The organism is Micromonospora sp. NPDC004704 (assembly GCF_053601675.1).
In genome coordinates, this window is the sequence record NZ_JBSGCD010000008.1 from 57672 (window position 1) to 170431 (window position 112760).

At 70.9% G+C, this 112760-nt stretch carries 113 protein-coding genes and 2 tRNA genes (2 of these 115 cut by a window edge); 66 read left to right on the top strand and 49 right to left on the bottom strand.

Translation table 11 applies throughout. From position 1 onward, the window contains the following. On the bottom strand, nucleotides 1–546 hold the beginning of the coding sequence (locus ACWEFB_RS13345) for a tetratricopeptide repeat protein (RefSeq protein ID WP_452285230.1). The gene continues 846 nt to the left of window position 1, outside the view; the window shows 546 of its 1392 coding nt (coding positions 1–546); its start codon is at nucleotides 544–546; its stop codon lies beyond the left edge, outside the window. Between the two features lie 817 nt (nucleotides 547–1363). Between ACWEFB_RS13345 and ACWEFB_RS13350 the strand changes: the two genes are divergently transcribed. Next, a complete protein-coding gene (locus ACWEFB_RS13350) occupies nucleotides 1364–2014 on the top strand; it encodes a hypothetical protein (protein ID WP_452285232.1) in 651 nt (216 codons plus the stop codon). A gap of 129 nt (nucleotides 2015–2143) precedes the next feature. Here the strand turns inward: ACWEFB_RS13350 and ACWEFB_RS13355 are convergent, their stop codons facing one another. Both ACWEFB_RS13355 and ACWEFB_RS13360 read right to left on the bottom strand, forming a co-directional pair. Beyond that, a complete protein-coding gene (locus ACWEFB_RS13355; RefSeq protein ID WP_452285234.1) occupies nucleotides 2144–3061 on the bottom strand; it encodes a phosphotransferase in 918 nt (305 codons plus the stop codon). Nucleotides 3062–3172: 111 nt separating this feature from the next. Then, complete coding sequence (locus ACWEFB_RS13360; protein WP_452285236.1) at nucleotides 3173–3838, bottom strand: TetR family transcriptional regulator; 666 nt, start codon at nucleotides 3836–3838, stop codon at nucleotides 3173–3175. A 97-nt stretch (nucleotides 3839–3935) separates the two neighbouring features. Here ACWEFB_RS13360 and ACWEFB_RS13365 point away from each other — a divergent pair, with 97 nt between their 5' ends. After that, nucleotides 3936–4916, top strand: a complete 981-nt coding sequence (locus tag ACWEFB_RS13365) for a quinone oxidoreductase family protein (protein WP_452285238.1) — start codon at nucleotides 3936–3938, stop codon at nucleotides 4914–4916. Here the strand turns inward: ACWEFB_RS13365 and ACWEFB_RS13370 are convergent. Next, nucleotides 4906–5301, bottom strand: coding sequence for an SDR family NAD(P)-dependent oxidoreductase (locus ACWEFB_RS13370; RefSeq protein WP_452285240.1), 396 nt, complete (start codon nucleotides 5299–5301; stop codon nucleotides 4906–4908). The genes ACWEFB_RS13365 and ACWEFB_RS13370 overlap by 11 nt on opposite strands. Nucleotides 5302–5394: 93 nt before the next feature. Then, entirely contained in the window at nucleotides 5395–5820 is a 426-nt protein-coding gene (locus ACWEFB_RS13375; protein ID WP_452285242.1) for a hypothetical protein, read from the bottom strand. 149 nt (nucleotides 5821–5969) lie between these two features. On the opposite strand from ACWEFB_RS13375, the gene ACWEFB_RS13380 reads away from it, so the two are divergent. The 3 genes from ACWEFB_RS13380 to ACWEFB_RS13390 all read left to right on the top strand — a co-directional run bounded on the left by ACWEFB_RS13380 (nucleotide 5970) and on the right by ACWEFB_RS13390 (nucleotide 8328). Continuing rightward, complete coding sequence (locus tag ACWEFB_RS13380) at nucleotides 5970–6620, top strand: DUF998 domain-containing protein (protein ID WP_452285244.1); 651 nt, start codon at nucleotides 5970–5972, stop codon at nucleotides 6618–6620. 33 nt (nucleotides 6621–6653) lie between these two features. After that, complete coding sequence (locus tag ACWEFB_RS13385; RefSeq protein ID WP_326560532.1) at nucleotides 6654–7025, top strand: YciI family protein; 372 nt, start codon at nucleotides 6654–6656, stop codon at nucleotides 7023–7025. Nucleotides 7026–7089: 64 nt separating this feature from the next. Continuing rightward, nucleotides 7090–8328 carry an RNA polymerase sigma factor gene (locus ACWEFB_RS13390; protein WP_452285246.1) on the top strand — a complete coding sequence of 413 codons (1239 nt, stop codon included), beginning with the start codon at nucleotides 7090–7092 and terminating at the stop codon, nucleotides 8326–8328. A gap of 24 nt (nucleotides 8329–8352) precedes the next feature. Here the strand turns inward: ACWEFB_RS13390 and ACWEFB_RS13395 are convergent, their stop codons facing one another. Further along, nucleotides 8353–9345, bottom strand: a complete 993-nt coding sequence (locus ACWEFB_RS13395) for a MerR family transcriptional regulator (RefSeq protein WP_452285248.1) — start codon at nucleotides 9343–9345, stop codon at nucleotides 8353–8355. 117 nt (nucleotides 9346–9462) lie between these two features. After that, nucleotides 9463–10071: a TetR/AcrR family transcriptional regulator gene (locus ACWEFB_RS13400; RefSeq protein WP_452285250.1), complete on the bottom strand. Its 609-nt coding sequence runs from the start codon at nucleotides 10069–10071 to the stop codon at nucleotides 9463–9465. Nucleotides 10072–10180: 109 nt separating this feature from the next. Here ACWEFB_RS13400 and ACWEFB_RS13405 point away from each other — a divergent pair, with 109 nt between their 5' ends. Continuing rightward, nucleotides 10181–10930 carry an SDR family oxidoreductase gene (locus tag ACWEFB_RS13405; RefSeq protein WP_452285252.1) on the top strand — a complete coding sequence of 250 codons (750 nt, stop codon included), beginning with the start codon at nucleotides 10181–10183 and terminating at the stop codon, nucleotides 10928–10930. A gap of 15 nt (nucleotides 10931–10945) precedes the next feature. Next, nucleotides 10946–11845 carry a TIGR03620 family F420-dependent LLM class oxidoreductase gene (locus ACWEFB_RS13410; protein ID WP_452285254.1) on the top strand — a complete coding sequence of 300 codons (900 nt, stop codon included), beginning with the start codon at nucleotides 10946–10948 and terminating at the stop codon, nucleotides 11843–11845. 159 nt (nucleotides 11846–12004) lie between these two features. Here ACWEFB_RS13410 and ACWEFB_RS13415 read toward each other — a convergent pair whose 3' ends face one another. Further along, the gene (locus ACWEFB_RS13415) at nucleotides 12005–12829 is read right to left on the bottom strand and encodes a class I SAM-dependent methyltransferase (RefSeq protein WP_452285256.1); all 825 of its coding nucleotides are present in this window, start codon (nucleotides 12827–12829) and stop codon (nucleotides 12005–12007) included. A gap of 69 nt (nucleotides 12830–12898) precedes the next feature. On the opposite strand from ACWEFB_RS13415, the gene ACWEFB_RS13420 reads away from it, so the two are divergent. From ACWEFB_RS13420 to ACWEFB_RS13430, 3 genes are all read left to right on the top strand, one after another. Continuing rightward, nucleotides 12899–13486 carry a TetR/AcrR family transcriptional regulator gene (locus tag ACWEFB_RS13420; protein WP_452285258.1) on the top strand — a complete coding sequence of 196 codons (588 nt, stop codon included), beginning with the start codon at nucleotides 12899–12901 and terminating at the stop codon, nucleotides 13484–13486. A 143-nt stretch (nucleotides 13487–13629) separates the two neighbouring features. Continuing rightward, a complete protein-coding gene (locus ACWEFB_RS13425; protein WP_452285260.1) occupies nucleotides 13630–14073 on the top strand; it encodes a nuclear transport factor 2 family protein in 444 nt (147 codons plus the stop codon). A 25-nt stretch (nucleotides 14074–14098) separates the two neighbouring features. Continuing rightward, entirely contained in the window at nucleotides 14099–14707 is a 609-nt protein-coding gene (locus ACWEFB_RS13430; RefSeq protein ID WP_452285262.1) for a class I SAM-dependent DNA methyltransferase, read from the top strand. Nucleotides 14708–14713: 6 nt separating this feature from the next. Here the strand turns inward: ACWEFB_RS13430 and ACWEFB_RS13435 are convergent, their stop codons facing one another. Genes ACWEFB_RS13435 through ACWEFB_RS13445 form a run of 3 tightly spaced genes read right to left on the bottom strand, consistent with a single transcriptional unit; the run spans nucleotide 14714 to nucleotide 15875 of the window. Beyond that, the gene (locus ACWEFB_RS13435) at nucleotides 14714–15070 is read right to left on the bottom strand and encodes a nuclear transport factor 2 family protein (protein ID WP_452285264.1); all 357 of its coding nucleotides are present in this window, start codon (nucleotides 15068–15070) and stop codon (nucleotides 14714–14716) included. Continuing rightward, on the bottom strand, nucleotides 15067–15531 hold the full coding sequence (locus tag ACWEFB_RS13440; RefSeq protein ID WP_452285266.1) for an SRPBCC family protein: 465 nt from the start codon (nucleotides 15529–15531) through the stop codon (nucleotides 15067–15069). The genes ACWEFB_RS13435 and ACWEFB_RS13440 overlap by 4 nt, the downstream gene beginning before the upstream one ends. After that, complete coding sequence (locus ACWEFB_RS13445) at nucleotides 15528–15875, bottom strand: ArsR/SmtB family transcription factor (RefSeq protein WP_452285268.1); 348 nt, start codon at nucleotides 15873–15875, stop codon at nucleotides 15528–15530. Before ACWEFB_RS13445 ends, ACWEFB_RS13440 begins: the two co-directional genes overlap by 4 nt. Before the next feature lie 104 nt (nucleotides 15876–15979). Here ACWEFB_RS13445 and ACWEFB_RS13450 point away from each other — a divergent pair, with 104 nt between their 5' ends. Further along, nucleotides 15980–16618 carry a hypothetical protein gene (locus tag ACWEFB_RS13450; RefSeq protein WP_452285270.1) on the top strand — a complete coding sequence of 213 codons (639 nt, stop codon included), beginning with the start codon at nucleotides 15980–15982 and terminating at the stop codon, nucleotides 16616–16618. Between the two features lie 204 nt (nucleotides 16619–16822). Here the strand turns inward: ACWEFB_RS13450 and ACWEFB_RS13455 are convergent, their stop codons facing one another. Both ACWEFB_RS13455 and ilvD read right to left on the bottom strand, forming a co-directional pair. Then, nucleotides 16823–17254 (bottom strand): DUF5980 family protein, encoded by a 432-nt coding sequence (locus tag ACWEFB_RS13455; protein ID WP_452285272.1) that lies wholly within the window; start codon nucleotides 17252–17254, stop codon nucleotides 16823–16825. A 213-nt stretch (nucleotides 17255–17467) separates the two neighbouring features. Further along, nucleotides 17468–19315, bottom strand: coding sequence for a dihydroxy-acid dehydratase (gene ilvD, locus ACWEFB_RS13460; RefSeq protein WP_452285274.1), 1848 nt, complete (start codon nucleotides 19313–19315; stop codon nucleotides 17468–17470). Between the two features lie 201 nt (nucleotides 19316–19516). Here ilvD and ACWEFB_RS13465 point away from each other — a divergent pair, with 201 nt between their 5' ends. The 5 genes from ACWEFB_RS13465 (at nucleotide 19517) to serA (ending at nucleotide 27479) form a co-directional block, all read left to right on the top strand. Further along, a complete protein-coding gene (locus tag ACWEFB_RS13465; protein ID WP_452285276.1) occupies nucleotides 19517–21820 on the top strand; it encodes a putative bifunctional diguanylate cyclase/phosphodiesterase in 2304 nt (767 codons plus the stop codon). 260 nt (nucleotides 21821–22080) lie between these two features. Beyond that, entirely contained in the window at nucleotides 22081–24072 is a 1992-nt protein-coding gene (locus tag ACWEFB_RS13470) for an acetolactate synthase large subunit (RefSeq protein WP_452285278.1), read from the top strand. A gap of 28 nt (nucleotides 24073–24100) precedes the next feature. After that, a complete protein-coding gene (gene ilvN, locus ACWEFB_RS13475) occupies nucleotides 24101–24616 on the top strand; it encodes an acetolactate synthase small subunit (RefSeq protein WP_326560513.1) in 516 nt (171 codons plus the stop codon). A 42-nt stretch (nucleotides 24617–24658) separates the two neighbouring features. Then, on the top strand, nucleotides 24659–25672 hold the full coding sequence (gene ilvC, locus ACWEFB_RS13480; protein WP_452285280.1) for a ketol-acid reductoisomerase: 1014 nt from the start codon (nucleotides 24659–24661) through the stop codon (nucleotides 25670–25672). Nucleotides 25673–25880: 208 nt separating this feature from the next. Next, nucleotides 25881–27479, top strand: a complete 1599-nt coding sequence (gene serA / locus ACWEFB_RS13485) for a phosphoglycerate dehydrogenase (RefSeq protein WP_452285282.1) — start codon at nucleotides 25881–25883, stop codon at nucleotides 27477–27479. 46 nt (nucleotides 27480–27525) lie between these two features. Here the strand turns inward: serA and ACWEFB_RS13490 are convergent, their stop codons facing one another. Then, on the bottom strand, nucleotides 27526–27882 hold the full coding sequence (locus ACWEFB_RS13490; RefSeq protein WP_326560510.1) for a hypothetical protein: 357 nt from the start codon (nucleotides 27880–27882) through the stop codon (nucleotides 27526–27528). 292 nt (nucleotides 27883–28174) lie between these two features. Beyond that, nucleotides 28175–29113, bottom strand: coding sequence for an FAD:protein FMN transferase (locus ACWEFB_RS13495; RefSeq protein ID WP_452285284.1), 939 nt, complete (start codon nucleotides 29111–29113; stop codon nucleotides 28175–28177). A gap of 220 nt (nucleotides 29114–29333) precedes the next feature. On the opposite strand from ACWEFB_RS13495, the gene ACWEFB_RS13500 reads away from it, so the two are divergent. Both ACWEFB_RS13500 and ACWEFB_RS13505 read left to right on the top strand, forming a co-directional pair. Then, the gene (locus ACWEFB_RS13500) at nucleotides 29334–30365 is read left to right on the top strand and encodes a 3-isopropylmalate dehydrogenase (protein WP_452285648.1); all 1032 of its coding nucleotides are present in this window, start codon (nucleotides 29334–29336) and stop codon (nucleotides 30363–30365) included. A gap of 213 nt (nucleotides 30366–30578) precedes the next feature. Then, nucleotides 30579–31676 carry a branched-chain amino acid aminotransferase gene (locus ACWEFB_RS13505; protein WP_452285286.1) on the top strand — a complete coding sequence of 366 codons (1098 nt, stop codon included), beginning with the start codon at nucleotides 30579–30581 and terminating at the stop codon, nucleotides 31674–31676. 103 nt (nucleotides 31677–31779) lie between these two features. On the opposite strand, the gene ACWEFB_RS13510 is transcribed toward ACWEFB_RS13505, so the two are convergent. Beyond that, entirely contained in the window at nucleotides 31780–32523 is a 744-nt protein-coding gene (locus ACWEFB_RS13510; RefSeq protein ID WP_452285288.1) for a tyrosine-protein phosphatase, read from the bottom strand. 144 nt (nucleotides 32524–32667) lie between these two features. Here ACWEFB_RS13510 and ACWEFB_RS13515 point away from each other — a divergent pair, with 144 nt between their 5' ends. Then, nucleotides 32668–33978 (top strand): MFS transporter, encoded by a 1311-nt coding sequence (locus tag ACWEFB_RS13515; protein WP_452285290.1) that lies wholly within the window; start codon nucleotides 32668–32670, stop codon nucleotides 33976–33978. 41 nt (nucleotides 33979–34019) lie between these two features. Here the strand turns inward: ACWEFB_RS13515 and ACWEFB_RS13520 are convergent, their stop codons facing one another. After that, on the bottom strand, nucleotides 34020–34346 hold the full coding sequence (locus tag ACWEFB_RS13520) for a PRC-barrel domain containing protein (protein ID WP_326563007.1): 327 nt from the start codon (nucleotides 34344–34346) through the stop codon (nucleotides 34020–34022). Between the two features lie 409 nt (nucleotides 34347–34755). Here ACWEFB_RS13520 and ACWEFB_RS13525 point away from each other — a divergent pair, with 409 nt between their 5' ends. Together ACWEFB_RS13525 and cimA are read left to right on the top strand one after the other, a co-directional pair. Continuing rightward, nucleotides 34756–35640 carry an aminoglycoside phosphotransferase family protein gene (locus ACWEFB_RS13525; protein WP_452285650.1) on the top strand — a complete coding sequence of 295 codons (885 nt, stop codon included), beginning with the start codon at nucleotides 34756–34758 and terminating at the stop codon, nucleotides 35638–35640. A gap of 239 nt (nucleotides 35641–35879) precedes the next feature. Then, nucleotides 35880–37469, top strand: coding sequence for a citramalate synthase (cimA, locus tag ACWEFB_RS13530; protein ID WP_326560504.1), 1590 nt, complete (start codon nucleotides 35880–35882; stop codon nucleotides 37467–37469). 50 nt (nucleotides 37470–37519) lie between these two features. Here cimA and ACWEFB_RS13535 read toward each other — a convergent pair whose 3' ends face one another. Beyond that, nucleotides 37520–38440, bottom strand: coding sequence for an endonuclease/exonuclease/phosphatase family protein (locus tag ACWEFB_RS13535; protein ID WP_452285652.1), 921 nt, complete (start codon nucleotides 38438–38440; stop codon nucleotides 37520–37522). Between the two features lie 262 nt (nucleotides 38441–38702). On the opposite strand from ACWEFB_RS13535, the gene ACWEFB_RS13540 reads away from it, so the two are divergent. The 10 genes from ACWEFB_RS13540 (at nucleotide 38703) to ACWEFB_RS13585 (ending at nucleotide 48765) form a co-directional block, all read left to right on the top strand. Further along, nucleotides 38703–39758 (top strand): AAA family ATPase, encoded by a 1056-nt coding sequence (locus ACWEFB_RS13540; RefSeq protein WP_326560503.1) that lies wholly within the window; start codon nucleotides 38703–38705, stop codon nucleotides 39756–39758. Beyond that, nucleotides 39755–40774, top strand: a complete 1020-nt coding sequence (locus tag ACWEFB_RS13545) for a DUF58 domain-containing protein (protein ID WP_452285292.1) — start codon at nucleotides 39755–39757, stop codon at nucleotides 40772–40774. Before ACWEFB_RS13540 ends, ACWEFB_RS13545 begins: the two co-directional genes overlap by 4 nt. After that, a complete protein-coding gene (locus ACWEFB_RS13550) occupies nucleotides 40771–41730 on the top strand; it encodes a VWA domain-containing protein (protein ID WP_452285294.1) in 960 nt (319 codons plus the stop codon). The genes ACWEFB_RS13545 and ACWEFB_RS13550 overlap by 4 nt, the downstream gene beginning before the upstream one ends. A gap of 79 nt (nucleotides 41731–41809) precedes the next feature. Continuing rightward, nucleotides 41810–42727 (top strand): S1C family serine protease, encoded by a 918-nt coding sequence (locus ACWEFB_RS13555; protein WP_452285296.1) that lies wholly within the window; start codon nucleotides 41810–41812, stop codon nucleotides 42725–42727. An 87-nt stretch (nucleotides 42728–42814) separates the two neighbouring features. Further along, nucleotides 42815–43234, top strand: coding sequence for an alternative ribosome rescue aminoacyl-tRNA hydrolase ArfB (gene arfB / locus ACWEFB_RS13560; RefSeq protein WP_452285298.1), 420 nt, complete (start codon nucleotides 42815–42817; stop codon nucleotides 43232–43234). A 432-nt stretch (nucleotides 43235–43666) separates the two neighbouring features. After that, on the top strand, nucleotides 43667–44878 hold the full coding sequence (gene alr, locus ACWEFB_RS13565; protein ID WP_452285299.1) for an alanine racemase: 1212 nt from the start codon (nucleotides 43667–43669) through the stop codon (nucleotides 44876–44878). 1 nt (nucleotide 44879) lies between these two features. Then, the gene (locus ACWEFB_RS13570) at nucleotides 44880–45869 is read left to right on the top strand and encodes a D-alanine--D-alanine ligase family protein (protein WP_452285301.1); all 990 of its coding nucleotides are present in this window, start codon (nucleotides 44880–44882) and stop codon (nucleotides 45867–45869) included. Between the two features lie 3 nt (nucleotides 45870–45872). Beyond that, the gene (locus tag ACWEFB_RS13575) at nucleotides 45873–47048 is read left to right on the top strand and encodes a UDP-N-acetylglucosamine--N-acetylmuramyl-(pentapeptide) pyrophosphoryl-undecaprenol N-acetylglucosamine transferase (protein WP_452285303.1); all 1176 of its coding nucleotides are present in this window, start codon (nucleotides 45873–45875) and stop codon (nucleotides 47046–47048) included. After that, complete coding sequence (locus ACWEFB_RS13580) at nucleotides 47045–47689, top strand: M15 family metallopeptidase (protein ID WP_452285305.1); 645 nt, start codon at nucleotides 47045–47047, stop codon at nucleotides 47687–47689. The genes ACWEFB_RS13575 and ACWEFB_RS13580 overlap by 4 nt, the downstream gene beginning before the upstream one ends. Beyond that, a complete protein-coding gene (locus ACWEFB_RS13585; RefSeq protein WP_452285306.1) occupies nucleotides 47686–48765 on the top strand; it encodes an acyltransferase family protein in 1080 nt (359 codons plus the stop codon). The genes ACWEFB_RS13580 and ACWEFB_RS13585 overlap by 4 nt, the downstream gene beginning before the upstream one ends. A 95-nt stretch (nucleotides 48766–48860) precedes the next feature. Here ACWEFB_RS13585 and ACWEFB_RS13590 read toward each other — a convergent pair whose 3' ends face one another. From ACWEFB_RS13590 to ACWEFB_RS13610, 5 genes are all read right to left on the bottom strand, one after another. Next, nucleotides 48861–49241, bottom strand: coding sequence for a VOC family protein (locus tag ACWEFB_RS13590; RefSeq protein ID WP_452285308.1), 381 nt, complete (start codon nucleotides 49239–49241; stop codon nucleotides 48861–48863). Nucleotides 49242–49354: 113 nt separating this feature from the next. Continuing rightward, nucleotides 49355–49621, bottom strand: a complete 267-nt coding sequence (locus tag ACWEFB_RS13595) for a flavin reductase (RefSeq protein WP_452285310.1) — start codon at nucleotides 49619–49621, stop codon at nucleotides 49355–49357. A 28-nt stretch (nucleotides 49622–49649) separates the two neighbouring features. Beyond that, nucleotides 49650–49868 (bottom strand): hypothetical protein, encoded by a 219-nt coding sequence (locus ACWEFB_RS13600; RefSeq protein ID WP_326560491.1) that lies wholly within the window; start codon nucleotides 49866–49868, stop codon nucleotides 49650–49652. After that, nucleotides 49865–50131: a hypothetical protein gene (locus ACWEFB_RS13605; protein ID WP_452285312.1), complete on the bottom strand. Its 267-nt coding sequence runs from the start codon at nucleotides 50129–50131 to the stop codon at nucleotides 49865–49867. Before ACWEFB_RS13605 ends, ACWEFB_RS13600 begins: the two co-directional genes overlap by 4 nt. Next, complete coding sequence (locus ACWEFB_RS13610) at nucleotides 50128–50298, bottom strand: hypothetical protein (RefSeq protein ID WP_452285314.1); 171 nt, start codon at nucleotides 50296–50298, stop codon at nucleotides 50128–50130. The genes ACWEFB_RS13605 and ACWEFB_RS13610 overlap by 4 nt, the downstream gene beginning before the upstream one ends. Before the next feature lie 293 nt (nucleotides 50299–50591). Here ACWEFB_RS13610 and ACWEFB_RS13615 point away from each other — a divergent pair, with 293 nt between their 5' ends. From ACWEFB_RS13615 to ACWEFB_RS13625, 3 genes are all read left to right on the top strand, one after another. Further along, complete coding sequence (locus ACWEFB_RS13615; RefSeq protein ID WP_452285316.1) at nucleotides 50592–51380, top strand: helix-turn-helix domain-containing protein; 789 nt, start codon at nucleotides 50592–50594, stop codon at nucleotides 51378–51380. After that, on the top strand, nucleotides 51371–51565 hold the full coding sequence (locus ACWEFB_RS13620) for a DUF397 domain-containing protein (protein ID WP_452285318.1): 195 nt from the start codon (nucleotides 51371–51373) through the stop codon (nucleotides 51563–51565). The genes ACWEFB_RS13615 and ACWEFB_RS13620 overlap by 10 nt, the downstream gene beginning before the upstream one ends. 69 nt (nucleotides 51566–51634) lie before the next feature. Next, the gene (locus ACWEFB_RS13625) at nucleotides 51635–51829 is read left to right on the top strand and encodes a DUF397 domain-containing protein (RefSeq protein WP_452285320.1); all 195 of its coding nucleotides are present in this window, start codon (nucleotides 51635–51637) and stop codon (nucleotides 51827–51829) included. Between the two features lie 116 nt (nucleotides 51830–51945). Here the strand turns inward: ACWEFB_RS13625 and ACWEFB_RS13630 are convergent, their stop codons facing one another. Continuing rightward, complete coding sequence (locus tag ACWEFB_RS13630) at nucleotides 51946–52752, bottom strand: maleylpyruvate isomerase family mycothiol-dependent enzyme (protein WP_452285322.1); 807 nt, start codon at nucleotides 52750–52752, stop codon at nucleotides 51946–51948. 119 nt (nucleotides 52753–52871) lie between these two features. Between ACWEFB_RS13630 and ACWEFB_RS13635 the strand changes: the two genes are divergently transcribed. Further along, on the top strand, nucleotides 52872–53372 hold the full coding sequence (locus ACWEFB_RS13635; protein WP_452285324.1) for a DinB family protein: 501 nt from the start codon (nucleotides 52872–52874) through the stop codon (nucleotides 53370–53372). Between the two features lie 193 nt (nucleotides 53373–53565). Here the strand turns inward: ACWEFB_RS13635 and ACWEFB_RS13640 are convergent, their stop codons facing one another. From ACWEFB_RS13640 to ACWEFB_RS13660, 5 genes are all read right to left on the bottom strand, one after another. Continuing rightward, nucleotides 53566–54873, bottom strand: coding sequence for an outer membrane protein assembly factor BamB family protein (locus tag ACWEFB_RS13640; RefSeq protein ID WP_452285326.1), 1308 nt, complete (start codon nucleotides 54871–54873; stop codon nucleotides 53566–53568). A gap of 44 nt (nucleotides 54874–54917) precedes the next feature. Continuing rightward, a complete protein-coding gene (locus ACWEFB_RS13645) occupies nucleotides 54918–56387 on the bottom strand; it encodes an outer membrane protein assembly factor BamB family protein (RefSeq protein ID WP_452285328.1) in 1470 nt (489 codons plus the stop codon). Between the two features lie 86 nt (nucleotides 56388–56473). After that, complete coding sequence (locus ACWEFB_RS13650) at nucleotides 56474–57367, bottom strand: 3-methyladenine DNA glycosylase (RefSeq protein WP_452285654.1); 894 nt, start codon at nucleotides 57365–57367, stop codon at nucleotides 56474–56476. A gap of 71 nt (nucleotides 57368–57438) precedes the next feature. Beyond that, nucleotides 57439–57873, bottom strand: a complete 435-nt coding sequence (locus ACWEFB_RS13655; protein ID WP_452285330.1) for a protein-tyrosine phosphatase family protein — start codon at nucleotides 57871–57873, stop codon at nucleotides 57439–57441. 171 nt (nucleotides 57874–58044) lie between these two features. Then, nucleotides 58045–59799, bottom strand: a complete 1755-nt coding sequence (locus ACWEFB_RS13660; protein WP_452285332.1) for a hypothetical protein — start codon at nucleotides 59797–59799, stop codon at nucleotides 58045–58047. 165 nt (nucleotides 59800–59964) lie between these two features. On the opposite strand from ACWEFB_RS13660, the gene ACWEFB_RS13665 reads away from it, so the two are divergent. From ACWEFB_RS13665 to ACWEFB_RS13675, 3 genes are all read left to right on the top strand, one after another. Continuing rightward, nucleotides 59965–60768 carry a fumarylacetoacetate hydrolase family protein gene (locus tag ACWEFB_RS13665; RefSeq protein ID WP_326560480.1) on the top strand — a complete coding sequence of 268 codons (804 nt, stop codon included), beginning with the start codon at nucleotides 59965–59967 and terminating at the stop codon, nucleotides 60766–60768. A 131-nt stretch (nucleotides 60769–60899) separates the two neighbouring features. After that, nucleotides 60900–60974: transfer RNA gene (locus ACWEFB_RS13670), tRNA-Gln, on the top strand. A gap of 84 nt (nucleotides 60975–61058) precedes the next feature. Next, nucleotides 61059–61131: transfer RNA gene (locus ACWEFB_RS13675), tRNA-Glu, on the top strand. Between the two features lie 387 nt (nucleotides 61132–61518). On the opposite strand, the gene ACWEFB_RS13680 is transcribed toward ACWEFB_RS13675, so the two are convergent. Further along, entirely contained in the window at nucleotides 61519–62205 is a 687-nt protein-coding gene (locus ACWEFB_RS13680; RefSeq protein ID WP_326560479.1) for an IclR family transcriptional regulator, read from the bottom strand. A 49-nt stretch (nucleotides 62206–62254) separates the two neighbouring features. On the opposite strand from ACWEFB_RS13680, the gene leuC reads away from it, so the two are divergent. From leuC to ACWEFB_RS13700, 4 genes are all read left to right on the top strand, one after another. Further along, entirely contained in the window at nucleotides 62255–63709 is a 1455-nt protein-coding gene (leuC, locus tag ACWEFB_RS13685) for a 3-isopropylmalate dehydratase large subunit (RefSeq protein WP_452285334.1), read from the top strand. Between the two features lie 14 nt (nucleotides 63710–63723). Continuing rightward, nucleotides 63724–64311, top strand: coding sequence for a 3-isopropylmalate dehydratase small subunit (leuD, locus tag ACWEFB_RS13690; protein WP_326560477.1), 588 nt, complete (start codon nucleotides 63724–63726; stop codon nucleotides 64309–64311). A 218-nt stretch (nucleotides 64312–64529) separates the two neighbouring features. Further along, nucleotides 64530–65129: an HU family DNA-binding protein gene (locus ACWEFB_RS13695; RefSeq protein ID WP_452285336.1), complete on the top strand. Its 600-nt coding sequence runs from the start codon at nucleotides 64530–64532 to the stop codon at nucleotides 65127–65129. A 235-nt stretch (nucleotides 65130–65364) separates the two neighbouring features. Beyond that, entirely contained in the window at nucleotides 65365–67371 is a 2007-nt protein-coding gene (locus ACWEFB_RS13700; protein WP_452285338.1) for an endonuclease/exonuclease/phosphatase family protein, read from the top strand. Nucleotides 67372–67381: 10 nt separating this feature from the next. Here the strand turns inward: ACWEFB_RS13700 and ACWEFB_RS13705 are convergent, their stop codons facing one another. From ACWEFB_RS13705 to cofC, 5 genes are all read right to left on the bottom strand, one after another. Then, complete coding sequence (locus tag ACWEFB_RS13705) at nucleotides 67382–68251, bottom strand: NUDIX hydrolase (protein WP_452285340.1); 870 nt, start codon at nucleotides 68249–68251, stop codon at nucleotides 67382–67384. Beyond that, the gene (locus ACWEFB_RS13710) at nucleotides 68248–69777 is read right to left on the bottom strand and encodes a CYTH and CHAD domain-containing protein (RefSeq protein WP_452285342.1); all 1530 of its coding nucleotides are present in this window, start codon (nucleotides 69775–69777) and stop codon (nucleotides 68248–68250) included. The genes ACWEFB_RS13705 and ACWEFB_RS13710 overlap by 4 nt, the downstream gene beginning before the upstream one ends. Nucleotides 69778–69884: 107 nt before the next feature. Then, nucleotides 69885–72236: an RNA degradosome polyphosphate kinase gene (locus ACWEFB_RS13715; RefSeq protein WP_452285344.1), complete on the bottom strand. Its 2352-nt coding sequence runs from the start codon at nucleotides 72234–72236 to the stop codon at nucleotides 69885–69887. 163 nt (nucleotides 72237–72399) lie between these two features. Continuing rightward, the gene (locus ACWEFB_RS13720; RefSeq protein WP_452285346.1) at nucleotides 72400–72597 is read right to left on the bottom strand and encodes a cold-shock protein; all 198 of its coding nucleotides are present in this window, start codon (nucleotides 72595–72597) and stop codon (nucleotides 72400–72402) included. Nucleotides 72598–72661: 64 nt separating this feature from the next. Beyond that, nucleotides 72662–73282, bottom strand: a complete 621-nt coding sequence (gene cofC, locus ACWEFB_RS13725) for a 2-phospho-L-lactate guanylyltransferase (RefSeq protein ID WP_452285348.1) — start codon at nucleotides 73280–73282, stop codon at nucleotides 72662–72664. A 145-nt stretch (nucleotides 73283–73427) separates the two neighbouring features. On the opposite strand from cofC, the gene ACWEFB_RS13730 reads away from it, so the two are divergent. Genes ACWEFB_RS13730 through ACWEFB_RS13740 form a run of 3 tightly spaced genes read left to right on the top strand, consistent with a single transcriptional unit; the run spans nucleotide 73428 to nucleotide 76332 of the window. Next, nucleotides 73428–74174, top strand: a complete 747-nt coding sequence (locus ACWEFB_RS13730; protein WP_452285350.1) for a lysophospholipid acyltransferase family protein — start codon at nucleotides 73428–73430, stop codon at nucleotides 74172–74174. Beyond that, complete coding sequence (locus tag ACWEFB_RS13735) at nucleotides 74171–75169, top strand: NAD(P)H-dependent glycerol-3-phosphate dehydrogenase (protein ID WP_326560469.1); 999 nt, start codon at nucleotides 74171–74173, stop codon at nucleotides 75167–75169. The genes ACWEFB_RS13730 and ACWEFB_RS13735 overlap by 4 nt, the downstream gene beginning before the upstream one ends. A gap of 32 nt (nucleotides 75170–75201) precedes the next feature. Then, a complete protein-coding gene (locus ACWEFB_RS13740) occupies nucleotides 75202–76332 on the top strand; it encodes a cystathionine gamma-lyase (RefSeq protein ID WP_452285352.1) in 1131 nt (376 codons plus the stop codon). A 184-nt stretch (nucleotides 76333–76516) separates the two neighbouring features. On the opposite strand, the gene ACWEFB_RS13745 is transcribed toward ACWEFB_RS13740, so the two are convergent. Next, a complete protein-coding gene (locus tag ACWEFB_RS13745) occupies nucleotides 76517–76738 on the bottom strand; it encodes a DUF397 domain-containing protein (RefSeq protein ID WP_326560467.1) in 222 nt (73 codons plus the stop codon). A 4-nt stretch (nucleotides 76739–76742) separates the two neighbouring features. Next, entirely contained in the window at nucleotides 76743–77588 is an 846-nt protein-coding gene (locus ACWEFB_RS13750) for a helix-turn-helix domain-containing protein (RefSeq protein WP_452285354.1), read from the bottom strand. Nucleotides 77589–77870: 282 nt separating this feature from the next. Here ACWEFB_RS13750 and ACWEFB_RS13755 point away from each other — a divergent pair, with 282 nt between their 5' ends. The 3 genes from ACWEFB_RS13755 to ACWEFB_RS13765 all read left to right on the top strand — a co-directional run bounded on the left by ACWEFB_RS13755 (nucleotide 77871) and on the right by ACWEFB_RS13765 (nucleotide 79898). Then, entirely contained in the window at nucleotides 77871–77993 is a 123-nt protein-coding gene (locus ACWEFB_RS13755; protein WP_281278644.1) for a hypothetical protein, read from the top strand. Nucleotides 77994–78230: 237 nt separating this feature from the next. Next, nucleotides 78231–78452: a hypothetical protein gene (locus ACWEFB_RS13760; RefSeq protein WP_452285356.1), complete on the top strand. Its 222-nt coding sequence runs from the start codon at nucleotides 78231–78233 to the stop codon at nucleotides 78450–78452. Nucleotides 78453–78797: 345 nt separating this feature from the next. Continuing rightward, nucleotides 78798–79898 carry a D-alanine--D-alanine ligase family protein gene (locus ACWEFB_RS13765; RefSeq protein WP_326560464.1) on the top strand — a complete coding sequence of 367 codons (1101 nt, stop codon included), beginning with the start codon at nucleotides 78798–78800 and terminating at the stop codon, nucleotides 79896–79898. A gap of 77 nt (nucleotides 79899–79975) precedes the next feature. Here the strand turns inward: ACWEFB_RS13765 and ACWEFB_RS13770 are convergent, their stop codons facing one another. Together ACWEFB_RS13770 and ACWEFB_RS13775 are read right to left on the bottom strand one after the other, a co-directional pair. Further along, entirely contained in the window at nucleotides 79976–80641 is a 666-nt protein-coding gene (locus tag ACWEFB_RS13770; protein WP_452285358.1) for a DUF3515 family protein, read from the bottom strand. Beyond that, complete coding sequence (locus ACWEFB_RS13775) at nucleotides 80642–80875, bottom strand: Lrp/AsnC ligand binding domain-containing protein (protein ID WP_326560463.1); 234 nt, start codon at nucleotides 80873–80875, stop codon at nucleotides 80642–80644. It lies immediately after the preceding gene. Nucleotides 80876–81043: 168 nt separating this feature from the next. Here ACWEFB_RS13775 and ACWEFB_RS13780 point away from each other — a divergent pair, with 168 nt between their 5' ends. Both ACWEFB_RS13780 and ACWEFB_RS13785 read left to right on the top strand, forming a co-directional pair. Beyond that, a complete protein-coding gene (locus ACWEFB_RS13780; protein ID WP_452285360.1) occupies nucleotides 81044–81982 on the top strand; it encodes a thiamine-phosphate kinase in 939 nt (312 codons plus the stop codon). A 92-nt stretch (nucleotides 81983–82074) separates the two neighbouring features. Beyond that, nucleotides 82075–82542: a GNAT family N-acetyltransferase gene (locus ACWEFB_RS13785; RefSeq protein ID WP_326560461.1), complete on the top strand. Its 468-nt coding sequence runs from the start codon at nucleotides 82075–82077 to the stop codon at nucleotides 82540–82542. A 244-nt stretch (nucleotides 82543–82786) separates the two neighbouring features. Here ACWEFB_RS13785 and rpmB read toward each other — a convergent pair whose 3' ends face one another. Continuing rightward, on the bottom strand, nucleotides 82787–82978 hold the full coding sequence (gene rpmB / locus ACWEFB_RS13790; RefSeq protein ID WP_326560460.1) for a 50S ribosomal protein L28: 192 nt from the start codon (nucleotides 82976–82978) through the stop codon (nucleotides 82787–82789). Nucleotides 82979–83228: 250 nt separating this feature from the next. On the opposite strand from rpmB, the gene ACWEFB_RS13795 reads away from it, so the two are divergent. Further along, the gene (locus ACWEFB_RS13795; protein WP_452285363.1) at nucleotides 83229–85031 is read left to right on the top strand and encodes a DAK2 domain-containing protein; all 1803 of its coding nucleotides are present in this window, start codon (nucleotides 83229–83231) and stop codon (nucleotides 85029–85031) included. Between the two features lie 17 nt (nucleotides 85032–85048). Continuing rightward, on the top strand, nucleotides 85049–87271 hold the full coding sequence (gene recG / locus ACWEFB_RS13800; protein ID WP_452285365.1) for an ATP-dependent DNA helicase RecG: 2223 nt from the start codon (nucleotides 85049–85051) through the stop codon (nucleotides 87269–87271). A gap of 85 nt (nucleotides 87272–87356) precedes the next feature. Here the strand turns inward: recG and ACWEFB_RS13805 are convergent, their stop codons facing one another. The 3 genes from ACWEFB_RS13805 to ACWEFB_RS13815 form a co-directional block, all read right to left on the bottom strand. Beyond that, on the bottom strand, nucleotides 87357–88538 hold the full coding sequence (locus ACWEFB_RS13805; protein ID WP_452285366.1) for a cell wall anchor protein: 1182 nt from the start codon (nucleotides 88536–88538) through the stop codon (nucleotides 87357–87359). Nucleotides 88539–88954: 416 nt separating this feature from the next. Further along, complete coding sequence (locus tag ACWEFB_RS13810) at nucleotides 88955–89959, bottom strand: cell wall anchor protein (RefSeq protein ID WP_326560456.1); 1005 nt, start codon at nucleotides 89957–89959, stop codon at nucleotides 88955–88957. Between the two features lie 546 nt (nucleotides 89960–90505). Further along, entirely contained in the window at nucleotides 90506–91501 is a 996-nt protein-coding gene (locus tag ACWEFB_RS13815; RefSeq protein WP_452285368.1) for a hypothetical protein, read from the bottom strand. 317 nt (nucleotides 91502–91818) lie between these two features. Between ACWEFB_RS13815 and rsmD the strand changes: the two genes are divergently transcribed. The 8 genes from rsmD (at nucleotide 91819) to mutM (ending at nucleotide 97424) form a co-directional block, all read left to right on the top strand. Beyond that, entirely contained in the window at nucleotides 91819–92382 is a 564-nt protein-coding gene (gene rsmD / locus ACWEFB_RS13820; protein WP_326560454.1) for a 16S rRNA (guanine(966)-N(2))-methyltransferase RsmD, read from the top strand. Beyond that, nucleotides 92379–92867: a pantetheine-phosphate adenylyltransferase gene (coaD, locus tag ACWEFB_RS13825; RefSeq protein ID WP_452285370.1), complete on the top strand. Its 489-nt coding sequence runs from the start codon at nucleotides 92379–92381 to the stop codon at nucleotides 92865–92867. The genes rsmD and coaD overlap by 4 nt, the downstream gene beginning before the upstream one ends. Nucleotides 92868–93060: 193 nt before the next feature. Continuing rightward, nucleotides 93061–93558 carry an SPFH domain-containing protein gene (locus ACWEFB_RS13830; protein WP_326560452.1) on the top strand — a complete coding sequence of 166 codons (498 nt, stop codon included), beginning with the start codon at nucleotides 93061–93063 and terminating at the stop codon, nucleotides 93556–93558. A 155-nt stretch (nucleotides 93559–93713) separates the two neighbouring features. Further along, on the top strand, nucleotides 93714–94277 hold the full coding sequence (locus ACWEFB_RS13835; protein WP_326560451.1) for a YceD family protein: 564 nt from the start codon (nucleotides 93714–93716) through the stop codon (nucleotides 94275–94277). A 5-nt stretch (nucleotides 94278–94282) separates the two neighbouring features. After that, the gene (rpmF, locus tag ACWEFB_RS13840; RefSeq protein WP_030335284.1) at nucleotides 94283–94456 is read left to right on the top strand and encodes a 50S ribosomal protein L32; all 174 of its coding nucleotides are present in this window, start codon (nucleotides 94283–94285) and stop codon (nucleotides 94454–94456) included. A 115-nt stretch (nucleotides 94457–94571) separates the two neighbouring features. After that, entirely contained in the window at nucleotides 94572–95618 is a 1047-nt protein-coding gene (locus ACWEFB_RS13845; RefSeq protein WP_326560449.1) for a phosphate acyltransferase PlsX, read from the top strand. Continuing rightward, nucleotides 95615–96472: a ribonuclease III gene (rnc, locus tag ACWEFB_RS13850; protein WP_452285373.1), complete on the top strand. Its 858-nt coding sequence runs from the start codon at nucleotides 95615–95617 to the stop codon at nucleotides 96470–96472. The genes ACWEFB_RS13845 and rnc overlap by 4 nt, the downstream gene beginning before the upstream one ends. 106 nt (nucleotides 96473–96578) lie before the next feature. After that, nucleotides 96579–97424 carry a bifunctional DNA-formamidopyrimidine glycosylase/DNA-(apurinic or apyrimidinic site) lyase gene (mutM, locus tag ACWEFB_RS13855; protein WP_452285375.1) on the top strand — a complete coding sequence of 282 codons (846 nt, stop codon included), beginning with the start codon at nucleotides 96579–96581 and terminating at the stop codon, nucleotides 97422–97424. 31 nt (nucleotides 97425–97455) lie between these two features. On the opposite strand, the gene ACWEFB_RS13860 is transcribed toward mutM, so the two are convergent. Beyond that, complete coding sequence (locus ACWEFB_RS13860; protein ID WP_452285377.1) at nucleotides 97456–98289, bottom strand: endo alpha-1,4 polygalactosaminidase; 834 nt, start codon at nucleotides 98287–98289, stop codon at nucleotides 97456–97458. 170 nt (nucleotides 98290–98459) lie between these two features. Further along, complete coding sequence (locus ACWEFB_RS13865) at nucleotides 98460–99221, bottom strand: CAP domain-containing protein (RefSeq protein WP_452285379.1); 762 nt, start codon at nucleotides 99219–99221, stop codon at nucleotides 98460–98462. Nucleotides 99222–99591: 370 nt separating this feature from the next. Here ACWEFB_RS13865 and ACWEFB_RS13870 point away from each other — a divergent pair, with 370 nt between their 5' ends. From ACWEFB_RS13870 to ACWEFB_RS13880, 3 genes are all read left to right on the top strand, one after another. Beyond that, nucleotides 99592–99786, top strand: a complete 195-nt coding sequence (locus ACWEFB_RS13870) for a hypothetical protein (protein WP_326560444.1) — start codon at nucleotides 99592–99594, stop codon at nucleotides 99784–99786. 383 nt (nucleotides 99787–100169) lie between these two features. After that, nucleotides 100170–103748, top strand: coding sequence for a chromosome segregation protein SMC (gene smc, locus ACWEFB_RS13875; protein ID WP_452285381.1), 3579 nt, complete (start codon nucleotides 100170–100172; stop codon nucleotides 103746–103748). After that, nucleotides 103748–104368 carry an HAD family hydrolase gene (locus ACWEFB_RS13880; protein ID WP_452285383.1) on the top strand — a complete coding sequence of 207 codons (621 nt, stop codon included), beginning with the start codon at nucleotides 103748–103750 and terminating at the stop codon, nucleotides 104366–104368. Before smc ends, ACWEFB_RS13880 begins: the two co-directional genes overlap by 1 nt. A gap of 133 nt (nucleotides 104369–104501) precedes the next feature. On the opposite strand, the gene ACWEFB_RS13885 is transcribed toward ACWEFB_RS13880, so the two are convergent. The 4 genes from ACWEFB_RS13885 to ACWEFB_RS13900 form a co-directional block, all read right to left on the bottom strand. Then, nucleotides 104502–105032 (bottom strand): universal stress protein, encoded by a 531-nt coding sequence (locus ACWEFB_RS13885; RefSeq protein ID WP_452285385.1) that lies wholly within the window; start codon nucleotides 105030–105032, stop codon nucleotides 104502–104504. After that, nucleotides 105029–106699 (bottom strand): MDR family MFS transporter, encoded by a 1671-nt coding sequence (locus ACWEFB_RS13890; RefSeq protein WP_452285387.1) that lies wholly within the window; start codon nucleotides 106697–106699, stop codon nucleotides 105029–105031. Before ACWEFB_RS13890 ends, ACWEFB_RS13885 begins: the two co-directional genes overlap by 4 nt. 158 nt (nucleotides 106700–106857) lie before the next feature. Further along, a complete protein-coding gene (locus ACWEFB_RS13895) occupies nucleotides 106858–107331 on the bottom strand; it encodes a MarR family winged helix-turn-helix transcriptional regulator (RefSeq protein ID WP_452285389.1) in 474 nt (157 codons plus the stop codon). 119 nt (nucleotides 107332–107450) lie between these two features. Further along, on the bottom strand, nucleotides 107451–109241 hold the full coding sequence (locus ACWEFB_RS13900; protein WP_452285391.1) for an alkaline phosphatase D family protein: 1791 nt from the start codon (nucleotides 109239–109241) through the stop codon (nucleotides 107451–107453). Nucleotides 109242–109393: 152 nt separating this feature from the next. Here ACWEFB_RS13900 and ftsY point away from each other — a divergent pair, with 152 nt between their 5' ends. The 3 genes from ftsY to ACWEFB_RS13915 form a co-directional block, all read left to right on the top strand. Then, on the top strand, nucleotides 109394–110587 hold the full coding sequence (ftsY, locus tag ACWEFB_RS13905) for a signal recognition particle-docking protein FtsY (RefSeq protein WP_452285393.1): 1194 nt from the start codon (nucleotides 109394–109396) through the stop codon (nucleotides 110585–110587). A 5-nt stretch (nucleotides 110588–110592) separates the two neighbouring features. After that, nucleotides 110593–111423, top strand: a complete 831-nt coding sequence (locus tag ACWEFB_RS13910) for an aminoglycoside phosphotransferase family protein (RefSeq protein ID WP_326560437.1) — start codon at nucleotides 110593–110595, stop codon at nucleotides 111421–111423. A 290-nt stretch (nucleotides 111424–111713) separates the two neighbouring features. Beyond that, nucleotides 111714–112760 carry the 5' portion of an ammonium transporter gene (locus ACWEFB_RS13915; RefSeq protein WP_452285395.1) on the top strand. It continues 348 nt past the right edge of the window, so only the first 1047 of its 1395 coding nucleotides appear in the window; the start codon lies at nucleotides 111714–111716; its stop codon lies off the right edge, out of view.

Below are 112760 nucleotides of genomic sequence, written 5' to 3' on the forward strand. Positions count from 1 at the left end.
GTTGTTGTACACGAGGCCGATGTTGTTGAGGGTGGTCGCTTCGCCGGCGCGGTCGCCGACCCTCTGCATGATGGGCAGGGCCTGCTGATAGTAGGTCAAGGCCTGCTGCCGGTCCCCGAGATTGTCGTGCACGAGGCCGATGTTGGTGAGGGTGGTCGCTTCGCCGGCGCGGTCGCCGACCTCCCGCCGGATGGACAGGGCCTGTTGGTAGTAGGTCAGGGCCTGCTGCCGGTCCCCCAAGTTGTTGTACACGGCGCCGATGTTGTTGAGTGTGGCGGCGTCGTAGCCTTCCTTGCCGGCCTTGCGGTACAGGTGCAGGGCCCGCTTGTAGCTGCTCAGCGCCTGTTGGGGTTGCCCGGTGGAGGATTGGGCCCAGCCTAGGTCGTGGAAGGCATCGGCGTCCGGACCGAGAGTCAGGGTAGCCCCCGCAAGGGCGGCGACGTCCGCGAACCGAGACCCGCGAAGCCACGCCCGCGCGACCTGTCTCCCGACATCCCGGGCGATCACCGGCTCCCGACCGGCTACCGCCAGTCGATGCACCTCCACCCACTGGGAGACCGTGGCAGCCGACCTGCCGGACAGAGGCGCCGGTTCCCAAGCCCGCCCGTCGTCGGCGGCTGCGCCTAGGGCATCAGTCAACCCAACACCGTCCCCGCTCGGCTCTGCGACCTCTGACACCGCGCAATCTCCTCGACAAGGGACTCACAAGAAACCGAACCGTACACAGTTCTGGCCCAAAGAACCGGCGATTCCTCACAACCGACGCCGCTAACCGCACGACACCGGAAAAGCTACATCCAAAACCAATCTGCTGACCCTCAAGTTCCACTCCATCTCACGGTCCAGAGCGACTTAAGATGCCCATGCCGAATCACACAGCCGCCCCATGGTTCGATTCACCTGAGCTGCGACCGACCGTCGTCCTCAAGCAAAGGCCGCATCACTCCAGACGTTGGGGCGCACCGGGCCCGTTCCAGTCCACCGTCAAACGCCGGGCGCCGTCGCCCAGCAACCGGAATCCCTCCACAACGGCCAGCACGATACCGCTGACTCCGAGCTCGTAGCCTGTAACGACCATGATCTGACACTTGAGACCATGCCCTTCACGGCCAAGAATCAGTCGGCTAAACGCGCTCGGCCGCACCTTAGGGGCACCGACCGGGTCTGTCTCGTGAAGGGTGGGTCGCGTATTTGATCCGCGCGAGTTCGGTCGTCGAACCGTCCTGAGGACGAAGCGCGGTGACGGTGAAGGTGTGCCCGGCCATGCAGATGTCGCGGCACCGATTTTGATCATGGGTCTGGCTGTGGTCGAGGCCGACGGCGACCTGCTCCATGACGGGCAGGGGCGGTTGGGGATGCCACAATGCTTCGGGTTCCGACCATGGGGGGATTCATGTCCGTGGAGCTACAGGCAGCGATGCCGGTCGCCTTCCCCGTCGTCGCGCTGGTGACCACGACCCGGGAGGTACTGACCGAGTTGCTGGGCGGCTGTTCCGTACCGGCGATTGCTGTACGCACCGACCGCCGGTACGAGCAGGGTGAGTTGGTCGATCCGGGTCGGGTCCTGACCCCGGCCGAGCAGGAGACGACCATCGTCGGCGCCGATCTGGTCGGGCCTGACTACGCCCGCTCAGGCCCGTTCTACCGCCTGGTGGTAGGCGACGAGGACGACGGCGCGTCTTTCTACGTCAGCGCATACCCGGCCTATCCCGAGTTCGACGAACCAGCACGGATCATTCTGTTGTGCATCCCGGACCGAACCTGCGTGGGCGTCGCCGTCGGGGCAGCAACCACGCTGGCCGCGGCCATTCGCGGTGGCGGTCAGATCGAGGAATGCCAGCTCGACCTGTTCCCGGTCGTCGACCCACGTGCGGCGATCCAGGCGTTGCGCCTGCCCGATGCGGGAACGGGATTCGTCGACCAATGTGTACGGTTCGTGCGCGCGATCAAGCCGCTCAACGGCTGGCCGTCGACGGTCAATGCTGCCTCCTGGCCCACCTCGTGGCCTAGCTGAGGACGCCGCGTACACGTGGGTGTTGGTGCACGCGGTGGCCGCCGGCCTGATTCTGGGGCCGTCACCCGGTCTCGGCTGTTTTTGCGGGACCGGCCCATCCGGACTGACCGGGCGTCACCAACCCCAACGTCACGGTCGACCGTCGAGGAACATCCGTAGCCGGGTGAGGGTTTGCTTGTTGTCGCCGGGCACATGCCCGTTGACCGCGCGGCACACCCACCCCAGCCGCAACGCCACCCCGGCCGCGGCGACAAGGTCGCCGTCGAAACGCTCGGTGTACGGGGCCAGATAGGCATCACGGAACGGCGCGGTGTCGACGGAGTTCTCGACATCGTCCAGGCCCCACGCCAACACCCCCTCTAGGGTCACCGACAGGGTGAAGAACGGATGCGAGATGCACGCGTCGCCCCAGTCGAGCACCAGGTGGCGGCCGTCCCGGACGAAAACCTGTGCGTCGTGCAGGTCGTCGTGCTGGAGGAGTTCGGGCAGCGCGTACGCGGCAAGTTCGTCGCACAGGTCGGCCACCAACCGCGACGCGTCGCGGTACCGCCGCTCGGCGCCGATCTCGTCCAGCAGACGTTCGTACGCGCCCGGCAGCACGGCGAGCCGCATGTCCGGTACGCCCAGGGCGAGCAGGTCGTCCACGTCCCCGGCGAGGTCGAGCTGGATGCCGGCGTAGAGCGGCAGGACGTCGTACCAGCGGCCGAGGTCCCGCTCGCGTGCCGTCACCGTACGCAGACTTTCCCCGCCGTCGGTCATCAGCATCCAACCGGCGGTGGTGTCGGCGGCGAGCAGCGGTGGTGCCGCATCGGGCCGGCGAGCGGCGATACGGTCGACGACGGCGGCCTCGTGCCGTAGCGGGTCGGCATTCGCCTTGAACCAGACCGAGCCCATCTCGGTCGGGATCCGCAGCACCGTCGACCACGGGTAGACATGCGGCTGCTCAATCGCCCCGGTACGGGTTATGCCCAACTCATCGAGGCGGCCGTCGATCCAGCCGTGCACCCCGGCCAGCCAGTCGCGATCGCGCCAACGCCCGTCCTCCATGGCGGGGACCTTACTGACCCATCGAGCCTCCGCGACATCGGTTATCCCGGCCGTCAGCGGTGGTGCCGCCCGTACACCGGTTGTGATCACGCGGCGGGCGCGACCCGCCGCTCATTCCCCACGTGGTGCGACGGTCGTCTCGACAAGCCCGATGGCCGTTGCCTCAAGGAGCAGCCGGAGCCGTGGCTCGAAGTCGAGGGCGACGTGACCCCAGTGCGGTACCTGCTCGTACAGGGCGGCAAGTGTCGGCGTCGGGTGCGACACCTGCCAGAAGCTGGCGGCGAACGCAAGGGTTGCTGCCACCAGGGCCTGGATCTGCTCGACGGTCATGCCGCTTGCATGATCCAAGGCGCTCACGATCTCGTCGTGGGCGGCGAAGGAGCTGGTCTTGTACCGACGGGCTCGCTCCATGTCGACGTCGCCCTCAAGGGTCAACGTGACGTGGGTCAGGAGATCGCAGAAGACCGGCAACGACGCGATGGTGTCGGCCATGACCGACGCGACCTCCCGGGGGCCAAGGCCGTCGCCGTCACCGAGCTTGTCCCGGATCCCGTCGCGCCACTGGCGCCATCCGCGTTCGGCGAGTTCGAGGAGTAGTTCCTCCTTGCTGGCGTAGTAACGCCGCACGCCCGTCCGGTGGAGTCCCGCCCTTTCGGTGACGGGCGCCAGCGTGACGAACCGGACGCCCCCCAGCTCAAGGGCGACCGACTCGGCCGCCGCCAGGAGGGCTTCCGAGCGCTGTGCCTTGTCGTTGAGTGATCGTGCCCGCTGTCGCACTCGACAAGGTTAGCGCACGTCAGGATGCGTTACGACGTGCGCTCTGGTACGTTGGCATTAACGCATCACGGGGTGCGTTAATGCGAAGGGAAACCCCATGAAGGCTGTTCAGGCCACCCGGTTCGGAGACCCGACCGTGCTCGCCGGTGTCGACCTGCCGGATCCGACACCGGGACCGGGTCAGATCGCGATCGACGTCACGCACTCCGCGGTCGGGCTCGTCGACCTGTTCTTCCGGCAGGGCGTGTACAAGGATCGGCCCGGCATGCCGCAGCCCCCGTTTGTTCCCGGCCTTGAGGTCACCGGCACCGTGCGCGAGGTCGGCGATGGTGTGACCGGGTTCACCGTCGGCGAGAGGGTGGTCTCGATGTCCGCCAGCGGCACGGGCGGGTACGCGTCGGTCTACATCGCCCCGACGTCGCTGGTCGTGTCGACCGAGGGCTACGACATCGACCCCGCCCTTGCCGTCTCGGTCGTGCCGAACGCGGCGATGGCCCACGCCGCCCTCACCCACGTGGCTCACCTGTCCGAGGGTGAGACCGTCCTCGTACACGGCGCTCTCGGCGGCTTCGCGGCGGCCTTCCCCGGCATCGCCCGCCAACTCGGTGCCGCCCGGGTGGTGGGATCGGTTCGGGCGAGCAAGCTGAGCGCAGCGTCGACGACCAGGCTGCCCTACGACCGGATCGTCGATTCCGCCGAACTGCTCGATGCCCTCAGTGGCGAGAAGTTCGACGTCATCATCGATCCTGTCGGCGGCGACGTCCGCACCCAGAGCCTCGATCTGCTGGCGCCGGGCGGGCGCCTCCTGGCGGCCGGGAACGCCAGCGGCGACTGGAGCCACCAGATCGACAGCAACCGGCTTTGGCTGGGGGGTATCACCGTGGCCGGATTCAACGCCGGCGTCTACCTGCCGACACATCCGCAGGTGGTCCGCCCGGCCCTTGAGGCGGCGCTGAAGGCGGTCGCCGCCGGGCTGGGCGAGACCGAGGTCGACGTGCTCCCGTTCACCGAGGCCGTCACCGCACACGAGCGGATGGAGAACCGCGCTCTCAACGGTCGCATCGTCCTCACCCCGTAGCCGCCCGTACACCGGTGGCCATTTCCGCCATGTGGAGCGCCCCCTGGCTTCCGGTGGCCGGCGCTGCCTCGGCGGTGGCCCGCATTCCCGGAACCAGGTGCCGGATCAGGCGTACGGAGCTGAACACGTTGATGTTGTACATCTCGGCCCAGGCGCCTGCGTCCGTGTCCGCCCACCCGGTTGCGGGGTCGTAGAACCCGGCGTTGTTGACCAGGATGTCCACCTCCCCGGTCCGGGAGGCCACCGCTTCGGCACCGGCGTCGGTGGTGAGGTCACCGATTACGGCCTCACCACCGACCTTCCGGGCGGTCTGCTCGGTACGGGCCTGGTCCCGGCCGTGCACCACCACGCGGACCCCTTCGGCTGCCAGGACAGCGGCGATCACGGAAGGTAGGACGAATCGGCCGGAAAGCAATGACCTCCTGTTGCGCGAGGGACACTGCCTCCGGCCGTTCAGGGTCGGCGTGGCTTTCCGGTGTCAGATCCGGGTCATGTTGGAGGCGTATCCGCCTCCGCCGGGGTAGGTCCATTCGCCGGTGACGGTGGTGTCGTCGGCGCTGAACGTGCCCTCGTAGTAGGCGGGGCCGCCCTTCGCGCCGGCCCAGATGGTCAGCTTGTCGCCGACGAGTTCGTAGACGTAGTCGAAGGTGTTGCCGGCCGCGTCGTAGAACCGCGACACCACGTCCGCGCCGACCGGCTCGCCGAACGGGTGTAGGTGTCCGATGACCTCCAGGCCGGTGACCGGCTGGTCGAACTGGCTGAGTTCCACGTGCTGGAGCAGGAAGAACCGGCCGGCCATCCACTCGTACCGCACGGTTCCCTCGGCGCCGCCGGTCACCGACCAGGTGCCGACCAGGCGGTCCAGGGCGGTCAGTTCGGCGCTCGGCTGGGTGTTCTCAGACATCGTGTCCTCCTCGGTGGGTGCTTGCCGGTACCTCGGAGGCGACGTCCGGGCCTTGACATCGACAATGTGTGATCTAGCTCACGCTCTGGAACGTCAAAGTCCGCGGAGCGGCCACGAGGTAGCGGCAAGCACCCACCAAGGAGGAAGTCATGGCCACCGTCGCCGCCACCGTTCCCGCCGTCCGCCGCTCGTCCGACCGGCTGCTCCTCGCCGGTGCCCTTGCCGGGCCGGTCTTCTTCGCCTCGGCCGTGACGCAGATGCTCACGCGTGAGGGCTACGACATCACGCGGCATCCGATCAGCCAGTTGGCCACCGGAAGTCTCGGCTGGATCCAGATCACCACGTTCGTGCTCGCCGGCCTCGGCGGCCTGGCGCTCGCCGTCGGTATCCGACGCACGCTCACCGAGGGCACCGGCTCGCGGGTGCTGCCGATCTTCGTCGGGATCTTCGGTGCCGGCCTCGTCGCGGCCGGGGTGTTCACCATGGATCCGGAGTACGGCTTCCCGGTAGGGACCCCTGAGGGGCCGGTCGAGGGGATGTCCTGGCACAGCATCGCGCACTCCACGGCGGCAGCCGTCGCCTTCACCGCGCTGGCCGTCGCCGCCATCGCGCTGACCGTCCGGCACGTCCGCCGTCGGGCCGCCCTGCCGGCGGTGCTGAACGGCCTCGCCGCGCTCATCCTGCTGATGCCGATGTCGCCGAGCCACATGAGCATCCAGATCGCCCTGAACGGCCTGGTCGCCTTCACCTGGACGACGGTCGTCGCCCTCTCCCTGCGCCGTTCGAGCTGGTCGGCGTAGCGTGATCCGAGCCCCGCGAACACGAGGATAAGTGTGAAGTATCTGCTGCTCAGCTACACGCCGGCCGCCGCCTGGGACGCCGCGACCGCCGACACCCCGTCGGAGGAGGCGCTGGCCGCGTTCGCCGCGTACCAGCGGTTCGAACAGGAGCTGATCGAGACCGGCGAGTTCGTCAGCAGCGAGGGACTCGGTCACCCGGCAGTCAGCACCACGGTCCGCAGGACCCCCACCGGCGTGGTGGCGACCGACGGGCCATTCGTCGAGCTCAAGGAGGTCCTGGCCAGCTTCGCGGTGATCGACGTGGACAACCAGGAGCGCGCCGTCGAGATCGTCTCGCGGATGGTCGAGGTTCTGGGCGAGCCGATGGAGATCCGGCCGATAATGGGCGCGGACTTCGCGACATGACCCGCCGCATCCAGCGTCATCGGACGGCGGCAGACCCGGCGGGCACACGAACGGCAGCACCGGCGTGACACCGGACGTCGAGCACCTGCTGCGCACCGAGGCACCGCAGGTCCTCGGCGCGCTGGTGCGGCGCTTCGGCCACTTCGACATCGCCGAGGACGCGGTACAGGAGGCACTGCTCGTCGCGAGCCGGGCGTGGCCGACGGACGGCGTGCCGGACAACCCGCGTAGCTGGCTGATCCGGATCGGGTACCGGCGGATGGTCGACCTGCTCCGCACCGACCAGGCCCGACGCCGCCGCGAGCGGCACGCCGGCATGAGCGAGCTGGCGTTGCGGGACCCGACCCGCCAGGCAGATCCCGCGCTGGAGACCGACGACAGCCTCACCCTCCTGCTGCTGTGCTGTCACCCCACGCTGAGCCCCACCTCCCAGGTGGCGCTCACGCTCCGCGCAGTCGGAGGCCTAACCACCACGGAGATCGCACACGCCCACGGGACGACCGAGAACACCATGGGCGCCCGGATCAGCCGAGCCAAGCAGCAACTGGCCCGCGCCGGAGCCAGGTTCACCCCGCCGACCGACGCCGACCGCGACAGCCGGATGAACGCCGTCATGCAGGTGCTTTACCTGATCTTCAACGAGGGCTACACCGCCACCACCGGAGACGAACTCACCCGCGTGGACCTGACCCGCGAGGCAATCCGGCTGACCCGCATGCTCCACAACTCCCTGCCGGACGACCCAGAGGTGACCGGGTTGCTCGCCCTGATGCTGCTCACCGAGTCGCGACGCGCTGCCCGTACCGACGGCGACGAGTTGGTGCCGCTGGACGAGCAGGACCGGACACGGTGGGATCCCGAGCTGATCCGCGAGGGCGCCGACCTTATCGACAGCGTTTGGCGGCGGCGCGAGGTCGGCACGTACCAGCTACAGGCAGCAATCGCGGCGGTGCACGCCGCAGCCGCGTCGCCGGACCAGACGGACTGGCCCCAGATCGCGGCCCTGTACCTGGGACTGGAACGGCTCAGTCCAACCGCACCGGTACGCCTGAGCCGGGTGGTCGCGGTCGCGCACGCGTACGGGCCGGCCCGAGGGCTGGCCCTGCTCCACGACCTCAACCGGAGCCACCACCTGGACGAGAACCCACTGACCCGGCAACGCGAACGAGCGATCCGCGCACATCTGCTCGAAATGACCGGTGACACGGCCTGCGCGGCGGCGCGGTACCGCGAAGCAGCCGCCCTGACCCAGAACCAGGTCGAACAGCGATACCTCCAACGCCGAGCCCACCGCCTCGGCTGACCGATCGCCGGCCGGCGACCGCGATCAGGGAGTCGGTACGGCGGACGCGCGCAGGGCCGAGGCCAGCCACTCGTACGGAAATCGCTCCGGCGGCACGTTGTTCACGGCGGTGACCAGCTCCATGTACCGGTCGAACGGTCCCTCCGGGTCCGGCGGGGTACGGTCCCACTCCGCGCCCTCCAGCATGTGGTCGGCCGCCTGGATCCGGAACTCGGGCGTGTCCGGCATCCCGGGGCTGTCCGGGGTCGCGAAGATGCCGGTCAGCCACCCGATCCACTGGTCGGCGATCTCCCGCCCCCTGGGCGAGTCCGGCGGCACCTGCTCCCGTGCCGCGTCCATCACCGGTTGGGCGATCGCCGCGCCCGCTTCCAGGGTGTCCAGCATCGGCGACGAGGTCATCAGCGGCCCGGCCCCGGTGGTGCACGCCTCGTAGAGCTCACGGCGTACGGCCTGCCGGACCTCGGTGTCCCGGACCAGTTCGGCCAGCTCGATCCACGCCTCCAACTGGGCCGCGGTGGGTTGTTCGGGCAGCTCGGGGCGGGCCGCCCGCCACCACTCGACCATCCGCTCCGGCGCCTCCCAGCCGGTGGAGACCTCGGTCCAGAACTCGTCGATCAGCCGGTCGCGTTCCTCGTCCGGCATGCCGACCAGCTTGTGCATCAGCGTGACCTGCTCGGCAGTGGAGTCCTGCCGGAGGATGACCGACAGCACCGCGCGGCGGCTGCGCAGCCGTGCCTCCTGCCGTGCCAGCAGGGCCAGGTGGGTGGCGGCCAGCTCGCGCAGTGTCGCCTCGCCGGCCAGCACCCGCCGGATCTCGTCCAGGCCGGCGTCGAGTTCCCGCAGCGTCCGGACCAGTTCCAGTCGGGCGATGGCCGACACGTCGTACAGGCGGTGGCCGGCCGGGGTGCTGGCGGCCGGCGTGACGACACCGGCGTCCGCGTAGTACCGGACGGCGCTGACGCTCAGGCCCGTCCGCCGGGCGACATCCCCGATGGGGTACAGCTCGTTCATGTCCACGACGCCCACTATGGGATCTCAAGCGGCTTGAGATGCAAGCCCCGATCAGGTCGTCTGACAATCTCGGGCGACGGCCCAGGTCAGGTCGACCGGGCCATTCCGATGCCGACGGTCGTTCTACCGACCCGGCACGGCGCGCAGGGCCAGTTCGACCACGCGTTCCAGGTCCTGCTGGGTGGCGCCGGCCGAGGCGTGGACGGCCAGCCCCTCGGACACGGTCATGATGTAACGGGCGAGGTCGTCCGGGCTGTTGACGGCGGGTAGGTCGCCCTCGTCCACCGCGCGCTGGAACCGGTCACGCATCGCCAGTTCCCCCGCCTTGCGGGCGCGGGCCAGGGTCGCGGTCACGTCGGCGTTCGCCGGGCCGCAGGCCAGCCCACCCTGGATGGAGAAGCACCCGGCGGGACGTCCGGGGGTGGTCACCGCCTTGGCGTTCTCGCGGAGAAAGGTCTCGGCGACCTGCCGGGCCGTGGGTTCGGCGAGCGCGGTACGGGCGTACGCCATGTCGATCTCGGCGTACCGGGCGAGCGCCTTGTCGAACAGGTCCCGTTTGTTGCCGAATGCGGCGTACATGCTTGTTTTGTTGATCCCCATGGCCTCGGTCAGGTCGTGGAGCGAGGCGCCCTCGTAGCCCTGCCGCCAGAAGATCTCCAGGGCGCGGTCGAGTGCCCGGTCGGCGTCGAAGCCGCGGGGTCGGCCGATGGAGGTTGGCTGGGTGGTGCTCATGCAGCCATGGTAGCCCGCTCGGGACCGATCGGTACACAAGTCCGCCGGGACGTGCTACGGTCGACTTCAGTACCGATCGGTACCGAAGAAATCCCTGGAAGGAACTCCGATGGGACAACTGACTGGCAAGACGGCGGTCGTGACCGGGGCCACGAGCGGCATCGGCCTCGCCGTGGCTCGACGGTTCGCCACCGAGGGCGCACACGTCTTCGTCACCGGACGCCGCAAGGAGCAGCTCGACGCGGCCGTCGCGCAGATCGACGGCGACGTCACCGCAGTGGCCGGCGACGTGTCCGACCTCGCCGACCTCGACCGGCTGTACGAAGCGGTGGCGCAGCAGGGCCGCCGGGTGGACGTACTGTTCGCCAACGCCGGTGGGGGAGAGTTCGCCTCCCTGGAGCAGGTGACCGAGGAGCACTTCGACCAGACCTTCGACACCAACGTCAAGGGAACCGTGTTCACCGTGCAGAAGGCGTTGCCGCTGCTCAACGACGGTGCGTCGATCATCCTCAGTGGTTCCACCGCCGCCACCAGCGGCGCCGAGGCGTTCGGCGTCTACGCCGCATCCAAGGCCGCCATCCGCTCGTTCGCCCGCACCTGGGCCAACGAACTGCGCGGACGCGCGGTCCGGGTCAACACGATCATCCCCGGCCCGACCGACACCCCCGGCATCACCGGCCTGGCCCCCAACGAGGAACAGGCCGTACAGCTCAGGGGCTACCTCGCCGGGTCGGTACCGCTGGGCCGGATGGCCCAACCGGCCGAGATCGCCAACGCGGTCCTCTTCCTCGCCTCCGACCAGGCCAGCTTTGTCACCGGCGCCGAACTGTTCGCCGACGGCGGACTCAACCAGATCTGACTCGGGGAGTCGTTCATGAAGCTGGGACGAACGGGCATCTGGAGCATCGAGCTACGCCTCGGCGATCCGGGCGAGATTACCGAAGCCGCCGCCGAACTGGACGAACTCGGCTGGGGCACACTGTGGATCCCCGGCCTGGGCGGCGGGGACATCATCGGTGACATGGACCGGCTGCTGGGGGCCACCCGCCATGCCACCGTGGCGACCGGGGTCTCCAGCATCTGGCGCCACGACCCGGACGACCTGGCCGTCGGCCACGCCGACCTACGGCACAGGTACGGCAGTCGTACGCTGCTCGGCCTCGGGGTGAGCGACCCCGGTGCCGCCCAGAACGCCGGACGTCCGTTCCGTCCACTGGCCGCGATGAACGACTATCTCGACCGCCTCGATGCCGCCGGCACCCCGGTGCCGGCGGCAGAGCGGATACTGGCCGCCCTGAGCCCCGGACTGACCCGGCTCGGCGGTACGCGCAGCCTGGGTGTGCACCCGTTCATGGTCACGCCGGAGTCCACCGCGGTCTCCCGGGAACTCCTCGGCCCGGGACCGCAGCTCGCGCCGTACCAGGCGGTTGTTCTTGATCGAGACCCGGCGCGGGCACGCGGCATCGCCCGCGACTTCCTCGGCGGGTTCCTCGGGATGGGGCACTACGAGCGGAGTCTGCGGCGGCAGGGATTCACCGAGGAGGACCTGCGCGACGGCGGTAGCGACCGGCTCATCGACAGCGTGGTCGCCTGGGGAGACGTGGCGGCGATCGAGAAACGCCTGCGGGCGCACCACGACGCCGGAGCCGACCATCTCGGTCTGCACGTGATCACCGGGAGCAGTGGCCTACCCCGTCGTGAGTGGCGCGAACTGGCGCCGCTGAACGGTTCCCGGCCTTCCTCGACTGAGCCTCAGGACTCGGCGGTGGTGTAGGTCGCGATGATGACGCCGGTGGTTGTCACCTGACTCCCGGTGAGCCGCAACTGCCGGAGGGTGCCGTCCTCGGGGAAGATCCGCTTGCCCCCGCCGACCCGGTGCGGTTGCCCGGCGACCCGGCGCGGCGCTCGCCTCGGTAGCCGAGGGCTCCCTTGCTCAGGGCTGGGTGCCGGTCCGGGTCGCGGTGAGGCCCCAGGTGGCGTACGCCAGCGTCACGGTGCCGCCCAACTCGTCAACCGCCTTGCCCACGGCCGCCAGCACCTCCGCCACCGGGTCCGGCGGCAGAGTGGTGAGCCCGCCCGAGGTCGGCACCAGGTCCAGGATTTCATCGCGGGTGTACGAGCGCTCCCAGTCGTACCGCCACAGCTCGGGCTCGTCGAACCCGCCCGCCTCGCGGATTCCGTCCGCGGCCCTGGCGTACAGCGCCCGGTACGCGTCCAGGATCGAGCCCGCTGGCCGCCCGTTGAAGTTGATCGGCGAGTCGGGGGCTGCCCGCCGGTACGCCGTGGCGAGGGCGTCCGCCACGGTGGGCGGAAGCTGGTAGACGTGTCCGAAGGGTGCCAGTAGGCCACCCGGCCGCAGGATCCGGGCCGCCTTCACCGCGCCCGCGATCGGGTCGACCCAGTGCCAGGCGGTACCGGAGACGACCGCGTCGAAGGTGCGCCCAGTGGGCTCCCACGCCTCGAAGGTCGCGACCTCGACCTCGATGCCGGTCGCCCGAGCGAAGTCGGCCATCCGGGCGTCGGCCTCGACGCCGAGCACGGTGCGGCCGGTGGCCAGGAACTGGCGCGCTTCGATGCCGGTGCCGCAGCCGACATCGAGGAAGTCGGTGCCGGGGCTGGCGGCCACGATCCGCTCGATCACGGCGTCGGGGTACGGGGGCCGGTTCCGGTCGTACCGCTCGGGGTCGACCCCGAACGACTCCGCCATCCGGCGGTGCAGGTGCGGTTCCGGCCCAGGTGAGGACGGTATAGTGACCATGCGCCCACTCTAGTGGGCGCTCGCCCACTTCGGCAATCTCGCGCGCTCAACAAGGGAAAGGGGTAGCCGTTGCCCACCGGCGTAGCGCTACAGGACCCACGCCGACAACTCTTCGACGCCGCCGTGCGGGTGCTGATCCGAGACGGCGTCACCGGCCTTACCGGTCGGGCGGTCACCACGGAGGCGGGCGTCGCCAAGGGGGTGCTGCATCGACACTTCGCCGACTTCGACGTCTTCCTCGCCGAACTGGTGCTGGAACGCATCGCCCGGGTCGAGGCTCAGGCCACAGCCCTGCGGGACGCGGCCGGGACCGGCACCGTCGCCGACAACCTGACTCGTACCCTGATGGACCTCTTCGAGCCGGTCATGGTGGCGATCGTGGTCCTCGTCATCGCCCGTGACGAGCTGCGCGCGAGGCTGCGTGCCGCCGGCACCTCCCGGTTCCCCCTCGTCGGCGAGGGCACGGCCATGATCGTCGGATACCTGACGGCCGAGCGCGACCATGGCCGGATCGAGTCCGACGCCGACGTCGAGACGCTCGCGCCCACCCTGATCGGCGCCGCGCAGCTGCTGTTCACCGAGCGGAAGGACAGCCCCCCGGAGCCTGCGGCCGTCCGCAGGGTCGTGACCACCGTCCTGGCCAGCGCCCTGCGGTAACCGCGATCCCACACCTGGACTCGGCGCAGGCAGCCACGAGCGCGAGAACGGTCCATGAGCCTGTCAGACCGTGCCTGACGCGTAGATCGCGGCATGACAGGATGGCCGAACATGCTTCGTCCAGTCAGCCTGGGGGTCGGTCGATGTCTCAGATGGGCCAGCCGTCGGACGACGCCGCCGGCACCGGCGCGGGTTCCGATGAAATCGACGCGTTGCGCGCGGCCGAACGACGGCTACAGCAGGCCCAACTCGCCTCGGATGTCGCGGCGCTGGACCGGTTGATCGATGACCGGCTCGTGTTCACCGGACCGGACGGCGCCCTGTACTCCAAGCAGGACGACCTGGACGTACACCGGTCGGGTCGGCAGTCGATGACCCGGGTGGAGGAGGAGGACCTGGCGGTGCTCGTCGTCGGCGGCACCGGGGTCACCTGGTTCCTCGGCACGCTGGAGGGCACCATCGCCGGTGAACCGTTCGGCGCCCGGGTCCGCTACACGCGCACCTGGATCCTCGACGGGGACAAGGGGTGGCGCCTGATCGCGGCACACGTCAGCCCCACCGCCCCGGACATCGCCACAGCGGGGTAACCGGTTCGGGACCTATAGTCGCGCGATGACATCGGAGCAGGTACGGCAGGCGTACGCCTCGGTCGCGGACCTCTACATCGAGTTGTTCGGTACGGTCCAGCAGGCGCACCCCGACGACCTCGCCTTCATCGGGGACCATCTGTCGAGTCAGCCTGGTGTGGTGCTCGATCTGGGCTGCGGGCCCGGCCACTTCACCGGTTACCTCCGCTCGCTGGGCGTCCACGCGAGGGGGATCGACATGGTTCCCGAGTTCGTCGCCCATGCCAAGGCTGTCCACCCGGACAGCGAGTTCCAGCTCGGATCGATGGACAATCTCGACGTCGCGGACCACTCCGTCAGCGGCATCCTGGCCTGGTATTCGTTGATCCATCTGCCGCCAGGGGACCTCGACGGCGTGCTCGCCGAGTTCCGGCGAGCGATGACCCCGGCCGGTACGTTGGTGGTCGGTTTCTTCGACGGCGACGAGGTTGGCGCCTTCGACCACAAGGTGGTGACGGCCTACCGCTGGCCCGTTGACGAGTTCTCCGCGCGGCTGAGGGAAGCGGGCTTCGAGGAAGTCGGGCGGGCGCAACGGCCCGCCGATGGAACTCATCGGCCGCACGCCGCGATCGCGGCCACCGCGACGAAACGGTGAGCCGCCTCAGGGCAGCGGGACGACGTACGAGTCGACGCGGGCGATGAGCCCGTCGCGGAAGGTGAACAGGTCGTTGAAGGCGAAGCGGAACGACCCCTGCTCGACGCTGGCGCCCCGGCCCTCGCCCGTGGTGACGACGACCGGCCCGTCCTCGTAGACACGCTGGACGTCGAGTTCGGGGCTGCCGGTGAACGCCCGATTCTCGATCTCGCCGTCGAACTCCGCTCTGCCGCGGGTGGTCCGGTGGCCGTGGATGACCCACTCGACGTCGTCGGTGAGGGTCGCCAGGATGCGCGGGTGGTCACTGGTCCGGAAACCGGCGAAGTACTCCGCCACGAGGTCGCGTTGGGTCGTCCGGGTCATGGTGTTCTCCGTACCGGTGCGGTCCGGTGGTTCGACAGGTGTGTGGCGAGGGCGTCGAGGATCGAGGCGAGCCCGTCGGCTGCCTGGGCCGTCCGCAGCTCACGGGGGAGGCGACGCTGGTGGACGGTGAGGTCCGTGCCGTCGCCGGCGGGACGGACGGTGATCGTCGTACGGAGGCCGGTGACGGGTTCGTCGAACACGAGCTCGTGCGGCGCGTCGATGCTCACGTAGACGAACCGGAGCCGGCGGGTTGCGCCGTCCGGGGCGCGGGTGTCGAGCGCGAACTCTCCGCCGGGACGCAGGTCGACGGCCACGGACTCGGCGGGGACTGTGGCGTGCGAGCCGCCCCAGAACGCCGCGATGCTTGCCGGCGAGACGAAGGCGGCCCAGACACGTTCGGGTTCCGCCGGAAGGTGCCGCTCGGCGATCAGCTCGTCGCCGCGGAGTTCTGCTCTGGTCAACGGGCTGCTCCGTCGTCGGTGAGGTGCTGTTCGAGGGCGTCGAGCCGGTCGTCCCAGGCGCGGCGCTGGTCGTCGATCCACGTACGGAGCAGCGAGAGCTGGTCGATCCTCAGCCGGCAGGGGCGTCTGGTGCCCTCGCGTCGCTGCTCCACCAGGCCACACCGTCGCAGGACACCGATGTGGTGCGAGATCGCCTGCGGGGTCAGGTCGAACGGCTCGGCAAGCTCGCCCACCGTGGCGTCGCCCTGGGCGAGACGAGTCACCAGGGCGCGACGGACGGGGTCTCCGAGGGCCGCGAAGGTCGAGTCGAGGTCCGGCCCGGGGGCCACGAGCGAGGTGAGCACGGCTCCACCATAATGCAAACATCCATTTGTGCAAGCCATCGTTTGTGAAGAACGAGGTCTCGCGGGACGTCGATCGATGGCGGTGATGTGCTCTACTGCCAACCATGGGGCGGCGGGCTGGTTCGATCGTCGGAGTGGTGGTGCTGCTCGTCGCGGTCGGAGGCGTTGCCGGCTGGCGGTGGTGGCACAACCGGCCGCCGTACGGTCCGGAGGCGCTGGCCGCCACCGCGACCCTGAGCCTGGTCGACCAGGTCACCGCGGACGCCGCGATCAGCCCGGCCCAGGTGGAGCAGGCCGGTGCGGGCGACCAGATCGTCCTCGGCCGAGTTACCTGGGTACGGCCCCCCGAACCCCAGGTCGACGGCTCGTTCCGCATCGTCGTGCTGGACAAGCGCACCCGCCTGATGCCCGGCTTCATCAACGTGACATCGGCGCGGCCGGACGCTGTCGGCGCCGGCTCGGACGGATCCCTGGACCGCGCCGAGAAGCGCTATCCATGGCTCCAGGGCATCGGCAAGCGCGAGGTCAACGGGTCGTTCTGGAGCGCAGGCAGCGCCGTCACAGTGTCCTCCGTAGACGCTTCACCGGTGACACTCGTTGTCGTGCTGCATCCGGCGCGCCGGGGCACGCCACCCGAGCAGGCCGTCGCGACCGCACCCGTCGCGGTCACCGACCTCCTGGTCGCCCTGATCAACGTCGGGCCGGACGGCCAGGTCTACTGGGCCCAGCGCCTGCTGAACTGACGACCCGGGCAACGAGCCACCGAGAGCACCCGCAGCACCGGACAGACGCGTTGCTGGCGATGGATACGGGGCCGTACGGTTGGCGCTGTGGTCGGGTAGTTGCGGCTACCTGTTGGCGGACGCTGGGCCGCGATCCCACCCGGGATCGCGGCCCAGTCGATTCGTCGCCCCTCACCGGGTGCACGACGACTGTGGAGACGCCTGCTACGGGCAGCGTTCCTGCACCCGAATCGTGATCGGGACGGTCTGCGTCTCGACCGCGTCCGACGCCCACAGCACCGCGCCGTAGACCCCGATCGGGGTCGGCGGTACGACCACCGGGACCAGGGTGAGCACGTTGTGGTCGTCATTCGATCCGGGTGGAATGAACGCGTGGGGCGTGCCGGCTGTCGAACCGTCGGGCAACTCCCGCGCGGTGACCTCGATGGGTGCCGACCAGCTTCCCTGGATCACGATCAGGAAGTACGTGCTTCGGCCGTACCTGGTGTCGACACAGATCGCCTGCTGGTAGTCGAGCAGTTTCCAGGTGACCGGGGCGTCGTACGTCGCCGAGGTGGCGCCGCCCGCTGCCGCAGCCGGCGGCCCGCTGAACAGTGCCAGCGCCAGCCCGATTGTCAGGCCGAACGCCAACCTCACGCTACGGTGCGTCGATTTCACAACCAACCCCCTGGGAAGTGGGTAGCCCTACCTGGCACTGCAACAAATTAGGCGACGAATCTCAGTCGAATTTCAGAGACATCGGTAGGTCCTCGCGGGCAGCATTTCCTTGGCCGTACCGATGACTGGGACAGAGACCGGCCCGGACCATCGCGGTCCGGGCCGCTTCTTCGTCCTACTGCCACGTCCGGGCTACTCCGGGACCCGGCGGCACGCCCCGTCGCTGGCCGAGGTCGCCATCGAGGCGTACGCGCGGAGCGCGGCCGACACCGGGCGCTGCCGGTCGACCGGGGTGTACGGCTTGTCGCGCTTCTCCTGGGCGACCCGCCGGGCGTCCAGGACCTCGGCCGGCACGTTCAGCTCGATCGACCGGGTCGGGATGTCGATGACGATCTCGTCGCCGGGCTCGACCAGGGCGATCAGGCCACCGCCGGCCGCCTCGGGGGAGATGTGCCCGATGGACAGGCCGGAGGTGCCGCCGGAGAACCGGCCGTCGGTGATCAGGGCGCAGTCGCGGCCCAGGCCGCGTCCCTTGAGGAACGAGGTGGGGTAGAGCATCTCCTGCATGCCCGGCCCGCCCTTCGGGCCCTCGTACCGGATCACCACGACGTCACCGGCGACGACCTCCTTGGCGAGGATCGCGGTGACCGCGTCGTCCTGCGACTCGTACACCTTGGCCGGGCCGCGGAAGCTGAGTCGGTCGGCCGGGACACCGGCGGTCTTGACCACGGATCCCTCCGGGGCCAGGTTGCCGTGCAGGATGGCCAGCCCACCGTCGACCGTGTACGCGTGCTCCCGGTCGCGCAGGCACCCGTCGGCGGCGTCGGTGTCCAGGGTCGCCCACCGGTTGGTGGTGGAGAACGCCTCGGTGGTGCGGACCCCGCCGGGGGCGGCGTGGAACAGCTCGACCGCCTCGGGGGTGGGGCTGCCGCCCCGGATGTCCCAGTCGGCGAGCCACTGGTCGAGGGTGGGGGAGTGCACGGCGTGCACGTCCCGGTGGAGCAGGCCGGCGCGGTCCAGCTCGCCCATGATCGCCGGGATGCCGCCGGCCCGGTGCACGTCCTCCATGTGGTACTTGGGGGAGTTCGGGGCGACCTTGGCCAGGCAGGGGACCCGGCGGGAGATGGCGTCGATGTCCGCGACGGTGAAGTCCAGCTCGGCTTCGCGGGCGGCGGCGAGCAGGTGCAGGACCGTGTTGGTCGAGCCGCCCATGGCCACGTCGAGGGCGACCGCGTTGTCGAAGGCGGCGCGGGAGGCGACCGAGCGGGGGAGGACGGAGTCGTCGTCGCCGTCGTACCAGCGCTTGGAGATCTCCACGATGGTCCGGCCGGCCTCCTCGAACAGCGCCTTGCGCGCGGCGTGGGTGGCCAGGGTCGAGCCGTTGCCCGGCAGGGCCAGCCCGATCGCCTCGGTGAGGCAGTTCATCGAGTTGGCGGTGAACATGCCGGAGCAGGAGCCGCAGGTCGGGCAGGCGGAGCGCTCGATCTCGCCGAGCTGGGCGTCGGTGACCGCGTCGTTGGACGAGGCGATCATGGCGTCGATCAGGTCGATCTTGTCGTGCACGATCCCCTCGATCGCGATCGTCTTGCCGGCCTCCATCGGGCCGCCGGAGACGAAGACGGTGGGGATGTTGAGCCGGAGCGCGGCCAGCAGCATGCCGGGGGTGATCTTGTCGCAGTTCGAGATGCAGACCAGGGCATCCGCGCAGTGCGCGTTGACCATGTACTCGACCGCGTCGGCGATCAACTCGCGGCTGGGCAGCGAGTAGAGCATGCCGCCGTGGCCCATCGCGATCCCGTCGTCCACGGCGATCGTGTTGAACTCCCGGCCGACCCCGCCGGCCTCGGCCACCGAGTCGGCGACCAGGCCACCGAGGTCCTTGAGGTGTACGTGACCGGGTACGAACTGGGTGAAACTGTTGGCGATGGCCACGATCGGCTTGCCGAAGTCGTCGTCGGTCATCCCGGTGGCGCGCCAGAGTGCACGGGCCCCGGCCATCGTCCGGCCATGAGTGGAGGTCTTGGACCGCAGGTCAGGCATTGCACCAGTGTTACACCGTCGGTGCCGTACCGGCCTGCTCGGCGGGGGCGCGTCCAGAACGCGGGATGCCCGGACCGGACTCCGGGCGGGCGGTCCGCGGCCCACGGGGCGGGTCGCCGCTGGTGGATCCGGTACGTCCGGCTGGTCGATCCTGCACACCCCGTCCCCCACGGGACGGCCCGTATCCGGCACAGTGGATGCGTGCAACTCCCCTCTGGCGTGGTGGTCGGCGCGGTGGCGAGTGGGCTCGCGGCGATCGCGGGTACGTCAGTGTTGATCTTCTCGACGCTCCGGCGTACCGGCGACCGGCGCCGGGCGCACCTGCTGCTGGCGTCGGGCGTCGTGCTGGCCACCCTGACGGCGGTCACCGGCCTCGTCGGCGTCATCGGTATGGCCGGACACTGGAGCCACCACCAGCACCAGCGGATGACACTCGCCACCGTGGTCGCGGTCGGGCTCGCGGCCAGCGGGCTGGTGCTCTGCGCCGGGCTGCTGCGGCTGCCCGGTGTCGCCCGTACCCGGTCCGCGGCACTGCGGCTGGTGCTGGACGGGCTGGTGATCGGTGCGGCGCTCTGGTTCGTCGGGTGGGTGCTCGCCGCCGAGCCGACCCGGTTGCTCGGTGACTGGACCCCACGGGCCTGTCCGGCCATCCTGCTCGCCTCCGCGACCGCCGCCGGGGCGATCGGGCTCACCTTCGTCGTCGGCGTCCGGTCCCCCCGCCCGCGTCGCGAGCTGGTCCTGATCGGGTCCGGAGTGACCCTGGTCGGATTGGCGGGGCTCGGGCTGGCGGTCGGGATCTGCCAGGCGGGTCCGGTGGTCGCGCTGACCGGTGCGGCCGTACTGCCGGTCGGCTTCCTCCTGATCTTCCTGGGCGGGCGGGCGACCGAGCGGACCGGGGAGGCCGACGCTGACCTGATCCGCAACGGCACCGGGTACGCCTTCCTCCCGATGCTCGCGATGGCCGTCTCCGCCATGTACCACCTGCTCCGGATGGGCGACTTCACCGTGCTCGGGATCGTCTCCGGCAGCGTGGAGGGCTTCGCCCTGGTGGCCCGGCAGTCGCTGGCCCTGCGCGACGTACGGGCGTACGCGCGGCGGCTGGCCGAGCGGGAGGCGCACTTCCGGGAGTTGGCGCACACCGACCCGTTGACCGGGTTGGCCAACCGCCGGGGGCTGCTGCGGGCGCTGCAACAGGGTTCGGCGTCGGCGGCGCCGTGCGTACTCCTGGGTCTTGATCTCGATGGTTTCAAAAACGTGAACGACCTGCACGGTCACGACGTCGGGGACGCGGTCCTGGCCGAGGTCGCCCAGCGGCTGCGGCTCAACCTGCGCCCCGGCGACCTGGCGGCCCGGCTCGGCGGGGACGAGTTCGCGGTGCTGATGTGGGCCCGCCCCCCGGAGGCCCAACGGGTCGCCGAGCGGCTGCTGGGCATCCTCGGCCGCCCCTACGACCACCCGGCCGGGCGGATCTTCGTCTCGGTCAGCGTCGGGGTCGCGGCCCAGTCCAGCGCCCCGGAGGTGGAGACCCTGCTGCGCAACGCCGACCTCGCCCTGCGCTACGCCAAGCAGCGGGGCAAGAACCGGGTCGAGCGTTACGACGTCGCCTACGACCATCTGCTGCGTCGCCGGACCACCCTGGAACACGAGATGCGCGGCGCGATCGAGCGCAACGAGCTGCACCTCGTCTTCCAGCCGGTGGTGGCGGTCCCGTCGGTACGCCCGGTCGGTGCGGAGGCGCTGCTGCGCTGGTACCACCCGGAGCTGGGCAGTGTCCGGCCGGACGAGTTCATCCCGCTGGCAGAAGAGTGCGGCATGATCGCCCCGCTCGGCTCCTGGGTGCTGCACCAGGCCTGCCACCAGTTGTCGATCTGGTTGGCGGACGGGCACGACGTCTGGTTGTCGGTGAACGTGTCCCCGCGCGAGCTGCACGCCCCGGAGTACGTGGTGCAGGTGGCCGAGGCGCTGCGGGCGCACCGGGTGCCGCCGCAGCGGCTGGTCCTGGAGGTCACCGAGCACGCGGTGGCGACCGACCTGGACGAGCTGATCCGCCGGCTCGCCGCCCTCCGGGCCACCGGCGTACGGATCGCCCTGGACGACTTCGGCGCCGGCTACTCGTCGCTGGGACAGTTGCGCAAGCTGCCGATCGACATCCTGAAGATCGACCACAGTCTGGTCGCCGAGCAGGAGCCGATCCGACCGCCGGGCGAGGGCGAGCGGCGGGTCTTCGCCCCCATGGTCGACGTGGTGATGCGGCTCGGCCACCAGCTCGGGCTGGAGGTGATCGCCGAGGGGGTGACCAACCCGTTGGAGCTGGCAGCGGTGGTCGAGGCGGGGTGCCGGTTCGGCCAGGGACAGCTCTTCGGATGGGGGGTTCCGGCCGAGCACCTGGAGGCGATGCTCGATGCCGCGACCTCGCCCGGAGCGCGGGCGGTGCCCGCCCCGCGCAACCGGCCTGCCCAGAATCTGGGATCAGTTGACTCATCGCGTGAGATGCGTCAGGCTTAGCCCCATGTCGTCGACCAGGTCGTTTCGAGTACTTACCTGAGCGCACTCTCGAGTTGGAGAGTGCGCTGGCCCCGTGCATCTGCACGAGGGCCGTTTTTATTGGTCAACTCCCAGTCATCGAGGCGGGTTCCCAACCTCGACCGGAGCGCCCAGCCCATGTGAGCGGGCGACCGGCGGGCGGGTTCCCCCTCATCGGGCGGACTTCCTCCGCAACGCGCCAACGCTGACAACACCGATCTGAGTTAAAGGCCTGAATCGCTATGACGAGACCCACGCCAGAGACACTCGCCCACACCGCCCGCCGAACTCGGCCGAGCACCGAGGCGGTAACCGAAACAGCCGACCAGTTCAACCGGCGTACCCGGTCCGGCGGTGTCGAGGGTGGCCCGGCCGACCAGGCCCGGCGCGGTCGACCGGCCGGTGACGGCGCCGACGCGGCCCCGCTGCCCGGCCCGGTCCCCGGACCCGCCCGGCCGGTGGCCCCGGTGCCGGTCACCGGCGCGGGATCGCTGGTCAAGTCGCTCGAGGCGCTCGGCGTGGACGTCGCGTTCGGCATCCCCGGTGGCGCGATCCTGCCCGCGTACGACCCGCTCTACGATTCGTCCGTGCGGCACATCCTGGTCCGGCACGAGCAGGGCGCCGGCCACGCGGCGACCGGTTACGCCCAGGCCACCGGCAAGGTCGGGGTCTGCATCGCCACCTCCGGCCCCGGGGCGACCAACCTGGTCACCCCGATCGCCGACGCCTACATGGACTCGGTGCCGATGGTCGCGATCACCGGCCAGGTGGCCCGCCCGTCGATCGGTACGGACGCCTTCCAGGAAGCCGACATCCAGGGCATCACGCTGCCGATCACCAAGCACAACTTCCTGGTCCAGACCCCGGAGGAGATCCCGAGGGTGCTGGCCGAGGCGTTCCACCTCGCCTCGACCGGCCGCCCCGGCCCGGTCCTTGTCGACATCCCCAAGGACGTGCTCCAGGCGCAGACCACCTTCTCCTGGCCGCCCACCCTGGACCTGCCCGGCTACCGGCCGACCCTGCATCCGCACGGCAAGCAGATCCGCGAGGCGGCCCGGCTGATCGCCGCCGCGCGCCGCCCTGTCCTCTACGTCGGCGGCGGTGTGCTCAAGGCCGGTGCCACCGAGGGGCTGCTCCGGCTCGCGGAACTGACCGGGATCCCGGTGGTCACCACGCTGATGGCCCGCGGCGCGTTCCCGGACTCGCACCCGCAGCACCTCGGCATGCCGGGCATGCATGGCACCGTCGCCGCCGTGTACGGGCTCCAGAAGGCCGACCTGATCGTGGCCCTCGGCGCACGGTTCGACGACCGGGTGACCGGGAAGCTCGACTCCTTCGCCCCGGGCGCGGCGATCGTGCACGCCGACATCGACCCGGCCGAGATCGGCAAGAACCGGGCCGCGGACGTGCCGATCGTCGGCGACGCCCGGCACGTGATCGACGAGCTGATCGACGCGGTCCGCGCCGCCGGCCCGGTCGAACGGCAGCCCGGTACGAGCAGCCGGGTGGCCGGTGACCGTACCGACTGGTGGGCGCAGCTCAACGACCTGCGCGAGCGTTACCCGCTCGGCTACGACGAGCCGTCCGACGGCACCCTCGCCCCGCAGTACGTGATCAAGCGCCTGGGCGAGCTGGCCGGTCCGGACGCCATCTACGTGGCCGGTGTCGGCCAGCACCAGATGTGGGCGGCGCAGTTCATCTCGTACGAGAAGCCGAACACCTGGCTGAACTCCGGTGGCCTGGGCACCATGGGCTACTCGGTGCCGGCGGCGATGGGCGCCAAGGTCGGTCGGCCGGACACGATGGTCTGGGCGGTGGACGGCGACGGCTGCTTCCAGATGACCAACCAGGAGCTGGCGACCTGCGCACTGGAGGGCATCCCGATCAAGGTCGCCATCATCAACAACGGCAACCTGGGCATGGTCCGGCAGTGGCAGACCCTGTTCTACGGGGAGCGTTACTCCAACACCGACCTCGGCACCCACAAGCACCGGATCCCGGACTTCGTGAAGCTCGCCGAGGCGCTCGGCTGCATCGGCCTGCGCTGCGAGACCGCAGCCGACGTGGACAAGACCATCGAGGCGGCGATGGCGATCAACGACGCACCCGTCGTGATCGACTTCGTGGTCGGCAAGGACGCGATGGTCTGGCCGATGGTCGCCGCCGGCACCAGCAACGACGAGATCATGTTCGCCCGGGGTGTCCGCCCCGCCTTCGAAGACGACGACCTGTGAAGCGCCGACCAGTGAAGCGGAGTACGACATGACCATCCACACGCTCTCCGTGCTGGTGGAGAACAAGCCCGGCGTGCTGGCCCGGGTCAGCGGCCTCTTCTCCCGGCGCAGCTTCAACATCGACTCGCTGGCGGTCGGGGAGACCGAGAACCCGGACGTCTCCCGGATCACCATCGTGGTCAACGCCGACTCCTCACCCCTGGAGCAGGTGACCAAGCAGCTCAACAAGCTGGTCAACGTACTGAAGATCGTCGAACTGGATCCGGGTGTGTCGGTCGCCCGGGAACTGGTGCTGGTGAAGGTGCGGGCCGACCGGGCCGCCCGGGCCCAGGTGCTGGAGACGGTGAACCTGTTCCGGGCCCGGGTGGTCGACGTGGCGCCGGACACCCTCACCATCGAGGCGACCGGTACGCCCGACAAGCTGGACGCGCTCCTGCGCGACCTGGAACCGTTCGGAATCAAGGAAATGGTGCAGTCCGGTCTGGTGGCCATCGGGCGCGGGTCGCGTTCGATCACCACCGGTTCGGCGTTGCGTGCCGCTTAGGTCCGGTGGCCCGGCCATCGGGCGCCGCATGAAAGGGAAGTCATGAGCATCGAGATTTACTACGACGACGACGCCGACCTGGGTCTGATCCAGGACAAGAAGGTCGCCGTGCTGGGGTACGGCAGCCAGGGCCACGCCCACGCGCTGTCCCTGCGCGACTCGGGTGTCGACGTCGTGATCGGTCTGCCGGAGGGCTCCAAGAGCCGGGTCAAGGCCGAGGAGCAGGGCCTGCGGGTGCTGACCCCGGCGGAGGCGTCGGCCGAGGCGGACGTGATCATGGTGCTCGCGCCGGACACCGCGCAGCGCACGCTCTACACCGAGGCGATCGAGCCGAACCTGACCGAGGGCAAGGCGCTCTTCTTCGGCCACGGACTCAACATCCGGTACGGCTTCATCACCCCGCCGGCCAACGTCGACGTGGCGATGGTCGCGCCGAAGGGTCCGGGTCACCTGGTCCGCCGCCAGTACGTCGACGGCAAGGGTGTGCCGGTGCTGGTCGCGGTCGAGCAGGACGCCACCGGTACGGCCCTCGCCCTCGCCCTCGCGTACGCGAAGGGGATCGGTGGCACCCGGGCGGGTGCGATCCGGACCACCTTCAAGGAGGAGACCGAGACCGACCTCTTCGGCGAGCAGGCGGTCCTCTGCGGCGGCGCGTCGGCGCTGGTCCAGACCGGTTTCGAGGTGCTCACCGAGGCGGGTTACGCCCCGGAGATCGCGTACTTCGAGTGCCTGCACGAGCTGAAGCTGATCGTCGACCTGATGTACGAGGGTGGCATCGCCCGGATGCGTTACAGCGTCTCCGACACCGCCGAGTACGGCGACTACTCGCGCGGACCGCGCGTCATCGACTCCCGGGTCAAGGACGAGATGCGCAAGATCCTGGCCGAGGTCCAGTCCGGTGAGTTCGCTCGCGAGTGGATCGCCGAGGACGACAACGGCCGGCCGAACTTCAACAAGTGGCGGTCCGAGGGTGCGGCGCACCCGATCGAGGAGACCGGCAAGAAGCTGCGCGGGATGATGAGCTGGGTCGACCGCCCGCTCACCGAGACGGCCTGATCCTCCGGCCGATCCGACGGCCCGGCAGGGCCGCGCAACATGTGGGACCCGGCGCCCCCGGTGTGTGGAAATCCACCACCGGGGGCGTTGTGTCGTTCCCTGGCAGGTCATCGCGCGTTTACGATCGCTGAGGACCGATGTTTCCGCCACGTAAAACGCGTGGCGGCGCGGTCTGCCGCAGCCGATCGTCTCGACGACAAGAGGACGCATGAAGCCTGTCGTACTGATCGCCGAAGAACTCGCCCCCGCCGCCATCGACGTACTCGCCCACGACTTCGACGTACGACACGTCGACGGCACCGACCGGTCCGCCCTGCTCGCCGCGCTGGGCTCGGCCGACGCCGTCATCGTGCGCAGCGCCACCCAGATCGACCGGGAGGCGGTCGCCGCCGCACCCCGGCTCAAGGTGGTCGCCCGCGCCGGGGTCGGACTGGACAACGTGGAGGTCCCCGCCGCCACCGCCCGAGGTGTGATGGTGGTCAACGCGCCCACCTCGAACATCGTCTCCGCCGCCGAGCAGGCGATCGCGTTGCTGCTGGCCGTGGCCCGCAACACCGCCAGCGCCAGCGCGGCGCTGAAGGCGGGGGAGTGGAAGCGGTCCCGCTACACCGGTGTCGAGATCCAGGGCAAGACCGTGGGGGTGCTCGGGCTGGGCCGGATCGGCGTGCTGTTCGCCGCCCGGATCGCCGCGTTCGGGACGAAGCTGATCGCGTACGACCCGTACATCCAGCCGGCGCGGGCGGCCCAGCTCGGCGTCCGGCTGGTGAGTCTGGAGGAGTTGCTCCGGGAGAGCGACTTCATCTCCATCCATCTGCCGAAGACGCCGGAGACGGTGGGGCTGATCGGGGAGAAGGAACTGGCGATGGTCAAGCCCGGCGTACGGATCGTCAACGCCGCGCGCGGTGGCCTGGTCGACGAGCAGGCTCTCGCCGACGCGATCGCCGAGGGCAGGGTGGGTGGCGCCGGCATCGACGTCTACAGCAAGGAACCGTGTACGGCGTCGCCGCTGTTCGCGTTCGACAACGTGGTGGCCACCCCGCACCTGGGCGCCTCCACTGTGGAGGCGCAGGACAAGGCCGGTCTGGCGGTGGCGCGCAGTGTCAAGCTCGCGTTGCAGGGGGAGTTCGTACCGGACGCGGTGAACGTGCAGGCCGGTGGCGTGGTGGCCGAGGACGTACGGCCGCTGTTGCCGCTGGCCGAGCGGCTGGGCAAGGTCTTCACCGCGGTCGCCGGTGGGATCGCCGCCAGCGTCACCGTCGAGGTACGCGGTGAGATCGTCACCAACGAGGTCTCGGTGTTGAAGCTGGCCGCCACCAAGGGTTTGTTCGCCTCGGTCGTCTCCGAGCAGGTGACGTACGTCAACGCCCCGCACATCGCGGCCGAGCGCGGGGTCGAGGTGGTGCTGACCACGCACGAGGAGACGATCGACCACCCGAATCTGGTGACGTTGGCCGGTGCGCTGCCGGACGGCCGCGCGGTCACCGTCTCCGGGACCGTGAGCAGCACCGCCACCCGGGACGTCTTCAAGCTGACCGAGGTCGACGGGTTCGACCTGGAGCTGGGTGCCGAGGGCATCCTGCTCTTCCTCCGGTACGCCGACCGGCCGGGTGTGGTGGGTCTGGTCGGTTCGATCCTTGGCGAGGCCGGGGTGAACATCGCGGCGATGCAGGTGGCGCGGCGGGAGGCCGGGGGTGAGGCGCTGATGACGCTGACCGTCGACTCGCCGGTCGGCGCGGAGTTGCTCACCTCGGCGGCCGACTCGATCGGGGCGGTCGCGGCCAGCGTCGCCGACCTGCGCGAGGAGTAGTGAGACTGGGCCCGCCGGGGCTCGGCCGTGGCCGAGCCCCGGCGGGTTAACGGATCACCGTATGCGGTGGTGGATAGACCGAGCCGTCCTGGGGATCGAGCAGCAGCAGGCTGTGTTCGCCGGCCAGCCGCTCGATCAGGAGTAGCACCGCGTCGTCGCAACTGGGACTGAGTCGCATTTCGATGTGGTCCGCCGCGAGGTGCAGCGGAACCACCTCCCAGGGCGAGGCGGGTGCGGCGACCCGGTCCGGGTATATCGCCATGAGCGCCCGGTGGAACATGACCAGCCGGGGCTGCGGCGCACCCTGGACGTGCTGACCCTGACGGCACCGCGCATGGGCCGCCCGCACATCCGCTGACGTGGCCCCGTGCTCCAGGGCCCACACAACCAGATCGAAACTCACGGTGGTACAGGGTGCCATCCGTCGTTCATCAATTTGTGCATACCCCGCCTGACGCGCGGTGCATATCCTCAAGCGACGCATCGTGCAAGCGGCCTTGCGGCGAGTTGCGTCGATTGGTTAGGTTCCATACTGGATACCCGGTGAGTTCCCTGACGTGGACTCGTCTTCGGGTGATGAGCGCGCGTCGACACACCGGGTAACCGGCACCCCGTGTACGCGAGCCACGCGTACCCGTCGCTGGCCGGCCCCCACGATCGTTGCCGAGACGTGGGGGCCGATCGCGGCGTCGGGTTCAGCCCGGGACGCCGGCCTGCCGGGGTACGGCCATCAGTGCGCGGTAGCCCTGTGCGGTGGGGAACCAGTCCAGTCCGGCCGGGCCGGCGGCGTACAGCGCGGTGGCGTACCCGTCGGCGACGGAGAGTTCGGGGCCGGCGACGGTGGTCGCCACGAGCTGACGGGCAGGCAGACCGGTGTGCGGGTCCACCACGTGGTCGTGGCGTCCGGCCACCCCGGAACTGCCGATCGCCCCACTGGTCAGCTCCAGGGTCAGCGGAGTGCGCTGGGCGCCGACGGGGTGGCTCCGGTTGATCGGGTACCTGCCCTCGTTGGAGTGCTGCGGTCCGGCGTACGGCTGCTGCACCGCGACCCGCCACGGACCGCCGTGCGGCGCGCGGCCCTGGACCACCAGGTCGCCGCCGCTGAGCACCGCGTAGTCCTCGCTGCCGGCGGCGCGCAGCCGGGCCGCGGCCCGCTCGACCGCCCAGCCCTTGAGCAGGCCGCCGGGGTCGAACCCGCCGGGTACGGCCCAGGCGTCGAACCAGCCGTCGGTGGCCGCCCGCATCGCCGCGCACCGGGCGACCAGGTCCGCCAGCGGCGGGTACGCGTCGGGCGAGATCTCGCCCCGGCGCAGCCGGGAGACGAGGCTCTCCGGTCGGGCCGGGCTGTAGGTGAGGTCGATCGCGCGCAGTTCTGCCACCGCGTCCCGGATCGCCTCGCCGAGTCCCCGCCGCCCCCACCAGGCCGGACCGTTCACGACCAGGGAATATTCGGCGATCGAGGTGCGTACGGTGTGCCGGGCGACCAGCCGGTCGGCGCGGGCGATGGCCAGCCCGGCGCCCGGTCGACCGGGCAGGCCGGGGCTCGGCCCGCCACCGAGCCGAAAGTCCGGTGCCGGTGGGCGGTTCTCCACCCAACGGTGACGATCGGTTCGGCTGCGTTCACTTATCGGCATCTCCCCGCCCCCTTTGCCAATTCGCTGCGGGACCGGCCCGGGATCCGTGTTCGACCCACCTGAAGCACCATAAGCAGCGAAGATGTCCAACTCATGGGTATCGGCTGAGAGTGTCCTGAGGGTTTTCCATCCCAGATACTAGGACTCGCGTACCGGAAATCGAGACGGGGCCTTAACGTTTCCTAGACGGCGCAAGAGACAAAGGGGTATCGACGTGTCGGTGGCACGGATCGCGGTGGTTGCTGGTGACGGCATCGGACCGGAGGTGGTCGCGCAGGCGCGCAAGGTCATCGACGCGGTGCTGCCCGGAGTCGAGGCCACCGAATACGACCTTGGCGCCGCGCGCTACCACCGGACCGGCGAGGTGCTGCCGGACTCGGTCCTGACCGAGCTGGCCGAGCACGACGCCATCCTGCTCGGTGCGGTGGGCGATCCCACCGTGCCGCCGGGTGTGCTCGAACGCGGCCTCCTGCTCAAGCTCCGCTTCGACTTCGACCAGTACGTCAACCTGCGCCCCTCCCGGCTCTGGCCCGGTACGGTCAGCCCGCTCGCCACGGTCAAGCCGGGCGAGATCGACCTGGTGGTCGTCCGGGAGGGCACCGAGGGCCTCTACGCCGGGGCCGGCGGCACCCTGCACCGGGGCACCCCGGCCGAGGTGGCCACCGAGGAGAGCCTGAACACCCGGCACGGCGTCGAGCGGGTCATCCGGGACGCCTTCGCCCGAGCCGAGCGGCGCGAGCGGCGCAAGGTCACCCTGGTGCACAAGACCAACGTCCTGACCCACGCCGGCTCGCTCTGGGCCCGCGCGTTCGAGGCCGTCGCCGCCGAGCACCCGGAGATCGAGACCGAGTACCAGCACGTGGACGCGGCGGCGATGTTCCTGGTCAGCCAGCCCCAGCGGTACGACGTGGTGGTGACCGACAACCTCTTCGGCGACATCCTCACCGACATCGCGGCGGCGGTCAGCGGTGGCATCGGGCTCGCCGCCAGCGGCAGCATCAACCCCGAGCGGGCCTACCCGTCCATGTTCGAACCGGTGCACGGCTCGGCCCCGGACATCGCCGGCCAGGGCGTCGCCGACCCGGCCGCCGCGGTCCTCTCCGCCGCCCTGCTCCTCGATCATCTCGGTCACGCCGACGCCGCCGCCCGAGTAACCGGGGCGGTCGCGGCCGAGCTTGCCGCCCGTACTCCGGGCGCGGCGCTGCGTACCGCCGAAGTTGGCGACCGGCTCGCCGCCCACGCCGCGGCCTGACCACGGCCACCGGTCCTTTTTTCCTGGTCGGCGCCCGCCCCTGAATCCACGGGGCGGGCGCGGGCATTGCCGTGCGTGACCGTCTCGGGTTGATCCCGGTCGATGAGCCGACCGGAGACTCCCGTTGAACGAACGTTCGGGGTAAGTTTTCAGGCACCAGTCTCTCTTTCGGTACGCCCCGTCCGCGTGCCGTACCCCATGGAGGTCAGCGCTATGAGCGGTGGTGACAAGCTCGACTTCGAGATCCGTCCGAATCCTCAGCCGGTATCCGCCGCCGAGCGGGCCGCGCTGATGGCAAATCCCGGATTCGGTCGGGTCTTCACCGACCACATGGTCACGATCCGCTACGCCGAGGGTAAGGGCTGGTACGACGCACGGGTCGAGGCCCGCGGCCCGATCCCGATGGACCCGGCGACCGCCGCCCTGCACTACGCCCAGGAGATCTTCGAGGGGCTCAAGGCGTACCACGTGGCCGATGGCGGGGTGACCCTGTTCCGTCCCGAGGCCAACGCCGCGCGGTTCGTCGAGTCGGCCCGCCGGATGGCCATGCCCCCGCTGCCGGAGCAGGTCTTCCTCGACGCCCTGCACCACCTGATCGAGGCCGACCGGGAGTGGATCCCGACCGCCGACGACGGCACGCTCTACCTGCGTCCGTTCATGTTCGCCAGCGAGGTCTTCCTCGGGGTGCGCCCGGCCAACGAGTACCTCTTCGTGGTGATCGCCTCCCCGGTCGGGTCGTACTTCTCCGGTGGGGTCAAGCCGGTCAACGTCTGGGTCTCGCCGAACTACACCCGCGCCGCCCCCGGTGGCACCGGTGCGGCCAAGTGCGGTGGCAACTACGCCTCCTCGCTGGTCGCCCAGGCCGAGGCGTTCGAGCACGACTGCGAACAAGTGGTCTTCCTCGACGCGGTGGAGCGCAAGTACGTCGACGAGCTGGGCGGGATGAACATCTTCTTCGTCTACGACGACGGCACCCTGGTCACCCCGCCGCTGACCGGCACGATCCTGCCCGGCATCACCCGGGACTCGGTGCTGACCCTGGCCCGCGAGGAGGGCCGGACCGTGGTCGAGCGCCCGGTCGCCTTCGACGAGTGGCAGGCGGACGTGGCCAGCGGCAAGCTCCGCGAGGTCTTCGCCTGCGGCACCGCCGCCGTGATCACCCCGATCGGCCAGGTCCGTTTCCCCGGCGGCGAGTTCACCATCGCCGACGGCACCCCCGGCGAAACCACCACCGCCCTACGCCAACGCCTGGTAGACCTCCAACGCGGCCGAGCCGCCGACACCCACAACTGGGTCCACCACATCGCCTAACCACGCCCGCCCGACCGTTGTACGCCGTTGATCATGAAGTTAGCGACAGTTTTCCGCCCTCGGAGCGTCGCTAACTTCATGATCAACGCGTGTATCGGGGGGTTTAGGTGAGGAGGTGGGTGCGGAGGGATTGGAGTTGGGTGGGGGTTAGGCCTGCTTGCAGGAGGTAGCGCTCTATTGAGCCGTGGTGGTGGCGGAGGTTGGTGAGGAAGATGATCATTGCTTCGGCGGGGGAGGAGTAGTAGGGCTGGGGGGTGGGGAAGTCGCGTGGGGGTAGCTGGGTGGTGATCCAGAGGCGGAAGCGTTCGGAGGCGTCGGTGCTGAGGGCGTAGTCGGCGGCGATGTCGGCGTCGCTCACCCCGAGCAGGGACAGGGTCAGCGCGCACACCACCCCGGTACGGTCCTTGCCCGCCACGCAGTGCACCACCACCGGTGCCGCGTCCTCGTCCGCGATCGTCCCGACCGCCTGGGCTATGCCGGCGGCCCCGGTCTCGGCCAGGTCCCGGTACCGCTCGGCGAGGTAGTGGGCGACGCCCAGTTGCTCGTCGTACGGGACCTCGTCCCACTCCCGGTGCTCCGGGTGGATGTGCCGGTAGTCCAGCCCCTCGTAGGCCGGCACCCGACCGTCCCGCTTCACCTCGTGCGGCCGGCGCAGGTCCAGCACCGTACGGATGCCCAGCTCGGCGAGGATCGCCTGGTCGGCGTCGTCGATCCGGTGCAGTGAGTCCGACCGGTAGAGCCGTCGCCAGCGGACCGTACGCCCGTCGAGTCCGGCGTAACCACCGACGTCGCGGAAGTTGAAGAGGCTGGCGAAGGCGGTCACGCGGCTGACCGGGGAAGCGTCCATGGACTCACCATATCGGCTCCCCGGTGCCGGTCGGCGACGTCATGATCATGGCGCTGGTGGCCGGGGATCGCGGTGCGCGGGACCGGCGGTGATCAGGGCAAAGCACATCGCCGGCGGTGGCGAGACAGTGATTGTCTTGATTGGGTGCACAGTTACGGGGAAGACCTGCACCTGTTCCGGGACCGTCGCTTCGCCCTGCTGTTCGCCGCCCGTACCGCGTCCGTGCTCGGTGGTGCGTTCGCGCCGGTGGCGCTCGCGTTCGGCGTACTCGGGTTGGCGGGGGCGACGCCGACCACACTCTCCCTCGTGCTCGTCGGGCAGGCGGTTCCGCAGATCGTCTTCATGCTCGCCGGTGGGGTGCTGGCCGACCGCCTGCCCCGCTACCGGGTCATGATCGCGGGTGAACTGCTCTGCGCGGCGGCGTACCTGTTGCTCTCGGTCATGTTGATGACCGGCCGTGCCCCGCTGCCGGCGCTGGTCACGGGCGCCGCGCTCTCCGGGGTCGGGGTCGCGGTGCTCTTTCCCGCGATCCTGGGCATCGTGCCCGAGGTGGTGTCCGCGGACCGGTTGCAGACCGCGAACGGCCTGCTCCGCATGGGTACGAACACCGCCCGGCTGGCCGGCTTCACGCTCGGCGGCACGACGGTGGTACTGCTGGGCGGCGGCCCGGCGTTGGCGTTCTGCGGTGCGTTCTTCGCCCTGTCCGGGGTGTTCGTCGCCGGGCTGCGGTCACCCCATCGCGGACCCACAGCCGTGGCCGGGGCGGGCGGGTCGGTGGTGGCTGAGCTGCGGGCGGGGTGGCGGGAGTTCGTGGGGCGGCAGTGGTTATGGGTGATGGTGGTCCAGTTCGCGTTCACGGTGGCGACGACGCAGGCGGTGCACGGGGTGCTCGGGCCGGTGGTGGCGCAGCGGGAGTTGGGCGGGGCGGGGGCCTGGTCGGCGGTGCTGGTCGGTGAGGCGGTCGGAATGCTGATCGGGGTGGCGATCGTGATCCGGCTCCGCCCCCGCCGGCCGATGCTGGTGGCGGTGTCGGCGTGTCTCGCCGCCGTCCCGCTCTACCTGCTGCTCGGCCTGAGCGCGCCACTGTGGACGGTGGTCCTGGCCGGGGTGGTCACGGGAATCTGCGTCGACATCGGCAACGTCCTCTGGGAGACGACCCTGCAACGGGAGATCCGGCCGGAGCTGCTGTCCCGGATCAGCGCGTACGACGCCCTCGGCTCGTTCATGTTCGGCCCGATCGGGCTGCTCCTGGTCGGGGCGGCGGCGACCGGGTTCGGCCCCCGGCCGGCGATGCTGTGCTGCGCCGGGGTGGTCCTGCTCGCCGCCGTGGGCGCCCTCTGCTCGCCGTCCGTACGCCACCTGCGGGCGCCACAGCAGCACGACACGGTGGCAGACGGACGGCGGGCCGGTGGGGATGAAGCCCACCGGCCCGCCTCGGTTGTCCGACCGGGTTGAGCGGTCGGCCCGGTCTGGTTGGAACTACCGTCCGGTCACGGTCAGAGCGGCCGTGTGCCGGGCAGCCCGTACATGCCGCCGTAGTAACCACCGATCTTGTCCAGGTAGACCGGATCGGTCTGGTCGCTTTCGACGTACTCGGGAGCGGCCTTGATCTGGGCCTTGTCCCGATCCACGTAGACCTTGCGGTCCTCGTGGTCGACGTGATTGACCACGCCCGCGGGCAGCATGACCTTCTTGCCGAAGATCCACGGCCCGGTGTCGACCACCAGGAAACTGGCGTCGACCTCGTAGTTGGCGCGGTCGATCTTGCCGATGCTGCCGTCGGTCGCCTCCACGTGGTAGCCGACCAGGTCGGCGCCGGTCACGCCGGCGTCGTCCCGGTAGCGCCACGGCTGGAACGAGCCGTCAGGCTCGTACGCGCCCGGCGGAAGGGGCGTGCCCGTCGACTGGTACGTCTCCGCGGAGGCGGAGCCGGTCCACTCGTCGGGTCCGCGACGGCTGGTCGGGTCCAGCGCCTGGTCCGGTGTCGGCTCCGGGGTCCGAAACGGGATCGGTTCCGGGTTCTGGTCCGGGGTCGGCTGAGGATCGAGCCTGTTCATTGGCTTTCACTCCTCTTCTCGTCCTCGACTTCGCTGTCCCGGAACCTGCTACCCAGAGTCGCCGGAAGCTACACCTACCGGTCACCCGACCCGTTCCGGCGCGACCGGTCCGAATGGTGCCGAGCCGTCCGGGGTCGCGGGCGGTCCGGCCGGGTGTGAAGATCGGTCGGTGAGGATGCACGCCGATCAGGTCGAGATCACCACGGACGTCGTGGCCGCTCTGGTGGCCGCCCAGTTCCCGGAGTGGTCCGCCCTCGCGGTACGCCCGGTGACCTCGTACGGCACCGTCAACGCGCTGTTCCGCCTCGGCGAGGACATCGTCCTGCGTTTCCCATTGCAACCCAGCCTCGACCCCGAACTGCGCGCCGACCTGCTCACCGAGCAGGACAACGCCCGGCGGATCGCCGCGTACGTGCCGGTCGCGGTTCCGGAGCCGCTCGCCATCGGTGAGCCGGGGGAGGGGTACGGCGGACCGTGGACGGCGTACCGGTGGATTCCCGGTGAGACGGCGAGCGCCGGGAGCATCGGTGACCCCGACGTGTTCGCCCGTGACCTGGCCGGATTCGTCACCGCCCTGCACGGGATCGACACCGGCGGCCGGAAGTGGGCGGGTCGCGGGCGGGGCGGTCCGCTACGGACCAGGGACGCCTACGTACGCGACTGCCTCGCCCGCAGCGGGCACCTCACCGACACGGCAACGCTGGCCCGGATCTGGGCGGACTGCCTGGACGCGCCCGCCAACGACGGCGACGACGTGTGGATCCACGCCGACCTGATGCCGGGCAACATCCTGGTACGCGACGGCCGGCTCGCCGCCGTCATCGACCTCGGGGCGGTGTACGTCGGCGACCCGGCGGCGGACCTCCAGCCGGCGTGGAACCTGCTCGGCCCCGGTGCCCGGGAGTCCTACCGGCGGGCGCTCGGTGTCGACGAGGCCACCTGGCGGCGGGGGCGCGGATGGGCGCTGCTCCAGGCGATCGGCGCCCTCTGGTACTACGTCGACACCAATCCGGTGATGGCCGACACCGCCCGCCACACCCTCGACGCCCTGCTCGAATAACGGCCGCCGACGGCCACGATCCGGGCCGACCATCCCGAGATGTGGATTTTCCCTCCCGGAATCCGGTCGGGAGTGGCAGAGTACCGAGCGTGACCCAGCACGTACTGATTATTCGCGACTAGCGCGCCGGCAACCCCTCCGCCGAGCGCGCAGACCTCCCGCATCAGCGGGGGGTCATTTTGTTTGTCCGGCCTTGGGGCCGCAGCCGGACGGACAGTGCTGCTCTCGAAAGGAATCAGATGGCTTTCCAGGTCTTCGACACGACGCTGCGCGACGGTGCACAGCGTGAGGGGATCAGCTACTCGGTGGTCGACAAGCTGGCCGTGGCCAGGCTGCTCGACGAGTTCGGCGTCGGCTTCATCGAGGGCGGCTGGCCCGGCGCGATGCCCAAGGACACCGAGTTCTTCCACCGCGCCCGTACCGAACTCCAGCTTCGTCACGCCACCCTGGTCGCGTTCGGTGCCACCCGCAAGGCCGGCCTGGCGGTCGCCGACGACCCCCAGGTACGCGCCCTGCTCGACGCCGAGACGCCCGCGGTCTGCCTGGTCGCCAAGTCCGACATCCGGCACGTCGAACGGGCCCTGCGCACCACCGGGGCGGAGAACCTCGCGATGGTCCGGGACAGCGTCGCGCACTTCGTCGCCGAGGGACGCCGGGTCTTCCTCGACTGCGAGCACTTCTTCGACGGTTTCCGGTACGACCCGGCGTACACCGCTTCGGTGGTCGAGACCGCGCTCGCGGCGGGCGCCGAGCGGGTGGTCATGTGCGACACCAACGGCGGCATGCTGCCGTCCCAGATCACCGCCGCGATCAACGACCTGACCGGGCGGCTCGGCATCAGCCCGAACCGGCTCGGCATCCACTGCCAGAACGACACCGGTTGCGCGGTCGCCAACACCGTCGCCGCCGTCGAGGCGGGCGTCGAGCACTTCCAGTGCACCGCCAACGGTTACGGCGAACGCCCCGGCAACGCGGACCTGTTCACCGTCGTCGGCAACCTGCAACTCAAGCTCGGGCTGCCCGTCCTACCGGACGGCTGCCTGGAACAGATGGTGCGCGTATCGCACGCCATCACCGAGATCGCCAACATCGCCCCCGACACCCACCAGGCATATGTCGGGGCCGCCGCCTTCGCCCACAAGGCGGGGCTGCACGCGAGCGCGATCAAAGTGGATCCGGTGCTCTACAACCACGTGGAGCCGACGCTGGTCGGTAACGACATGCGGATCCTGGTGACGGAGATGGCCGGTCGGGCCAGCATCGAGCTCAAGAGCCGTGAGCTCGGTATTGACCTGGCCGGCCATCCCGAAGCCCTGTCCCGGGTGACCAAGCGGGTCAAGGAACTGGAGGCCGGCGGTTGGTCGTTCGAGGCCGCCGACGCCTCGTTCGAGCTGCTGGTCCGCTCCGAGTTGCCCGGCCAGGACGTGCCGAGGCCGTTCACCCTGGAGTCGTACCGGGTGCTGGTCGAGCACCGGGAGGACGGCTCGGTGGTCTCCGAGGCAACGGTCAAGATCCGGGTACGCGGTGAGCGGGTCATCGCCACCGCCGAGGGCAACGGTCCGGTCAACGCCCTGGACGAGGCGCTGCGGGTGGCGCTGACCCGGCACTACCCGGCCCTGCGTACGTTCGAGCTGGCCGACTACAAGGTGCGGATCCTCGAGGGCAGCCACGGCACCGGGGCGATCACCCGGGTCCTGGTCGAGACGACCGGTGACCGGGGCCGGGACTGGACCACGGTCGGCGTACACAACAACGTGGTGGAGGCGAGCTGGCACGCCCTGGTCGACGCCCTCACGTACGGCGTCTCCCGCGAGCCCGCCGAAGTGTAAGGAGTGACTCCTTCCCGCCGGCCCGCTGGCGGGAAGGAGCCTTCCGTTGCTCAGGCGGCGGGGAGGGAGAGTTCGGCGAGGACGGGGCGGTGGTCGCTGCCGGTGAGCCGGTGCACCCGCACCTCTTCCACGGCGATCCGGCGGTCGGCGAGCACGTGGTCGATGGCGATCGGGGGAAGCGGGTCACCGTCGTACGGGCCCCAGGTGCCGGTGAGCCCACTGCCGGTGGCGTCGGCGGCATCGACGTAACCGGTGTCCAGCAGTTGACGCAGCGGCGCGTGGTCGAGGGTGGCGTTGAAGTCCCCGGCCAGCACCCGTAACGGGCCGTCCGGGGTGGCCGGCGGTTCGGCTTCCAGGTCCAGCCGCCAGGACGGGAGCGCCTCCAGCGCGTACGGGGCCATCGGGTGCACCGACTCGACCAGCACCGGCGGCGCCCCCGGCACCAGCACCGTTCCGTACGCCTGGTGGAAGCCGCCGGGGTTCTGTCGTACGCCGCCGTCGCGCAGCGGGAACCGGGCGTAGAGCGCGGAACCGGCCGCCCCGGTCTCCGCGCCGAGTTGCCGGTGCGGCAACACTTCGGCGAGGCCGAGCCGGTCGAGTTCGGTCGCCGCCTCGGCCGTGAACTCCTGGAGGGCGAGCACGTCCACCCGTTCGTCGCGGACGAGGTTGATCAGCGCCGCCGCGTCGGCGCCGCCGAAGAGCAGGTTGGCGGTCATCACCCGCAGCGCCGGCCCGGTGGTGTCGGGCTGGCTGTCGGGCAGCGCCCTCGGCACCACCACGGCGGCCAGCGCGAGCGTGACCAGGGCGGCGACGGCCGCGGCGGCAAACCGCCGCAGCGCCAGGGCCAGCCCCAACGGGACCAGGGTCCAGAGCACGACGTACGGGGTGAAGGCCACCCCCTGCGCCAGCATCCCCCGTTCCAGCCCGCCGAGCCGCATCACCGCCCACCCCAGACCTGGCACGACCAGCATCCAGCAGGCGATCGTGACGACCCGCCGCCGGTTGTCGTGCACGGGTGGTGCCGGTGGCCGTTCGTCCGTGCCGGCTGCCGGTGCCGGTTCGGTGCTCGTGTTCGGGGTGGTCATGCCGATCAACGTAGTGGGCGGATGTGGCGGTTTCGTGTCGCTCCCGGTCTGGTTCGGTAGTAAGGGGCGCCCTGCACCGTTCCGTGGCCGGTTGGACAATGACCGGTCCTTACATGTTTGCCCGTGCCCTGACGGGGAAGCTTGCACCGTGACGGACATGTCGGACACCTTGGCCAGTGGGCCCAGGCCGGTCGAGACAACGTCGACCGGCCCCGAACTTGAACAGACCCTGTTTGAGGTCAAACGGGTCATCGTCGGCCAGGACCGCCTGGTCGAGCGGCTTCTGACCGCGCTCCTGGCGGACGGGCACTGCCTGCTGGAGGGCGTACCCGGGGTGGCGAAGACGCTCGCCGCGCAGACCCTGGCGAACGTCGTCGGCGGGAGCTTCTCCCGGATCCAGTTCACCCCGGACCTGGTCCCGTCGGACATCGTCGGTACGCGGATCTACCGGGCGTCGAAGGAGACCTTCGACGTGGAACTCGGCCCGATCATGGCGAACCTGGTGCTCGCCGACGAGATCAACCGGGCCCCGGCGAAGGTGCAGTCGGCGCTGCTGGAGGCGATGGCCGAGCGCCAGGTCTCGATCGGCGGCACCAGCTATCCGGTCCCGAACCCGTTCCTGGTCCTCGCCACCCAGAACCCGATCGAGTCCGAGGGCGTCTACCAGCTCCCGGAGGCGCAGCGGGACCGGTTCCTGATGAAGGTGACCGTCGACTACCCGAGTGACGTGGACGAACTCGCCATCCTCTACCGGATGAGCACCGACCGCCCCCGGGTACGCCGGGTGCTGGACCCGCACCGGCTGCGTACGTTGCAGCACCGGGCCTCCCAGGTCTTCGTCCACCACGCCCTCGCCGAGTACGTCGTCCGGCTGATCCTCGCCACCCGCAACCCGGCCCGGTTCGGGTTGCAGGACGTGGCGCCACTGCTGGCGTACGGCGCGAGCCCGCGCGCCACCCTCGGCCTGGTGGCCGCCGCACGGGCCCAGGCCATGCTCCGTGGCCGCGACTACGTGCTCCCCGAGGACATCCGGGAACTGGCGGTGGACGTCATCTCGCACCGGTTGGTCCTCTCCTTCGACGCGGTCGCCGACGGGATCCCGGCCGAGGCGGTGGTCCGCCGCCTGATCGAGGCGGTACCCCCGCCCCGGATCGCCCCCGCCCGCCGCGACGACAACCGCGCCCCCGGCCTGGCCGCCGCATGACCGGCTCTGACCGGGAACACGGCGGCGGCGCGTCGTTGGGGGAGCTTGCGCCGCAGGGGCGGCTGCGCCGGTTGGAGCTGGCCATCAACCGGCGGCTCGACGGGCTGCTGCACGGCCAGTACCTCAGCCTGCTGCCCGGACCGGGTTCCGAGTGCTCCGGCAGCCGGGAGTACCGGCCCGGCGAGGACGAGGTACGCCGGATGGACTGGGCGGTCACCGCCCGGACCACGCTGCCGCACGTACGCGAGGTGGACGCGGACCGGGAACTGACCACCTGGCTGCTGGTCGACTCGACCCCGAGCATGGACTTCGGCACCGCCGAGGTGGAGAAGCGGGAACTGGCCGTGGCGGCGGTGGCGGCGATCGGTTACCTGACCGCAGGATCCGGCAACCGGCTCGGCGCGCACGTACTCGGTCCGGAGGGCGTCCGCCGCTTTCCGGCCCGTACCGGTCGTGACCACCTGATGAGCCTGCTGCGTACGCTGCTCGTCGCCCCGCGCGGGGGCGACGGCGTACGTCCGCCTGCCCTCGCCGAGGCGATCGCCGCGCTGAACTCGTCCACCCCCCGGCGTGGACTGGCCGTGGTCGTCTCCGACTTCCTCGACGGGTTGCCGGACGCCGACGTCGGCGAACCGACCTGGGAACGACCGCTGCGCCGGCTGGCCGCCCGGCACCAGGTGCTCGCGGTCGAGGTGGTCGACCCCCGCGAGCTGGAACTGCCCGACGTCGGGGTGATCACGTTCGTGGACCCGGAGGGCGGGCAGCGCCGCGAGGTGTCGACCGGCGACCGGCGGGTACGGCAGCGGTTCGCCGAGGCCGCGCAGGCGCAGCGGGAACTGGTCGCCGGGGCGGTACGCCGATCCGGCGCCGAGCACCTCGCGTTGCGTACGGATCGGGACTGGATCGCCGACATCGCCCGGCACGTGCAGTCGAGGCGACGGTTGGCCAGAGCTGCCCGTCCACCGGCCCGTCCGGCCGGCGCGACGGTGGCGGCGGGACCGGGGGGTGGCTGGTGACCTGGCAGTCTCCGGAGCGGTTGTGGCTGCTCGCGGGCGTACTGGCGGTTGCCGTCGGGTACGTCCTGATGCAGCGTCGACGCAGCCAGTACGCGGTCCGCTTCACCAACCTGCGCCTGCTCGACCGGGTGGCGCCGAAACGTCCGGCCTGGCGCCGGCACGTACCGGCGAGCCTGTTCCTGGCGATGCTGGCGTTGCTGGTGGTCGGGTTCGCCCGCCCGGCGGCGGAGGTGCAGGTGCCCCGGGAACGGGCCACCGTCATGGTCGCGGTGGACGTGTCGACCTCGATGCTCGCCACCGACGTGGAACCGGACCGGTTGGCGGCGGCGAAGGTCGCGGCGCAGAAGTTCGTCGACGCGCTGCCGGACGAGTTCAACGTGGGGCTGGTCGCGTTCGCCGGGAGTGCCGCCGTACTGGTGCCGCCGGGCACCGATCGCAGCGCACTGCACCTCGGGATCAAGCGCCTGGCCGAGGGAAGCACCGGGGTCCAGGGGACCGCGATCGGTGAGGCGATCAGCACCTCCCTGGAGGCCGTACGGACGCTGGACTCCCAGGCCGCGCAGGAACCGCCGCCGGCCCGGATCGTGCTGCTCTCCGACGGGGCGAACACCTCCGGTCGGGATCCGATGACGGCGGCGGACGACGCGGTGAAGCTGAAGGTGCCGGTGCACACGATCTCGTTCGGCACCGCCGCCGGCTACATCGACCGGGGTGGGCGACCGATCCGGGTGCCGGTCGACGGTCAGACCCTGCGGACGGTGGCGGAGGAGACCGGCGGCGAGTTCCACGAGGCCGGTACGAGCGCCGAGCTGCGGGCCGTCTACCAGGACATCGGTACGTCGGTCGGCTATCGCACCGAGGAGCAGGACGTGTCGGCCCGGTTCATCGGGGTGGGGCTGCTGCTGGCCCTCGGTGCGGCGGCCGGGTCGATGGTCTGGTTCTCCCGGCTTCCCTGAGCGGGCCGGGCGCGGAACGTGTTCGGGAACTGGCTGGATGGGGATGCGGGAGCGGGACCGACCAGACGAGGAGTGCGCTATGGCACAGCAGAGCGGGCTGGGCGAGCCGCGCGGCCCATGGTTCATCTCACCTGATCTCGACCCGGCGACGGGTGGGCGGGGCCACGGGGACGGCGACGGTTCCGGGTCGGCCGGGCGGCGGTGGCGACGGATCCTGCTGACCGGGCTGGCCGTGATCGCGCTCTCGCTCGCCTCCGGCGGGCTCGCCGGGGGTTATGTCGCCGGGCAGGACGGTGCGGATCCGCAGGCGTCCGCATCACCGACCGCGCTGCCGCCGGACATGGTGGGCGCGGCGGCGCAGGTCGTACCCGGTGTGGTGTCGGTGACCGTGGCCAGTGGCGGCGGGATGGCCACCGGGTCGGGGTTCGCCATCGACGACCAGCAGCATCTGATCACGAACGACCATATAGTGGCCCAGGCCGGGGCGGCTGCCGCGTCGGCCGGTCCGGGGGCGGCCGGCACCGGTTCCAGCGCCGGCAGTGAGCCGACGGTGATGGTCGAGACGCCCGACGGCCGGCAGTTGCCGGCCCGGGTGGTGGGGCGGGACTCGGGCAGCGACATCGCCGTACTCAAGGTTCCGGCGGGCGCCGGCCTGGCCCCGCTGGTCCTGGCCAAACCCGGCGCGACCAGGGTGGGTGAGCCGGTGCTCGCGGTCGGTTCGCCGCTGGGACTTTCCGGTACGGTCACCGCCGGCATCGTGAGCGCGCTGGACCGGCAGGTGAAGCTCGGCAACAACCGGCACCGGGCGGTGCAGACCGACGCCCCGATCAATCCCGGCAACTCGGGTGGGCCACTGGTCAACGCCCGGGGTGAGGTGGTGGGGGTGAACACCGCGATCGCCACCATCGACGGCAAGGGCTCGATCGGCATCGGTTTTGCCATCCCGATCGAGCAGGTCCAGCAGGTGGCCGACACGATCATCGGCAAGGGCGGCTGAAATTGCCGGCGGGAGTAGCGGGGCGGGAGGCTAGCCTCTAGCCATGGCTGACGACATGACGATCGTCCGAGCCGGACGGCCGGCGTCGTGACGTTGCCCATCCGCCCCGGTACGGCGATCCCCGACGCGGAACTGAACTGGCGTTTCTCCCGGTCCAGCGGTCCCGGCGGGCAGGGCGTGAACACGACCGACTCCAGGGTGGAACTCTCCTGGGATCTGGGTCGGTCGACCGCCCTGCCGGAGCATCTCAAGGCGCGGGCGCTGGACCGGTTGGCGAACCGCCTGGTCGACGGGGTGCTGACCATCACGGCCTCGGAGCACCGGTCGCAGCTCATGAACCGGGAGGCGGCCCGGGAGCGGCTGGCCGCCCTGCTGGCCGAGGCCACCGCCCCGCCGGCCCCACCGCGCCGGGCGACCCGGCCCTCGCGGGGAGCGAAGGAACGCCGGATCGCGGACAAGAAGCGACGGGGCCAAACCAAGCGCCTCCGACGCTCCGACGACGACTGACCCCGCTCGGGCGAGACCCGAGTCCGCCGTCACAAAACCTCGCGATGGTCACTTCTTCACGAGATCCACACGACTCCCGACAATCATCACAGGGGTGTCCGCCTCCACTCTCCTCCGCCAAGATCGACCCTCTTGTAGAGAAAGAGTGGCTTCCCTCGCCGGGATAGCCACTCTTTCTCTACAAGAGGCGTGCCCTCCGGCGGGAGGGGCGGGGTTGGGGCGGGGTTTGGTGGTGTAGACACTGCGTGTATACATGCTGTGTATAGTCGCGCAGGGTTCTGGTGGGGACCTGGTTGGGCCGGGGTGCGGCCCTCATCTACCCGATATATCGCGAGAAAGGACCTATCTGGTGACTCCCTGTGTTGCGGGGCACCCGTTCCTCTCGTGGTTGTCGGCGGACCCGGCGACCGCACTCCCGCTCGGGTGGGCCCGATGAGCGGGCAACTGGCCGAGGCGGTGATCGACCTCTCGGCGATCGGGGACAACGTCCGTACCGTCGCCGGGGTGGCCCGGACCGGGCTGATGGCGGTGGTCAAGGCCGACGCCTTCGGGCACGGCGCGGTGCCGGTGGCGCGAGCCGCCGTATGGGCCGGAGCGACCTGGCTGGGCGTGACCTCCAGCACGGAAGCGCTGACCCTGCGCACGGCGGGGATCCGGGCACCGATCCTGAGCTGGCTGCACCGCCCGGATGAGGACTTCACCCACCTGATCACCGCGGGCGTCGACATCGCGGTGTCGACCCTCACCCACCTGCACTCCGTCGTCGGGGCCGCCACCCGACTCGGCGCACCCGCGACGGTGCAGCTCAAGGCCGACATCGGCCTGTCCCGCAACGGTGCCAACGGCGACGACTGGCCCGAACTCGTCACCTGGGCCCGCAAGTACGAGGCCGAGGGCAGCGTGCGCGTACGGGGGGTGTGGTCGCACCTGACCAACGCCGAGGAGCCGGGCAGCCGGAGCGTCACCGGTCAGGTGTCGACGTTCCGGGAGGCGCTGCGGATCGCCCGGGACGCGTGCCTGACCCCCGAGGTGGTCCACCTGGCCAACTCGGCGGCGGCGCTCGGCGTACCGGAGGCGCGGTACGACCTCTGCCGGATCGGACTCGCCCTGTACGGCGTCGACCCGTTCGACCCCATCGGTCCCGGACGGTTCGGACTGCGTCCCGCGATGACCCTGCGAACCAGCGTGGTCAACGTCAAGCGGGTGCCGGCCGGCATCGGTGTCTCGTACGGGCCCGAACACGTCACCGACCGGGCGACCACCCTCGCGCTGATCCCGCTCGGGTACGCCGACGGACTGTCCCGGACCACCGAGGGCCGGGCGTCGGTGTGGCTCGGCGGGCGGCGGTGCCCGATCGTCGGCCGGATCGCCATGGACCAGTGCGTTGTCGACGCCGGTGACCTGCCGGTGGCCCTCGGCGACGAGGTTGTCGTCTTCGGCCCCGGCGGTGCTGCCGTGTCCGGTGCTGCCGCGTCCGGCGCTGCGGCGTCCGGCGCCGCCGGCGCTGGCGGCGGGGCATCGGGTGTTGCGGCGGCGGAGCCGACGGTGGGGGAGTGGGCGCGGTGGGCGGGGACCAATCCGCACGAGGTCATGACCGGGATCGGCGCGCGGGTGGCGCGGGTACATCTTCACTTGGAGCGATGAGTTGACGAACATCCGGCTGGCGGTGCTCTTCGGTGGGCGCAGCGGCGAGCACGACGTTTCCCGCCGCTCGGCGGAGAGCATCCTCGCCCACCTCGACCGCGACGCGTACGACGTGACCGAGGTCCTGATCGAGCGGGACGGCCGGTGGCGCGTCGACGGCCAACCGGCCACCCTCACCACCGCCCTCAAGGCGTTGAGCAGCCAGGACGTCGTGTTCCCGGCACTGCATGGCCCGTACGGGGAGGACGGGACGGTCCAGTCGATGCTGGAATGGCTCGGCGTCGCGTACGTCGGCAACGGTGTCTTCGCCAGCGCCGCCGGGATGGACAAGGAGGTCACCAAGCGCCTCCTCGCCGCCGACGGACTGCGGGTCGCCGACGGGGTGACCCTGCGTCCGGGGGAGGAACTGTCGGCGGCCGACCGGGAACGGCTGGGCCTGCCCGTCTTCGTCAAACCCGCCCGCGCCGGCTCCAGCATCGGGGTGTCCAAGGTGGAACGGTGGGAGCAGTTGCCGGCCGCGCTGGAGCTGGCGCGGGAGAGTGACACGCGGGTCCTGGTCGAGGCGGCGGTACGCGGACGCGAGATCGACGTCGCCGTACTGGAACACCCGGACGGCCGGATCGAGGCCGGTCCACCGCTGGAGATCAGCGTGGCCAGCGCCGCCTTCTTCGACTACGACGCCAAGTACGACGGCGGGGCGGTCTTCCACATCCCGGCCGCGCTCGACCCCGACTCGACCAGGATGCTCCAGGACCGGGCGGTGCGGGCGTTCACCACCCTGGGCTGCCGGGGACTGCTCCGGGTCGACTTCTTCCTCCCGCACACCGGGCAGGAACCGGTGGTCAACGAGGTCAACACGTTCCCCGGTTTCACCGCCGCCTCGCAGTACCCGCAGATCTGGCAGCGGGCCGGGATCACCTTCCCCGCCCTGCTCGACATCCTGGTCGCGGGAGCGCTGAAGGAGTCCCGGCTCGGCGCGGCGGCGGCCTGACCCATGGTCATCTACAGCGCGGAGCACCTGCGCGGGATCCGGGTGGTCGTCACCGGGGGCGGGACCGGAGGGCACACCTATCCGGCGTTGACCACCATCCGTACGCTGCGCGCCCGGCTCGCGGTCGCCGGCACCGAACCGGAACTGCTCTGGGTCGGTGTCGCCCACGGCCTGGAGGCGAAGATCGCCCGGCAGGAGGGCATCCCGTTCCAGGCGATCACCACCGGGAAACTGCGCCGGTCACCGAACCTGCGCGAGCTGGGACGGAACATCGCGGACGCGTTCCGGATCCCGCTCGGCATCCTCCAGGCGATCATGATCGTGGCCCGTACCCGGCCCGCCGTGGTCCTCTCCACCGGCGGGTACGTCTCCGTACCGATCGGGATCGCGGCCTGGGTGACCCGCCGGCCGCTGGTCATGCACGAGCAGATCCTCACCCTCGGGCTGGCGAACCGGATCCTGGCCCGGATCGCGGACCGGGTCCTGCTCAGCCACGAGTCCTCGGTCGACCACCTGCCCGGGCGGGCGAAGGCCCGTGCGGTGGTCACCGGCAACCCGATCCGGCCCGAGATCCTGCGCGGTGACCGGGGTCGGGCGCTGGCCGCGTACCGCCTCGATCCGCACCTGCCGCTGCTGTACGTCACCGGCGGCGCCCAGGGCGCGGTGCAGGTCAACAACCTGATCGCCGAGATCCTGCCGGACCTGCTCGCCGGCTGCCAGGTCCTGCACCAGTGCGGCGAGTTCTCGTTCGACCGGATGCGGCTGATCGCGGACGGCCTGCCGGAGCACCTGCGCGACCGGTACCGGGTGGTCGACTACGTGCACGACGAGATGCCGGACGTGCTCGCCGCCGCCGACATCGTGGTGGCCCGCAGCGGAGCCGGAACGGTTGCCGAACTCACCGCCCTCGGCAAGGCGTGCGTGTTCATCCCGCTGATCCCGACCGGGGGTGACGAGCAGCGGCGTACCGCCCGGCACCTGGCCGACGCGGGCGCGGCCCGGATGCTCGCCGGCCCCGACGCGACCCCCGACCGCCTCCGCGAGGAGATCATGATGCTGCTCGACCATCCCGACCGGCGCCAACACCTGGCCGACACCGCCCGCCGCTACGGGCGCCCCGATGCCGCGGCGGCCGTCGCCACCGCGATCATCGACGCCGCAGGACGGTACGGGTCATGATCCTGCTCTCCGACCGGCGGATCTCCGCCATCCCGCTCGGTGACAACAACGAACCCCTGGTCGACCTGCGTCGGATCGACGGGTTCCGGGTGGACGACCGCCTCGCCGACCCGGCCGGTGCGTACGCCCACCTGCGGGAGGAGACCGCGGCCCGGCTGCTGACCGCCCAGCGGACCCTGCCGTACGGGTTGCGCCTCCTGATCGTGGAGGGCTACCGCCCGTTGACCCTCCAGACGACCTACTTCGAGGACTACAAGGACGAACTCCGCCAGCGGTATCCACGGTGGGAGCCGGCGCGCCTGCACGTCGAGGCCAGCAAGTACGTCTCACCGCCCGAGGTGGCCCCGCACAGCACCGGCGGAACCGTCGACCTGACCCTCTGCACCGCCGACGGCGACGAGGTCGACATGGGTACGGCCGTCAACGACAGCCCGGTGGCCAGCGCCAACGCCTGCTTCACCGGCTCGCCCGACATCTCACCCGAGGCCAGGGCCAACCGCGACATCCTCGGTACGGCACTGTCCGCCGCCGGCATGGTCAACTACCCGACCGAGTGGTGGCACTGGTCGTTCGGCGACCGCTACTGGGCCTTGAACACGCGGGCCGACAGCACCCGGTACGGCCCGGTCGACCTGACGTGAGGCGGCTGTACGAGGTCGACCTCCTGCGGATCATCGCAGCGCTCGCGGTCGTGGTCTTCCACTACACCTTCTCCGCCTGGATGCAGGGCCTCAGCCCGGTCACCTTCCCGGTGCTCGGCGAGGTGACCCGGTACGGCTACCTCGGTGTCGACCTGTTCTTCGTGATCAGCGGGTTCGTGGTCCTGTCGAGCGCCTGGAACCGTACCCCTCGGGAGTTTGTCGTCTCCCGGATCGTCCGGCTCTATCCGGCGTTCTGGGTCGCGGTCACCCTCACCGCCGTGGTGAGCGTCGTCTCCGGCAGGTTCCCGGTCGGCCCGGTGCAGTACCTGGCGAACCTGAGCATGCTCAATCCGGCGGTCAACGTCGGCAACATCGACGTCGTCTACTGGACCCTCTGGGCGGAACTGCGGTTCTACCTGATCGTCTTCGTCCTGGCCCTGGTCGGACTGACCCGCCGCCGGGTCCTGGCCGCGCTCTGGGGGTGGCTGGCCCTGACCGGGTTGCACGAACTCGGACTGCTGCCGTCCGCCGCCGACCTGCTGCTCCAGACCACGTTCTCGCACTACTTCATCGCCGGGATGGCGCTGAGCCTCCTGCTCCGCTTCGGCCCGAGCTGGGAGCTGGTGGCGATCCTGGTGCTGTCGTACGCGAACGCGGTCTACCGGGGGCTGGGGTTCGCGGCCGACGTGGCCGAGCGCTACCGGACCGGGTTCCATTCGGCGGTCATCATCGGCGTGATCTGGCTGATCTTCATGGCGATGACGCTGATCGCCCTGGAGGCCACCGCCGGGATCGGCCGCCCGTGGTTCCTGGTGGCCGGATCACTGACCTACCCGCTCTACCTCGTCCACGCCCACATCGGCTTTGTCCTCCTGGCCTGGCTCGGCCCGTGGGTGACGCCGTATCCGGGGCTGAAATGGGTGCTGCTCGCCGCCCTGATCGCCGGCATGGGCGCCCTCGCGTACGCCATCCACGTGGTGGTCGAACGCCCGTTCGCACCCCGGTTGAAGCGCGCACTGAACCGTCTCGCGCGGGTGCCGGTGCGGGCCCGTCAGGTCGGTTCGCATCCGGTGTGAACGGAGCCGCCCCGAACGGTCACGTCCGGCCCGTCACGGGGCGGAGCCGGACGTGACCGATCGGGGGCCGTGCGATTTGCGAGCCCGGCAGCCTGTCAGCCCGGCAGGAACAGGCAGAACGGGTGACCGGCCGGGTCGAGATAGACCCGTACGTCGTCCTGGGGTTGGAAGTCCGCGAGCGTCGCACCGGCCGCGAGCGCGTGCGCCCCGGCGACCTCCAGGTCGTCCACCTCGATGTCCAGGTGCAGCATCATCTGCTGGTCGTCCGGGCCGGCGGGCCAGGTCGGCCGAACGTACGCCGACTCGGTCTGGAACGACAGCCCGGCACCGCCCACCGGAGGGGACAGCTTGACCCAGTCCGGTTCGTCTTGCTCCACGTTCCAGCCGAGCAGCCGCCGGTAGAACGCCGCGAGCTCCTGGGCGTCGGGCGAGTCGAGCACGATGCCGGAGACGATCATGCGAGGTGGCGGGGCCATGGTGTCCCTCCCGGATCCTTGGGGATGTTCCCGGCATTGTTCCCCACTCACCGCCCACCCCATGCCCCGCCGAGCCGCCGGATCGAATCGAGCTGTCAGATTGAGCGGGGCCGTCAGATCGAGCGGAGCCGGCGGCGCGGCGGCGGGTCCGATATCCAGCCGAGGAATCGAGCCTCGATCTGCGCCGGAGGCAGGTCGGCCAGCTCGACCGCCGCCCGTTCCCGGAAATGCCGCATGAATGTTGTCAGCTTCTCCGCGTCGCCGCGATAGAGGGACCGAAGTCGACCGCGAAACACCGGACACGGCCACAGCTCGCCGCAGTCACCGCAAATCCAAGTCGGATCGGGGCGGTGCGGGGCGAGCAAATCATCGTTGTCCACGCTGGCCGCACCTTTTCTCGAAGGTTTGTCAGATCAGGTAGATCTCGCGCGGTACGCCATCCTCCCGCACGATCGTGAAATGCCCCTCGGGCGCCAGGTCATGCAGCAGTGCGGCGATTTTCACTGCATGGTTGAGCGCGTCGGTGCGATTGCCGTCGAGTTGGGCGAGCCGGTCCAGTGCCGTGTTCGCCGACGGGGTGAGGTTGAAGGTCACCTTCACCAGTCGGGGACGTTCCGGTTCGGTCATCGGCGCGGCACCGGCGGCCAGGCGATGAAACGGTTGTAGAGGTTCTCGCGGGGCGCGTTCGGTGCGTACTCGGCGAGGTCATTCAGGGCGTGGACGTACTGGGCGGAGAGGTAGAGGCAGAGCGCGACCCGGTTACGGTGGAACTCCGCCAGCAGCGCCAGTCGGGCCGGACCGCACGGCCAGTCGGCTGCGCAGACCCGGCACCGCCACGTCGGCCGCATCGGCAGGTGCGGTCGCCTTCGGGTACGCGTACGCGCGGTCACGCCGACCGGTGAGGATCACGGCGTACGCGTCCGGAGACGCCGACCGCGAACAGTTCGAGCGGGGCGATCGGCGGGTCGTCGTACCCCGGTCCCCGGTTTGTCGAACGTCTTCTCGGTACGCGGGCCGGCGGCAGGTCCGGCGTCATCTCGCGCGGTGGAACTTCCATTGTGGGTTTGTCGTGTCGACCGATTGTTTCGTCGTTTTCGCCGGACATGAATCGTCTCCGTTCCGATCGTTGGAAGGGGCCGCCCCGGGGAGGTTGGGCGGGGAAGCCGGGGCGGCCCCGCAGTCCCGCCCGTCCGGGTCCACTTGCCGATGGGTCCGAGCGGTTCCGCTAGTGACACTCTGCTGTGGACTTCACTATGTTGGGGAGGCTCAATGCATCGACCGGCAGCGAGTAAGGCCTCATGATCCGTTGGTAGCAAGTTTGTCCGGAGGTTGTCCGTGCAAAGATCACCAATGCTCGACCACTTTGGCGAAGAGCTGAAACTGATCCGCATCGCCGCTGAAATGTCCCAGCAGGAACTCGCCGAGGCGATCAGCTATTCGACCGCCCTCGTCGGCAAAATCGAAAACGGCGACCGCCGCCCCAGCGCCGACTTCGCCCGTCGCTGCGACTCGGTGTTCAACACCAGTGGCCTGTTCGTCCGCATCCAACGCCTGATCAGCCGAGACGGGATGGTCGCATGGTTCCGCGAGTGGGCCGGCATTGAGGCGGAAGCCGTAGCCCTTCGAAGCTTCCAATCGATGTTCGTGCCTGGACTCCTTCAGACCGAGGCATACGCGCGGGCTCTGCTCTCTGCCTCGGGGCTGCGCTCCGACGAGGAGATCGCCCAGCAGGTAGCTGCACGGTTGGAGCGGCAGGAAATCCTCACCCGCGACAATCCGCCGTTTCTCACCGTCGTATTGGACGAGTTCGTCCTGCGCCGGACGGTCGGCGGGCCGGCTGTGATGCGCGAACAGCTCCTGCACCTGGTCAAGGTCGGGGGATCGTTCCCGCGGGTGCGAATCCACATCGTGCCCTTGTCGGCCGGCGCGTACGCTGGCCTGGATGGCCCCTTCGTGATCGCCACCCCGCCCGTGGGAGAGGACGTCGTCTATGTGGAAGGTCAGCTTCCGGGACAGACGTCCGACCGTGCGGAGGACGTGCAGCGCGCCGTCCAGGTGTGGGAGTCCATTCGGGGCGAGGCACTACCTCACCAACAGTCCCTCGAGTTGATAACGGAAGTGGCGGAGACATGGACCTGACGGGCGCCCGGTGGCGTAAGAGCAGCCGCAGCAACACCCAGGGTGGCGACTGCGTCGAGGTGGCGGACAACCTGCCGGGGCGGGTGTTCGTGCGGGATACCAAGGACCGTGAGGGTGGGACGTTGGCGTTCGGTCCTGCCGCGTGGCGGGCGTTCGTGGCCGACGTGGCCGCCCGCCACCCGTAACCCGCTTCGCAATCCACTGCGCACCGCATCCCCGGTAAGCCCCTTGCCTAGACTTGGAGTGGCAGAGACATGGACCTGAGCGGCGCCGAGTGGCGCAAGAGCAGCCGTAGCAACACCAATGGCGGCGCGTGCGTCGAAGTCGCGGGGAACCTGCCGGGGCGGGTGTTGGTGCGGGATACCAAGGACCGTGAGGGTGGGACGTTGGCGTTCGGTCCTGCCGCTTGGCGAGTGTTCGTTGCCGACGTGGCGGCCCGCCGCCCGTAGCCCGTTTCGGGACAGTGCGAGGACGCCCCTCGTCCGGAGACGAGCAGTGAGGCGGGCGATGGTTTCGCCCGCCTCAGCGCTGCGTTGTTGTCCCCGGTCGATGCGGTTGCACGGTTCTACGCATCCGGGTCCCAGTCGATGAGCAGGTCGAAGATCCGTCGGTCGCCGTCGACCTTCAGGGAGTCCACCGGAACACGGCCGTAGAAGACCAGGACCAGCTCACTGGCCGTACCCCAGAAGGAGGCGTCGGCAGCGTCCGGTCCCTCGCCGGCAGCGGTGGCGGTCATCGTGCCGGGCGTGGGGAGACGGGCGACCCGTGCGCCGTCGGCGGAAAGCGAAACGCGCCAGGAACGGCCCTCGGTGGCGTGGTAGTCGACGGCAGCGGGCTCGTGCGGCCAGGGGGCCGTCGTCGCGCAGCAGGTGAACAGGAAATCCTCGACGCCGTCGAGTGCCACCTCTTCCGGCAGCGGCTGTACGGCGCCAAGGGTGAGCTGAGCGTCGTAGGTGTGCACCGCGACCTCCTGGAGCTGGTGCCGGGCGACGGCACCGGAGGTCTGTAGCGACATCGACCTGCCCCACCACGTCCAGCACCCGAGGTCCGGGCCGGACTCCCGCAGCGCGTCCAGCAGTTGCTCCGTGGACTCGGCCGACCAGGCCAACAGGGCCTCGCGCTCACTGGGTCCAGTCAGGGGGCCCTTCGCGGCGGTCTCGGGCGGGGGAGCGTCGGCAGGCCCCGCGCCGACGATGGCGGCCCAGCGGCGGCGTCCCTTGCCCAGATGCTGCACCAGATCCAGCAGCGTCCACTCGGGGCAGGTCGATACCTGCACCTCCAGGCTGGGCGCGGAGGCGATCGCGGCCCGGAACGCGCTCGACCGTTCGTCGATCAGCCGTACCAGGTCGGGAAAATCCGGAGTCTCTGCCACGCTGCCTGTCTACCACCACGCACTGGCAAACCAGGCAGGGCTTTTCACCGCCGACGCGGCGGGCAGTTGACGTACGGGGGCGGGCGGCTGGTGTCGTACCGGCGGGTTAGCGTTCCGAGGTGACGCCACCGCAGGTTCGTACCTCGGACGAGAAGACGACTCTCGTCACCAGCCTCGCCCGCCATCGTGCCGTGATCCTCTGGAAGGTCCAGGATCTCGACGACGAGCGGCTGCGTCGGCCCATGGTCCCGTCCGGCACCAGCCTGCTCGGCCTGGTCAAGCACCTGGCCGGAGTCGAGTACGGGTGGTTCTGCGAGACGTTCGGCCGGCCGGTCGAGCCGATGCCGTTCGACCTCGACCAGGACCCGGAATCCGACATGAGGGCCGATCCGGGGGAAACGACGGCGGACATCGTCGCCTTCTACCAGCGGGCCTGCGCGGCGGCCGACGAGGCGATCTCCGAGATCGACCTCGAAGCGCACGGCACCTCGTGGCGCGGCGACACGGTCTCCATGCGCTGGGTGCTGGTGCACATGATCGAGGAGACCGCTCGGCACGCCGGTCACATGGACATCATGCGAGAACTCCTCGACGGCGCAACGGGCGACCACGCTCAGTAACACAACACCGCCGCACGTCCCGGCCAGGCGTATAACGCGTCAGGTTCGTACATCGTTTTTGATGTACGCACATCAAAGACGATGTACGAGTTGAAAGCGTTGCTTAGTTTTCCGGAGCGCGATGGTTCGGGGCGCGATGGTTCGGGGCGCGATGGTTCGGAGCTGAGGGCGGCTCGCGGGCGGACCGGGCGGATCATCGGTGGTAGCGCCAGACGCGCAGGACGTTGGGCTCGTCCTGGCAGACGATGACGTCCGCTTCGAGCTGGCAGTGCGCCGCCCCGTAGGGCACTATCCCGAGCAGGTGCACCTCGGTCGCGCCCGGTTCGAGCAGACCGAACCAGGTCGCCGCGCCCGACTTGCTCGGGGCCGTGAGCAGTGCCGGTCTGCCCGGCGGTGCGGTGGTTATCTGCTCCCACCCGGTCAGGTCGGCCAGCGTCCGGCCGGTGGCCGGGTCGACGCTACGAGCCAGCCCGCCGTCACCGGGCCCCAACTCGACCACATGGCTCCCGTTCATCACCCGGACCGTGTTGGGATCGGTCTTCGGACCGGTCTGCTTTCCGGTGCCCGGGTCGAGCACCGTCCAGCCCGAGCCGTTCCCCACGCAGGGCTGGTCGCCGCAGTTGTTGACGGCTACCTCCGGACTTCCCAGTGTTCGGTGCCACCGTTCGGTGAACGTGTCGACCGCGTACGCGGTCAGCACCCCGTCGGCCCGTTGCACCAGCAGCAGGTCCCCGGCGACCACCACCGCGGGCGGCTCCACCGTGACAGCCGGGAGGCTCTGCCTGGCCTTGCCGGTCCGGGCGTCCCACTGCTCGACCCGGCCGTCCTCGGTCGTGACCACCACCGCGGCACTCTCGGCCGGCGAGGCGTTCGACCAGCTGGTGGCCATCGCGTCCGCCACCGGCACCGAAGTCCAGAGCGCCTGCCCGGTGCCCAGGTCGTACGCCCGCACCACCACCCCCATCGGCGCGACCAGGTAGGCATCGCCGGGTGAGATCTTCTCGATGGTCAGCCCCGTACGGCCGTCGGTCATCGTCCGCAACTCACCCGGCACCGACCAGCGGACCTCGCCGGTACTGGCGTCCACGGCGGTGGTGTGCGTGGCCTCGCCTTGCAGCACCCGGATCAGCAGCACGTCCCCGACCTGCCGGCCGAGCCCACCGGCGGCGGTGCTGTCCCGGTCGTACTCGGTGGTCCAGAGCAACCGCCCCTGACGCGGCTCGTACGCGGCGACCGACTCCCCGGCCTGTCCGGGCTGGTCCACCCCGACGAACAACCGGTCGGGAGTGAGGACGAAGCCCCGGTTCGGCGCCACGATCAGGGTGGTGATCTCGGTCAGTGACGCTGGTCCGGGCGCCGCCGAGCCACCGAGCGCCAGCAGCAGCGCCGCCCCGACCGCCAGCGCCCCGAAGCGCAGCCGGCGCAACGACACCGGCGAACCGGGTATGGCACCGGCCGCCGGTTCGTCGCCCGACAGGTCGAGATCGATCAGTACGGGCATGTCGGCATCCGTCCGCGCTCCGCTGCTCGTACTGCTGCTCGTAGTCACTCGTCCTCCGCCTGGACCGGGGTCCGGTAGCGCCAGATCCGCAGCGTGTTGTCGGTGGTGGTGCAGGCGATCACCTCCGCGGTGAGCTGGCAGTCGGAGACCCCGACCGGGACCATCCCGAGCGCGACCGGCGCCACCCAACCCGGTCGGAGCACTCCCAGCCAGGTCGGCCCGCTGAACGTCTCCGGGTTGACGAAGAGGACCCTTCCGCTGGCCATGACGTCGGCGCGTTTCCAGTTCATCAGGTGGAGCCGGGGCGCGCCGGTCAGCGGGTCGACGGTACGCAGCGGTCGCATCGTGCCCTGGGGGACGAACTCGATCAGGTGTCCGCCCGCTTCGGCGATCGCGTGTTCCCGGGGAATCGGCCAGAGCCGTTTGCCGTCGGCCCGGTCGATCGTCCACGCGCCCTGCGGACCGGACTCGCAGATCAGTTCATCCGAGCTGCAGAAGCCCAGGAAAGTGTCGTCACGTACCGGCCGGCTCCACACCTGCCGGTAGGTCTGCGTGGAGTACGCCGTGACCTCCAGGGAGTTGTGCCGTACCAGCACCAGATCCCCGCCGAGTTGCAGGGCGCCGGGGTTGACGGCGGGGAAGCGGTGGCGCACCGCGCCCGTACGCGGATCCCGCAGTTCGGCGGCACCGTCGGCGGTACGCACCGCCAGGTCATAGTCCCGGTCCGGCATCCGGCTCAGAGTGCCGTCGCTGAACAGGACCCTGACGTCGATGACCGCGCTGCTCAACAGCTCGGAACGCCACCGCACCTGGCCGGTGCCCAGGTCGATGCCGGTGACGACCCTCCCCAGCGGTGGCCCGCCGTAGAACGTTCCCCACGGCGACGCGTAGGAGGAGCTTCTCCCCTCCGGTGAGTCGGCAAGAGCGGGATCGTCGGGGAAGACCATGTCGATGGCGAGCGCCGTCCCGTCGTCGCCGAGCGACTGCACGTCGTTCGGCAGTGACCACCGTTCCCGACCGGTACGGTCGTCGACCGCCACCGTACGCATGCCGGTCCGGTCCGGCCGGGGTCCGGTGAGCAGCAGCAGCCCGGCCCGGTGCTGAAGTTCCAGTTTGGTGCCCGGCCACACCGGTAGGTCGTACGTCCACACCCGACGCCCCCGGTCCAGCTCGTACGCCGAGACCCGCCAGATCAGGTCGCCCTGCTCCGGGGCGGCGATGAAGAGCCGGTCCTCGGTGAGCAGCATGCCCCGGTCGGGGAAGGCGGCCTGTTGGCGGGCGGGCGGGTGCGGGAAGCTGGCGATCTCGCTCAGGATCGGCTCCGGCGGCAGCCCGGACCCACCGGTGGTGAGCAGCAGCGCCGCCGCGAGTCCGAGCGCCACCGGTCGCAGCCGGCGCCAGGTGAACGGTCGGCGGGGTTCGACGTCGACCGGGTCGTCCCGGACGGCACCGAGGTCGATCATCAGTTCCGGTGGGTCCCCGGCACGTTCGCCGGTGCGTTCCGTGCCGACCATCGCCGTCCCCCGTTTGCCGGTGTCACCCCGAATGGTAGGCGGCGATGAATGTCAGGCGGGGATCGATGTCACGTGGGGGACGGACGTCAGGTGGGGATGGCGGCGAGCAGGCGGGCGCGCAGTGGCGCGGCGCGTTCGGCGAAGGCGCGCTGGGCGGCGGCGTACTCGGCCCGTCCCTCGGCGGTCTCCACCCGGACCGGCGGATGACCGAGAGCCTCGAGGTCGTACGGGCTGGCCCGCATGTCCAACGTCCGGATCTCCCGGGCCAGCTCGAAGGCGTCGGCCACCAACTCGCTCGGCACCAGCGGCGACAGCTTGTAGGCCCACTTGTAAAGATCCATGTTGCCGTGCAGGCAACCGGGCTGCTCCAGGTCGTGCTGGGTCTCCCGGGTCGGATTGAGCAGGTTCAACGGCCGGGCCGGTGCGGTGAAGAACCGGTACGCGTCGAAGTGGCTGCACCGCACGCCGGTCCGCTCGACGGTCTGCGCGGTCTGCTCCGGTGACAGTCGCAGCGGCCACGAGTTGTGCCGTACCTCCTGCTGGGTCTGCCGGTAGACCATCGCCCACTCGTGCATCCCGAAGCAGCCGAACTGGGCGGGACGGTCGGCGGTCCGGCTCAGCAACGTACGGATCCAGTCGATCGAGTCGCCGCGCCGTGCGCGTACCGCATCGGTGTCGAGGGTGAGCCCGGCGGACGTCGACCGGTAGTCGCGGCCGAAGTCGTCCGGGTCAGCGTCGGCCAGCACCACCCCGGCGCCCGGATGCCAGCGTCGCAGTTGCGCCGGCCGGTGCGAGTAGTAGGTGAACAGGAAGTCCTCGACCGGGTGCCGCTCGCCGGCCTGCCGCCGTCGCAGGTGCGGCGCCAGCCAGTCGTCCGCCCGGCGTTCGTGGGCCGCCCGCCGGGCCTGCCACGTCGTCGCGTCGAGCACGACGGTACGGGCGGCAGCAATGGTCACCGGCCCAGCGTACGCACTGGCCAGCCGTCCGCCCCAGCCAGCGGCGGCAGCGTGGGCAGTGGTGGCCCGCCGGCCGCCCCCAGCCACCGGCGGGGCTACCGGGCGGTGAACCGTTCGACGTACCGCCGCTGCCACGGTGTCTCGACGGCGTGGCGGTCGTAGTGCTCCCGGACGTAGGCCACCGCCCGGTCGGCCGGCACCCCGTCGATCACCGCGATACAGGCGAGCGCGGTCCCGGTACGCCCCCGCCCGCCACCGCAGGCGACCTCCACCCGCTCGGTGGCGGCCCGTTCCCAGATGTCGGCGAACACGCTCCTGGCCCGCTCACGGTCGGCGGGCAGGCGGAAGTCCGGCCAGCGGAGCCACTGCGCCGGCCAGGTTGTCGGCGGTGGCGGGCGGCCGAGCAGGTAGACCCCGGACGTCGGCTCCGGACCGGGCGGGAGCGGGTGCCGCAGGCCCCGTCCCCGGACCAGGCGCCCGGACGGCAGCCTCAGTACGCCCGGTCCCGTCGGTTGCCAAAGCTCCGTCACCCGGCCAGCGTAGGCGGGCGGCCCGGTCCGGATGAGCCCGACTTGCGGGCGGGCGGCTTGGTCGGACGGGCGGCTTGGTGGGCGGTCTTGATCCACGCGCGCTGAGCTGTTGCCGGGTGCCCCTGTAGAACAGATCAGAGCGCAATGATCATGAGCGGGGGCGGGCGTGGGTCAGGTCACGGCGACGCTGACGCCGGCGGAGAAGACCGCGCCGCGCAGTTCGACCCGGGTCGGCGGGTTCGGCCCGTCCATGGTGAACACGATCGGGAAGAGCATCCGTTCGCTCGGTGGCACCGGCTCGGCGAAGATGTCCCGCCCGCCGTTGACCGCCCTGGTGGCGCCGAGGTCCGTGGTCACCCAGTTGCCCGTCGCCGCGTACGCCCGCTGCGATTCGCCGTACCAGAGTTGGGGTTGTTTGCTGACGTTGCGGGCGCTGATGGTGGCCAGGCACCGGTGTCCGGACGGTCGGGGTCCGGCCGGTTGCTGGACCGAGTCCCCGCAGTTCACCCGGTAGATGGTGAACTCGAAGGTGGCGTCGCGCATGGTCGCGCCGATCGTGCCCGTACTGGTCCGGCCCACCCAGGCGCCGCTGGTCGGTTGTTTGCCCGTGTCGATCGCGCTCACCTTCGAGGTCGCCGCCCAGGTCGCCGCCGTCACCACCAGCCCGACGATCACCACCGCGATCCCGATCACCCCCCAGACCGGCGGCCCCGTACGCCGTTTGCTCCGAGCCGGTACGGCCGGCCGGGGCGGTGCGGTCGGCGACCCACCGGAGAGGAACGTGTTCGGGATGCCGTCGGGCATGCTCGGAATCGTGGCCGAGAGCTGCCGCACCTGATCCTGCTGCCGGCTCGGTCCTGACCGGCTCGGGCTGGCCTGGGTGGGGCCGGCCTGGGTGGGGCCGGGCTGGCTCGGGCCGGGCTGGGACGAGGATGGGGACGGTGTGTCGGCGGTGGCCGGTGGCAGGTCTACCGAGGCCCAACCGGTCGCCGGTCGTTCCTCGGGCGGGATGTTCCCGCCCCACGTCGGCCTCGGCGAAGGCCACGACTCGGCGCCGTCACCCGGCCGGATCCGGGCCACACCCCGGGCAAGCCCCCGGGCGAGTCCGGGCGGCGGGCGGTCCAACGTCGCCGGCCGGTCAAGGAACGGCGGCTCGCCCACACCCGCCGGTGCGCCCACGCCCGCCGGTGCTCCGCGGCCGGGTGGCATTCCGCCCGCGGCCGGTGGCCCGACCCCGCTGGATGGCCCGCTGCCGGGCGCCCCGCCGCCGGTCGGTGGCCCACCGAAGCCCCGTGAGACCCCGCCGCCCGACCCGCCGCCGGGCCCTCCGTCGCGGCCACGGTTGGCCCGCTGGCGGATCCGGCGGCGCCACCACCAGAGTCCCGCCACCAGGAGCAGCAGGAGCACCACCGCCGCGCCGAACAGGTACGCGGGGCGCTGCCAGATCGCCGGGTCGGCGTCCTCCGCCTTCTCCGCCTGGGCGGCCTGCCAGGTCGCGCTCGCGCAGTCGAACGGGATGTCGCCGGCTCCGGCGAAGGCGCAGGCGGGTGCGCTCATCGGGACGCCGGGCGGGGTCGGAGCCAGTGCGGTGTTCAGCGTGTGCATGCCGCCGGGCGGGAGTTGCAGTCGCCAGGAGACCTCCGTACCACCGGTCTGTCCGGCGGGCAGGCTGGTCTGGCCGCCGTCGCTGACCACGGTCGGGGTGGTGCCCCGCGGCAACTCCTGGCGGACGGTGGTGTCGATGGTGCTGGTGGTGCCGTTGTGCACCAGGATCTGATAGGTGGGCGCGTGGTGGCCACCGCTCGCCATCACGACCGTGACCGCCGAAGGCGCTGCCCGTGCGGCCCCGCCGGGCAGGATGGTGGAGAGCAGACAGCCCGCGAGGACCGTACTGGCCAGGCGCCGTCGGGTCGATGCAGAAATCACAACGAGACCTCCTTTTCTGACGCTAAGCCGCCGTTCGGTCAATGGTGTTTGGAAGGGGCGAATCGCATCGTCCGGCCGAACGGCTGGAGTATGGTGCCGCGTCGCCGTACCCGTACCGACGGTGGTCACCGGCCGGATTGGCGCTGGTACGGCTAGATTGGCCAGGTGCGTATCGTTCGTTTTGCTCATGCCAAGGGAATGTCGTTCGGCGTCGTGGAGGGTGAGCCGGACGCCGGCCCCGGCGCCCTCACGGTCGCCGAGATCGAGGGTCACCCGTTCGGGGAGATCAAGCTCACCAACGCCCGCTGGGCGCTGGCCGACGTACGGCTCGTCTCGCCGATCCTGCCCAGCAAGGTGGTGGCGGTCGGGCGGAACTACGTCGAGCACGCGGCCGAGCACGGCGCCGAGGTGCCGACCGAGCCGCTGCTCTTCCTGAAGCCCTCCACCTCGGTGATCGGGCCACGGGACGCGATCCGACTGCCGACCCAGTCCAAGCAGGTCGAGCACGAGGCGGAGCTGGCCGTGGTGATCGGTGTGACCGGTGCCCGCCGGGTCGACCGGGCGACCGCCGCGAAGGCGATCTTCGGTTACACCGCCGCGAACGACGTCAGCGCGCGCGACCTGCAACGCGCGGACGGCCAGTGGACGCGGGCGAAGAGCTTCGACTCGTTCTGCCCGATCGGGCCGTGGATCGTGACCGACCTCGACGTCAGTGACCTGGAGATTCGCTGCGAGGTGGGTCGCAACCCCGACCAGATGGAGGTACGTCAGCTCGGCCGTACCAAGGACATGGTCTTCGACGTACCGACCCTGGTGTCCTACATCTCACACGTGATGACGCTGCTGCCCGGCGACGTGATCCTGACCGGCACCCCGGCGGGGGTTAGCCAGCTCACCGACGGGGATACCGTCACGGTGCGGATCGACGGGATCGGCGAGCTGTCGAATCCCGTGGTGGCGCTGGACTGAACGACCCGCCCAGTACGCCGAGCGGCCCGGCCAACGGCCGCTCATCCGCTGGTGGAGGCCGGATCCATAACCCGATTTGGCCTCTCCCAGTCGGTCCGGTAAAGTCTTTTCTCGGTGCCGGAAGGTACCGATGGGGTATGGGGTAATTGGCAGCCCAACTGATTCTGGTTCAGTTAGTCTAGGTTCGAGTCCTGGTACCCCAGCCACCGACGCCAGAGATGGCGCCGGTAGCTGGTCTCTGATAGAGTTCAGCGGTCCTCTTCGGAGGACAAAGTAAGACAGAAAGTCCTGGCCCCGTCGTCTAGCGGCCTAGGACGCCGCCCTCTCAAGGCGGTAGCGCGGGTTCGAATCCCGTCGGGGCTACAGGTTCGGAGCCCGTGTCACGCAAGTGGCGCGGGCTATTTTTATTATGCGATAGCGAGCGCGGTGCCGCCGGCACTTCGCTCGCTTTTTTCGTCGCCCGTTCCGCACCTGCGGCGATCCACCCCGCCCACGCCCGAGCTTCCACCCCGTCGCGCCCGCCGGAGCCGCCCCGCGCGCCCTCAACCTGTCGCCCTACCGCCCGTGCACGCCCGAACACCTGCTCCGCCGAACACCTGCTCCGCCGAACACCTGCTCCGCCGAACACCTGCTCCGACCGGAGATGACCACACTTGTAGAGAAAGAGTGGCTATCCGCGATGGGATAACCACTCTTTCTCTACAAGAGCGCGGATCTGGGGGCGGGGGAGGGGAGAGGGGGAGCGGTGGGTTAGAGGCCGCTGAGGCGTTGGCCGGCGCGGACTACGGCCATGGCGTGGCGGTCACCGGGGCGGCGGCCGAGGCGTTCTATCGGGCCGGAGATGCTGACCGAGGCGATCACCCGGCCGGTCCGGTCGCGGATCGGGGCGGAGACACTGGCCACACCGACCTCCCGCTCGGCGACGCTCTGCGCCCAGCCCCGGCGGCGTACCTCGGCGAGGGTGCGGCCGGTGAACTTGCAGCGGGGCAGGAGCGGCATGACCGCCTCCGGGGGCTCCCAGGCGAGCAGGACCTGGGCGGCCGAGCCGGCGGTCATCGGCAGCACCGCCCCGATCGGTACGGTGTCGCGCAGCCCACTGGCCCGCTCGGCGGCGGCCACGCAGATCCGCTCGTCCGCCCGGCGCAGGTAGAGCTGTGCGCTCTCCCCGGTGGCGTCGCGCAGCGCGGCGAGCAGTGGCTCGGCGGCGGTCAGCAGCACATCCGGTGCGGCGTTGGCCAGCTCACCCAGCCGGGGGCCCGGACGCCACCGCCCCTGGGTGTCGCGTACGAGCATTCGATGGATCTCCAGGGCCTGTGCCAACCGGTGCGCGGTGGCTCTCGGCAGCTTGGTGCGATCGACGAGTTCGGCCAGGCTGGCGCCGTCCACGCAGGCGGCCAGGATGACCACCGCCTTGTCGAGAACGCCGACACCGCTCATACTGTGTCCCACAAGCCGAAACATACCTCCCAGAATTTAGGATGTCCAGATGGTGGGAGTCACGCCAACACCGTCCTCGCCCAGGACCCTGGCCGAGAAGGTCTGGGACGCTCACGTGGTGCGATCCGCCGACGGCGAACCGGACCTGCTCTTCATCGACCTGCACCTGCTGCACGAGGTGACCAGCCCGCAGGCCTTCGACGGGCTGCGGATGGCCGGTCGCCGGGTCCGGCGTACCGACCTCACGCTCGCGACCGAGGACCACAACACCCCGACCGGGTACGCCGACCCCGCGTTCCGGGCCCGTCGCGGTGACCTGCTCACGATCGACGACCCGACCTCGCGTACGCAGATCGAGACGCTGCGCAACAACTGCGCCGAGTTCGGGGTCCGGCTGCACCCGCTCGGCGACGAGAACCAGGGCATCGTGCACGTGATCGGCCCCCAGCTCGGGCTGACCCAGCCGGGACTCACGATCGTCTGCGGCGACTCGCACACCGCCACCCACGGCGCGTTCGGCGCGCTGGCCTTCGGTATCGGCACCAGCGAGGTCGAGCACGTCCTGGCGACCCAGACGCTGCCGCAGATCCGGCCGAAGACGATGGCGGTCACGGTCACCGGTGAACTCGCCCCCGGCGTCACCGCCAAGGACCTGGTGCTGGCCCTGATCACCCAGGTCGGCACCGGCGGCGGGCGCGGCCACATCGTCGAGTACCGGGGCGAGGCGATCCGCAGGCTCTCCATGGAGGGCCGGATGACCATCGCGAACATGTCGATCGAGTGGGGCGCCAAGGCCGGCATGATCGCGCCGGACGAGACCACCTTCGCGTACCTCAAGGGTCGCCCGAACGCGCCGCAGGGCGCCGACTGGGACGCCGCGGAGGCGTACTGGCGCACGTTGCCGACCGACGAGGACGCGACCTTCGACACCGAGGTCTTCCTCGACGCCACCCGGATCACCCCGTTCGTCACCTGGGGCACCAACCCGGGGCAGGGTGCCGCGCTGAGCGCGATCGTGCCGGACCCGGAGGACTTCGTCACCGAGGCCGAGCAGACCGCCGCCCGCAAGGCGCTGGAGTACATGGACCTGCGCCCCGGTACGCCGCTGCGCGAGGTTCCGGTCGACGTGGTCTTCGTCGGCTCCTGTACCAACGGCCGGCTGGAGGACCTCAGGGCCGCGGCCGACGTGCTGCGCGGACACAGCGTCGCCGACGGCGTACGGATGCTCGTCGTACCGGGCTCGGCGGCGGTACGCGAGGCGGCCGAGCAGGAGGGGCTGGACAAGGTCTTCATCGACGCGGGGGCCGAGTGGCGGTTCGCCGGGTGCTCCATGTGCCTGGGCATGAACCCGGACACGCTCAAGCCGGGGCAGCGTTCCGCCTCCACCTCCAACCGCAACTTCGAGGGCCGGCAGGGCCGTGGCGGGCGTACCCATCTGGTCTCCCCGCCGGTCGCCGCCGCCACCGCCGTGATCGGCCGGCTGGCCGCCCCGGCCGACCTGTGAAGGGCTGATACGACATGGAAAAGTTCACCGTGCACAGCGGCACCGCGGTCCCGTTGCGTCGCTCCAATGTGGATACGGATCAGATCATTCCGGCGGTGTATCTCAAGCGGGTCACCAGAACCGGCTTCGCCGACGGCCTCTTCAGTGCGTGGCGAGAGGATCCGGCATTCGTACTCAACGATTCCATTTATTCCGGTGCGTCGATCCTATTGGCCGGGCCGGAGTTCGGCACCGGGTCATCGCGCGAGCACGCCGTGTGGGCACTGCGGGACTGGGGATTCCGCGTAGTGATCTCTCCTCGCTTCGGTGACATCTTCCGCGGCAACTCGCTCAAGGAAGGCCTCTTGCCGGTCGAGCTCGAATTGAAGGCCGTCGAGGAACTGTGGGACCTGGTCGAGGCCGACCCGACCACCCGCATCACCGTCGACCTGACCGCCCGGGAGGTTCGGGCAGGTGACTCCACCTGGTCGTTCCCGCTCGACGACTTCAGCCGCTGGCGGCTCATCGAGGGCTTGGATGACATAGGACTGACCCTCCGCCACGAGACCAACATCACCGAGTACGAGCGCCACCGGCTCCCCTTCCTGCCGGTCGTGGCATAGCCCACACCGCCCTCCCGGGAGCCGTTTTCGCCCCCGCCGGACTTACGGATTCGTTGCTGCCCTACGCCTTCCGGTCAGCTCCGAGCCGCCGGTGGGGGCGAATCCGTTGCGACACAATGGCTTTTTTCCCGCAGATGTTTGTGTCCCGGTGGCACAGGGCATACCGTGCGCGCAGAATGGCTCGCGTTGAGTCCAGTTGCACATACGGGAGGGAAGTCGTGAACAAGGCCGAGCTCATCGAGGCGCTCGCCGCTCGCCTGGGGGACCGGAAGACGGCGACGGCGGCGCTCGACGCGGTCCTCGCCGAGGTTCAGGGGGCGGTCGCCAAGGGGGAGAAAGTGGCGATCACCGGTTTCGGAGTCTTCGAAAAGCGTGTCCGGGGGGCGCGAACAGCGAGGAACCCCCGAACAGGCGAGTCGGTGAAGGTGAAGAAGACATCGGTCCCGGCCTTCCGGCCGGGCGCCGGGTTCAAGGACATGGTGTCCAGCGGCAAGGTGCCGAAGACCGCCGCCGCGGCGAAGAAGACCACGGCGACGGCGGCGGCGACCAAGTCGACGGCCACCAAGGCAACCACGGCCACGAAGGCGGCGGCCACCAAGAAGGCGACCGCCACCAAGAAGGCCGCGGCACCCGCCAAGACCACCGCCACCAAGGCGGCGGCCAAGAAGACCGCACCGGCGACGAAGTCCGCCGGGGCCAAGAAGACCGCCGCGGCCAAGAAGACCACGGCGGCGAAGAGCACTTCCACCCGCGCCACAGCGGCGAAGAAGGCTCCCGCGAAGAAGGCCCCGGCCAAGAAGGCCGCCGCCCGACGCTGAAACACCGCACGGCCTGGGCGCCCACCGGTTCCGCCGGTGGGCGCCTTCGTGTGCGCCACCGCAGAAGGACACCGCCGGGGCGGGAAACGGGGCCGGGGCAGGCGTGTCGGGGCGGGGCGCGCCGGCCGGGCCGGACAACGGGTACGAACACCGACCGCGTACGGGCGTTGACCCGTCGATGGGTTCGCCGGAGAATGGCCCGACCTCGTCCGCCCCCGCCCCCACGGGAGTCCCGGTGCGTCGTTCGGCTCCTGCGCTCATCGCCGCCGCCCTCGGCGTGCTGCTCCTCGTCGACATCCTGCGGGTCTGGCTGCCTTCGATCATCACCATCTTCGGGCAGGCCGCGTCCACCCCGGCCGAGCTGATGGGCGCCTTCGCCCTGCTCTGGTTCGTGCTCCCGCTCGGTGCACCGGCGCTGTTCCGGCTCGGTGCCGGTCGGGTCACCACGGTCGCGGCGGTCATCCTGGTCGGGTGCCGACTCCTGCTGCCCGCCACCGAGGGCGGGCAGGCGCAGCTCTACCTGGCCAGCGCCGGCCTGCTCGCCGGACTGGTCTGGCTCGCCGGACTCGCCACCACCGCACCGGTTGCCGTACCGGGGGTGGTGGTGGGGTTGGCGGCGACGACCGTACTGCACACCGCACTCGGCACGTACGACCTGGTCTGGCGCGGGAACGTGGACTTCCTGGTGCTCGTACCGGTGGCGGGAGCGTTCCTCGTCGCGCAGTTCTCGGCGTGGGGCCCGTACCGGGCGGGGCCGGCACGGCCGTGGCTGCTCGTCGGCCCGGCCCTGCTGCTCTGGGGCATGCTCGCCGGTTCACCCGCGCTCGCCGCGACCGGGGCGTCCTACCTGGCCGGTGTCGCCGCCGGGTTCGACCGGGTGGCGGTCCCGCCGGCGGGGGAGCCGCTGCCGGTGACCGTCCTGGTCGCGGCGGCGGTCGGACTGTTCCTGGCCACCGGGCTCGGGCCGGTACGCCAACGCCTGCTCCGCTGGCTCTACCCGGTCGCGCTGCTGGCCGGCAGCGTCCTGTTCGCGCTCAACCTGCCGCTGGCGCTGCCGTTCGCGATGCTGCTCGCCGCCGCCGGGCTCGGCGGTTGCCTGGCCCTGGCGAACGCCCCCGCCGGTGCGTCCGTGGTGGACGACGGTACCGGTGGGACGGACGGGTCAATCGGGACTGCTGGGCCGTCGGCCCGGCCGGGTTACGCCGCGCTCGGCGGGACCCTCGTTTTTGTCGTCGGTGCGATCGGTTACTACGCGGCCTACGACATCGGTTACCCCAACGGGGCGTTCCCGGTCCTGGTCGCGCTTCTCGTGGCCGTGCTGGCGATCCGGGCTCCGGTCGCGACCGGGGCGGTGCGGGCGGAGGGCGTACCGGAAACGGATGACGGAGTTCGGGCGGAGGGCGGACCCGAAACGGCCGGCGGCGGGGTGCGGGCGCCGCTGCGGTCCTGGCGGCGGACGGCGGTGATTTCCGGTACCGCGCTCGCTGTGGTCGGCGGCCTGCTGGCCCCACCGGCCGCCGACGCCGCACCGACGCCGGACGGCAACCGGGTACGCCTGGTCGCCTACAACATCCGGATGGGTTTCGGGCTCGACGGGCGGTTCGACCTGGACGGGCTGACCGACGTGCTCGCCGGCCAGCGGCCCGACGTGGTCGTGCTGAGCGAGGTCGACCGGGCCTGGCTGCTCAACGGGGGACACGACACCCTCGCCCTGCTCGCCGGCCGCCTCGGCATGCGGTACACGTTCGCACCGGCCGCCGACCCGGTCTGGGGCGACGCCGTGCTGACCTCGCTGCCGGTCGACTCGGCCGGCACGGTCGTCCTGCCCCGGCTGGGTGCGGTCACCGGCGCCCAGGCCCTCGGCGTGGTGCTCCGGGTCGGCGGCACCGACCTGGTCGTCGTCTCCACCCACCTGCAACCGCCGCCCGACGACGGACCGGTGGCACAGGCCCGTGAAGCGGCCCGTTACGCCGTCGAGCTGGCCGCTGGGCGGCCGTTGGTGCTGGCCGGGGACCTGAACACCCAACCGGGGGAGCCGGCGTTCCAGGCCCTCCTGGGCGCCGGACTGGTCGACGCGCTCGCCGCCGACCGGCCGCTGCCGACCAGCCCGGCCGACAACCCGGTGGAGCAGATCGACCACGTACTCGTGGCCGGCGGCGTCACCGCGACCGAGGTGACCGTCGTACGCAGCACCGCCTCCGACCACCTGGCCGTGGCCGTCACCCTCACCCTGCCCGGCTGAGCCGCCCGCCCTAGAGGCGGTCGGCGCCGAGCAGACGGTCGCCGGAGAAGGCGAGCAGCCAGCCCCCGCCCTTCGGGGTCCGGTAGTCGCCCGGTACGCCGGTCAGGTGCTCCAGCGCGCCCGGGATCACCTTGCCCTGGCTGCACGCCACCGTCGTACGCCCGTCCGCCGCCAATTCGGTCAGCCGGGCGGCCAGGGCCAACGCGCACTCGGCCACGTCCTGCCCCGGTTTCGGCTCGTCGAGATCGGAGTCGACCTCGATCGGCAGGTCGAACAGCTCGGCCAGCGGCTCGACCGTCTGTACGCACCGCCGGGCGGTCGCCGAGCGGAGCCGTACCGGACGGATCAGCGCCCCCAGCGACGCCACCGCACGGGCCTGGATGATGCCCTCCGCATCCAGCGGGCGGGCGGTGTCCGGCCCGGACCAGGTGGCCCGGTTACCCGCCTGGGCGTGCCGGAACACCGCGAGCACCGCGGTCACCGGTGCCATGGCGGCGAAGTCGCGCAGGACCCAGATGTCGTGCGGGTACGTGACCAGGCCGATCGCCTCTTCCAGCGGAAGCCAACGGATGTCGTCGACCTCCGTACCCGGTTCGAACCCGCCCGTACCGACCGCCCGCATCGACCAGTAGTCGACCCGCTTCGGTCGCCCGTCGCTGAAGTATCGGACGCTGCGCAGCCGGGCCTGCGGCACCGCCCGTACGTCGGACTCCTCGGCGACCTCGCGTACGGCGGCGGCCAGCGGGTGCTCGTCCCGGTCCAGCTTGCCCTTCGGCAACGACCAGTCGTCGTAGCGGGGGCGGTGCACCACACACACCTGCACCCCCTGCTCGGACGGGCGCCAGACGACACCGCCGGCCGCTCGGATCAGTGGGCTCACGGCAGCCAGTCCGTCCGGCTTCCCTTGGTGGTCCCCTGCCACGCCTGCGGGAACTCAGCCCGTACCCGGCGGATCGTGGTCCGCTCCCGTTCGGCCAGCCGTCCGGCGGTCACCGCGAGGGCATGGTCGGTCGGATCGTCGGCCGCCACCCCGAGCCAGGTCTCGGCGGCCACCGCCGCGTCCTGGTGCTCGCCGAGCAGTTCCTGCACCCGGGACAGCGACTTGGCCAGCTTGCGGGCCCCGCCGCCGAGGACCGGGGCGACCGCGTCGACCGCGTACCGGGCCTTCTTGCCGTTGATCCGTACCGCGTGCCACCGCTCGTCCGGGGCGAGCGGGTCGAGGTCGGCGGCGGCGTCGCTGTCCTTGCCGCCGTGGGCCAGCCGGCGCCACGGCTTGGCGACCAACTTCGGGAGTACGTCCACCGCCCGTCCCCGGGCCGCCCCGGTCAACTGCGGCTCACGGGTGGCGGCGACCAGCGCCTCGACCAGGGCGGCGTACCGCTCCGAGCCGAGGGCCTCGTCGACCGAGGTCAGCGCCCGCTCGTGCCGCTGCTCCAGTACGGCGTCGATCCGGTCCACCGCCGCCCGGTCCAGTTGGCTGAGCGGATCCGCGCCCGCGGTCACGTGCAGCCGGTCCCGGAGCACCTCCGCGTCGCGGGCCTCGCCGAGCACGCCAGCGAGCCACTTCAGCTCGTCACGCAGCGGCTTGACCCACTCGGGGCGCAGCAGCGACCGGAACGTACGCAGGTCGCTGCGCAGCCGCCGGCAACCGACCCGCATCTGGTGTACGGCGGTGTCGTCGTCGCCGACCGGTTGGCGCAACCGGACCAGCGGGTCGTGCGCGAGCACCTTGCCGACACCGCGCCGGATCGCGTTCGTCACCACGTCACCGGCGGTGGCCTTGCCGGGCAGTTCCGCCGGTGCGACCAGGTCCGCCGGACCGGCCGCCGCCTTCCCGAGGGCGCGTACGTGCTTGGGGGTGAAGCCGCCCGCCACCGCACCGGCGTCGCGCAGCACCGCCTCCACCCGGTCGAGCAGGTCCCCGTCGCCGCCCTTGCGTTCGACCTCGACCTCCCGGAACCGTTTGCGCACCCGGTCGCCGTCCAGCACCGACACCGCGTCGTCGGCGATCTCGGCCAGCACCCGGTCGGCGTCGTCCCGCAGCTCGTACGCGTGCCGGACGCTGCGGACCACGGCCGCCGGCACCAACGGCACCCCCCGCGAGTACGCGGTGACGAGCGCGGTCAGCTCGGCGGGGGTCTCCCGGCGCTTGCCGGGGCGGGAGATCTCGTGCCGGGTCCCCGGCACGTCGGACGGGAGCTTGACCGTCCAGGGCAGCGGATCACCCTTGCGGTGGCGCAACGAGACACCGGCGCGGGCCAGCCGCAGATCGGTGGTGTCGAGGTAGGTGGCGGTGAGGGTCACCGGGGGCAGGGCGAGCACCCTTCCCCCGGGCGGCACCGTCGCGGACAGGTCCGGCAGCGTGAAGTTCTCGTCAACCTCGTACTTGCGTTCCTCCTCCAACATCCGCCAAGCCTATCCACGACGGTCCGTCCGGCGGAGTGCTGCGCCGATCCGGCACCGCGACCGGGCCGCCCGCTGCACGTGCGTGGGCGGCCCGGCCTGCTCGGCCTCTATTTGGCGGCGCGGGCCACCCGGCGCAGCATCGCGTCCTGGAAGTCGACCAGCGGCCGGTCCGGCTCACCGATCCGCCGGCTCCAGGTCCCGTCCGGGTGCAGCTCGAACGACGCGACGTCGTCGCTCATCGCGGTGGTCAGCACCTGGTCCAACTCGGCCCGGGCGACCGGGTCGGTGACCTGCACCAGCGCCTCCACCCGGCGGTCGAGGTTGCGGTGCATCAGGTCCGCCGAGCCGATCCAGAACTCGGCCGAGCCGCCGTTGCCGACCGGCCGTCCACCGGCTGCCGCGTCGGCGGCGAGGGTCCCGCCGCCGTTGCCGAACCGGAAGACCCGGGAGTGTTCGAGGAACCGGCCGAGGACCGACCGGACCCGGATGTTCTCCGACAGGCCGGGTACGCCGGGACGGAGCGTGCACATGCCCCGGATCATCAGGTCCACGTGCACCCCGGCCCGCGAGGCGCGGTAGAGGGCGTCCACGATCTCCTCGTCGACCAGGGAGTTCACCTTGATCTGCACGAGACTCGGCACCCCGAGCGCGGCGTGCGCGATCTCCCGGTCGATCCGCTCGATCAGACCGCTGCGTACCCCCTCCGGGGCGACCAGGAGCCGGCGGAACCGGGTCTGCCGGCTGTAACCGGTCAGTACGTTGAACAGGTCGGTCAGGTCCGCGCCCACCTCCGGGTCGGCGGTGAGCATGCCGAAGTCCTCGTAGAGCCTGGCCGTCTTCGGGTGGTAGTTGCCGGTGCCGATGTGGCAGTAGCGGCGGATCTGGTTGCCCTCCTGGCGTACGACCAGGGCGGTCTTGCAGTGCGTCTTCAGGCCGACCAGGCCGTACACGACGTGGCAGCCGGCGCGTTCCAGCACCCGGGCCCAGCCGATGTTCGCCACCTCGTCGAACCGGGCCTTCACCTCGACCAGGACCACCACCTGCTTGCCGGCGGCGGCGGCGTCGATCAGGGCGTCCACGATCGGGGAGTCGCCGCTGGTCCGGTAGAGGGTCTGCTTGATGGCGAGCACGTTCGGGTCGGCGGCGGCCTGCTCGATGAACCGCTGCACGCTGGTCGCGAACGAGTGGTACGGGTGGTGGACCAGGATGTCCCCGTCGCGCAGGGTGGCGAAGACGCTGCGCGGCACCTCGCCCTCGACCAGTCGCGGGTGGGTGGCCGGCACGAACGGGCGTTCCTTGAGGTCGGGCCGGTCGCACTCGTTGTAGATCTGCCAGAGCGAGGAGAGGTCGAGCAGCCCCGGCACCCGCAGGACGTCCTGGTCGTCCATGTCGAGTTCCCGGACCAGCAGGTCGAGTACGTGGTCGGAGATGGACGAGGCGACCTCGAGGCGTACCGGGGGACCGAACCGGCGCCGGGCAAGCTCGCGTTCCAGCGCCTGGAGCAGGTCCTCGTCCCGGTCCTCGTCGACCTCCACCTCGGCGTTGCGGGTGATCCGGAACAGGTGGCACTCGGCCACGGTCATGCCGGGGAAGAGCTGGTTGAGGTGGGCCGCGATCAGGTCTTCCAGCGGCAGGAAGCGCATCCCCGGGGTGTCCCGTTCGACCCGGACGAAACGCGGCACGTTGTTCGGCACCTTGACCCGGGCGAACAGCTCCGGCCCGCCGTCCGGGTCGCGTACGGCCACCGCCAGGTTCAGCGACCGGCTGGAGATGTACGGGAACGGGTGCGCCGGGTCGACCGCGAGCGGGGTGAGCACCGGGAAGATGTGTTCCCGGAAGTAGGTGCGCAGCCGTTCCCGCTCGGGTGCAGGCAGTTCCGCCCAGCGGATCAGGTGGATGTCGGCGGCGGCCAGCCGGGGCACCACGTCGTCGACGAAGCAGCCGGCGTGCCGGGCGACCAGGTCGGCGGTCTTCTCCGAGATCAGCTCCAGTTGCGTACGCAGCGGCAGCCGGTCGCCGCCGCGTACCGGCAACCCGGCCTGCAGCCGCCGCTTCAGGCCGGCGATCCGGACCATGTAGAACTCGTCCAGGTTGCTGGCGAAGATGGCGAGGAACTTGGCGCGTTCCAGCAGCGGGGTGGCCCGGTCCTCGGCCAGGGCCAGGACCCGGGCGTTGAAGTCCAGCCAGGAGAGTTCCCGGTTGAGGAACCGGTCCTCGGGCAGCGGCTCGGCCACGGCGGGCGGATCCTGGGCCGGCGGCGGGGTGCTCCCGGTGCCGGGCCGGGGGCCGTTGTCGGAGTCCTTGCCGTTTTCGGCCGGTCGGACGAACCGTCCGTTCGCTCCCCGATGGGGCGTACCGGGCGGAACGAGCGGTTCGGAGTCCGGCAGCGCCGAACGCGGGGTGGTGGCCAGGGCGCGGCCGGGCGACTGGGGGCGGGGGTGGGCGGGCGGGGTGCTCACCTTTTCATCATTGCCCGAAGCGGGTGAACGCAAAATGAACTTGCCATCTTCGGATCACGGCAAGTCGGACAATGCGCTCTCGTAGGCCGCTACAAACCGGTCATCTCGCCCAGAACGGCTCAACCTTGCACCGATAATTCCGGTTAATCCGGTGGGTTGATGATCACACCAGGCCGGGCAGGGTGATCCGGGTAACCTCCCCCGACGCGCCGTGCTCGATCTTCAGTCGTTGCCCGAGACGGAGCAGCCGCAACCCCGAGGCGTCGAACGCCGTGGCCGGAAAGGCGACCTCGGTGCCGTCGTCCAGCAGGAGCGTGCCGGACCGGGTCTGCGGGTCGTACGTCGCCACGGTGCCCTGCATGCCCAGCACCGTACACCGGGCCCGGCGGTGTCGGGGGATGTAGGAGGCGGGGGAACCGCGCCGGTCAGGGGAGCAGGGCGGCGGTGTGCCGGCCGAGGCCGAGTGCCGCCGCCGCCAACAGGTCGGCACGGGTGTCGACGTCACGGCGCAGGGTCGGCCCGGCCCCGGTCAGGGCGAGCGCCCCGGAGGCCGTGTGCGCCGCCGCCGACGGCCCACCGAAGCGCGGATCCAGCGGTACGCCCGCGGGCGCCACCAGCAGCACCGTACCGGTGCCCGGGGTGTCCGGGGCGAACCGGCGCAGTTGCGGGGGACCGGCCGCCACGGCGGCCAGCGCGGCGGTCAGCTCGGCCGTACGCAGGGCCGGCAGGTCGGCGGTGAGCGCCGCCACCCCGGTGTTGCCGACCAGGGCGGCGCCGAGGGTGAAGGCGCCGTTCAGCCCACCGGTCGGCGGATCCGGGGTGATCCGGGCGCCGAGCGCGCCCAGCGCCCGACCGGCCGCTATGTCGTCGGTCACGACCAGCACCCCGGCGACCGCCGGGCTCGCCAGCGCGGCGCTGACCGTGTCCAGCGCCAGCGCAAGGGCCAGCGGCTCGTGCGGAACCCCCGGCAGCGCGCCACGCAGCCGACTCTTTGCCGCGCTGAGCCGCTTGACCGGCACCACCACAGTCCAGGTCGGTTCGGTCACACGATCATCCTGCCAGCCGCGGGGACCGGCCCCTCGCTGGCCGTACCAGGGGCGAGCAGGCATGATTTCGCTGCGGGCCGGGGTGGTTGGGCGGCGCCGGGGCGACCGGTGCTCCCCGGGCCCGGGGCACAACGAGGAGGGCATAGTGGCACGGCGCAGGCTGGGGTTCTGGCGGCGGTTCGCGATCGCGTTGGTGAAGCCGCCGATGTGGGTCTGGACCCGGAGGACCTGGGCCGGCATGGAGCACGTACCGACCTCGGGCGGCGTCATCATCGTGCCGAACCACATCTCGCACACCGACCCGCTGGTGGTGGGGCACTACATCAACGACACCGGACGGTGGCCGCAGTTCCTCGGCAAGGCCAGCATCTTCCGGGTGCCGGTGGTCGGATACATCCTGCTCAGGTGCCGCCAGATCCCGGTGGAGCGGGGCACCGTCGACGCCGCCCGGTCGCTGGAGACCCTGATCTCCGCGGTCAAGGACGGCGGCGCGGTGGTGATCTACCCGGAGGGCACCACCACCCGCGAACCCGACCTCTGGCCGATGCGCGGCAAGACCGGCGCGGCCCGGCTGGCCCTGGCCACCGGTGCCCCGGTCGTCCCGATCACCCACTGGGGTGCGCAGAAGATGTTCGACCCGCGCAACGCCAAGCTCAGCCTGCGCCCCCGGATCCCGGTCTCGGTGGTGGCCGGACCTCCGGTCGACCTGAGCCGGTGGGCCGGTGCCGCCCCGACCAAGCAGGTGCTGGACGAGATGACCAACGAGATCATGCTGCGGCTCCGGGATCAGCTCGCCGAGATCCGGGGCGGCACACCACCGCCGATCTGGGCGCCGAACGGCCCGCGCCCGGCCGTCGACGAGTCCGCGCACCGCGACGGGGACGCCGCGTGACCGGCCACGTCGCCGTCCTCGGTGCCGGTTCCTGGGGTACGGCCTTCGCCAAGATCCTCGCCGACGCCGGCCGGGACGTGACCATGTGGGCCCGGCGCGAGTCCGTGGTCGACGCGATCCGGACCACCGGCCACAACTCCGAGTACCTTCCCGGACTCCGGTTGCCGCAGCGGGTCACCGCGACCGCCGACGCCGCCGCCGCGATCGCCGGTGCCGACCTGGTGGTGCTCGCCGTACCGTCGCAGACGCTGCGGGGCAACCTGGCCGACTGGGCCGCGTTCATCGAGCCCGACGCGACGCTGGTCTCCCTGATGAAGGGGATCGAGCTGGGCACGACCAAGCGGATGAGCCAGGTGATCATGGAAACCGCCGGGGTGGCCGAGGACCGGGTGGTCGTGGTCTCCGGCCCCAACCTCGCCCCCGAGATCGCCCAGGAGCAGCCGGCCGCGACCGTGGTCGCCTGCACCGACATGGATCGGGCCACCCTGGTCCAGTCCTCGATCACCACGCCCTACTTCCGGCCGTACACGAACGACGACGTCATCGGGTGCGAACTCGGCGGCGCGGTGAAGAACGTGATCGCCCTGGCGTACGGCATGGCGAACGCGATGGGACTGGGCGACAACACCAAGGCCACCCTGATCACCCGTGGACTGGCCGAGACCGCCCGCCTCGGCGTGGCGCTCGGCGCCGACCCGCTCACCTTCGCCGGGCTTGCCGGCCTGGGTGACCTGGTCGCCTCCTGCTCGTCCCCGCTGGCCCGCAACCGGACCTTCGGCGAGCACCTGGGCCGGGGCGAGACCCTCGAACAGGCCCAGGTGGCGACCCGGCAGACCGCCGAGGGGGTCAAGAGCTGCCTGGCGATCCGGGACCTGTCCCGGGCGCACGGGGTGGAGATGCCGATCACCGAGCAGGTCGAGCTGGTCTGCCACGAGGGCGCCAACCCGAGGCTCGCGATGGCGGTGCTGATGAGCCGCAAACCGCGACCGGAATGACCAACGAAAACGCCGTACGGGCTGGAGAACCGATGATCGACGAGCAGGACCCGCACGGCTACGGCGACAGCACCCGGTGCGTGCACGCCGGACTTCCCGAGCCCGAGCCGGGACAGCCGTTCCTGCCCGGTCCGGTGTTCGCCGCGCCGTACCACCTCGACCCGGAGGCCGGACAGGGGACCAACCCGAACGGCTACGGTCGCCCGGACAACCCCACCCGCCGCGCACTCGAATCGGCGATCGGTGAGCTGGAGGGGGGCGACTGCCTCGCCTTCGCCACCGGGCAGGCGGCGATCAGCGCGGTCCTGCTGGCACTGCTCAAGCCCGGTGACGGCGTGGTCCTGCCGACCGACGGCTACTTCCCGGTACGGGCCTTCGCCACCTCTACCCTCGCCACCATGGGCGTACGGGTCGAGTTCGCCCCGACGGCCGGACCGTACCCGTCGTTCGAGGGCGTACGCCTGTTGCTGCTGGAGACGCCGGCCAACCCCGGCCTGGACGTCTGCGACGTGGCCGAACTGGCCGACCGGGCGCACGCCGCCGGTGCGCTGGTCGTGGTGGACAACACCACCGCCACCCCGCTCGGTCAGCGCCCGCTCGACCTCGGCGCGGACCTGGTCGTCGCCTCCGGGACCAAGGCGTTGACCGGTCACTCCGACCTGCTGCTCGGTTACGTCGCGACCCGGTCCGCCGAACTGCTCGATCCGCTGCGGGCGTGGCGGGCGACCACCGGCTCGGTCCCCGGTGCGTTCGACTCCTGGCTGGCGCACCGGTCGCTGGCCACCCTCGACCTGCGGTTGGGTCGGCAGAGCGCCAACGCGGCGGCGGTCGCCCTGGCACTGAGCGAGCGGTCCGACGTCACCGGCCTGCGGTGGCCGGGGCTCGCCGACGACCCGTCGTACCCGGTGGCGAGCCGGCAGATGCGCCGGGTGCCGGGGGTGCTGTCGTTCGACCTCGGCGACGCCGACCGGGTGACCCGGTTCCTGCGCGCCGCCAAGCTGGTCTTCGCCGCGACCTCGTTCGGTGGCCTGCACAGCAGCGCCGACCGTCGGGCGCAGTGGGGCGACGACACCCCGGAGGGCTTCGTCCGGCTCTCCTGCGGGGTGGAGGACACCGCCGACCTGGTCGCGGACATCACCGCGGCACTCGACGCGGCGAGCTGAGAACGAGGTACGGCCGGCTGGGACGATGTTCGGCCGGCTGGGACGAGGCACGGCGGAAGCCCCGATCGGAGTGATCGGGGCTTCCGGTGTTGCTGGTCGCGCCTGCTCGGTCGAGGCCGCCGAATCCCCACTGGACCGGTCCGGCGCGGTGTGGCTGTGGTCGTTCAGGAGCCGGTGCGGCTCGTCAGTCGATGATCGGGCCGGTCGGTACGGCACCGGCGAACGCCGACCACGCGGTGGCGGGGAAGGTCAGGATCGGGCCGCCCGGATCCTTCGAGTCCCGGACACCGATCGCCTCGGTGGTGACGGCGAACTCCACGCAGGCACCCTGGTCGCCACTGCGGCTGCTCTTACGCCAGGCGGCGGTCGCGAAAGCGGCCATCGTGGTGGTGGTTGGAGCGGACATGTGTCTACCGTCCCTTCAGGAGGTTGGAGATCAGCTTGCAGCTCTCCTCCGGGCTCAACGCCACGGTGCGTAGGTGCTGCATGATCTTCGTGCAGGTGTCCAGCTCGGGCATCGTGTCGAAGGACAGTTGTCCCGCGACAGTCTCGACCGAGGCCAAGGGTTGATCATCTGGACCGAATTCGAGGATGTGCAGTGATCCCCTGGTGCCCCGGTGGTAGCCGGTGGCGAGCGGGATCACCCCGATCGTGATGTGCGGTATCTCGGAGAGCCTGATCAGGTGTTCGAGTTGCTCCGCCCAGACGTCGTCACCGCCGACCCTGCGCATCAGCGCCACCTCGTCGATCACCGCGTCGAGCACCAGCGGGTCGGGGGTGGCGGCCAGCCGCTTCTGGCGGTTGAGGCGGAACTGGACCCGCCCCTCGATCTCGTCGTCGGTGAGGATGTGCGGGCCACCGAGCATGATCGCCCGGATGTAGTCCGGGGTCTGCAACAGCCCCGGCACCAGTGACGGTTCGAAGGACTGGATGTAGGTCGCCTCGGACTCCAACGCGATGAAGTCGGCGGTCTTGCGGTCCAGCAGGTACGAGTACGACACCCACCAGCCGGGCTTCTTGGCCTCCTTCGCCAGCTCGATCGTGCCCTTCAGCGCGTCTCCGTCCACGTTGTAGTGGGTGAGCAGGGCGCGGACGGTCGCCGGGCTGGGCAGGCTGAGTGCGTTCTCGTACCTGGACAACGTGCTGCGGGTGCTGTTGATCTCCTCGGCCGCGCGTTCGAGGGTCAGCCCGGCAGCCTCGCGATAGGACCTGAGGGCGATGCCGAGGCGGCGGGCGCGGGCGGTCTTCGGTGCCATGGAGCGAGTTTGACACACCTCGGCGAGAAAGTGTGCATGAGAGATCGCCCATGAGAGTTGCATTCACGCTTTCACGGATGGCAACCTGTGTTGGCGTCCTCGCTGCCGGTGGTCGTGTCGACGGTGGCGGCGAGTGACGGAAAGGGGAATGAGGCGCACGGTGGTCGGGGACTCCCCCGTACCCGGCCGCCGTGTGCCCCACCGCCGCGGACCCGGAGGTGTCGGATGACAGCGACCCCCTGTTGGCCTCGTGTATCGCGTTGCCGATGGTGTACGCGGCCGGTGCTGCGCGACAACGACGGCGCGTGGATTCATGCCGACCTGGCGTACGTCTGCCGGGACCGCTCCGGCGGCCTGGCCGGCACCACCGCCGAACCGGAGGCGGTCGCCCGCCATGCCGGTTGACCAGGACGAGGAGCAGGACCAGTGCCCGCAAACGCGCTCGTTTCCATGCCCGCAACCGCACCTGCACCGGCTCCGGTGCCCGCAACCGCTCCGGTTCCGGCGCCTGCAACCGCCCCGGCAGAGGTGCCCGGACCCGCACCTGCCGCCTCGACGCCGGCACCGGTGCCCGCAAAGCCACCCGCAGCGGTCCGGCCGTGCCGGTCGTTCCGCTCGATCGGCGCCGGTAGGCCGCCCGTGGTGACCCGCTACCTCGTCGTCCTCACCGACGTCCGCCCGCTCGGCACCGAGGGGCGCAACGAACGGGTGGAGCCGGAACGGCGCCGCCAGGTGGTCGGCGCCACCAGCCGGGACGCCGCGGACCGGATCGCCGGGGCGTTCGCCGCGCTCGGCATGGTCCGGGCCGGACGGCAACGCGTCAAAGTGATCGCCGTCGGACGGCGATCTCCCGAACCACACTGAACGCCGGGGTTCCCGGTGGTCGAGGTCCCCGACCATCGTGACCCTGGCCCGCGCCGCCCCGGGGCACCGGCTGGTGCCCGCCTGGCCGAGAGCCCCGGGGCGGGTCCGCGGAACCGCACGTCGCAACGATGACTGCCTGTCCACGGAACCGCAGGTCGCAACGATGATTGCGGAGCTGCGGAATCGCACGTCGCGACCGTGACCGGGAAATGGCAGCGTCGCGCGAACGTACGGCACGGGGTCGTCGGACCGGCCCCATACCATCGGTCGGGGTGAGGCCGGGGCCTTGATCGAACTCCCGGCCTATCGACCCGCGCGGTGGCCACGCAGAGTAGGGTCACCCGCGTGACAAGCCCACGGAAGACCCGCGTCGCAGTCGTCTTCGGCGGTCGTAGCACGGAGCATGCGATCTCCTGCGTGAGCGCCGGAAGCATCATCAACGCCTTGGATCCGGACGAATACGAGGTGGTGCCCGTGGGCATCACCAAAGCCGGCGAATGGGTGCTGACCAGTGGTGACCCAGAGCAATTGGTCATTACTGACCGTAATCTTCCGGAGATCACCGCGAGCGCCGGAACCGCCGTCATGCTGCCGGCCGACCCGACCGGCAGCGGCCTGATGGTGCTCGACCCCACCGAGGGTCCGGCCGCCCTGGCCGACATCGACCTGGTCTTTCCCGCCCTGCACGGCGCGTACGGCGAGGACGGCACCATCCAGGGGCTGCTGGAGATGGCCGGCATCCCGTACGTCGGATCGGGCGTCTTCGCCTCCGCCGCCGCCATGGACAAGGAGTTCACCAAGAAGCTCGCCGTGGCCGAGGGCATCCCCACCGGCCCGTACGTGGTGCTGCGCAGCGGGATGACGCTCACCGAGGAGGACAAGGAACGGCTCGGTCTGCCGGTCTTCGTCAAGCCCTCCCGGGCCGGCTCGTCGTACGGCATCACCAAGGTCTCGGACTGGGCCGACCTCGAGGCGGCGATCGTCACCGCCCGACAGATCGACGCGAAGGTGCTGGTCGAGGCGGCGATCGTCGGTCGGGAGATCGAGTGCGGGGTGCTGGAGGGCGAGGCCGGAGGCGGCCCCGAGGCGTCCCTGCTGGCCGAGGTCCGGGTGGCCACCGACCGCGAGTTCTACGACTTCGAGGCCAAGTACCTCGGCGACGCCTGCGAGTACGACATCCCCGCCGGGCTGCCCGACCGGGTCACCCGGCAGGTCCAGGAGTACGCCTGCCGTACCTTCACCGCGCTGGACTGCGCGGGCCTCGCCCGGGTCGACTTCTTCGTCACGCCCGACCTGGACATCTACCTCAACGAGATCAACACGATGCCGGGCTTCACCTCGACCTCGATGTTCCCGCAGATGTGGGCGGCGGCCGGGTTGGAGTACCCGAAGCTGGTCGACCGGTTGATCCGTACCGCGCTCCGTCGCGGCACCGGCCTGCGCTGACCCGGCTGCCCCGCCCTGCCGAGCCCAGCGGCCCAGCCGGTGCAGTCGGCCCAGCCGGCCCAGCCGGTGCAGTCGGCTCAGCCGTTGCAGCCGGTCGGTCGGGTCTTGCCGGACGGGACGGCGGCGACCACCGGCTCGGCGACCGGGGCGATCCACTGCAACGGCGGGTCGTAGCCACGGGGCACGGTGACCTGCACCGGAACCTCGCGGTCCACGGTGACGAACACCGTCGAGTCGGTCTGCTCCTGTGCGTGCCAGCAGACCGAGTTCACCACCCAGACCTGGTCGGTCGGTGGGAACGAGGGGAGCGGGGTGCCGCAGGCCACGGTGACCGCCGGGTCGCCGTACGCGGCGTTCTGCTCCGGGCCGGTGGTGACCGGCCGCTGCGCCAGCTCACCGAGGCTCGCCGGAAGCCGGGAGAGCAGGGCCCGGCAGACCGTGGCCGCCCGTTCGCCGAGCGGGACGGCGGTCACCGGGACCGGTGCGGTGGACTGCACCCGTGGGGTGGCCGAGGTGGCCGACGGGGTCGGGTTGGCGGCGGCCTCCGAGTCGGGTGCCAGCCGCCCGAAGGCGAACACCGCCACGAGCACGGTCAGTGGCAGGGCCACCACGGTCGCCCAGATCGCGGCCTGCCGCATCGAGCGGTCCGGGGCCTCGGGCCCGACCGTGGCGCCGTCCTCGTCTGCCGCGCCGGATCCGGTCGATTCGTTCGGTTCGGTTGGTGCGGGAACAGGCTGTGCCATTTAGAGCCGCACCACCGAGCAGGTCAGGGTACGGGTGATCCCCGGCACCAACTGGACCTTGCTGACGATCATCTTGCCCAACTCGTCAACCGTGTGCGCCTCGGTGAGAACGACCACGTCGTACGGCCCGGTCACGGCATCGACTCGGACCACGCCCGAGATATCCGTGATCTGCGCGGCCACGTCACGCGCCCTTCCGACCTCGGTCTGGATGAGGATGTACGCCTGGACCACGACCCGACCTCCGTCCGCCGCCGAGCGGCTCGACCGTGAAAATACCGTACGGAGTGGGTCGGTTCCCCACCGGTGGTCAAGGGAGGCGCAAGTGAGCGTGCGTTGCGAGCGGATCGGTTGGTGTGGCGTGACGACGTACCGCCCGACGTCGGATGCCGGGGTCGGCGCGTGAGCGTGGCCAAAGCCGGTGAGTTCGGTCTGATCGCCCGGGTCACCGCCCGGCTGGGCAGCGGACCGTCGGTGCTGCTCGGGCCGGGGGACGACGCCGCCGTGGTGAGCGCCCCGGACGGGCGGGTGGCCGCCTCGACGGACGTACTGGTCGAGGGGCGACACTTCCGGCGGGACTGGTCCTCGGCGGTCGATGTCGGGCACCGGGCCGCCGCCGCGAACCTCGCCGACATCGCCGCCATGGGAGCCCTGCCGACCGCGCTGCTGGTCGCGCTCTGCATCCCGCCGGACGTGGAGGTGCGCTGGGCCGAGGAACTCGCCGACGGGCTCGGCGCGGAGGCGGCGCTGGTCGGGGCGAGCGTGGTCGGCGGCGACATGTCGTCGAGTCCGACGCTCACCATCGCCGTCACCGCCCTCGGTGACCTGGGCGGCCGGGCGCCCGTCGTGCGCAGCGGCGCCCGGCCCGGCGACGTGGTCGCCCTCGCCGGCCGGATCGGGTACGCCGCCGCCGGGTACACCGTGCTCTCGCGCGGATTCCGTACGCCGAAACTGCTGGTGGAGGCGTACCGGCGACCGGAGGTGCCGTACCGGGCCGGACCGCAGGCCGCCCGGCTCGGCGCCACCTCGATGATCGACGTGTCGGACGGGCTGCTCGCCGACCTCGGGCACGTGGCCACCGCCAGTGGGGTCGGCATCGACCTGCGTACCGCCGCCTTCGAGGTCCCCGCCCAGATGCGGGACGCGGCGCACGCCCTCGGCGTCGACCCGTACGCCTGGGTCCTCGGGGGTGGGGACGACCACGCCCTGGCCGCCACCTTCCCGGCGCACCTGGCGCTGCCCGACGACTGGCGGGTGATCGGGCGGGTGGTCGACGGGAGCGGGCTGACCGTCGACGGTAAGGCGTACAAGGGGCCGGCCGGCTGGGACCACTTCCGGTAGCCTCGCGACTCACCGGATAACCGTTCTCCGGTGAGATCTTCGTGACCGGGATCCGGATCAGTAAGGGACGGCTGCGGCCGTACCCTTTACGGGTGAGTGAGATCGAGATCCGCGTGGTGCGCTACGACTCGCTGGTTGCCCAGCAGCTCGTGGCCGACGCACTGGCCGACCTGGGCGTCCGGTACGGCGGCAGCGGCGACGAGACGCCGGTCGAGCCGGCCGAGTTCGAGTCGCCCTCCGGTGCGTTTCTGGTCGCGTACCGGGGTGGGGAGCCGGTCGGTTGCGGCGGCTGGCGCAGCCACGGCGACGCGGGGGACACCGCGGAGCTGAAGCGGATGTACACCACCCCGGCGGCTCGGGGTCGGGGTGTGGCCCGCGCGGTGCTGTCGGCGGTGGAGCGCTCGGCCCGCGAGTACGGCCGCAAGCGGCTCATCCTGGAGTGCGGCGACCAGCAGCCCGAGGCGATCTCGATGTACCAGTCCTGCGGTTACGTCCAGATCGAGAACTTCGGCTACTACCGGAACGAACCCGGCACCCTCTCCTTCGCCCGCCCCCTCTGACCCACCCCGCGCCCCGCGGCCCCGCCCCGCGCCCGCCCCGCCGCGAGCCCGGCGGCCAGCCCCTCTTGTAGAGAATGAGTGGTTATTCGGGCTGCTGAAGCCACTCATTCTCTACAAGAGGGGCCTCAGTCGCACGGGGTGTTTGTGGGAGGGGGTACGCAAGTAGCCGTCGGGTCCTGGGGACCCGACGGCTGATGCTTGGGTGGTCCGGTGGTGTGCCGGACCGGGGGACGCGGCGAACGCGTCAGGCGCGGACGACCTTGCCGGCCTTGATGCAGGAGGTGCAGACCTGCATCTTGCGGGTGTTGCCGCCACCGGCCGGGGTGCGCACGGTCTGGATGTTCGGGTTCCAGCGGCGGTTGGTCCGCCGGTGCGAGTGGGAAACGTTGTGGCCGAAGCCCGGCCCCTTGCCACAGACGTCGCACACGCTAGCCACGGGATACTCCTGGGATTGATCGTTCATGAAGTTGCCGGCAGGGTGCTGTCCGAACAACCTCGTCAGGTTACCCGATGCCCTGCTCGGCCGGCGAATCGGCTCCGCCCGCCCGGCCAGGATGCCGTTCCGGACCCATCCGCGACGGCGTCGAGAAGGGCCGTTCCCACCCAAAAACGATAACAACGCCCGCCGACTCGGCGCCCGTCGCGGCGGCGGGCGGGCGTCGGGGGCCACCAGTAGGCTTCACGCCGTGCTGGAGACCCTCGACGCCGCCGCTGTCCGGCGGTGGTGCGCGGGCGGACTGGCGGCACTCAAACGGCACCAGGCGGAGATCGACGAGCTGAACGTCTACCCGGTGCCCGACGGCGACACCGGCACCAACCTGGTCCTCACCCTCACCTCGGCCCAGCAGGCGCTGGCGCTCGACCTGGACAATTCACCCGAGGCCGCGCCGACGAGCACCCAGCCCACTACGCCGGCCACCGCACCGATGGCCATCCAGCCCACCGAGCAGAGCACGGCACCCGTTCGGCAGGGTCCGCACGGCCGGGTGCTGCGGTTGATGGCGCGGGGCGCGCTGCTCGGTGCGAGGGGCAACTCCGGTGTGATCGTCTCGCAGATCCTGCGCGGCCTGGCGGACACGCTCGCCGCCTCGACCGCCGTACGCGGCCGGGACCTGGCCCGTGCGCTCGAGGCGGCCAGCGCGGCGGCGTACGCGGCGGTGGCGGTGCCGGTCGAGGGGACCGTACTGACGGTTGTCGCGGCGGCGGCGCAGGGGGCGGTCGCCGTCGACAGCGACGATCTGGGCGAGGTCGTACGGGCTGCGGCGGATGCCGCCGCGGACGCGCTGGCGCGTACACCCGAGCAGTTGCCGGTGCTGGCCCGCGCCGGAGTGGTCGACGCCGGCGGGCGCGGCCTCTGCGTGCTGCTCGACGCGCTGGTCGAGGTGATCACCGGTGTGGCCCCGCACCGACGTGCGCCCGCTCCGGCGCCGACGGTCCCGGCCCCGCCGGTCACCGCCGTCCGGGAGACCGGCGCCGAGACGTACGCCTACGAGGTGCAGTTCCTGCTCGACGCCGAGCCGGCCGAGGTGGAGCGGATGCGGGGCGTCCTCGCCGGGCTCGGCGACTCGCTGGTGGTGGTCGGCGACGAGGCGACCCCCGGCGCGGTGACCACCTGGAACGTCCACGTCCACGTCAACGATGTCGGCGCGACCGTGGAGGCGGGGGTCGCCGCCGGGCGGCCGTACCACATCACGGTCGTACGCTTCGCCGACCGGAGCGGGGACGAGGGCGTCGAGGAGGGTGGCGACCGGAGCACCGGCCGGGGCGGCGAGCACAGCGTCGGCCAGGGTGGCGATGTCGCGGCGGGGGTAACCGTCCCGCCGGAGCCGTCCCGCCCGCACGGCCGGGCGGCGGTGGTGGTCGCGCACGGGGCCGGGCTGGCCGAACTCCTCACCGCCGAGGGTGCCACCGTGGTCCGGGGCAACCCGTCGACCCTGGACCTGCTGACCGCGATCCGGTCCACCGGTGCCGCCAAGGTGGTGGTGCTGCCCAACGACCCGAACACCCAGGCGGTGGCCAACGTCGCCGCGAAGGAGGCGTACGGCCACGGGGTCAGGGTGAGCGTGGTGCCGACCCGTTCACCGGTGCAGGCACTGGCCGCGCTCGCCGTACGCGACCCGGGGCGCCGGTTCGAGGACGACGTCATCGCGATGGCCGAGGCGGCCGGGGCGTGCAGGTACGGCGAGGTCTGTTACGCCACCCGGGAGGCGCTGACGGTGGCGGGCCGTTGCCAGCCGGGTGACGTACTGGCACTGGTCGAGGGGGAGGTGCACCTGATCGGCAACGAGCTGGTGTCGACCTGCGCCGGGTTGCTCGACCGGATGCTGGGCGGTGGCGGCGAGCTGGTCACCCTCCTGCTCGGTGCCGACGCGCCGGCCGGACTCGCCGACTCCGTACGCGCACACGTATCGCGCCGCTGGCCGTTCGTGGAGGTGCACGATTATCCCGGCGGGCAGCCGTTCTACCCGCTGCTGGTGGGGATCGAATGACCGAGCGGAGAGCTGGCATGACCGAGCCGTTGACGCCCGACGCGCCGTTGAGGTTGACGCCCGACACGCCGCTCAAGACACCGCTCGGCGACAAGACGGCCAAGGCCCTCGCCAGTCACCTCGACCTGCACACCGTCGGTGACCTGCTCTACCACTTCCCCCGCCGGTACGACGAGCGCGGCGAGCACACCGACATCCGGTCGCTGGAGATCGGGGAGCAGGTGACCGTGCTCGGCCAGGTGCAGCGCACCACGGTCCGGCCGATGCGGCAGCGGCGCGGCAACCTGCTGGAGGTGATCGTCGGGGACTCCTCCGGCGGCACCCTCACCCTGACCTTCTTCGGCAACCAGGCCTGGCGGGAGCGGGAGCTGCGTCCCGGCCGGTGGGGGCTGTTCGCCGGAAAGGTCACCGACTTCCGGGGCAAGCGGCAGCTCAACGGCCCCGAGTACGTCCTGCTCGGCGAGGGCGTCGCCGACGGCGAGGTGGCGGCAGCCGAGGAGGTCGAGGAGTTCGCGGGTGCGCTGATCCCGGTCTACCCGGCCGCGGCGGCGGTGCCGACCTGGGTGATCGCCCGCTGCGTCCGGGTGGTCCTGGACACCGTGACCATGCCGGAGGATCCGTTGCCGGCGACCATGCGGGCCAGCCGGAACCTGATCGGGCTCGGCACCGCCCTGCGGGAGATCCACCGACCGGCGACCAAGGAGGACCTGTACCGGGCCCGGCACCGGCTCAAGTGGGACGAGGCGTTCGCCGTACAGCTGACGTTGGTGCAGCGCAAGCATCGCGCGGCGGCGTGGCCGGCGCGACCCCGGCCGGCCCGTGACGCCGGCCTGCTGGCCGCCTTCGACGCGCGCCTGCCGTACGAGCTGACCGAGGGGCAGCGGTCCGTCGGTGAGGAGATCGCCACCGACCTGGCGACCGCCCACCCGATGCACCGGTTGTTGCAGGGCGAGGTCGGCTCGGGCAAGACCGTGTGCGCGTTGCGGGCCATGCTCCAGGTGGTCGACGACGGGGGACAGGCCGCGCTGCTGGCCCCGACCGAGGTCCTCGCCGCCCAGCACTACCGGGGCATGCTCGACCTGCTCGGACCGCTCGGCCGCGCCGGTGAGCTGGACGGCGACCCGGACGGCACGCGGGTCGCCCTGGTCACCGGGTCGCTCGGTGCGGCGGCCCGGCGGGCCGCGCTGGAAGAGGTGGCCGCCGGCCGCGCCGGCATCGTCCTGGGCACGCACGCCCTGCTGTACGAGGGGGTCGACTTCGCCGATCTGGGGCTGGTGGTGGTCGACGAGCAGCACCGGTTCGGGGTCGAGCAGCGGGACGCGTTGCGGGCCAAGGCCGAGCAGCCGCCGCACGTGCTGGTGATGACCGCGACCCCGATCCCGCGCACGGTGGCGATGACCGTCTACGGCGACCTGGAGATCTCCACCCTGGCCCAGTTGCCGCGCGGGCGCTCACCGATCGCGTCGCACGTGGTGCCGGCGTCGGAGAAGCCGGCGTTCCTGGATCGGGCCTGGCGCCGGCTGCGCGAGGAGGTCAACGCCGGACACCAGGCGTACGTGGTCTGCCCGCGCATCGGTGACGGCCCGGCCTCGGCCGAGGAGGCACCGGCGGACGAGTCCGCGAAACGCCCACCGCTGGCGGTGACCGAGGTGGCGCCGTTGCTGGCCGAGGGCCCGCTGCACGGGCTGCGGATCGGGGTCCTGCACGGTCGGCTGCCGGCCGACGAGAAGGACAGCGTGATGCGCTCGTTCGCCGCCGGAGATCTGGACGTCCTGGTCGCCACGACCGTGGTCGAGGTGGGTGTGGACGTACCGAACGCCACCGTGATGGTGGTGCTCGACGCGGACCGGTTCGGCGTCTCCCAGTTGCACCAGCTCCGGGGCCGGGTGGGCCGGGGTTCGGCCGCCGGTCTCTGCCTGCTGGTCTCCGAGGCCCTGGAGGGTACGCCGGCCCGTGAGCGGCTGGACGCGGTCGCCTCGACCTCCGACGGTTTCCGGCTGGCGGAACTGGACCTGGAGCAGCGCCGCGAGGGTGACGTGCTCGGCGCCACCCAGTCCGGTCGCCGTTCGCACCTGCGGCTGCTCTCGCTGCTGCGGGACACCGACCTGATCCGGGACGCACGGGCCGAGGCGATCACCCTGGTGGACGAGGACCCGGAGCTGGCCGGTCATCCGGCGCTCGCCGCCTCGGTGGCCGCCCTGGTCGACGAGGAACGCGCGGAGTACCTGGAAAAGGGCTGACCCGTACAGAGACCCGCGGGCGCACCGACCGGATGGTCGGTACGCCCGCGAGTGTTGTTGCTTCAGTTCACCCGGATCCGCGGGATCAGACGGTGAAGGTCAGCCGGCGACGGCGGGCCACCACGAAGAGCGTGATGCCGGCGGCGAGCAGGACCAGGGCACCGGCGGCGATGCCACCGGCCGCGGCACCGGTGACCGGCAGACCGCCGCCACCGCCCCCGCAGTCCTCGGGCTTGTCCTCGTCCCAGGAGACCGGCGCGCCGGCCTCGTAACCCTCGACCGCACCGACCACGGTCAGCCCCGACGTCCCGGCGAAGGTGACGCTGCCGCTCTTGCCCGGCTCCACGGTCAGCGTCTTCTTCTCGCCGGTGTTCGGGGTGAAGGTCGCGTTGACGGTCTCGCCGTCGGCCGGGTTGGCGATGGTGAACGTCAGGTCGTCGCAGGTGGCCTCGTAGGTGCCGTCGATGCAGGTGGTGTTCGCCGGCGGGGCGGCGTCGAAGAGCGGCTTCTCCACCCCCTCGGCGGTCACCTTGACCCTGGTGGCCTTGTCGGCCGGGATCTCCACGGTCTCGGTCTTGCCGGGGGCGACGGTGACCGGCTTGCCGGCCGTACCGGTGCCGTCGGTGACCACGAAGACGGCCGGCGCGGTGGCGTCGTCGCCGTTGCTCAGGGCGACCAGGGCGGTGCCGTCGCAGTCCGTCTCGACATCGGCGGTGGGCTTGGCCACCTTCGGCTCGGCCGGCGGGGTGGTCGGCGGGGTGGTCGGGGGAGTGGTCGGCGGGGTGGTGGGGGGCGGGGTGGTCGGCGGGACGTCCTTCTTGCAGTCACCGCCGAGCGCGACGTCGTCCCGGTTCCACTTGAATTCTTCGGTGCCGTTGTCCCACTTGGCCATCACCTGGAGCGAGGCCCCGGTGCTGTTGCCGGGCACCCGGTGCTTCCCGGTGACCGAGCCGTGTGCGTCGTGCGGGTAGTTGTCGCCCTCGGTCTTGGCGATGCCGGGCACGTCGACCTTGGTGAACTGGTTTCCGACGTACTTCTTGGCGAGCACGTCGGTGAACTTGAACTTCTGCACCTCGGCCGGGGCGTCGCTGGTGACGGTCCAGGTGATTTCGTACTCGCCGGTGGCGGGGAGGCATTCGAACACGCCACTCACCGCACTGTGATGGGCACTGGCCGGTACGGCGACGGCGAGTGCCGCGGCGAGACCGAGGACGGTGGCTCCGAGTACGGCGAGCGGTCGCCGGGACGACAGCTTGGGACGGATCACGCGTGGCTCCTGAGGGATTGAAGCTTTCAGGGCACGGCGCAGAGGTGGCGGAAACGGTCGCTGTCCGGTTTGGACGCGGACCCGGTGGGGCGCCTCCCCGACGTCGTAGGCCGGTTCTCACGTACCGGCACAGCGCCAGACCTTAGCGATGTCAACGGCAAAGGAACAGCCTTGAGCCGCAGCTAATGATTCTGTTATCCACCCGAGATAGTCGACGTTGCATGAAGTTGGACAGGATTTTACATCCGGGCACGTGACCGGATTCCGTATCGGTCCGATTGCTCAGGGTGATAGTTGTCGATCATCTCATGTCTGGTCGGGGTGATTGTGTGACAGAAATGCCGAAGGCGCGTCGACCGCTTGGTCGACGCGCCTTCAGACTCTTCGTTCAGGTACGGGTGGAGCAGTCAGCCGGATCAGGCGGTGAAGCGGACCCGACGGCGACGGAACACGAGGAAGAGCACCACACCGATGGCCAGCAGAACGGCCGCGCCGCCGGCGATACCGCCCGCAGCCGCACCGGTCAGGGCCAGCTCGTCATCGCTGCCGCCACCGGCGCCACCGCAGTCGTTCGGCGCGGTCCATGCCACGGTCTCGTCGGTGACGCCCTCGGCGCTCGGCGTGACCTTCAGACCCGCGTACGCGTCGAAGGAAACCGAGGTGGTCTTGCCGGGCTCGGCCTTGAGCTCCTTGACCACACCCTTCTCCGAGGTCAGCGTCACGGTGAAGGCGATGCCGTCGGCCGGGTTCTCGATCAGGAAGGTGAGCTTGTCGCAGGTCTCCTGCAGCTCGAAGGTCGGCTCGCCCGGCTCCGGCACGACAACCGGCGGGGTCGGGGTCGGGCTGGCCGGCGGGGTGGTCGCCGGCGGAGTCGTTGCCGGCGGGGTCGACGGCGGGGTCGTGACCGGCGGCGTCGGGGTCGGGGTGGTCGCGGACGGGGTCGGCGTCGGCGGCTTGGTCGGGGTCGGCGTCGGGCTGGTCGGCGTGGTCGGGCAGTTGCCGATGTCGCGCGCCTTCTCGGTCTGCGTCTTGGTGACGTCCTCGCGCGGCTTGTCCCAGAACGCCTTGATCGTGAGGTGGCGGTCCTTGTTCGCCGGCACGATCTGCACACCGCTCAGCGCCGGCTTGTTGGAGCTCAGCTTGGGCAGCTTGGCGCCGACCACGATGTTGGTGATGGCCGTGCGCGAGGGGCTGGTGACGTTCTCCACCACCGCGTCCCAGTCCCGCTCGCTGTTGGCGACGGTCCACTTGACCTCGTACTTGCCCTTGTCGGTACCGCTGGTGATCTTGCATGCGGTACCCGAGATCACGGGGTGGTGGGCGCTCGCGGGGGCCGAAACCGTCAGGACGGCGGCGAGGCCGACGACGGCGGCCCCGAGGATGGCGAGCGGCCGCCGGAGCGACAGCTTCTGCTGAGTCACGCGTACTCCTGAGGGGGTAAATACGTCAGGGCACGACGAGGGGTGACGAGTTCGGCCACTGTCCGAATGAGACGCGGCCCGGGTTGACGCCTCCCCGACGTCGTACGCCGGGCAAATTCGCACCGGCACAGCGCCCGACCTTAGCGATGTCGGCGCGGCGGGGACACCCTTGAGCCGCTCTTAAACATTCTGTTATACATTCGAGATAATTGATGCACGCCCGGTTTCCCGGTTTTTCTCGTCCGGTTCCGATGTCACGGTGGTGGGCCAGCGGGTATCGCAGACGGTAGCCGGACCCGTGGTCGGGAGTAATCGGGGTGACCGTTCGGCTAAAGGACCGAACGTAAGGACCGGCGAGAATCGATCATTTGTCCGGGCCCACGGACCGTCCATTCCGGAGAATCGCGATCGCGGCGGCGGTGAATGCCGAGGGCGCGCCGACCGGATGGTCGACGCGCCCTCAGTCCGTTCGTACGGACCCGGTCTTCGATCACCCCGGACCGTTGCCGGTCCGGGCCGTTCTCAGGCCGGTTCGGTGGAGATCGCTCAGGCGGTGAAGGTCAGCCGACGACGGCGGGCCACCAGGAAGAGCGCCACACCGGCGGCCAGCAGCACCAGGGCTCCGGCGGCGATGCCACCGGCGGCGGCACCGGTCAGCGGCAGGTCGCCACCGCCCGCGCCCGAGTCACAGTCGGCCGGCTTCTCCCAGGCGACCGGGGTGGTGTCCAGGACGCCCTCGCCGCTCGGCGTGATGGTCAGGCCGGTCTCGGCCGGGAACGACACGCTGCCGGACTTGCCCGGCTCGACGGTGAGGGTCTTCGGCTCGCCCTTGTTCGGCGTGACGGTGATGTTGACCGTCTTGCCGTCGGCCGGGTTGGTGACCGCGTAGGTGAGGTCGTCGCAGGTGTGCTTGACCGCGGTCTCCGGCGTGACCACCGCCGGCGGGGTGATGCTCGGCACCGGGCTCGGGGTGGCCGAGCTGCTCGGGCTCACCGACGGGCTCGGCGAGGCCGAGGTCGAGGTGCTCGGGCTGGCCGACGGGGTGACCGGAACGGTCGGCGACGGGGTCGCCGAGGCGCTCGGCGACGGGCTGGGGGTGGTTGCGCACTTGACCGTGGGCTTGTTCACCCAGCTCGAAGCGGCCTCCTGCTTGATCTCCTGCTGCTGGCCCCGGTTGGTCCGGATCCACTTGGCGGTCACCGTGAGCTTGGTGCGGTTCTGGTTGGCCTTGAGCACCTGCTCGCCGGCCAGCTTCCCCTTGCCGCTGCGCGGCAGTTCGGCTCCGACCTTGATGCCGGTGAGGGTGGTGGTCGCCGGCTCGGTGCTGACCTTGGTCAGGTGGCCGACGATGTCGCTCTCGCTGTTGGCCACGGTCCAGTTGACTTTCCAGTCACCGGAGGGGAGGACACAGGGGGCCTGCGCCTCGACGATCGGGTGGTGCGCGCTCGCGGGCGCGGCGACGACGGTCGCGGCGGCGAGACCGATGAAGGCGGCCCCGACGACGGCGAGCGGACGCCGCAGCGACAGCTTGGGATGGATCACGCGTGACTCCTGGAGATGGAAGCGTCAGGGCACGGCGCTGGGGATGGCGGAGATGGCCGCCGCCGACTCGGGCGCGACCTGTGCCGACGCCTCCCCAACGTCGTACGCCGGCGAGAACGCAGCCGGCACAGCGCCCGACCTTACCGATTCCGGTGATATTGAGACAGTCTCGAGATCTTTCGCACCACGATGTTGTGGATTCGAGATATTTGATCAACTAGGCGTGTCCAAAAGATCTCTGTCGGTGGGTGGGTGGTGTCCGTCGGCCGGTCCCACCATCCGGCGTACCGTCGTTGCGTGCAGAGCGGGAGGTCGCGGTGACCCGGATCGTGGCGGGCAGCTTCGGTGGGAGGCGGATCGTCGCCCCGCCGGGTGCGTCCACCCGACCCACCTCCGACCGGGTACGCGAGGCGCTGTTCAGCGCGCTCGACACCCAGGTCGACCTGGACGGTGCCCGCTTCGCCGACCTGTACGCCGGCTCCGGCGCGGTCGGGTTGGAGGCGCTCTCCCGGGGTGCGGTGCACGTACTGCTGGTCGAGGCCGACCCGAGGGCGGCCCGGATCGCCCGGGACAACCTCGCCACCCTGCGGGCCACCCCGGCGGCGCGGCTGGTCACCGGGAAGGTCGCCCAGGTGCTCGCCGGTGGCCCGGACGGCGGCCCGTACGACGTGATTTTCGCGGATCCGCCGTACGCGGTGCCGAACGAGGAGATCACCCTGATGCTGACCGCACTGGTCGAGCACGGCTGGCTGGCCCCGGACGGGGTGGTCGTGGTCGAGCGGTCGACCCGTACCGGTCCCCTGGACGAGGTGCAGGGGATCACTGTCGAGCGCGGTCGGCGTTACGGAGAGACCACTCTTTGGTACGGTCGCGGATCATGAGACGTGCGGTCTGTCCCGGCTCGTTCGACCCGGTCACCAACGGCCACCTCGACATCATCGGGCGGGCCAGTCGACTCTTCGACGAGGTGATCGTCGGCGTGCTGATCAACCAGTCCAAGAGCGGGCTGTTCACCGTCGACGAGCGGATCGCGATGCTGCGCGAGGTGACCTCGTCGTACGACAACGTACGGGTGGCGTCCTTCCGGGGGCTGCTGGTCGACTTCTGCCGGGCCCAGCAGGCGTCCGTCCTGGTCAAGGGGATCCGGGCGGTGAGTGACTTCGACTACGAGCTGCAGATGGCGCAGATGAACATCGGGCTGGCCGGCGTCGAGACGCTCTTCATGCCGACCAACCCGCTCTACTCGTTCCTCTCCTCGAGCCTGGTCAAAGACGTCGCCAAGTGGGGCGGCGACGTCTCCCCGCACGTGCCCGACCTGGTACGCCGGGCGCTGCGGGAGCGGCTGAACACCACCGCCCCGGCCTAGCTACCGCCGTCGGAGGCGATCGATCCCCACCGACGGCCGAGCGTGTCTACCGCACCGGGCGCGGGTGTGCTCCGCGCCACGCCGGGCAGTTTGGTCCCCTCGTCCCCCGGGCACCGCATCATTGGTTGAGCAGCAACCCGGTTGGACGCCGCATCATGTAGGTCGGCAGACGAACGACAGGAGTGAGGTACCGGTGGACCCGCTCGACCGCATCGACGAACTCATCAACATCGTGGAGACGGCACGCTCCGTCCCGATGTCGCGCACCAACTGCATGGTCGACCGGGCGGACTTCATCGCGGCTCTCGACGAGCTGCGCGCCGACCTCCCGACCGACCTGCGCCGGGCAGCCGCCCTGCTCGACGAGCGGGACAACATCATGGATGCCGGTAAGCGCGAGGCGGACCGGATCATCAGCGAGGGTGAGGCGGAACACGCCCGCCTCGTCTCGGTGAACGAGATCACCGTCTCGGCCGAGCACGAGGGCGCCCGGATCATCGCCGAGGCGCGGGCCGAGTCGCAGCGGCTGCGCGCCGAGGTGGACGATTACGTGGACACGGCGCTGGCGAACTTCGAACAGTTCCTCACCCGCGCGCTCGCCTCGATCGAGCGGGGCCGGGACAAGATGCACGCTCTGCGTGAGATCGGCACTTTCGCCGGCGAGGAGAGCGAACGCCCGCTGCCGTTCTGATCGTCACCATCACCGACCGACGAACGGGCGGGGGGAACCGCCGGGCTACGGCGGGCCGATGAGCGTGGAGTGCGCTTCCCGGTGCCCCGGTTCGACGCCCGGGCCGCCGCCCAGGTAACCTGTTTCGTCGGCCTCCAACAGGCCGGAGTCTGATTATGCCCAAACACACGCCAAGCCAACTCGATCCCAGGTCGCCGCTGGTCCTCGACACGAGGGAACTGCCGCGTCGGCCTGGTGCGTTGCGTACGGTCACGCGGGTGGTAAAGGCGCCGGCGGACCTCGGCGTGGAGATGGTCGGCGTGCCGGAGGGCACGGACCTGAGTCTCGACCTGAGCCTCCAGTCGGTGTCCGAGGGCGTATACGTCTCCGGGACCGTCTCCGGGGCCGTGCAGGGCGAGTGTGGTCGCTGCCTGCGCCAGATCGACGACTCCGTGGTCGTCACGATCCAGGAGCTGTACGCGTACGCGAACAGCACCACGGACGAGACGACCGAGGAGGACGAGGTGGGCCGCATGCAGGGCGACCTGATCGACCTGGAGCCGGCGCTGCGGGACGCGGTGGTGCTCGCACTACCGACGAACCCGCTGTGCCGAGAGGACTGCCCGGGACTGTGCACCGATTGTGGGGTGCACTGGGACGATCTGCCGGCTGACCACAGCCACCAGCAGATCGACCCGCGCTGGGCGGGCCTGACGCAACTGACCCGTAAAGAGGAGTAGGAACCGTGGCCGTCCCGAAGCGCAAGATGTCGCGCAGCAACACCCGGTCCCGCCGGGCGAACTGGAAGGCCACGGTGGTCGCGACCGTGGCGTGCCCGCAGTGCAAGTCGCCGAAGCTGCCGCACGCCGCGTGCAGCGTCTGTGGCACCTACAACGGCCGCCAGGTCCTCGAGGTCTGACACCGGCATCCGAGTGACGCTCCCGACCCCGGGTCGGGTGGCGCCCACGCCCTGGCGACTGCCCGGTGCACCGGCTCCCGCCGGCGCCGGCCGCATTGTGACGGCCGGCGTTCCCGTGGAGCCGGGCACCGTGCGGATCGCCGTCGACCTCCTCGGCGGGGACGGAGCTCCCGCCGTCGTGGTTGACGGCGCTCTGCGGGCGTTCGGCGCCGACCCCGACCTGCACCTGCTGCTCGTCGGCCCGCCTGAGGCGGCCGACGAGCTGTTGGGCGTTCTGCACCCGGCCGACCGGGACCGGATCTCCGTCCGACCGGTCCGGCACGGGGTCGCGATGGGCGACGACCCGAGGCGGGTGAGCCGGGCCGACACCACCGTCCGGGCGGCGGTCGCCGCGGTGGTCGAGGGGACCGCCGACGCGGTTGTCTCCGCCGGTGCCACGGGCGCCACCGTCACCGCCGCCGTACTCGGGTTCGGCCGCTGGCCGGACGTACGGCGTCCGGCACTGGTGGCCACCCTGCCGGCCCTCGGCGGGCCGGTCGTCCTGCTCGACGTCGGTGGCTCACTCGAGGCCCGACCGGGCACCCTGGCCCGGCACGCGGTGCTCGGCGCCGCCTACGCCGCCGTGGTGCACGGGGTGGCCGAGCCCCGGATCGGGCTGCTCTCCGTCGGCACCGAGGCGGGCAAGGGGGACCGGGCCCGGCGGGCCGCCGACCCGGTGCTCGCCCTGGCCGCCCTGCCGCCGGGCGCGCACTACGTCGGCCTCGTCGAGGGGTACGACGTCGCCGTCGGCAACCGGGCCGACGTGGTCGTCACCGACGGATTCACCGGCAACATCCTGCTCAAGGGCATCGAGGGCGCGTACGCGATGGCCGGCGGGCCCCCGGCCAGCGGAGGGGCGCCCCGGGCCGCCGCCCTGCTCGGCGTGGCCGGTACGGTCGTCGTCTGCCATGGCGCGGCGCGCGACGACGATCTCGCCTCCGGGATCGCACTCGCCGCCCACCTGCACCGTCGCGGTGCGACCGCGGCGATCTCCGGGCTGCTCGCCGACCACACCCGGGACGGCCGTACCACCGAGCGGAGTACGGCGACCGGCCGTACCGGTCATGGCGCAGACGACCGGACCGAGGAGACTCCCATGACCGACACCGAGGTAACCGGATGACCAACGACAAGCGCCGTCGCGCACCGATCGGGTACCTGGAGGCGGCGTTCGGCGTCAGCCTCGACCCGGAGCTGCTGGAGCGGGCGCTGACCCACCGCTCGTTCGCGTACGAGAACGGTGGGCTCCCGACCAACGAGCGTCTGGAGTTCCTGGGCGACTCGGTGCTCGGTGTGGTCATCACCGCTGCGCTCTTCCACAACCACCCGGACCTGCCCGAGGGGCAGCTCGCCAAGCTGCGCGCCAGCGTGGTGAACATGCGGGCGCTGGCCGACGTGGCCCGTGGACTCGGTCCGGAGGGGCTCGGCCCGTACCTGCTGCTGGGCAAGGGCGAGGAGACGACCGGTGGCCGGGACAAGGCGAGCATTCTGGCCGACACCCTGGAGGCCCTGCTCGGCGCGATCTACCTCCAGTACGGGCTGGACACGGCCGGGATCGTGATCCACCGCCTGTTCGACCCGCTGATGGCGGAGTCGGCCGGTCGCGGGGCCGCCCTGGACTGGAAGACCAGCCTCCAGGAGCTGACCGCGGCGCTGGGCCTCGGCGTTCCGGAGTACCGGATCGACGACACCGGTCCGGACCACGCGAAGACGTTCACCGCGTGGGTGGTGGTCGCCGGCCGGCGGTACGGCGGCGCGGACGGCCGGAGCAAGAAGGAAGCCGAGCAGCGGGCCGCCGAGGCGGCCTGGCGGATCCTGTCCGAGCCGGCCGAACCCGACGAACCGGTGACCGAGGACCCGGCGGCCGACGGCGCACCCGTCGACGAACCGGCGGGGCCCGGAGCTGGCGTGCTGGACGCGCCCGAGGCGGAACCGGACACCGCCGGACAGGTCGACGGCACCGGCGACGCCCGCTGAGTACGCTCGATTCCCGCAGGCCGTGAGGAAGCATCCGGCATACCGGAGGCGTTGGTTCCGGTGTGCCCGAGCCGGTGCCCCCGGCGTATCCGAGTGAGGTGACGAAGTGCCTGAGCTGCCCGAGGTGGAGACGGTCCGGCAGGGCCTGGCGAAGTGGGTCACCGGTCGACGGATCGCCACCGTCGAGGTACGCCACCCGCGCGCCATCCGCCGGCACGTGGCCGGTGACGCGCACTTCGCGGCCGTGCTCGCGGGTAAGACCGTGGTCGACGCGTGCCGGCGGGGCAAGTACCTGTGGCTCCCGTTGGACAGCGGTGACGCGGTGATCGGGCATCTGGGCATGTCCGGGCAGTTGTTGCTGCAGCCGGCGCAGGCGCCGGACGAGACCCACCTGCGGATCCGGTTCGGTTTCGACGACGACGGTCCGGAGCTGCGCTTCGTCGACCAGCGCACCTTCGGCGGCCTGTCGGTCTCCGAGGGCGGCGCGAGCCTCCCGGCCGAGATCGCGCACATCGCCCGGGACCCGATCGACCCGTCCTTCTCCGACGAGGGGTTCGTGACCGCGCTGCGCCGCAAGCGCACCGAGATCAAGCGGGCCCTGCTGGACCAGACGTTGATCTCCGGGGTCGGCAACATCTACGCCGACGAGGCGCTCTGGCGGGCCAAGCTGCACGGCGCCCGCCCGGCGGACGCGCTCACCGCACCGGCCGCGCGCCGGCTGCTCGGGCACATCCGGGACGTCCTCGGCGAGGCCCTGACGGCCGGCGGGACCAGCTTCGACGCCCTGTACGTGAACGTGAACGGGGAGAGCGGCTACTTCGACCGGTCGCTGAACGCGTACGGCCGGGAGGGGTTGCCCTGTCACCGGTGCGGGGCGGCGATCCGGCGGGAGTCGTTCATGAACCGCTCGTCGTACAGCTGCCCCCGCTGCCAGCCCCGCCCCCGGGGCTAGGCACGGGTCGGTCGGCGCTGGGCAGGGCCGGTCAGCGGGCGACGGGGACGGCGGGGCAGAGTTCCCGCCAGGCGGTGAGGTCGCGTTCCTTGCGGATGGTGGCGAACCCGTAGCCCTGGGCGGCGGTGCAGAAGTCGTCGGCCAGGGATTCGTACTCGACCTGGAAGACCGGTTTGCGGGTCTCGACGAACGGCAGCAACTGGTCGCACTCGGCCCGGCGGAAGCACTCCTCGTTGACCGCGAAGTCGAAGTACGGCTCCAGCGCCACCACCTGTTCGAGGTCGTTCGTCAGCCCCGGTGACAGTTTCGTGGAGCGGGCCAGCGCGGCCAGCCGGCGGTTGAACACGAGCTGGTCGTCGAAGGTGAGCGGGAAACCGGAATTCCGGGCGTAGCCGTCCATGTTCGCCGGCATGACCGCGGTGAAGCCCTTGCCGTAGCACAACCGGAACCGGTCGGCGATCACCGGTTCGAGGGCCGACCACTGCCGGATGTCGAGCCAGCGCTCGTCCGCGCCGTCGACGGGTGCGCCGATCAGGTTCTCCGGGAACCGGTCCGCGTCCGGCCGCTCGCGCTCGTACGTCCCGACGTTCACGTGGCAGACCGCCCGCCGGTCGCGTTCGCGCAGCCGGCGTACGTCCTCGACCGGGGTACGGAAGGCGTCGAGCACGAACACCTCGGCGTCGACGTTCGGGTCGAACTCACCACGTAACTGCCACTGCCAGGTGGGGGTGGGGCCGAGCGGCCACGGCGGGATCGGCACCGGCCGGGCCCACTGCGGTACGCACCCGGCCAGCGCCGGCACCAGCAGAACGAGGACCACCAGCAGGAGTGCGCAGCGGGGCGAGCGGCCCCCGGTGACCGGCACCGGCGGTGGTTGGGCGGCGAGGTGTCCGGTTCCGGCCCGTTGTCGCGGTCGGAACCTGAGTCCGGGTGCCCGCCCGGGCACGGATCAGTGGGCCGCGGTTGTCAAGAGCAGCACACCCCCTCGTTGTGCCCAACGACCCAACCCCCGGTACGGCACGGGTGACGTCCCGGTCACGCCACCGTGCCGAACATCTGGGTCCAGTAGAGGCGGCCGGCGGAGTTGGCCGCGATGCCGACCCCGATCGCCTTCGCGTCGCAGTTGAGGATGTTGGTCCGGTGGCCCTGGCTGTTCATCCAGCCGTCCATCACGGCGGTCGGGGAGGCGTACCCCATGGCGACGTTCTCGCTCATCGGGTTGTTGTACCCGGCCTCCTTGGCCCGGTCGACGAACGAGCTGCCGTCGCTGCCGTCGTGCGACATCTTGTCGTGGGCGGCCTGGTCCTCGCTGTGCAGTCGGGCCGCCTCGGCCAGCTTGTTGTTCATGGAGACGGAGGAGCAGCCGTTCGCCGCCCGCTCCCGGTTGACGATCTCGACCACCTGCGCCTCCCTGCTGTCCGCGCCCCCGCTGGTCGTCTTCGGCGCCCTGCTCGGCGTACGGGACGGGGTGGGGCGGGCCGGTGGCGGGGTGGTCCGTCGGGCGCTCGGGGAGGGGCTGGCGGTGGTCGGGGTGGGTGCCGCACCGAGGATGGCGACGCCGACGGCCTCGGTGACCGGTTCGCCGGTCGGGGCCGCGTCGGGTGCGCTGGCGAGGCCGATCGGCATCACCGCCGCGCCGACCCCGAACATGACCAGCAGCAGGGTGACCGCGGTGGCCACGCCGACCGGGCCGGGCAGCCGGCGCGGGTCGCGGTGCCGGCCGGTGAAGTTCTCCGGTGCCGAGTGCCGCTGCGCCCTGCCGCCGCCGTGGGCTCTCCGTTCGGTTCGCCCCTGCACGCGTACGCCTCCGGCTCGGTTCTGGGGGTGGGCCGGTGCGGACGCTACGCGGGGCGGGTCGGCCGGGCAACGTGGCTAAGGAAGATCTAAGACAGCGGGTGGTGGCCGGATGACCAGGTGGAGTTAAACTTCAAAGGTCCGAACAGTGATCTTTGTTCGTGCCTCGCGGCGACCCTCGGCAAGCAAACCGGTTGACATGAGAGTGATCTGCGCCCCGTCCAACTTGACGAGACAGGGGACATCGGCACACTATATAGGTGTCGCCAGTCGCGCCCAGGCATGCCCGCGTGTTCCTGCGGGTAGGTAGTCGCGAACGAGTTGGGCGCGCGTTGGCCGGCCTTTCCGGCAGCGCATTACAAGGAGACGCAATATGGCGAAGGCCCTCTACGGCCACGTTGGTGCGGCGCCCGACCGGCGCCTGCTCGACGAGGTCACCCGACTGCGTTCCAGGGTTCAGGCACTCGAGTTCGAGATCACCCGGTTGCGTGCCGACAATGATCGGCTCGAAGCGGCGGTGTCCGAGGCAGACGACCTGCTGCGGCTCGCCGAACCGGCACTGACCTGAGCGTGCGGACGCCGGGGACCGGCGTCCACCGCCTGTACGGCTGAAACGCACCAGCACCGACCGCGCGCCGACACATTTGTGGCGGCGCGCATCTTTTTGTCCGGAAAGAGTCGTGCACGTCACCGGGCGAAAATCACCGTCCGTGACGGCGTACTCCGGTGATGGTCCACCCGGAGGGCCGCTGCCAGGCATCCGACGCGCTCGGGAGCGTGTGCCGCGTCGGCCGGCACACCGGTTCGGGTTACGCTGCGGGTTGACCAGGTCCCCGCAGCCGGGAGCGGCCGGCCGGCCCCGACGACCGCGGTGGTGACGAGTCCCGGTGGCCGGATGCTCGGTACGGCTGCCCGACAGACCGGCGCTCACGTCGGACGAGGATCGGCAACGTGTATCTGAAGAGCCTGACGGTGAAGGGTTTCAAGTCCTTCGCCTCCGCGACGACGCTCCGGCTGGAACCGGGCATCACCTGTGTGGTGGGCCCGAACGGCTCCGGCAAGTCGAACGTCGTCGACGCCATCGCCTGGGTGCTCGGCGAGCACAGCGCCAAGGCGCTGCGGGGCGGCAAGATGGAGGACGTCATCTTCGCCGGCACCGCCGGTCGGGCACCACTGGGCCGGGCCGAGGTGACACTCACCATCGACAATACCGACGGTGCCCTGCCGATCGACTACACCGAGGTGTCGATCACCCGTCGGATGTTCCGCTCCGGCGAGAGCGAGTACGAGATCAACGGCAACTCCTGCCGGTTGCTCGACATCCAGGAACTTCTCTCCGACTCCGGCATCGGGCGAGAGATGCACGTCATCGTCGGACAGGGCCAGCTCGACGCCGTACTGCACGCCAAGCCGGAGGACCGGCGCGCGTTCATCGAGGAGGCGGCCGGCGTACTGAAGCATCGCAAGCGCAAGGAAAAGGCGCTGCGCAAGCTGGACGCGATGCAGACCAACCTCAACCGGCTCAACGACCTGACCGCCGAGTTGCGCCGCCAGCTCAAGCCCCTGGGCAGGCAGGCCGAGGTGGCCCGCCGGGCCGCCGCGATCCAGTCCAACCTGCGTGACGCCCGGCTGCGGCTGCTCGCCGACGACCTCGCCACCCTGCGTACGACCCTGGACAAGGAGATCGCCGACGAGGCGGCCCTGCGGGACCGGCGGGAGCAGGTCGAGGCGGAGCACACGGAGGTCCAGCGGCGCCTCGGTGAGCTGGAGGAGGCGCTCGCCGAAGACGCGCCGCTGCTCACCCGGGCCCAGGAGACCTGGTACAAGCTCTCCGCGTTGCAGGAGCGGTTCCGTTCCACCGAACAGCTCGCCCGGGAACGGCTCCGGCACCTGAGCGCCACCCCGGACGACGAACGACCCGGCCGGGACCCGGACCAGCTCGCCGCCGAGGCGGAGACGGTCCGGGAGCACGAGGCGGAACTGCGGGCCGCCCTCACCGACGACCAGATCCGCCTGGCCGAGGCGGTGGAGAACCGCCAGCAGCTCGAACGGCAGCTCGCCGAGGCGGAACGGGCGCTGGTCACCGCCGCCAAGGCGATCGCCGACCGGCGGGAGGGGCTGGCCCGGCTCACCGGGCAGGTCAACTCGGCGCGGGCGCGTACCGGTACCGCGGCAGAGGAGATCGCCCGGTTGGCCGCCGCGCACACCGACGCCCAGGGGCGGGCGGAACGGGCGCAGGCCGAGGTGGACGCGGTGGCCGCCCAGTCGACCGCGGCCGAGCGGGACAACGTCGACCTCGACGCCCGGCACGCCGAGGCGCAGGCCGCGCACGAGGCCGCGAACGCGACCGTACGGGCGCTGTCGGATGCCGAGCGCCGGGCGGAGAAGGACGCGGCGACCTGGAAGGCGCGCGAGGAGGCGCTGGCCATGGGGCTGCGCCGCAAGGACGGTGCCGGGGCGCTGCTGGCCCGCGCCGACCAGGTGCCGGGGCTGCTCGGCGGGCTGGCCGGGATGCTGACCGTCGCGCCGGGAAACGAGGCCGCGCTGGCCGCCGCGCTCGGTGCGCTCGCCGACGCGGTCGCGGTCAGCGGGGTGGACGAGGCCGCCGAGGCGATGCGGCTGCTCAAGATCCAGGACGCCGGGCGGGCCAGTCTGCTGGTCGGCGGTGCCGCCGGACCCGGCATGATCGGCTCACTGGACGCGCTCCGCCCCGCCCTGCCCGACGGTGCCCGCTGGGCGCCCGACCTGGTCGACGCCCCGGAGGAGATCCGCCCGGCGGTGCACCGGGCGCTGCGTGACGTCGTACTCGTCGACGACCTTGAAGCCGCGACCCGGCTGGTCGGCGCGAACTCGGAGCTGCGCGCGGTCACCCCGGACGGGGACGTGGTCGGCGCCTACGCCGCGGCCGGGGGCTCGGCCAAGGCACCGAGTTTCATCGAGGTCCAGGCCGCCGTCGAGGAGGCCCGGACCAACCGGCTCACCGCCGAGGCGACCATCGCCGAACTCACCGGCCAGCTCGCCGACGCCCGAGCCGAGGTGGCCGAACGCAAGGACGCCGTCACCGCCGCCGCGGCCGTCAAACGGGAGGCCGAGGGCCAGCGCAACGCCGCCGCCCGCCGGCTCGCCGAACTCGGCGCCGCCGCCCGCTCCGCCAAGGCCGAAACCGACCGGCTGGGTCAGTCCCGGGCCAAGGCCGAAGAGGCCCGCGACCAGGACCTCGCCGGACTCGCCGAGTTGGAGGAGCGGCTGCGGCTGGCCGAGGTCACCCCGATCGACGCCGAACCGTCCACCGAGGAACGCGACGAACTCGCCCGCTACCTGCCGCCGGCCCGGCAGAACGAGATGGAGGTCCGGCTCGCCGTCCGTACCGCCGAGGAACGGGTCGCCGCCATCGCCGGCCGGGCCGACTCCCTGGTCCGGCAGGCGAACGCCGAACGGGCCGCCCGCGAGCGGGCCGCCGCCCGCCGGGCCGCGCGTACCCGTGGGGCCGGGATCGCCCGCGCGGTCGAGTACGGCGCCCGCGAGGCGCTCACGCGGGTGGTGGCCTCCCTCACCGCCGCCGAGCGGACCCGCGACGAGGTCGCCCGCGCCCGCGCCTCCCGCGAGGCCGAACTACAGGAGGTACGCGGCGCCGCCAAGCGGCTCGGCGCCGACCTCGAGCGGCTGACCAGCGCGGTGCACCGGGACGAGGTGGCCCGAGCCGAACAGCGGATGCGGATCGAGCAGCTCGAGATCAAGGCCGCCGAGGACTTCGCCCTCGACGTGGAGACGCTGATCAGCGAGTACGGACCGCAGCAGCTCGTCCCGCCCACCCCGGCGGACGTCGCCATGGCCGAGCGGGACGGTACGCCGGTGCCCGAGCCGGTGCCGTTCGAGCGCCCGGTGCAGGAGAAGCGGGCCGCCAAGGCCGAACGGGAACTGGCCCTGCTGGGCAAGGTCAACCCGCTCGCCCTGGAGGAGTTCGCCGCCCTCGAAGAGCGGTTCAAGTTCCTCTCCGAGCAGCTCGAAGACCTCAAGGCCACCCGCCGTGACCTGCTCACCGTGGTGAAGGACGTGGACGACCGGATCCTCGAGGTCTTCGCCAGCGCGTTCGCCGACACCGCCCGCGAGTTCGAGCAGGTCTTCACCGTCCTCTTCCCCGGCGGCGAGGGACGGCTGATCCTCACCGAGCCGGACGACCTGCTCACCACCGGCGTCGAGGTCGAGGCCCGCCCGCCCGGCAAGAAGATCAAGCGGTTGTCGCTGCTCTCCGGCGGGGAGCGGTCGCTGACCGCCGTCGCCATGCTGGTGGCGATCTTCCGCGCCCGGCCCAGCCCGTTCTACATCATGGACGAGGTGGAGGCGGCGCTCGACGACGTCAACCTCGGTCGCCTGATCACCCTGATGGCGCAGCTCAGGGAGAAGAGCCAGCTCATTATCATCACCCACCAGAAGCGCACCATGGAAGTGGCCGACGCGCTGTACGGCGTCACCATGCGCAACGGGGTCACCGAGGTGATCAGCCAGCGGCTCAGCAGGGAAGAGGACTGATGGCTCGGGAAAAGGCGACGGCGCTGCTGGTCGACCTCGACGGGGTACTGCGACGGTGGGATCCGGCGGTCAACGAGGCGGTGGAGCGGGAGTTCGGCCTCCCGGCCGGGGCGCTGCTCGACACCGCGATGCGCTGGTCGCTGCTCCAGCCGGCGGTCACCGGCCAGGTCAGTCACCTGGACTGGATGAACGGCGTCGCGGACGCGCTGGCCGAACCGGCCGGTGGCCGGGAACGGGCGCTCGCCGCCGTCGACCAGTGGCAGGCGTACCGGGGCGAGGTCGACCAGGAGGTCCTCGCCTTCGTCCGGGAGGTGCGCGCGGGCGGCGTACGGGTTGGACTGGCCACCAACGCCACCGACCGGCTCGACGCGGATCTGGCCGAGCTGAACCTGGTGGACGAGGTGGACCTGGTCCTCAACTCGTCCGTACTCGGGGTGCACAAGCCGGCTCCCGAGTACTTCCGTACCGCCTGCGAGGCGCTCGCCACCCCGCCCCGCCGGGTCCTGTTCGTGGACGACGACGACCGCTCCGTACGCGGAGCCCGCGCCGCCGGCCTGCCGGCCCACCGCTGGACCAGCCCCGCCGACCTCCCCTACCTCCGCGCCGCCCTCACCCCCTGACCCCCGCCCCGCGCCGCTGCGCGTCGCGCGGAGGCCTCTTGTAGTGAATGAGTGGCAATCCGGGCCGGAATTACCACTCTTTCTCTACAAGAGGCGCCAGGCGGGGCGCGGGGAGGGGGAGAGGGCGCGGGGACTACGGGACGACGGTTACGGGCCAGTGGCCGGATTTGACCAGGCGGGTGGCGATCGAGCCGACCAGGCGGTGACCGGCCTGGGTGGAGGCACCGACCACGACCATGTCGGCCCGCATCTCGTCGGCGACCGTACGCAGTTCGGCATACGGGTCACCGCGGCGCCCGAGGAAGGTCAGCGGTACGCCCAGTTCCTCGGCGGCGCTGCCGACCTCGTGACGCAGCTCGGCGCCCAGCTCGTCCAGGGCGTCCTGCACCTGGCTGCCGATCCCCGGTGTCAGTCCGGCGAGTACGGACGGGGCGGCCACGAAGACCACCACCAGTTCGCTGTTCTGCCGGCGGGCCAGGCCGGCGGCGTACGCGACCGCCCGCATCGAGGTGACCGAACCGTCGACCCCGGCGAGTACCACCTTCGGGCCGTCCGTACCGCGTTCGAACGGCGACGGGGTGGTGGCCGGGCCGTACCGTACCCGGTCGGGCTGCTCGGTCCGGGGCGGGTCGTACGCCGGCTGGTCGGCGGGTTCGACGGTCATCGGACCGCTCCCGGCGCGGCGGTGGCCGTCCCCGGACGGAGCTGGCCGGACTCGTGGGTTGCCGGCCGGTGCTGGCCGCCGGATCCGGGTGTTCCCGTGCCGGACGGATCGGTGCCGCTCTGCTGACGCAACGGGACCTCCTTGATGAAGATGACCGCGATCAGGGTGATCAGCGCGAAGGGTGCCGCGGTCAGGAAGATATCGCCTGCTCCGTGACCGTACGCGATCTCCACGACGGCACGGATCGGGCCGGGCAGGGTGGCCACGTTCGGGATGGCGCCGCCGCTGTCGGGTGCGGCCACCCCGAGGGAGCCGAACCCGTCGGCGAGGTAGCCGGCGACCCGGTGTCCGAGTAGCGCACCGAGCGCGGAGACCCCGACCGCGCCGCCCAGGCTGCGGGAGAACGCGACCAGGGAGCTGGCGGCGCCGAGTTCGCGGACCGCGACCGTGTTCTGGACGGCGAGTACCAGGTTCTGCATGGTCATGCCGAGTCCGATACCCAGCACGGCCATGTAAACGCTCATCAGCGGGAAGCTGGTTTCGGCCCGGATCGTGCCCATCAGGGCGAAACCGACGGTGAGCAGGACCGCGCCGCCGACCAGGTAACGCTTCCACCGCCCGGTACGGGTGATCAGGCGCCCGGTGAGGGTCGAGGCGACGAGCAGTCCGAGGATCATCGGCAGGGTCATCAACCCGGCCCGGGTGGGGCTCTGTCCCCGGCTGATCTGGAAGTACTGGCCGAGGAAGACCGAGGCGCCGTACATGGCCACGCCGACGGCGACGCTGGCGAGGGTGGCCAGGGCGACGGTCCGGGAGCGGAACAGGTGCAGCGGGATGATCGGCTCGGCGGCCCGGGACTCGACCCGCAGGGCGAGGGCGCCGAGTCCGACCGCGCCGAGCACCATCACCGGGGTCTGCCAGGCCAGCCAGGCGAAGTTGTTGCCGGCGAGCGAGACCCAGATCAGCAGCAGCGACACCGACGCGGAGATGAGGGTGGCGCCGAGGTAATCGATCTTGGCCTTGCGGGTGACCACCGGGAGGTTCAGCGTCTTCTGCAGCACCACGATCGCGGCCACCGCGAACGGCACCCCGACGTAGAAGCACCAGCGCCAGCCGAGCCACGAGGTGTCGACGATGACGCCGCCGATCAGCGGTCCGCCGATGGTGCCGAGGGCGAACACCGCGCCGAGGTAGCCGCTGTACCGGCCGCGCTGCCGGGGGGCGATCATCGCGGCCATGATGATCTGGGCGAGCGCGGTGAGGCCCCCGGCGCCGACGCCCTGCACGACCCGGCAGGCGATCAGTTCGCCGGTGTTCTGGGCCAGACCGGCCAGCACCGAGCCGAGGACGTAGATCACCAGGGCGAGCTGGACCAGCAGCTTCTTGCTGGTGAGGTCGGCGAGCTTGCCCCAGATCGGCGTGGTCGCGGTGAGCGCCAGCAGCGTCGCGGTGACCACCCAGGTGTACGACGACTCGGTGCCGTGCAGCTCGGAGATGATCCGGGGGAGGGCGTTCGAGACCACGGTCGAGGACAGGATCGCCACGAACATGCCGAGCAGCAGTCCGGAGAGGGCTTCGAGGATCTGCCGGTGGGTCATCGGGGTTCCGGGAGCCGCGTCCGTGCTCGGATCGGATGCCGGGACCGCCGGCTCGGTTGCCTGGGTCATGGAGTGGTTCCTTCGGCGGATAGCTCTCCCCGGCGGGTTCCGCCGCCGCCCGCCGGTTGGTTGCCGTACCCCACGCTAGGCAGAACTAGTTGCCCCAGGCAACTAAGGCCGGGGAAGTGTGATCGGTCAGTCCGGCAGCGGGGGTGGGCCGGGACGGCTCAGCGGGACTCGGCGTTGTACCGGGACAGCAACCGGGCGAACTCGACCTGGTCGGCGGTGGGCCAACCGGCCAGGGCCCGGTGCAACTGCTCCTGCCGGGCACGGCGGGCGTCGGCGAACCGGCGCTGCCCCTCCTCGGTCAGGTCGAGCAGGGCGGCGCGCCCGTCCACCGGGTCGGGTTGCCGCCGTACCAGGCCCAGTTCCGCCAGGGCGGCGATCTGCCGGCTGAGCGTGCCCTTGCCGATGCCCAGTTCCGCCGCCAGGTCGGTGAGCCGGGTCGGACCGGACCGGAACAGCAGGAGCAGCAGCCCGTACGCGTTCGGCTCCAGGTGCGGGTGCACCTCCCGGGCGACCTCCCAGGAGACCGCCCGGGCCCGGCGCAACAGCACGGTCAGCTCGTGCTCGACCGCACGCAGCGGTTCCGGCTCGGCCGTGTCCCGGCTGCCGTCCCCGTCGCCCCGCTCGCCCGCCACCGATCTCCCTCCCCCGGAGGATCACCCCGTCCGCCGGCCACGGATCTCCACCGGATCGCGGACCGGGGCGGGCACGCCGCCCGCCCACCGTCCGTCGGCGGAAACCGCCCCTGATCAGCCTACGACCGGCTCGGCCCGGCGGCCTCCGTCGGCCGGGCGAGGTGCTGGTGGCCGACCACCCGCAGGACCCCGTCCTTGCCGGTGCCCTCGATCACCACCTCGGCCGCCGGGCCGGTGTGCCGCAGGCTGCTGATCGCGTTGCCGAAGTACGGCCCGGTCAGCCGCCGCCAGCGCACCCCCGGCCGCCGCACCCCGGCGGTACGGGCCAGCGCCCGCGCCGCCCCGCTCGGGCCGGGGTGCCACCCCAGCTTCAGCAGCGGGCGCATGAACGCGGGCACCTGGTTGTGGATCGGGGAACAGGTCAACTGGTGTACGGGGGTCTTCACCTCGTCGGTGAACTGCGCCCGGGCGACGTACGAGTGGTGCACGTCGCCGGAGAGCACGCTGATCGACGCCGGTGCCGGGTACGCCGGACCCGCCCCGACCAGCGCCGGGGCGTCACCACCGTCGGCACCGGCATCCTCGGTCCGGCCGGTCCCGATCCGGGCGAAGAGGGCGGCCAGGGACTCGAACGACCGGTCGAAGGCGGCCCAGTGCTCCAGGTCGAAGGCCCGGCGCAGCCGCTCGGCGAACGCGGCCACCCGGGGGCGGCGGGAGTCGGCGAGCCGCTCGTTCCACGACTCGACGTGGTGTACGGCGGGCGGGAGCAGCCAGGGCAGCGACGAACCGACCACCAGGTGGTCGTACCGGCCGTGGGCCCGGTCGACGAACCAGGCCCACTCCTCGGGCGAGAGCATCGACCGCCGGGACCGGTCCAGCACCCGGCCGCACCGGTTGTCCAGCATCACCAGCCGGGTCCGGCCGATGTCGAGGCCGTAGCTCCACTGGTAGCGCCCGACCCGTACCGGCCCGCCGAGCGGGTCGCCACCGGCCACGCCCCCCGTGGTGTGGCCGGCGGCCTCGGACACGTGCGCGTCCACCTGCTCGCCGAACTCCCGCAGGACCGAGGTGGCGTCCTCGGCGGCGACGACCTTGGCGTAGACGGGGTCGGCCGCGACCTCGTCCGGGTCGAGGTTGCCGAGGTGCTGGTAGACCCAGTAGGAGGCGATCCCGCTGGCGATCCGCTCGTTCCACCAGGGCTCTTCGCGTACCTCGGCCCGCCAGCGCGCCGAGGTGTTCCAGTCGTCGATGATCTCGTGGTCGTCGAACATCATCACGCTCGGCACGGTTGCCAGCAGCCAGCGGATCTCCGGGTCGCGCCAGGACTCCAGGTAGAGCTTGGTGTACTCGTCGAAGCTGACCACCTGGTCGGCCGGGGCGCCGTGCGGTCGGTGCCGGCGGCGGCTGAGCAGCTTGCGGACCGTCGGCGAGGTCTGGTCCGCGTACACCTGGTCGCCGAGGAGCACCATCAGGTCGGGCAGGTCGGCCGCCGCGTCCCCGCTGGCCATCAACCGCCGGGCGTACGCGTCGAGGGCGTCCGGCGGGAGTCGGCGGGCGGTCGCGTGCTGGGTGGTCTCCCGGCACGAGCCGAAGATCAGGTGCACCGGTTCGGTCTCGTCGTCGCCCCGGGTACGGATCAGGCTCGGCGGGTACTTCGAATCGGGCTGCGGCCAGACCAGCTCGTCGTCGAGCCACACCTCGTACGGTTCGGCGCTGCCCGGCGTCAGCCCCTCCACCACCACCAGCGCGTAGTGGTGGTCGAAGGCGGTGAACGTGGCGGCCGTACCGCTGGCGCCGGAGGCGGTCCGGACCCGGGCGACGGCGGGTGAGCTCGCCTCCACCCAGACGGTGGCGCGGGTGCCGACCACGCGGCGCAGCAGCGGGCCGATCAGCAACCGACTTTCGGGCATCGTTGGACCTCCGAGGGGTGGGTGAACCCATCCTTGCTACCCGGCGGGTCCGACCGCCATCCGGGTTCCGCCGGAGGGTACCGGTGATCTCCGCCGCGCCCATCGGGAGCGGCGGCTGGGCCGGCCGAGCCGGCATCTGTCAGGATTCCCGCATGGAGTACCTCGTTCTCGCGCTGATCCTGCTAGGTGTGCTGCTGCTCGGCACCGTCGGCCTGGTGGTGCCGCGGCTGCGTCGGCGGCCCGAGCCGCCCCTGCCGCCCGAGACGAGCGTGTCTACCCGCCCCACCGGCGTGATCACCCCGGAGGCCCCGGAAGTCACGGAACCGCAGATCACCGACACGGTGACCGCGCCGCCGCCGGTGGCGCCGCCGGCCGAACCGGCACCGACGCTGGAACGCCCGGAACCGACCGCCGGCCGGCTGGTCCGGCTGCGGACCCGGCTGTCCCGTTCGCAGAACGTGTTCGGCAAGGGGCTGCTCACCCTGCTCAGCCGGGACCACCTCGACGAGGAGGTCTGGGAGGAAATCGAGGACGCACTGATCACCGCCGACGTCGGCGTGGACGCCACCCGGGAGATCGTCGACCGGTTGCGCGAGCGGACCGCGGTGCTCGGCACCCGTACGGCGCGTGACCTGCGCACCCTGCTCGCGGTCGAACTGGTCAACGCGCTCGATCCGGGGATGGACCGGGCACTGCGGGCCACCGCGCACGACGGCACCCCCGGTGTGGTGCTGGTGGTCGGGGTCAACGGCGCCGGCAAGACCACCACCTGCGGCAAGATCGCCCGGGTGCTGGTCGCGGACGGTCGTACGGTGCTGCTCGGTGCCGCGGACACGTTCCGGGCCGCCGCCGCGGAACAGCTCACCACCTGGGGCGGCCGGGTGGGTGCCGAGGTGGTCCGGGGACCGGAGGGAGCCGATCCGGCGAGTGTGGCATTCGACGCGGTCCGCCGGGGTATCGAACTCGGGGTGGACACCGTACTGATCGACACCGCCGGGCGGTTGCAGAACAAGGTCGGCCTGATGGACGAGCTGGGCAAGGTCAAGCGGGTGGTGGAGAAGCACGGCCCGGTCGACGAGACGCTGCTCGTACTGGACGCCACCACGGGGCAGAACGGGCTGGAGCAGGCCCGGGTGTTCATGGAGGTGGTCGACGTGACCGGGGTGGTGCTGACCAAGCTCGACGGCACCGCCAAGGGCGGGATCGTGATCGCCGTACAGCGCAAGCTCGGCCTGCCGGTCAAGCTGGTCGGCCTGGGCGAGGGCCCGGACGATCTGGCCCCGTTCGACCCCGCGCAGTTCGTCGATGCGCTCATCGGCGCCGATCCGCTGGGCGCCGAGGCGTAACCTCGGTGGCCTACCGTGAACCGCCGCCGCGCATCGGGAGACCGTACGTGACTTCGCAGGAAATTCCACTGCACGGCGGCAACGTGAGCACCGTCGTACGGGTCGGTGACACCGTCCGGCGCAACGCCGGGCCGTGGACGCCCTCGGTGCACGCGCTGCTGCGGCACCTGGAGTACGTCGGGTTCACCGGCTCGCCCCGCGCGCTCGGGATGGACGAGCGCAACCGGGAGGTGCTGTCCTACCTGGAGGGGGAGTGCGGGGAGTACCCGCTCGCCCCGCACTGGGTGACCGACGAGGCGCTGGTCACCGTCGCCACGATGCTCCGGATGTTCCACGACGCGCAGTACGGCTTCGCCCCGGTCACCGGCGCGGTCTGGCGCTCGTTCGGCCCACCGCCGCCGGACACCGAGGTGATCTGCCACCACGACGCCGCCCCGCACAACGTGATCTGGCGGCCGGACGGGACCCTCGCGCTGATCGACTTCGACCTGGCCTCACCGGGTGCCCGGATCTACGACGTGGCGTACGCGGCCTGGACCTGGGTGCCGCTCTTTTCCGACCGGGACTCGTACACGCTGGGGTGGAAGCGGCCGAACCGGCCCCGCCGGCTGCGGTTGTTCGCGGACGCGTACGGTCTGATCCCACGGGACCGGCACCGGTTGGTGCGGACCATCCGTAAGCGGATCGTCGACCATGTCGAGGGGATCCGTCGGATGGCGGCGGCGGGCGAGCCGGCGTTCGTACGGATAGTGCACAAGGGCCATCTGCGGCGTCCGATGCGCGATCTCCGCCTGCTGGATTACGAACGGCACACCCTGGAGTACGCCCTCCGTTGATCCGTGTCGCTTTCCGTATACCTCCGGCGCGCCTTTCGGCTGATATGCCCCCACCCGTTCTATCGACTGTGAGACTTTCTTCACACGTACGAAACAACTGGTGACGGGCCGGAAACGCGGTGGAGACCCTGGGTGAAACAGCCGGCCGGGAAGCTTCCGCCCAACCGGCGCACGGGCGGCGCTGCCCCTGGGTCGGTGGAAGTTTCGGCTCGGGCAGCTAGGGCAGCGGGACAGTGCCCGGCACGAATCGGAGCTTTCGAGGGGAGGAAACTACCTTTTAGGAGGCCAGCGTGCCTGAAGCACCGACGATCGACGGCGCCAACACTACGTGGCTGCTGGTTTCGACGGCGCTCGTGCTGCTCATGACACCCGGACTGGCGCTGTTCTACGGCGGCCTGAACCGGTCCAAGGGCGTACTTAACATGATGATGATGAGCTTCTCGGCTATCGGGCTCATCTCGATTCTGTGGTGGTTCTACGGATTCAGCGTCGCCTTCGGGGCCGACGTGAACGGGCTCTGGGGCGATCCCGGTGCCTACCTCGGTACCAAGACGTTCCTCGCGGAGACCGATCTCTGGGGCGCGACCGCGGAGAACCCCAGCGGCATCGGCATTCCGCTCTACGTCTTCATGGCCTTCCAGATGGTCTTCGCGGTGATCACCGTCGCGCTGATCAGCGGTGCCATCTCCGACCGGGCCAAGTTCGGCGGCTGGCTGCTCTTCGCCTTCGGCTGGGCCACCCTGGTCTACTTCCCGGTCGCGCACTGGGTGTGGGGCGGCGGTTTCATCGGCGCCAAGATCCACGCGCTCGACTTCGCCGGTGGTACGGCAGTGCACATCAACGCCGGTGCAGCGGCGCTCGCCGTGGCTCTGGTGCTCGGCAAGCGGCTCGGCTGGCCCAAGGAGGGCATGAAGCCGCACAACATCCCGCTGGTGGCGCTCGGTGCCGGGCTGCTCTGGTTCGGCTGGTTCGGCTTCAACGCCGGCTCCGAACTGACCGTGGACTCGGTCGCCGGTCTGGCCTTCATCAACACCCAGCTCGCCACCGCCGCGGCCGTGCTCGGCTGGATCGTGGTCGAGTGGATCAAGGATGGCAAGCCGACCATGGTCGGTGCCTCCTCCGGTGCGATCGCCGGCCTGGTCGCGATCACCCCGGCCTGTGGTTTCATCGCTCCCTGGGCGTCCGTGCTGCTCGGCATCGTCGCCGGTGTGGTCTGCGCCCTCGCGGTCGGCCTGAAGTACAAGCTCGGCTTCGACGACTCGCTCGACGTGGTCGGCGTGCACTTCGTCGGTGGCTGGATCGGGTCGCTCTGGCTCGGCCTGTTCGCCACCAACTCG

Excerpts from the sequence above, each read along its gene's own strand:
- ACWEFB_RS13350 (WP_452285232.1), top strand. The coding sequence starts at position 1,364 with ATGCTTCGGGTTCCGACCATGGGGGGATTCATGTCCGTGGAGCTACAG.
- ACWEFB_RS13355 (WP_452285234.1), bottom strand. The coding sequence starts at position 3,061 with ATGGAGGACGGGCGTTGGCGCGATCGCGACTGGCTGGCCGGGGTGCAC.
- ACWEFB_RS13365 (WP_452285238.1), top strand. The coding sequence starts at position 3,936 with ATGAAGGCTGTTCAGGCCACCCGGTTCGGAGACCCGACCGTGCTCGCC.
- ACWEFB_RS13375 (WP_452285242.1), bottom strand. The coding sequence starts at position 5,820 with ATGTCTGAGAACACCCAGCCGAGCGCCGAACTGACCGCCCTGGACCGC.
- ACWEFB_RS13380 (WP_452285244.1), top strand. The coding sequence starts at position 5,970 with ATGGCCACCGTCGCCGCCACCGTTCCCGCCGTCCGCCGCTCGTCCGAC.
- ACWEFB_RS13400 (WP_452285250.1), bottom strand. The coding sequence starts at position 10,071 with ATGAGCACCACCCAGCCAACCTCCATCGGCCGACCCCGCGGCTTCGAC.
- ACWEFB_RS13405 (WP_452285252.1), top strand. The coding sequence starts at position 10,181 with ATGGGACAACTGACTGGCAAGACGGCGGTCGTGACCGGGGCCACGAGC.
- ACWEFB_RS13410 (WP_452285254.1), top strand. The coding sequence starts at position 10,946 with ATGAAGCTGGGACGAACGGGCATCTGGAGCATCGAGCTACGCCTCGGC.
- ACWEFB_RS13415 (WP_452285256.1), bottom strand. The coding sequence starts at position 12,829 with ATGGTCACTATACCGTCCTCACCTGGGCCGGAACCGCACCTGCACCGC.
- ACWEFB_RS13425 (WP_452285260.1), top strand. The coding sequence starts at position 13,630 with ATGTCTCAGATGGGCCAGCCGTCGGACGACGCCGCCGGCACCGGCGCG.
- ACWEFB_RS13430 (WP_452285262.1), top strand. The coding sequence starts at position 14,099 with ATGACATCGGAGCAGGTACGGCAGGCGTACGCCTCGGTCGCGGACCTC.
- ACWEFB_RS13435 (WP_452285264.1), bottom strand. The coding sequence starts at position 15,070 with ATGACCCGGACGACCCAACGCGACCTCGTGGCGGAGTACTTCGCCGGT.
- ACWEFB_RS13450 (WP_452285270.1), top strand. The coding sequence starts at position 15,980 with ATGGGGCGGCGGGCTGGTTCGATCGTCGGAGTGGTGGTGCTGCTCGTC.
- ilvD (WP_452285274.1), bottom strand. The coding sequence starts at position 19,315 with ATGCCTGACCTGCGGTCCAAGACCTCCACTCATGGCCGGACGATGGCC.
- ACWEFB_RS13470 (WP_452285278.1), top strand. The coding sequence starts at position 22,081 with ATGACGAGACCCACGCCAGAGACACTCGCCCACACCGCCCGCCGAACT.
- ilvN (WP_326560513.1), top strand. The coding sequence starts at position 24,101 with ATGACCATCCACACGCTCTCCGTGCTGGTGGAGAACAAGCCCGGCGTG.
- ilvC (WP_452285280.1), top strand. The coding sequence starts at position 24,659 with ATGAGCATCGAGATTTACTACGACGACGACGCCGACCTGGGTCTGATC.
- serA (WP_452285282.1), top strand. The coding sequence starts at position 25,881 with ATGAAGCCTGTCGTACTGATCGCCGAAGAACTCGCCCCCGCCGCCATC.
- ACWEFB_RS13495 (WP_452285284.1), bottom strand. The coding sequence starts at position 29,113 with ATGCCGATAAGTGAACGCAGCCGAACCGATCGTCACCGTTGGGTGGAG.
- ACWEFB_RS13505 (WP_452285286.1), top strand. The coding sequence starts at position 30,579 with ATGAGCGGTGGTGACAAGCTCGACTTCGAGATCCGTCCGAATCCTCAG.
- ACWEFB_RS13510 (WP_452285288.1), bottom strand. The coding sequence starts at position 32,523 with ATGGACGCTTCCCCGGTCAGCCGCGTGACCGCCTTCGCCAGCCTCTTC.
- ACWEFB_RS13525 (WP_452285650.1), top strand. The coding sequence starts at position 34,756 with ATGCACGCCGATCAGGTCGAGATCACCACGGACGTCGTGGCCGCTCTG.
- cimA (WP_326560504.1), top strand. The coding sequence starts at position 35,880 with ATGGCTTTCCAGGTCTTCGACACGACGCTGCGCGACGGTGCACAGCGT.
- ACWEFB_RS13535 (WP_452285652.1), bottom strand. The coding sequence starts at position 38,440 with ATGCTGGTCGTGCCAGGTCTGGGGTGGGCGGTGATGCGGCTCGGCGGG.
- ACWEFB_RS13545 (WP_452285292.1), top strand. The coding sequence starts at position 39,755 with ATGACCGGCTCTGACCGGGAACACGGCGGCGGCGCGTCGTTGGGGGAG.
- ACWEFB_RS13555 (WP_452285296.1), top strand. The coding sequence starts at position 41,810 with ATGGCACAGCAGAGCGGGCTGGGCGAGCCGCGCGGCCCATGGTTCATC.
- alr (WP_452285299.1), top strand. The coding sequence starts at position 43,667 with ATGAGCGGGCAACTGGCCGAGGCGGTGATCGACCTCTCGGCGATCGGG.
- ACWEFB_RS13575 (WP_452285303.1), top strand. The coding sequence starts at position 45,873 with ATGGTCATCTACAGCGCGGAGCACCTGCGCGGGATCCGGGTGGTCGTC.
- ACWEFB_RS13580 (WP_452285305.1), top strand. The coding sequence starts at position 47,045 with ATGATCCTGCTCTCCGACCGGCGGATCTCCGCCATCCCGCTCGGTGAC.
- ACWEFB_RS13590 (WP_452285308.1), bottom strand. The coding sequence starts at position 49,241 with ATGGCCCCGCCACCTCGCATGATCGTCTCCGGCATCGTGCTCGACTCG.
- ACWEFB_RS13600 (WP_326560491.1), bottom strand. The coding sequence starts at position 49,868 with ATGACCGAACCGGAACGTCCCCGACTGGTGAAGGTGACCTTCAACCTC.
- ACWEFB_RS13610 (WP_452285314.1), bottom strand. The coding sequence starts at position 50,298 with ATGGAAGTTCCACCGCGCGAGATGACGCCGGACCTGCCGCCGGCCCGC.
- ACWEFB_RS13615 (WP_452285316.1), top strand. The coding sequence starts at position 50,592 with ATGCTCGACCACTTTGGCGAAGAGCTGAAACTGATCCGCATCGCCGCT.
- ACWEFB_RS13620 (WP_452285318.1), top strand. The coding sequence starts at position 51,371 with ATGGACCTGACGGGCGCCCGGTGGCGTAAGAGCAGCCGCAGCAACACC.
- ACWEFB_RS13625 (WP_452285320.1), top strand. The coding sequence starts at position 51,635 with ATGGACCTGAGCGGCGCCGAGTGGCGCAAGAGCAGCCGTAGCAACACC.
- ACWEFB_RS13640 (WP_452285326.1), bottom strand. The coding sequence starts at position 54,873 with ATGCCCGTACTGATCGATCTCGACCTGTCGGGCGACGAACCGGCGGCC.
- ACWEFB_RS13645 (WP_452285328.1), bottom strand. The coding sequence starts at position 56,387 with ATGGTCGGCACGGAACGCACCGGCGAACGTGCCGGGGACCCACCGGAA.
- ACWEFB_RS13680 (WP_326560479.1), bottom strand. The coding sequence starts at position 62,205 with ATGAGCGGTGTCGGCGTTCTCGACAAGGCGGTGGTCATCCTGGCCGCC.
- leuC (WP_452285334.1), top strand. The coding sequence starts at position 62,255 with ATGGTGGGAGTCACGCCAACACCGTCCTCGCCCAGGACCCTGGCCGAG.
- leuD (WP_326560477.1), top strand. The coding sequence starts at position 63,724 with ATGGAAAAGTTCACCGTGCACAGCGGCACCGCGGTCCCGTTGCGTCGC.
- ACWEFB_RS13710 (WP_452285342.1), bottom strand. The coding sequence starts at position 69,777 with ATGTTGGAGGAGGAACGCAAGTACGAGGTTGACGAGAACTTCACGCTG.
- ACWEFB_RS13720 (WP_452285346.1), bottom strand. The coding sequence starts at position 72,597 with ATGCAGGGCACCGTGGCGACGTACGACCCGCAGACCCGGTCCGGCACG.
- ACWEFB_RS13740 (WP_452285352.1), top strand. The coding sequence starts at position 75,202 with ATGATCGACGAGCAGGACCCGCACGGCTACGGCGACAGCACCCGGTGC.
- ACWEFB_RS13745 (WP_326560467.1), bottom strand. The coding sequence starts at position 76,738 with ATGTCCGCTCCAACCACCACCACGATGGCCGCTTTCGCGACCGCCGCC.
- ACWEFB_RS13750 (WP_452285354.1), bottom strand. The coding sequence starts at position 77,588 with ATGGCACCGAAGACCGCCCGCGCCCGCCGCCTCGGCATCGCCCTCAGG.
- ACWEFB_RS13770 (WP_452285358.1), bottom strand. The coding sequence starts at position 80,641 with ATGGCACAGCCTGTTCCCGCACCAACCGAACCGAACGAATCGACCGGA.
- recG (WP_452285365.1), top strand. The coding sequence starts at position 85,049 with ATGACCGAGCCGTTGACGCCCGACGCGCCGTTGAGGTTGACGCCCGAC.
- coaD (WP_452285370.1), top strand. The coding sequence starts at position 92,379 with ATGAGACGTGCGGTCTGTCCCGGCTCGTTCGACCCGGTCACCAACGGC.
- ACWEFB_RS13835 (WP_326560451.1), top strand. The coding sequence starts at position 93,714 with ATGCCCAAACACACGCCAAGCCAACTCGATCCCAGGTCGCCGCTGGTC.
- rnc (WP_452285373.1), top strand. The coding sequence starts at position 95,615 with ATGACCAACGACAAGCGCCGTCGCGCACCGATCGGGTACCTGGAGGCG.
- ACWEFB_RS13870 (WP_326560444.1), top strand. The coding sequence starts at position 99,592 with ATGGCGAAGGCCCTCTACGGCCACGTTGGTGCGGCGCCCGACCGGCGC.
- ACWEFB_RS13880 (WP_452285383.1), top strand. The coding sequence starts at position 103,748 with ATGGCTCGGGAAAAGGCGACGGCGCTGCTGGTCGACCTCGACGGGGTA.
- ACWEFB_RS13885 (WP_452285385.1), bottom strand. The coding sequence starts at position 105,032 with ATGACCGTCGAACCCGCCGACCAGCCGGCGTACGACCCGCCCCGGACC.
- ACWEFB_RS13890 (WP_452285387.1), bottom strand. The coding sequence starts at position 106,699 with ATGACCCAGGCAACCGAGCCGGCGGTCCCGGCATCCGATCCGAGCACG.
- ACWEFB_RS13900 (WP_452285391.1), bottom strand. The coding sequence starts at position 109,241 with ATGCCCGAAAGTCGGTTGCTGATCGGCCCGCTGCTGCGCCGCGTGGTC.
- ftsY (WP_452285393.1), top strand. The coding sequence starts at position 109,394 with ATGGAGTACCTCGTTCTCGCGCTGATCCTGCTAGGTGTGCTGCTGCTC.